96 protein-coding genes, 1 tRNA gene and 2 pseudogenes (1 of these 99 running past the window's edge) are annotated in these 115,343 nt (G+C 64.2%); 49 read left to right on the plus strand and 50 right to left on the minus strand.

What is annotated here, in order from left to right; genetic code table 11:
* The first annotated feature begins 103 nt into the window (after positions 1-103).
* Positions 104-1,129 carry an IS110 family RNA-guided transposase gene (locus BM222_RS21945; protein ID WP_143106014.1) on the plus strand — a complete coding sequence of 342 codons (1,026 nt, stop codon included), beginning with the start codon at positions 104-106 and terminating at the stop codon, positions 1,127-1,129.
* A gap of 312 nt (positions 1,130-1,441) precedes the next feature.
* Here the strand turns inward: BM222_RS21945 and BM222_RS21950 are convergent, their stop codons facing one another.
* A complete protein-coding gene (locus BM222_RS21950; protein WP_092231932.1) occupies positions 1,442-3,148 on the minus strand; it encodes an AMP-binding protein in 1,707 nt (568 codons plus the stop codon).
* A gap of 108 nt (positions 3,149-3,256) precedes the next feature.
* Complete coding sequence (locus BM222_RS21955) at positions 3,257-4,450, minus strand: serine hydrolase domain-containing protein (RefSeq protein WP_092231935.1); 1,194 nt, start codon at positions 4,448-4,450, stop codon at positions 3,257-3,259.
* A gap of 335 nt (positions 4,451-4,785) precedes the next feature.
* Here BM222_RS21955 and BM222_RS21960 point away from each other — a divergent pair, with 335 nt between their 5' ends.
* Both BM222_RS21960 and BM222_RS21965 read left to right on the plus strand, forming a co-directional pair.
* Positions 4,786-5,106, plus strand: coding sequence for a hypothetical protein (locus BM222_RS21960; protein ID WP_092231938.1), 321 nt, complete (start codon positions 4,786-4,788; stop codon positions 5,104-5,106).
* A gap of 145 nt (positions 5,107-5,251) precedes the next feature.
* The gene (locus BM222_RS21965) at positions 5,252-6,742 is read left to right on the plus strand and encodes an NAD-dependent succinate-semialdehyde dehydrogenase (protein WP_092231941.1); all 1,491 of its coding nucleotides are present in this window, start codon (positions 5,252-5,254) and stop codon (positions 6,740-6,742) included.
* Positions 6,743-6,791: 49 nt separating this feature from the next.
* Here the strand turns inward: BM222_RS21965 and BM222_RS42205 are convergent, their stop codons facing one another.
* The 3 genes from BM222_RS42205 to BM222_RS21985 form a co-directional block, all read right to left on the minus strand.
* Positions 6,792-7,223: a hypothetical protein gene (locus BM222_RS42205; RefSeq protein WP_244547208.1), complete on the minus strand. Its 432-nt coding sequence runs from the start codon at positions 7,221-7,223 to the stop codon at positions 6,792-6,794.
* A gap of 344 nt (positions 7,224-7,567) precedes the next feature.
* On the minus strand, positions 7,568-8,482 hold the full coding sequence (locus BM222_RS21980) for a phosphoribosylaminoimidazolesuccinocarboxamide synthase (protein WP_092232255.1): 915 nt from the start codon (positions 8,480-8,482) through the stop codon (positions 7,568-7,570).
* A gap of 62 nt (positions 8,483-8,544) precedes the next feature.
* Positions 8,545-9,462 (minus strand): pirin family protein, encoded by a 918-nt coding sequence (locus BM222_RS21985; protein WP_092232258.1) that lies wholly within the window; start codon positions 9,460-9,462, stop codon positions 8,545-8,547.
* 289 nt (positions 9,463-9,751) lie between these two features.
* Between BM222_RS21985 and BM222_RS21990 the strand changes: the two genes are divergently transcribed.
* Both BM222_RS21990 and BM222_RS21995 read left to right on the plus strand, forming a co-directional pair.
* The gene (locus BM222_RS21990; protein ID WP_092231945.1) at positions 9,752-10,813 is read left to right on the plus strand and encodes an AraC family transcriptional regulator; all 1,062 of its coding nucleotides are present in this window, start codon (positions 9,752-9,754) and stop codon (positions 10,811-10,813) included.
* A gap of 147 nt (positions 10,814-10,960) precedes the next feature.
* The gene (locus tag BM222_RS21995; RefSeq protein ID WP_092231948.1) at positions 10,961-12,388 is read left to right on the plus strand and encodes a serine hydrolase domain-containing protein; all 1,428 of its coding nucleotides are present in this window, start codon (positions 10,961-10,963) and stop codon (positions 12,386-12,388) included.
* 176 nt (positions 12,389-12,564) lie between these two features.
* Here the strand turns inward: BM222_RS21995 and BM222_RS22000 are convergent, their stop codons facing one another.
* Complete coding sequence (locus BM222_RS22000; protein WP_092231952.1) at positions 12,565-13,935, minus strand: MmgE/PrpD family protein; 1,371 nt, start codon at positions 13,933-13,935, stop codon at positions 12,565-12,567.
* 120 nt (positions 13,936-14,055) lie between these two features.
* Here BM222_RS22000 and BM222_RS22005 point away from each other — a divergent pair, with 120 nt between their 5' ends.
* Positions 14,056-15,171, plus strand: a complete 1,116-nt coding sequence (locus BM222_RS22005) for an FUSC family protein (RefSeq protein WP_092231954.1) — start codon at positions 14,056-14,058, stop codon at positions 15,169-15,171.
* Positions 15,172-15,195: 24 nt separating this feature from the next.
* Here BM222_RS22005 and BM222_RS22010 read toward each other — a convergent pair whose 3' ends face one another.
* From BM222_RS22010 to rpsT, 11 genes are all read right to left on the minus strand, one after another.
* The gene (locus BM222_RS22010) at positions 15,196-15,684 is read right to left on the minus strand and encodes a DUF2867 domain-containing protein (protein WP_092231957.1); all 489 of its coding nucleotides are present in this window, start codon (positions 15,682-15,684) and stop codon (positions 15,196-15,198) included.
* The gene (locus BM222_RS22015; RefSeq protein WP_092231960.1) at positions 15,681-17,075 is read right to left on the minus strand and encodes an MATE family efflux transporter; all 1,395 of its coding nucleotides are present in this window, start codon (positions 17,073-17,075) and stop codon (positions 15,681-15,683) included. Before BM222_RS22015 ends, BM222_RS22010 begins: the two co-directional genes overlap by 4 nt.
* A gap of 207 nt (positions 17,076-17,282) precedes the next feature.
* Entirely contained in the window at positions 17,283-18,578 is a 1,296-nt protein-coding gene (murA, locus tag BM222_RS22020) for a UDP-N-acetylglucosamine 1-carboxyvinyltransferase (RefSeq protein WP_092231963.1), read from the minus strand.
* 270 nt (positions 18,579-18,848) lie between these two features.
* Positions 18,849-21,284: a DNA topoisomerase (ATP-hydrolyzing) subunit B gene (gene gyrB, locus BM222_RS22025; protein ID WP_092231966.1), complete on the minus strand. Its 2,436-nt coding sequence runs from the start codon at positions 21,282-21,284 to the stop codon at positions 18,849-18,851.
* Positions 21,285-21,563: 279 nt separating this feature from the next.
* Positions 21,564-22,289, minus strand: coding sequence for a hypothetical protein (locus BM222_RS22030; RefSeq protein WP_092231969.1), 726 nt, complete (start codon positions 22,287-22,289; stop codon positions 21,564-21,566).
* Between the two features lie 141 nt (positions 22,290-22,430).
* Positions 22,431-22,589 carry a hypothetical protein gene (locus tag BM222_RS41215; RefSeq protein WP_177243371.1) on the minus strand — a complete coding sequence of 53 codons (159 nt, stop codon included), beginning with the start codon at positions 22,587-22,589 and terminating at the stop codon, positions 22,431-22,433.
* Between the two features lie 120 nt (positions 22,590-22,709).
* Positions 22,710-23,846 (minus strand): DNA replication/repair protein RecF, encoded by a 1,137-nt coding sequence (recF, locus tag BM222_RS22035; RefSeq protein ID WP_092231971.1) that lies wholly within the window; start codon positions 23,844-23,846, stop codon positions 22,710-22,712.
* An 88-nt stretch (positions 23,847-23,934) separates the two neighbouring features.
* Positions 23,935-24,300 (minus strand): endonuclease domain-containing protein, encoded by a 366-nt coding sequence (locus tag BM222_RS22040; RefSeq protein ID WP_092231974.1) that lies wholly within the window; start codon positions 24,298-24,300, stop codon positions 23,935-23,937.
* Positions 24,301-24,545: 245 nt separating this feature from the next.
* Positions 24,546-25,664 (minus strand): DNA polymerase III subunit beta, encoded by a 1,119-nt coding sequence (gene dnaN, locus BM222_RS22045; protein ID WP_092231978.1) that lies wholly within the window; start codon positions 25,662-25,664, stop codon positions 24,546-24,548.
* A 261-nt stretch (positions 25,665-25,925) separates the two neighbouring features.
* The gene (gene dnaA / locus BM222_RS22050) at positions 25,926-27,338 is read right to left on the minus strand and encodes a chromosomal replication initiator protein DnaA (RefSeq protein WP_092232261.1); all 1,413 of its coding nucleotides are present in this window, start codon (positions 27,336-27,338) and stop codon (positions 25,926-25,928) included.
* Positions 27,339-28,609: 1,271 nt separating this feature from the next.
* Positions 28,610-28,876 (minus strand): 30S ribosomal protein S20, encoded by a 267-nt coding sequence (gene rpsT, locus BM222_RS22060; RefSeq protein ID WP_011083654.1) that lies wholly within the window; start codon positions 28,874-28,876, stop codon positions 28,610-28,612.
* Positions 28,877-29,263: 387 nt separating this feature from the next.
* Here rpsT and BM222_RS22065 point away from each other — a divergent pair, with 387 nt between their 5' ends.
* The 3 genes from BM222_RS22065 to BM222_RS22075 all read left to right on the plus strand — a co-directional run bounded on the left by BM222_RS22065 (position 29,264) and on the right by BM222_RS22075 (position 31,289).
* On the plus strand, positions 29,264-29,581 hold the full coding sequence (locus BM222_RS22065) for a hypothetical protein (RefSeq protein WP_092231981.1): 318 nt from the start codon (positions 29,264-29,266) through the stop codon (positions 29,579-29,581).
* Positions 29,582-29,789: 208 nt separating this feature from the next.
* Positions 29,790-30,446 (plus strand): peptide-methionine (S)-S-oxide reductase MsrA, encoded by a 657-nt coding sequence (gene msrA / locus BM222_RS22070; protein ID WP_092231985.1) that lies wholly within the window; start codon positions 29,790-29,792, stop codon positions 30,444-30,446.
* A gap of 102 nt (positions 30,447-30,548) precedes the next feature.
* On the plus strand, positions 30,549-31,289 hold the full coding sequence (locus BM222_RS22075) for a polysaccharide biosynthesis/export family protein (RefSeq protein ID WP_092231988.1): 741 nt from the start codon (positions 30,549-30,551) through the stop codon (positions 31,287-31,289).
* Positions 31,290-31,384: 95 nt separating this feature from the next.
* Here BM222_RS22075 and BM222_RS22080 read toward each other — a convergent pair whose 3' ends face one another.
* The 4 genes from BM222_RS22080 to BM222_RS22095 all read right to left on the minus strand — a co-directional run bounded on the left by BM222_RS22080 (position 31,385) and on the right by BM222_RS22095 (position 34,137).
* Entirely contained in the window at positions 31,385-31,867 is a 483-nt protein-coding gene (locus BM222_RS22080; RefSeq protein ID WP_092231991.1) for a hypothetical protein, read from the minus strand.
* A gap of 232 nt (positions 31,868-32,099) precedes the next feature.
* The gene (locus BM222_RS22085) at positions 32,100-32,774 is read right to left on the minus strand and encodes a dienelactone hydrolase family protein (protein ID WP_092232264.1); all 675 of its coding nucleotides are present in this window, start codon (positions 32,772-32,774) and stop codon (positions 32,100-32,102) included.
* Between the two features lie 234 nt (positions 32,775-33,008).
* On the minus strand, positions 33,009-33,350 hold the full coding sequence (locus BM222_RS22090) for a hypothetical protein (RefSeq protein WP_092231994.1): 342 nt from the start codon (positions 33,348-33,350) through the stop codon (positions 33,009-33,011).
* A gap of 22 nt (positions 33,351-33,372) precedes the next feature.
* Positions 33,373-34,137, minus strand: coding sequence for an alpha/beta fold hydrolase (locus BM222_RS22095; protein ID WP_092231997.1), 765 nt, complete (start codon positions 34,135-34,137; stop codon positions 33,373-33,375).
* Positions 34,138-34,622: 485 nt separating this feature from the next.
* On the opposite strand from BM222_RS22095, the gene BM222_RS22100 reads away from it, so the two are divergent.
* The 7 genes from BM222_RS22100 (at position 34,623) to BM222_RS22130 (ending at position 41,780) form a co-directional block, all read left to right on the plus strand.
* Positions 34,623-35,114, plus strand: a complete 492-nt coding sequence (locus BM222_RS22100; protein ID WP_092231998.1) for a (2Fe-2S)-binding protein — start codon at positions 34,623-34,625, stop codon at positions 35,112-35,114.
* Positions 35,111-37,396 carry a xanthine dehydrogenase family protein molybdopterin-binding subunit gene (locus BM222_RS22105; RefSeq protein ID WP_092232001.1) on the plus strand — a complete coding sequence of 762 codons (2,286 nt, stop codon included), beginning with the start codon at positions 35,111-35,113 and terminating at the stop codon, positions 37,394-37,396. The genes BM222_RS22100 and BM222_RS22105 overlap by 4 nt, the downstream gene beginning before the upstream one ends.
* Positions 37,397-37,793: 397 nt before the next feature.
* Positions 37,794-38,888 (plus strand): HD-GYP domain-containing protein, encoded by a 1,095-nt coding sequence (locus BM222_RS22110; protein ID WP_092232004.1) that lies wholly within the window; start codon positions 37,794-37,796, stop codon positions 38,886-38,888.
* A gap of 267 nt (positions 38,889-39,155) precedes the next feature.
* A complete protein-coding gene (locus BM222_RS22115) occupies positions 39,156-40,130 on the plus strand; it encodes a Bug family tripartite tricarboxylate transporter substrate binding protein (protein ID WP_092232007.1) in 975 nt (324 codons plus the stop codon).
* Between the two features lie 47 nt (positions 40,131-40,177).
* Complete coding sequence (locus tag BM222_RS22120; protein ID WP_244547209.1) at positions 40,178-40,681, plus strand: ArsR/SmtB family transcription factor; 504 nt, start codon at positions 40,178-40,180, stop codon at positions 40,679-40,681.
* Positions 40,681-41,025, plus strand: a complete 345-nt coding sequence (locus BM222_RS22125; RefSeq protein WP_244547210.1) for an SRPBCC family protein — start codon at positions 40,681-40,683, stop codon at positions 41,023-41,025. The genes BM222_RS22120 and BM222_RS22125 overlap by 1 nt, the downstream gene beginning before the upstream one ends.
* Positions 41,026-41,045: 20 nt before the next feature.
* On the plus strand, positions 41,046-41,780 hold the full coding sequence (locus tag BM222_RS22130; protein ID WP_092232270.1) for a DUF899 domain-containing protein: 735 nt from the start codon (positions 41,046-41,048) through the stop codon (positions 41,778-41,780).
* A 6-nt stretch (positions 41,781-41,786) separates the two neighbouring features.
* On the opposite strand, the pseudogene BM222_RS22135 reads toward BM222_RS22130, so the two are convergent.
* Positions 41,787-43,029: pseudogene (locus BM222_RS22135) on the minus strand (S1C family serine protease).
* 197 nt (positions 43,030-43,226) lie between these two features.
* Between BM222_RS22135 and BM222_RS22140 the strand changes: the two are divergent.
* From BM222_RS22140 to BM222_RS22165, 6 genes are all read left to right on the plus strand, one after another.
* Positions 43,227-43,844, plus strand: coding sequence for a hypothetical protein (locus BM222_RS22140; RefSeq protein WP_092232013.1), 618 nt, complete (start codon positions 43,227-43,229; stop codon positions 43,842-43,844).
* Positions 43,831-44,205, plus strand: coding sequence for a transcriptional regulator (locus BM222_RS22145; RefSeq protein WP_177243380.1), 375 nt, complete (start codon positions 43,831-43,833; stop codon positions 44,203-44,205). Before BM222_RS22140 ends, BM222_RS22145 begins: the two co-directional genes overlap by 14 nt.
* 30 nt (positions 44,206-44,235) lie before the next feature.
* Positions 44,236-44,976, plus strand: coding sequence for a di-trans,poly-cis-decaprenylcistransferase (locus BM222_RS22150; RefSeq protein WP_092232019.1), 741 nt, complete (start codon positions 44,236-44,238; stop codon positions 44,974-44,976).
* Positions 44,977-45,035: 59 nt separating this feature from the next.
* On the plus strand, positions 45,036-45,725 hold the full coding sequence (locus tag BM222_RS22155; RefSeq protein ID WP_092232022.1) for a DNA-3-methyladenine glycosylase I: 690 nt from the start codon (positions 45,036-45,038) through the stop codon (positions 45,723-45,725).
* Between the two features lie 200 nt (positions 45,726-45,925).
* Positions 45,926-46,219: a hypothetical protein gene (locus BM222_RS22160; protein WP_092232273.1), complete on the plus strand. Its 294-nt coding sequence runs from the start codon at positions 45,926-45,928 to the stop codon at positions 46,217-46,219.
* A gap of 170 nt (positions 46,220-46,389) precedes the next feature.
* Positions 46,390-46,596 carry a hypothetical protein gene (locus BM222_RS22165; protein WP_092232275.1) on the plus strand — a complete coding sequence of 69 codons (207 nt, stop codon included), beginning with the start codon at positions 46,390-46,392 and terminating at the stop codon, positions 46,594-46,596.
* A 26-nt stretch (positions 46,597-46,622) separates the two neighbouring features.
* Here BM222_RS22165 and BM222_RS22170 read toward each other — a convergent pair whose 3' ends face one another.
* Positions 46,623-47,846, minus strand: coding sequence for a cytochrome-c peroxidase (locus BM222_RS22170; protein WP_502690915.1), 1,224 nt, complete (start codon positions 47,844-47,846; stop codon positions 46,623-46,625).
* 125 nt (positions 47,847-47,971) lie between these two features.
* Between BM222_RS22170 and BM222_RS22175 the strand changes: the two genes are divergently transcribed.
* The 3 genes from BM222_RS22175 (at position 47,972) to BM222_RS22185 (ending at position 51,985) form a co-directional block, all read left to right on the plus strand.
* Positions 47,972-49,537 (plus strand): acid phosphatase, encoded by a 1,566-nt coding sequence (locus BM222_RS22175; RefSeq protein ID WP_092232025.1) that lies wholly within the window; start codon positions 47,972-47,974, stop codon positions 49,535-49,537.
* Positions 49,538-49,862: 325 nt separating this feature from the next.
* On the plus strand, positions 49,863-50,957 hold the full coding sequence (locus BM222_RS22180) for an AraC family transcriptional regulator (protein WP_092232028.1): 1,095 nt from the start codon (positions 49,863-49,865) through the stop codon (positions 50,955-50,957).
* Positions 50,958-51,085: 128 nt separating this feature from the next.
* The gene (locus BM222_RS22185) at positions 51,086-51,985 is read left to right on the plus strand and encodes a sterol desaturase family protein (RefSeq protein ID WP_092232031.1); all 900 of its coding nucleotides are present in this window, start codon (positions 51,086-51,088) and stop codon (positions 51,983-51,985) included.
* A 2-nt stretch (positions 51,986-51,987) separates the two neighbouring features.
* Here the strand turns inward: BM222_RS22185 and BM222_RS22190 are convergent.
* From BM222_RS22190 to BM222_RS22260, 15 genes are all read right to left on the minus strand, one after another.
* A tRNA-Arg gene (locus tag BM222_RS22190) sits at positions 51,988-52,064 on the minus strand.
* Between the two features lie 67 nt (positions 52,065-52,131).
* On the minus strand, positions 52,132-53,187 hold the full coding sequence (locus BM222_RS22195; RefSeq protein ID WP_092232034.1) for a sensor domain-containing diguanylate cyclase: 1,056 nt from the start codon (positions 53,185-53,187) through the stop codon (positions 52,132-52,134).
* Position 53,188: 1 nt separating this feature from the next.
* A complete protein-coding gene (locus BM222_RS22200; RefSeq protein WP_092232039.1) occupies positions 53,189-56,302 on the minus strand; it encodes an EAL domain-containing protein in 3,114 nt (1,037 codons plus the stop codon).
* 174 nt (positions 56,303-56,476) lie between these two features.
* The gene (locus BM222_RS22205) at positions 56,477-57,562 is read right to left on the minus strand and encodes a branched-chain amino acid ABC transporter permease (protein ID WP_177243372.1); all 1,086 of its coding nucleotides are present in this window, start codon (positions 57,560-57,562) and stop codon (positions 56,477-56,479) included.
* Positions 57,559-58,569, minus strand: coding sequence for a branched-chain amino acid ABC transporter permease (locus tag BM222_RS22210; RefSeq protein ID WP_092232045.1), 1,011 nt, complete (start codon positions 58,567-58,569; stop codon positions 57,559-57,561). The genes BM222_RS22205 and BM222_RS22210 overlap by 4 nt, the downstream gene beginning before the upstream one ends.
* A complete protein-coding gene (locus tag BM222_RS22215) occupies positions 58,566-59,288 on the minus strand; it encodes an ABC transporter ATP-binding protein (protein ID WP_092232048.1) in 723 nt (240 codons plus the stop codon). The genes BM222_RS22210 and BM222_RS22215 overlap by 4 nt, the downstream gene beginning before the upstream one ends.
* Complete coding sequence (locus BM222_RS22220) at positions 59,285-60,061, minus strand: ABC transporter ATP-binding protein (protein WP_092232051.1); 777 nt, start codon at positions 60,059-60,061, stop codon at positions 59,285-59,287. Before BM222_RS22220 ends, BM222_RS22215 begins: the two co-directional genes overlap by 4 nt.
* A gap of 98 nt (positions 60,062-60,159) precedes the next feature.
* On the minus strand, positions 60,160-61,344 hold the full coding sequence (locus tag BM222_RS22225) for a substrate-binding domain-containing protein (RefSeq protein ID WP_177243373.1): 1,185 nt from the start codon (positions 61,342-61,344) through the stop codon (positions 60,160-60,162).
* A gap of 104 nt (positions 61,345-61,448) precedes the next feature.
* Positions 61,449-63,497, minus strand: a complete 2,049-nt coding sequence (locus BM222_RS22230; RefSeq protein WP_092232057.1) for an acyl CoA:acetate/3-ketoacid CoA transferase — start codon at positions 63,495-63,497, stop codon at positions 61,449-61,451.
* Between the two features lie 80 nt (positions 63,498-63,577).
* Positions 63,578-64,879 carry an MFS transporter gene (locus BM222_RS22235; protein ID WP_244547212.1) on the minus strand — a complete coding sequence of 434 codons (1,302 nt, stop codon included), beginning with the start codon at positions 64,877-64,879 and terminating at the stop codon, positions 63,578-63,580.
* Between the two features lie 195 nt (positions 64,880-65,074).
* Positions 65,075-66,517, minus strand: a complete 1,443-nt coding sequence (locus tag BM222_RS22240) for a sigma-54 interaction domain-containing protein (protein ID WP_092232061.1) — start codon at positions 66,515-66,517, stop codon at positions 65,075-65,077.
* A gap of 276 nt (positions 66,518-66,793) precedes the next feature.
* Entirely contained in the window at positions 66,794-68,530 is a 1,737-nt protein-coding gene (locus tag BM222_RS22245; RefSeq protein WP_177243374.1) for a putative bifunctional diguanylate cyclase/phosphodiesterase, read from the minus strand.
* A gap of 268 nt (positions 68,531-68,798) precedes the next feature.
* Entirely contained in the window at positions 68,799-69,764 is a 966-nt protein-coding gene (locus tag BM222_RS22250) for a sensor histidine kinase (protein ID WP_092232067.1), read from the minus strand.
* Positions 69,765-70,009: 245 nt separating this feature from the next.
* Positions 70,010-71,386, minus strand: a complete 1,377-nt coding sequence (locus tag BM222_RS22255) for a cytochrome P450 (protein WP_092232070.1) — start codon at positions 71,384-71,386, stop codon at positions 70,010-70,012.
* 78 nt (positions 71,387-71,464) lie between these two features.
* Positions 71,465-72,700 carry an LLM class flavin-dependent oxidoreductase gene (locus BM222_RS22260; RefSeq protein WP_092232073.1) on the minus strand — a complete coding sequence of 412 codons (1,236 nt, stop codon included), beginning with the start codon at positions 72,698-72,700 and terminating at the stop codon, positions 71,465-71,467.
* A gap of 179 nt (positions 72,701-72,879) precedes the next feature.
* Between BM222_RS22260 and BM222_RS22265 the strand changes: the two genes are divergently transcribed.
* Together BM222_RS22265 and BM222_RS22270 are read left to right on the plus strand one after the other, a co-directional pair.
* A complete protein-coding gene (locus BM222_RS22265) occupies positions 72,880-74,292 on the plus strand; it encodes an MFS transporter (RefSeq protein WP_092232075.1) in 1,413 nt (470 codons plus the stop codon).
* 140 nt (positions 74,293-74,432) lie between these two features.
* On the plus strand, positions 74,433-75,584 hold the full coding sequence (locus BM222_RS22270; protein ID WP_092232281.1) for an extracellular catalytic domain type 1 short-chain-length polyhydroxyalkanoate depolymerase: 1,152 nt from the start codon (positions 74,433-74,435) through the stop codon (positions 75,582-75,584).
* A 12-nt stretch (positions 75,585-75,596) separates the two neighbouring features.
* Here BM222_RS22270 and BM222_RS22275 read toward each other — a convergent pair whose 3' ends face one another.
* Positions 75,597-76,268 (minus strand): MBL fold metallo-hydrolase, encoded by a 672-nt coding sequence (locus BM222_RS22275; RefSeq protein WP_092232076.1) that lies wholly within the window; start codon positions 76,266-76,268, stop codon positions 75,597-75,599.
* A gap of 171 nt (positions 76,269-76,439) precedes the next feature.
* On the opposite strand from BM222_RS22275, the gene BM222_RS22280 reads away from it, so the two are divergent.
* Entirely contained in the window at positions 76,440-78,041 is a 1,602-nt protein-coding gene (locus BM222_RS22280) for an alpha-amylase family glycosyl hydrolase (RefSeq protein ID WP_092232079.1), read from the plus strand.
* A gap of 94 nt (positions 78,042-78,135) precedes the next feature.
* Here the strand turns inward: BM222_RS22280 and BM222_RS22285 are convergent, their stop codons facing one another.
* Positions 78,136-79,836 carry an alpha-amylase family protein gene (locus BM222_RS22285; RefSeq protein ID WP_092232082.1) on the minus strand — a complete coding sequence of 567 codons (1,701 nt, stop codon included), beginning with the start codon at positions 79,834-79,836 and terminating at the stop codon, positions 78,136-78,138.
* A gap of 268 nt (positions 79,837-80,104) precedes the next feature.
* Here BM222_RS22285 and BM222_RS22290 point away from each other — a divergent pair, with 268 nt between their 5' ends.
* Positions 80,105-80,596 (plus strand): MmcB family DNA repair protein, encoded by a 492-nt coding sequence (locus tag BM222_RS22290; protein ID WP_092232085.1) that lies wholly within the window; start codon positions 80,105-80,107, stop codon positions 80,594-80,596.
* 64 nt (positions 80,597-80,660) lie between these two features.
* Here the strand turns inward: BM222_RS22290 and BM222_RS22295 are convergent, their stop codons facing one another.
* On the minus strand, positions 80,661-81,215 hold the full coding sequence (locus BM222_RS22295; protein WP_283810253.1) for an ActR/PrrA/RegA family redox response regulator transcription factor: 555 nt from the start codon (positions 81,213-81,215) through the stop codon (positions 80,661-80,663).
* Positions 81,216-81,318: 103 nt separating this feature from the next.
* Positions 81,319-82,629, minus strand: coding sequence for an ActS/PrrB/RegB family redox-sensitive histidine kinase (locus BM222_RS22300; RefSeq protein ID WP_092232092.1), 1,311 nt, complete (start codon positions 82,627-82,629; stop codon positions 81,319-81,321).
* Positions 82,630-83,064: 435 nt separating this feature from the next.
* On the opposite strand from BM222_RS22300, the gene BM222_RS22310 reads away from it, so the two are divergent.
* The 4 genes from BM222_RS22310 (at position 83,065) to BM222_RS22325 (ending at position 87,338) form a co-directional block, all read left to right on the plus strand.
* Positions 83,065-83,868, plus strand: a complete 804-nt coding sequence (locus tag BM222_RS22310; protein ID WP_092232098.1) for an ABC transporter ATP-binding protein — start codon at positions 83,065-83,067, stop codon at positions 83,866-83,868.
* A gap of 145 nt (positions 83,869-84,013) precedes the next feature.
* The gene (locus BM222_RS22315; protein WP_092232101.1) at positions 84,014-84,832 is read left to right on the plus strand and encodes an ABC transporter permease; all 819 of its coding nucleotides are present in this window, start codon (positions 84,014-84,016) and stop codon (positions 84,830-84,832) included.
* 120 nt (positions 84,833-84,952) lie between these two features.
* Complete coding sequence (locus BM222_RS22320; protein ID WP_092232283.1) at positions 84,953-86,281, plus strand: polyhydroxyalkanoate depolymerase; 1,329 nt, start codon at positions 84,953-84,955, stop codon at positions 86,279-86,281.
* Positions 86,282-86,498: 217 nt separating this feature from the next.
* Positions 86,499-87,338: a M48 family metallopeptidase gene (locus BM222_RS22325; protein WP_092232104.1), complete on the plus strand. Its 840-nt coding sequence runs from the start codon at positions 86,499-86,501 to the stop codon at positions 87,336-87,338.
* 295 nt (positions 87,339-87,633) lie between these two features.
* On the opposite strand, the gene BM222_RS22330 is transcribed toward BM222_RS22325, so the two are convergent.
* On the minus strand, positions 87,634-89,874 hold the full coding sequence (locus BM222_RS22330) for a transglycosylase domain-containing protein (protein WP_092232108.1): 2,241 nt from the start codon (positions 89,872-89,874) through the stop codon (positions 87,634-87,636).
* 172 nt (positions 89,875-90,046) lie between these two features.
* Between BM222_RS22330 and BM222_RS22335 the strand changes: the two genes are divergently transcribed.
* On the plus strand, positions 90,047-90,472 hold the full coding sequence (locus BM222_RS22335) for a DUF1330 domain-containing protein (protein ID WP_092232111.1): 426 nt from the start codon (positions 90,047-90,049) through the stop codon (positions 90,470-90,472).
* 122 nt (positions 90,473-90,594) lie between these two features.
* On the opposite strand, the gene BM222_RS22340 is transcribed toward BM222_RS22335, so the two are convergent.
* The gene (locus BM222_RS22340; RefSeq protein ID WP_092232114.1) at positions 90,595-91,821 is read right to left on the minus strand and encodes an ABC transporter substrate-binding protein; all 1,227 of its coding nucleotides are present in this window, start codon (positions 91,819-91,821) and stop codon (positions 90,595-90,597) included.
* A gap of 173 nt (positions 91,822-91,994) precedes the next feature.
* Positions 91,995-92,402 (minus strand): DUF1304 domain-containing protein, encoded by a 408-nt coding sequence (locus BM222_RS22345; protein WP_177243381.1) that lies wholly within the window; start codon positions 92,400-92,402, stop codon positions 91,995-91,997.
* A gap of 47 nt (positions 92,403-92,449) precedes the next feature.
* Here BM222_RS22345 and BM222_RS22350 point away from each other — a divergent pair, with 47 nt between their 5' ends.
* Positions 92,450-92,980 (plus strand): methylated-DNA--[protein]-cysteine S-methyltransferase, encoded by a 531-nt coding sequence (locus BM222_RS22350; protein ID WP_092232117.1) that lies wholly within the window; start codon positions 92,450-92,452, stop codon positions 92,978-92,980.
* An 8-nt stretch (positions 92,981-92,988) separates the two neighbouring features.
* Here the strand turns inward: BM222_RS22350 and BM222_RS22355 are convergent, their stop codons facing one another.
* On the minus strand, positions 92,989-95,778 hold the full coding sequence (locus BM222_RS22355) for a [protein-PII] uridylyltransferase (RefSeq protein WP_092232120.1): 2,790 nt from the start codon (positions 95,776-95,778) through the stop codon (positions 92,989-92,991).
* 188 nt (positions 95,779-95,966) lie between these two features.
* Between BM222_RS22355 and BM222_RS22360 the strand changes: the two genes are divergently transcribed.
* From BM222_RS22360 to BM222_RS22385, 6 genes and pseudogenes are all read left to right on the plus strand, one after another.
* Complete coding sequence (locus tag BM222_RS22360; RefSeq protein ID WP_092232123.1) at positions 95,967-96,938, plus strand: aliphatic sulfonate ABC transporter substrate-binding protein; 972 nt, start codon at positions 95,967-95,969, stop codon at positions 96,936-96,938.
* A gap of 70 nt (positions 96,939-97,008) precedes the next feature.
* A pseudogene (locus BM222_RS22365) lies at positions 97,009-97,855 on the plus strand (ABC transporter permease).
* Between the two features lie 4 nt (positions 97,856-97,859).
* Complete coding sequence (locus BM222_RS22370) at positions 97,860-98,645, plus strand: ABC transporter ATP-binding protein (RefSeq protein WP_092232126.1); 786 nt, start codon at positions 97,860-97,862, stop codon at positions 98,643-98,645.
* A gap of 54 nt (positions 98,646-98,699) precedes the next feature.
* Positions 98,700-99,209, plus strand: coding sequence for an OsmC family protein (locus BM222_RS22375; RefSeq protein WP_092232129.1), 510 nt, complete (start codon positions 98,700-98,702; stop codon positions 99,207-99,209).
* 168 nt (positions 99,210-99,377) lie between these two features.
* Positions 99,378-100,178: a hypothetical protein gene (locus tag BM222_RS22380; RefSeq protein WP_092232132.1), complete on the plus strand. Its 801-nt coding sequence runs from the start codon at positions 99,378-99,380 to the stop codon at positions 100,176-100,178.
* Positions 100,179-100,431: 253 nt separating this feature from the next.
* Complete coding sequence (locus tag BM222_RS22385) at positions 100,432-102,108, plus strand: methyl-accepting chemotaxis protein (protein ID WP_092232134.1); 1,677 nt, start codon at positions 100,432-100,434, stop codon at positions 102,106-102,108.
* A gap of 9 nt (positions 102,109-102,117) precedes the next feature.
* Here BM222_RS22385 and mutS read toward each other — a convergent pair whose 3' ends face one another.
* The gene (mutS, locus tag BM222_RS22390; protein WP_092232137.1) at positions 102,118-104,853 is read right to left on the minus strand and encodes a DNA mismatch repair protein MutS; all 2,736 of its coding nucleotides are present in this window, start codon (positions 104,851-104,853) and stop codon (positions 102,118-102,120) included.
* A gap of 216 nt (positions 104,854-105,069) precedes the next feature.
* Between mutS and pcaF the strand changes: the two genes are divergently transcribed.
* From pcaF to BM222_RS22415, 5 genes are all read left to right on the plus strand, one after another.
* The gene (pcaF, locus tag BM222_RS22395) at positions 105,070-106,278 is read left to right on the plus strand and encodes a 3-oxoadipyl-CoA thiolase (RefSeq protein WP_092232140.1); all 1,209 of its coding nucleotides are present in this window, start codon (positions 105,070-105,072) and stop codon (positions 106,276-106,278) included.
* 116 nt (positions 106,279-106,394) lie between these two features.
* A complete protein-coding gene (locus BM222_RS22400; RefSeq protein WP_092232143.1) occupies positions 106,395-107,285 on the plus strand; it encodes a dioxygenase family protein in 891 nt (296 codons plus the stop codon).
* 125 nt (positions 107,286-107,410) lie between these two features.
* Positions 107,411-108,112 carry a protocatechuate 3,4-dioxygenase subunit beta gene (gene pcaH, locus BM222_RS22405; RefSeq protein WP_092232146.1) on the plus strand — a complete coding sequence of 234 codons (702 nt, stop codon included), beginning with the start codon at positions 107,411-107,413 and terminating at the stop codon, positions 108,110-108,112.
* Between the two features lies 1 nt (position 108,113).
* A complete protein-coding gene (gene pcaG, locus BM222_RS22410) occupies positions 108,114-108,716 on the plus strand; it encodes a protocatechuate 3,4-dioxygenase subunit alpha (protein WP_092232149.1) in 603 nt (200 codons plus the stop codon).
* Between the two features lie 193 nt (positions 108,717-108,909).
* Complete coding sequence (locus BM222_RS22415; protein ID WP_092232152.1) at positions 108,910-109,971, plus strand: phosphotransferase family protein; 1,062 nt, start codon at positions 108,910-108,912, stop codon at positions 109,969-109,971.
* A 93-nt stretch (positions 109,972-110,064) separates the two neighbouring features.
* On the opposite strand, the gene BM222_RS22420 is transcribed toward BM222_RS22415, so the two are convergent.
* Genes BM222_RS22420 through BM222_RS22430 form a run of 3 tightly spaced genes read right to left on the minus strand, consistent with a single transcriptional unit; the run spans position 110,065 to position 113,270 of the window.
* Positions 110,065-111,621: an MDR family MFS transporter gene (locus tag BM222_RS22420; RefSeq protein WP_092232155.1), complete on the minus strand. Its 1,557-nt coding sequence runs from the start codon at positions 111,619-111,621 to the stop codon at positions 110,065-110,067.
* Between the two features lie 4 nt (positions 111,622-111,625).
* Positions 111,626-112,795: an HlyD family secretion protein gene (locus BM222_RS22425; protein ID WP_092232158.1), complete on the minus strand. Its 1,170-nt coding sequence runs from the start codon at positions 112,793-112,795 to the stop codon at positions 111,626-111,628.
* Positions 112,788-113,270, minus strand: a complete 483-nt coding sequence (locus tag BM222_RS22430) for a MarR family winged helix-turn-helix transcriptional regulator (protein WP_092232161.1) — start codon at positions 113,268-113,270, stop codon at positions 112,788-112,790. The genes BM222_RS22425 and BM222_RS22430 overlap by 8 nt, the downstream gene beginning before the upstream one ends.
* Before the next feature lie 156 nt (positions 113,271-113,426).
* On the opposite strand from BM222_RS22430, the gene BM222_RS22435 reads away from it, so the two are divergent.
* The 3 genes in view from BM222_RS22435 to ispG are tightly spaced (at most 35 nt apart) and all read left to right on the plus strand, a layout consistent with a single transcriptional unit that may run on beyond the window.
* The gene (locus BM222_RS22435) at positions 113,427-113,921 is read left to right on the plus strand and encodes a Fur family transcriptional regulator (protein ID WP_092232165.1); all 495 of its coding nucleotides are present in this window, start codon (positions 113,427-113,429) and stop codon (positions 113,919-113,921) included.
* Positions 113,922-113,956: 35 nt separating this feature from the next.
* Positions 113,957-114,910, plus strand: coding sequence for a DMT family transporter (locus BM222_RS22440; protein ID WP_092232168.1), 954 nt, complete (start codon positions 113,957-113,959; stop codon positions 114,908-114,910).
* 12 nt (positions 114,911-114,922) lie between these two features.
* Positions 114,923-115,343, plus strand: partial view of a flavodoxin-dependent (E)-4-hydroxy-3-methylbut-2-enyl-diphosphate synthase gene (gene ispG / locus BM222_RS22445; protein WP_092232170.1) — the 5' portion only. Its footprint extends 863 nt past the window's final position; the window shows 421 of its 1,284 coding nt (coding positions 1-421); it begins with the start codon at positions 114,923-114,925; its stop codon lies beyond the right edge, outside the window.

The raw sequence follows: 115,343 nt of genomic DNA on the forward strand, positions 1-115,343 counted from the left end.
GATTGCTTCGCTGCGCTCGCAATGATGTTGTGGACGGCCCCACCTAAACGGCATCAAGTGCCAAAACGTGGTCGCCGCAGCGCCACAAAGAGGGGGACTGTCCATGACGAAGTTTATCAGAGCCGCGATTGATCTGGGCAAGAACTATTTTCAGGTTCATGGGCTCGAGAGCGAGGGTGGCCGATCGATTTCGCGCAAGGTGAAGCGTTCGAAGCTGCACGAGGTCTTTTCGCAGATCGATCTCTGCCGGGTCGGTATGGAGGCGTGCGGTTCGGCGCATTATTGGGCTCGCCAATTGGTCGCGATGGGACACGAGGTAGTCCTGATCCCGCCCACTTACATCAAGCCCTATGTCAAGCGGGGCAAGAACGACGCGGTTGACGCGGCTGCGATCTGCGAGGCGATGTCCCGACCGGATATGCGCTTCGTGCCGATCAAGAGCGCGGAGCAGCAAGCCATTTTGATGCTGCACAAGACCCGCGAGCTGCTGATCAAGCAGCGCACGATGGCCGTCAATGCCTTGCGCGGCCACCTGGCCGAGTTCGGCATTGTCGCCGCCAAGGGTATCGGCCGCGTCGATGAACTCCTGGCGCAGGCGAAGGCGGATGCTGCGCTTCCGCCCATTGCCGCGGCCGCAGTGACCTGCATCGCTCAACATCTGGAAGGGCTCAACGCCTCGATCACGACCGTGGAAGAGGAACTCGCCAGGGCGCACAAGCAAAACCCGATCAGCCGCGTGCTCGACGAGATTCCAGGCGTCGGGACCCTGGTTGCGTCGGTGGTCGCGGCCAGTGTTCCCGATCCGGGCGTGTTCAAATCGGGGCGTGACTTCGCGGCATGGCTCGGTCTGACGCCCCGGCAAAATTCGAGCGGCGGCAAGGAGAAGCTCGGCGCAATCACCAAGCAGGGCAACCGCTACATCCGCAAAATGCTCGTCACGGGGGCAACCTCAGTGCTGCGTGTCGTAGGCAAGCGCACAGGCGCTTTGGCCGACTGGATCAACGCGCTGCGGGCCAGGAAGCCCGAGCGGCTGGTCGCCGTGGCTCTGGCCAATAAGCTGGCAAGGATCTGCTGGGCGATCATGACCACGGGCGAGGGCTTCCGTACCGACACCTATGTCAAGGCGTGAGCGCACCTCACCGTCTCAAACAGCCTTCACGAGGAGTATCCCGGTTCAAGATTGGTAAGCACGAAAGAAGTGATGAGCGATACGGTCACCGCCGAAAACCATGGACACCCCGACATCGTCACGAGCCACCAAGCTCGCCGCAATGATAGGGACCAGGGCAATCGGATTTCATCAGGGCCAGCGGTCATAAAGCCCGCACCAAAAGGCCGGACATATGACCGAAGCAGACCAACCTCGCTCCACACTTCAAAAAGCGCTTGCCAATAGGGGCCGTCCACATATGACGATGGGGCGTTGGGTGTGCGTACCACCTCACGCCGTCTTCGCGGCCTTCAGCCCCAGCCGCTGCTCCACCGCATCCCGCATCACGAATTTCTGGATCTTGCCGGTCACGGTCATCGGAAATTCGTCGACGAATTCCACATAGCGCGGGATCTTGTTGTGGGCGATCTGGCCATCGCAGAAAGCACGGACCTCCTCTGCGGTCAGCGTCTCGCCCGGCCTGACGCGGATCCAGGCGCAGAGCTCCTCGCCATAGCGGGTGTCCGCCACGCCAAAGATCTGCACGTCCTGGATTTTGGGATGACGATACAGAAACTCCTCGATCTCGCGCGGATAGAGGTTCTCGCCGCCGCGGATCACCAGGTCCTTGATGCGGCCGACGATGTTGCAATAGCCCTCGTCATCGATGGTGGCGAGGTCTCCGGTGTGCATCCAGCCATTGGCATCCAGCACATCGCCGGTCTTTTCCTTCTCCTCCCAATAGCCCAGCATGACGCTGTAACCCCGGGTGCAGAGCTCGCCGCGTTCGCCGCGCTTGACGATCCTGCCTTCGAGATCGACGACCTTCACCTCGACATGCGGATGAATTCGCCCGACGGTGGAGACGCGCCGTTCCAGCGGGTCGTCCGTCGCGCTCTGGAAGCTGACCGGGCTGGTCTCGGTCATGCCGTAGGCGATGGTGACCTCGCTCATGTTCATCTCGGTGTTGACGCGCTTCATCACCTCGATCGGGCAGGGCGCGCCGGCCATGATGCCAGTGCGCAGCGATTTCAAATTGAAGTTCTTGAACTCGGGGTGGTCGAGCTCCGCGATGAACATGGTCGGCACGCCGTACAGCGTCGTGCATTTCTCCTGCTCGATCGCGCGCAACGTCGCGAGCGGATCGAAGCCTTCGCCGGGATAGACCATGGTCGCGCCCAGCGTGACGGAGGCGAGGTTACCCATCACCATGCCGAAGCAATGATAGAGCGGCACGGGAATGCAGATGCGATCCCGTTCGGTCAGCCGCATCGCGCGTCCCGTGAAATAACCGTTGTTGAGGATATTGTGGTGGGTCAGCGTCACGCCCTTCGGTGATCCCGTGGTGCCGCTCGTGAACTGGATGTTGACGGGATCGTCGAACTGAAGCGCCGCGCCGAGCGTGGCGAGCTGCTCGCGATGCTTCGCGCCGCCCATGCGCCCGACGTCCTCGAAGGCGACGGTCCCGGGCGCTGAAGGTCCGCCGATCTGGATCACCATCCGCAACGCCGGCAGCCGCGCCGCCTGCAACTGCCCGGGCCTGGCGCTCGCGAGCTCCGGCAGCAGCGTGTTGAGCATCTCCATATATTGGCTGGACTTGAACGCCGTCGCGGTCACGATCGCAGCGCAGCCGACTTTCTTCAGCGCGAATTCCAGCTCGCTGAGCCGATAGGCGGGATTGATCGTCACCAGGATCAGGCCGGCCTTGGCAGCGGCAAATTGAGTGAGCGTCCATTCCGGACGGTTCAGCGACCAGATGCCGATCCGTTCGCCGCGTTCCAGCCCGAGCGCGAGAAAGCCTGCGGCGAGTGCGTCGACACGTTCGGCGAATTCCGTCCAGGTCCAGCGCACGCCGTGGCTGGGCGCGACCAGTGCCTCGCGGCTGCCCCAGCGCCGCACCGCATGATCGAGACTGCGGCCGATGGTGTCGCCGAGCAGCGGCGTGTCCGAGATGCCGCAAACGTAGCTGTCGGCTTTGCCTGCAAGATCGTTGGCCAAGTTCGTCTCCTCCAATCACTGCCTCGTGCCCTGGAGCCGATGGCTTTCGGGCACGAGGTTATCCCTTGCCGGGAAGGTGCGCGACGCCGCGCGCCTCATACTAAGGGGTTAGGCCGCCTTCTTGCCGCTGCCCGCATCGAGCCCGGCATAGACGCCTCGCTCGAATCCCGCGAACGCCTGTAAGCATTTTGCGTCGACGAACGGCAACACCTGCATCAGGATCACGCCGCAAACATCGCGCTGCGGGTCGATCCAGAAATAGGTGTTGGCGAGACCAGCCCACGCGAGGCTGCCGGCACTGCGACCCTCCGGCGTCTTGGCCGTATTGATCAGAAAGGACAGTCCCCACTTCTTCACGATGTCGGGGAAGAGATCGACGTCGTTGGTGTACATGGGCGCCACGGTGGTCATCTTGCCGATGGTGAGATCGCCGATGTGGTTCTGGCGCATCAGCGCGACCGTCTCGGGCTTCAGCAGCTGGTTGCCGCTGCCGCGGCCCTGGTTGAGGATCATCTGGGTAAACTTGATGTAGTCGCCGGCCGTGCTGTAAAGGCCGCCACCGCCCATGTGGAATTCCGGGTTCTGCTCGATCTCGAACGGTATCGGTGTCAACGATCCATCCTCGCCGCGCGCATGCGTGGCGACCAGCCGCTTGCGCATGTCCTCGGTGATCTTGAACGCGGTGTCGTTCATGCCGAGCGGCGCGAAGATGTTGTCGCGCAAGTAGGCATCGAGACGTTTGCCGCTCACGGCCTCAATCGCCTTGCCGACGAAGTCGATGTTGATGCCATATTCCCAGCGCGTTCCGGGGTCGGACATGATCGGAGTCTTCAGCGCGACGTTCTGGCAGGAAAAGATGTTCGGGGTTCCGGTCTTCTCCAGATATTGGGCGCAATCGCCGTTCCACACGTTGTAGGCGAAGCCGGCAGTGTGGGTCATGAGCTGGCGCAGCGTGATCGCGCTTTTCGCCGGCCGCAGTTTCGGCTCACCCTTGGCGTCAAAACCTTCCAGCACCTGCGGGTTGGCGAGATCGGGCAGCAGCGAACCGATCGGCGCATCGAGCGACAGCTTGCCCTGCTCGACCAGCTGCATCGCGCCGGCCGATGTCACCGCCTTCGTCATCGAGGCGATCCAGAATACGCTGTCCATTGTCATCGCATCCGGCTTGGATAGATCGCGCTTGCCGAACGCGCCCTGATACAGAACATCGCTGCCGCTGGCGGCGATCGCGACAACGCCGGGAATGTCCTTGGCGTCGCTTGCCTTGCTCAGAATCTGATCGATCTCAGCTTTGCTTTGCATCGCGTTTCCTCCGGTTTGATTATTGTTGGAAGTGATCGATTGTCCTCCCGCATCCGCTGCGCGGCAAGCGTGGCGATATGCATCCTGCGGTCGCGATGTCGTGACTTGACCGTCTGCGCTCCGCGCGGAACGACTGATCTGCAACACTTCTCCACAATCTGCGGTGGATGGCTGCAGCTCACCGTGACCTTGGATGGGCTCAGGCGGTATGTTTCGGGCGTTTGAGCACTTGAAACATTTTGTGCGTTGCGGCGTTCAGCTCGTGGCCCGATCGGCGGCTGCGTTAAGACTTGAAGCAAATTTGGCGACCGCTTGGCGGCCGCGGGGGACCTGAGATGATTTCGACCTGGAGCGAATGGAAGCGCTATCCCCGTCCCGGACGGGGCGACAATCTGGAAGCGCCGATCTCGCCCGGTATTTACGAGGTTCGCATCGCAGGCACTGGAGCGCTTTATTCGTTCGGCGCGGTCGACAATCTGGCGCAATCACTGGCGCTGCTGCCGGTCGGGTCGAAGTCCTGGTTCGGCCGCCGCGATACCTCCGACGTGCCCGATCTCGAATACCGGACCTGCGCGACCTCCTCGAAGGCCGGTGCCAAGGCGGCTGCCGAGCGCATGATCGGCCGGCGCGAGACCTATATGAACGGCGCAGCGTAGTTGCTGCGGGCATTTGCTTCCGCGTTCGCAATGCCCAACGTCTCCCCGCCGGTTGACTCTCAGCAGATGTGCGTTGCGGGACGGTGCATTGTGCACCTGATATCCCTATATTCCGGGCCGATCCTGACCGTCCGAGGAGTACGCCATGACGCCGACCGCCGCACGCGCCCAACATGCCACTGCCACCCTGCGTGACCGGTTGAAGGACCCGTCGCTGCTGAAGGAGGCCTGCTACATCGACGGCGCCTGGGTCGGGACGCCCGTGTTTGCCGTGAATAATCCCGCAACCGGTGTCGAGATCGCAAAAGTCCCGCAGCTTGGCGCGGACGAGACGACCAGGGCGGTCGAAGCCGCCCAGCGCGCGTTTCCCGCTTGGGCCAGGCATACCGCCAAGCAGCGCTCCAACATTTTGCGCAAATGGTTCGAGCTGATCATCGCCAGCCGCGAGGACCTCGCGCTGATCCTCACCTCCGAGCAGGGCAAGCCGCTGTCGGAGGCGCTGGGCGAGGTCGATATCGGCGCCGCCTATATCGAGTTCTTCGCCGAGGAAGCGAGGCGCGTCTATGGCGAGACCATTCCGACGCAGCGCCCCGATGCGCGGCTGCTCGCGATCAAGCAGCCGATCGGCGTCTGCGGCGCCATCACGCCGTGGAATTTCCCGAATTCGATGATCACGCGCAAGGTCTCGCCCGCGCTCGCGGCGGGCTGCACCGTGGTGCTGAAGCCTGCCAACGAGACGCCGCTGTCGGCGCTGGCACTGGCCGTGCTCGCCGAGAGAGCCGGTATCCCCAACGGCGTGCTCAACATCATCACGGGTGACGCTCCGCCGATCGGCAAGGTGCTGTGCGAGCATCCGGCAGTGCGCTTCGTCGGCTTCACCGGTTCGACCGCCGTCGGCAAGATCCTGTACCAGCAGGCTTCCGTCGGTGTGAAGCGGCTCGGCCTCGAGCTCGGCGGCAATGCGCCGTTCGTGGTGTTCGACGATGCCGACATCGACGCCGCGGTCGAGGGCGCGATCGTCTCGAAATACCGCAACATGGGCCAGACCTGCGTCTGCGCCAATCGCATCTACGCCCAGGACAAGATCTACGACGAGTTCGTCAAGAAACTGTCCGCAAAGGTCGCGGCGATGAAGATCGGCGACGGCACGGAGGCCGGTGTCACGCAAGGCCCGCTGATCAACATGAAGGCAATCGACAAGGTCGAGCGCCACATTGCGGATGCCGTCAAGCGCGGCGCCAAGGTCGTGACCGGCGGCAAGCGCAGCGAGCTCGGGCGGTCCTTCTTCGAGCCGACCGTGCTGGCTGATGTGAAGCCCGACTCGCTGGTATCGCAGGAAGAAACCTTCGGCCCGCTGGCGCCGGTGATCCGATTCAAGGACGAAGCGGACGTGATCGCGATGTGCAATGCCTCGCCGTTCGGCCTCGCGTCCTACTTCTACTCCCGTGATATCGGCCGCGTCTGGCGCGTCGCCGAAGCGCTGGAGTCTGGCATGGTCGGCGTCAACACCGGCCTGATCACCACCGAAGTCGCGCCGTTCGGCGGCGTCAAGGAAAGCGGCCTCGGGCGCGAAGGCTCGCGTCACGGCATGGAAGAATATGTCGAGATCAAATACGTGATGATGGCGGGGGTCTAACCGGCGGAAGGCGGCTTCAAGCCGCCTCCCGCTCGCGCGTTTACCGGCTTTACTGACAGCGATACATCTGGCCGTCGGCCATCTTGGTCATCGTACCGGGTTCGCAGACCATGCCGTTTCGCCTGCGCCATTCCTCCGGCGAGTAGGCGTAAGAGGCGTAAGGACCGCTATTCGCATAATGGTCCGTGCCGTAGGGGACGGTCCCCCATGCCGGTGACGTCGCGGCTATCGCGGCGGCTGTGCCAGCGGCTACGGCGCCCGCCCCGACTGCGGCGGCACCGTATCCGTACGCGGCTCGCCGCGTGTGTCGACGCGCCACGCCGGCAACGCTCACCGGAGTCAGCGGGCGACCGACGCGCGCCTGTGCGCTGTCGACCGATATCGAGACGCCGCGCTCCCCGGACCAGGCGAAGGAGAACAGCGCCGCGCAGGTGAACGTCGAGACTGCTATTGCAATTCTTGTCGCACGTGTACGTGTCATGTTTCGTCTCCATTGCTGTCTTCCAAATACGCTTTCGATGTCCAGGGGCCGTTGCGCGGTCCCTGGCGGTCTTCCTCGCGCTGGTTCAGGAGCGGCAACCGCGGCCGCACTTGCAATTCTGACAAACAAAGCTTCATTGGAGGCACGTCCGGTCGTGCTCGCAGTGCCAAATGGCACACGGGATCATAGTGGAAACCCGGGGCCAGGGGCTATTGTCCTAAGCGGCGCAATGGGTCACGCCAATTGCCCTATCAGCGTCGCGCAAGCCGCGCGGCGTCTCCTTCCCGGACGCGGGCTGGATTTCGCCACGCTCGCAATGACGGAGTGTGCTGGCGCAACTCGGCCTAAATCTTCAGCTCTTTCCCCGTCACCCGCCGATACGCTTCGAGGTACCGCTTGCTGGTGGCGTCCACCACGCTCGCCGGCAGTGGCGGCGGCGGGGCGTCGCCGTTCCAGCGGCCGGCGCGGCGCTCGACGTCGAGATAGTCGCGCAACGGTTGCTTGTCGAAGCTCGCCTGCGGCTGGCCGGGCTTGTAGGCATCGACCGCCCAGAAACGCGACGAATCCGGCGTCATCACCTCGTCGATCAGGATGATGCGGCCGTCCTTGTCGCGGCCGAACTCGAACTTGGTGTCAGCGATGATGATGCCCTGCTCGCGCGCCAGCTCCTCGCCGAGCGTGTAGATCGCACGCGTCATGCTTTCGAGCGTGTAGGCGACGTCATCGCCGACGACCTGGCGCATCTTCGCGATGGTGATGTTCTCGTCATGCCCGGTCTCCGCCTTGGTCGCCGGGCTGAAGATCGCAGGGTCGAGCTTCTCGCTCTCGACGAGGCCGGGTTTCAGCGTCTCGCCCGCCAGCGTGCCGCTCGCCGCATATTCCTTCCACGCCGAACCGGAGAGATAGCCGCGGATCACGCATTCGATCGGAAACACGGTGGTGCGGCGCGACAGCATGGCGCGGCCGAGGATTTCGCTGCGATGGGCTTGGAGCGCCGGGACGGCCGCGATGATCTCGTCGGTGTCGGCGCTGATCATGTGATGCGGCACGATGCCTTCGAGCTTGTTGAACCAGTATGCGCTGATCTGGGTCAGCACCGCGCCCTTCATCGGGATGGTCTCGCCCATCACGACGTCGAAGGCGCTGATGCGATCGGTGGTGAGGAGCAGCAGGCGGTCGTCGTCGACGGCGTAGACATCGCGCACCTTGCCGCGCCCGATCTTGGTCAGGGGCAGGTCGCTGGAGAGCATCGTGGTCATCGGCAGAGCTTTCGGAAAGGTTTTCGGCCGCACCTGATGGCACGGCCGAAAACCGGATTAGCCTATTCCGGCAGCGGAATGAACTCATGTTCCTGCGGAACCGCCGCGAAGCGGCCGGTTTTCCAGTCCTGCTTGGCCTGCTCGATCCGCTCCTTGCTGGAGGAGACGAAATTCCACCAGATGTGGCGCGGGCCCTCCAATGCATCGCCGCCGAGAAACATCATCCGCGTCGCTTTCAGCGCCTTCACGGTGATGCGGTCGCCGGGCCGGAAGATCAGCAGCCGCGGCCCCTCGTAACGTTCGTTCGCGATCTCGACCTCGCCGTCGACCACATAGATCGCGCGCTCCTCGTGGTCGGGGTCGAGCGGCACGCTCGCGCCGGCGGCCGCGGTGACCTCGGTGTAGAACCAGGGCGAGACCATCTTGACCGGCGAGGTGATGCCGAACGCGGAGCCGGCAATCACCCGCGCGGTGAAGTCGCGCTCGGAGATCATCGGCAGATCGCCCGCCGCATAATGCTGGAACGAGGGATCGATCTCTTCGGAGCCTTCAGGCAGCGCGATCCAGCTTTGCAGGCCGAGCATCTGCTGGCCCGAGGCGCGTTGCGCATCCGGGGTGCGCTCGGAATGCGCGATGCCGCGCCCCGCGGTCATCAAATTCATCGCGCCCGGCGCGATCTCCTGCACGTTACCCTCGCTGTCGCGATGCATGATCGAGCCGTCGAACAGATAGGTGACGGTGGCGAGCCCGATGTGCGGATGCGGCCGCACATCCATGCCCTTGCCGGAGACGAACTGCACCGGGCCGAAATGATCGAAGAAGATGAACGGCCCGACCATCTGCCGCTTGCCATGCGGCAGCGCGCGCCGGACGACGAATCCGTCGCCGAGATCGCGGGTGCGCGGCACGATGACGAGATCGAGCGCATCGCAGGACATGGGATCGCCGAGCACGGGATCGTTGGAGGGTTGCCAGCTCATGGTGGGCTCCTTCTTTATCAAGTGGGTCTGATCGTAGCAGGATTTGGCGTCGCCGTCGCGACAAAGGCCGACCACGTACTCCGCTGTCATCGCCCGCGAAAGCGGGCGATCCAGTACGCCGCGGCTCATCGGTTCAATCACGGCTGTCTCGGAGTACTGCATCGCCCGGTCCTGGTGCGCAATTGCGCACTGGCCGGGCGATGACAGTGGTGGTGAGGATGCTTCTTGAAAAAGCCGGCGCGACGAACGATGTTCGACCAACCGCAACCGCGACCGATCGCATCGCCTGATGACCCTTGCCGCCCTCGACCTCGCCTTTCGTGCTGCCAGCGTTGCGCTGCTGCTGATGCTGGCGGTGTCATTGCTCGCTGATTTTCGCAATGTGCTGGCGGCCCGCCTCGGTGCGGCTTTCGCGCTGAGCTCGGTCGCGCATGTCGTGAGCTATTCGCTGGATGTCACGTCGCCCATCCCGCTCTGGCATGCGCCGCTGATCGCAATATCGACCGGCACCATCGTGGTGTTCTGGCTGTTCACCCGCGCCGTGTTCCACGACGAGTTTAGCCTGCGCTGGTGGCACGGCCTGATCTGGGCGCTGGTAGCGGCTTTCAGCTTCGCGGGCTGCGTCTGGATTGCACCCGGCGGCCATGTGCGGTTCTCGGTGACGGTCGTCAATCTGATCTCGCTCGGCTTCATCACGCTTGCGGTCGGACAGATGATCGCCTCGTGGCCGGCCGATCTGGTCGAGCGCCGCCGCCGCGTTCGCGTCTTCATCGTCTGCGCCATCGCGCTCTATGGCGGGCTGAACGCGGTGCTCCAGATCGCCACCGCCGGCCGCCACGTCGGCGCTGCAGCCGAAACGATCAATGCCGGCGTGCTCGCCTGCACCGTCGCGGCGATCGTCCATGCCATGATGCGCATCGACGGGACGGATCTGTTTCCGGCCGAGGCGGAGCCCGCGCCGCCCCATGTTTCCAGTCAGCCCGCGGCCGATGATTGCGCCGATCAAAAGCTCATCGACGCCCTGATGCGGCTGATGGCGGACGAGCGGATCTATCGTCAGGAGAACATCACCATCGGCGCCCTGGCCACCCGGCTGAAAATTCCGGAATACCGGCTCCGGCGGTTGATCAACCAGCGGCTCGGCTATCGCAACTTCAATGTCTTCCTGAACAACCACCGGATCGAGGAAGCCAAGACCGCGCTCGCTGATCCCTCGCAGGCCGAGGTTCCCGTCATCACCATTGCGATGGACGCCGGCTTCCAGTCCCTCGGCCCCTTCAATCGCGCCTTCAAGGCGGTCACGGGCGTGACGCCGACGGAATACCGGCGCCTCAAGGCCGATGCGGCCTAGATATCTATACCCTTGAAATCGCGTAAGAATTCCAGAATCGACCAGCCTCGATCAGTTTCAACCAGGTCGTTTTCCAAATCCGGCGAGCGCGTATCGCCCGCTTCCGGCCTGCTCTCCCGCAACCCGCCCCGCAGCTGGAGAAAGCCCGTGACCCGTCGCCGTAAGATCATCCTCGCTATTACCGCCATCGCGTGTGCCGGCCTCGCCCTCGGCGCGGCGCGGGCGCGTGACGTGCCCAAGATTGCCACCGGCTTCATCGCCCATACGCTCTGCTCCGAGACGTTCGTCTCCGGCCTCGATCCCAAGCGCGATCTTGCCGAGACCATTGATGCGATGCCGGGTGCCGATCTGCTCACCTGGGCGATGAATCTCCAGGTCGATCGTGCCCGCAAGGACGTCACGGTGACACTGTTCGGCATCGGCCGCAGCCATGCCGTCTATCGCGAGGGGCTCGGCTGCACGCTCGAGCACGGCCAGGGGATCGCCGACCTCGCGCTGCCGCCCGACGACAAGCAGCCCGCATTGCTGCCCGAGATCACCGGTCCGGGACTGGTGACGCCGCAAAGCGAGGGCCTGTCGGTGGCGCTCGACCGCGCCTTCGCCGAGCCAACACAGCCGCCTTATCGCCGCACCCGCGCGATCGTCGTCATGAAGAATGGCCGCATCATTGCCGAGCGCTATGCCGACGGCATCGGCCCGCAGACGCAGCTGCTCGGCTTCTCCATGACCAAGTCGGTGACCTCGGCACTGACAGGCATCCTGGTGCGCCAGGGCAAGTTGAAGCTCGATGGGCCCGCGCCGGTCGCCGCCTGGCAAAATCCTGATGATCCGCGTCACGCCATCACCATCGATCAATTGCTGCGACACACCGCCGGCATTGCGCTTGGAAGCTCGTTGCAGGCCTCGCTGGGCTCCGTGCTCGAGCCTGTCAACACCATGAAATACGCCGAGGACGATATGGCGAGCTTTGCCGAGCGCGCGTCGCTCGCGACAGCACCGGGCACGGCATGGAATTATCACGACGGCAATACCATCATCCTCGCGGATCTGATCCGTCACGCCGCCGGCGGCAAGCCGGCCGATGCGCTGGCCTTCGCGCGCCGTGAATTGTTCGCGCCGCTCGGCATGCACGATGTCACGCTTCAGCTCGATGCTTCAGGCACGATCGAGGGCTCCGGCGAGATGATGGCATCCGCACGCGACTGGGCCCGCTTCGGCCAGCTCTATCTCAACGACGGCATCGTCGGCGGCAAGCGCATCCTGCCCGAAGGCTGGGTCAACTATTCCGCGTCTGCCACGCCCAGCGCGTGGGTCGGCATCGGCGCGGGCTTCTGGACCAACCAGGGCAACAGTTTTGGCGCGAAATTTCGCGTCGACCATGGCTGGCCGCGCGATGCGTTCTTCGCCAAGGGCACGATCGGGCAGTACACGATCGTGATCCCGTCGGAGAAGCTGGTGATCGTGCGTCTCGGCCGCTCGCCGAACTTCCCGCCGGATGCGGACGGCGTGTTCGATCTGGTGCGCGATGTCGTGGCGACAACGCGCGAGAAGGGGAAGCTGGCGGGGGCGAATTAGCGCGCTTTCTTCCTTCTCCCCGTGTGGGAGAAGGTGGCGCGAAGCGCCGGATGAGGGGTATCCATCCGGGCATTCAAATGAGCGCTGGATTCGCGGAGAGAACCCCTCACCCGGCTGCGCTTCGCGCATCCACCCTCTCCCACAAGGGGCGAGGGTGCACCGTCTGCGGTGAGAATCTACTGCCGTCCCAGCTCCGTCGCCTTCGCCACGCGATCGAAACGCTCCAGCGTCATGATCGCGTCGGCGAACTGGTCGGCTCGCGCATTCAGCACGGGCCGCGCCAGGGTCAGAAACTTCTGCTGCATCGCCTGCGCATCGGGGAAAGAGGTCGGCTCGCCGGAGGGATCGGCATAGACCCGCTCATGCACGCCGTCATCAGTCGTGATGCTGACGCGCGCGCCGAAAGGATGCGTGCGGCCAACCTCCAACCGGTCGTCCTGCACGACGTCGAACTTGTCGGCGAGAGCGTCGATGGCGGCATCGCCCAAGCGGTTGTAATCGTCCCAGCCGAACGAACCCTGGTCGAGTGCGAGCGCGCCGGTGAAGAACATCGAGAACTGGCCGCCGACGATCGAGGTCGGATGCCGCTTGGTCGCGGCATCGCCGGTCAGGGTGATGCCGTTGCGGTGCAGGCCGATCTCGACGCGCTTGACCTGGTCGGGCGTCAGATTGTGCTCGCGCCGCATCGCGATCAGCGCGTCGATCGCGGCATGGGTGTAGCGGCAGCTCGGATACGGCTTCACCCCGATCTTCATGGTCTCGTAGGTCTCGCCGAGGCCGGCGACCGCCTTGTCGGGATGCGCGTCGTCGGTGTAGCCGGCGAGCAGGCCGTGCTTGCCCTCGACCGATTCCGTCGCGCCGACGAAATCATTGCGCGCCAGCGTCGCCGCGATCACACCGTTCATCGCGGCGGCGCCGACCTGGTAGCGCTTGTTCCAGGCGCCGTTGACGAGGAACTGCAGCGAGCCCGCGGCCTGGCTGCCGGCAACGCCGAAGGCCGCGATGATCTGCGCTTCCGAGAGGCCGAACAATTTTGCCGCCGCCGCGGCCGAGCCGTAGGTGCCGGCAGTCGCGGTCGGATGGAAGCCGCGGGCATAATGCGAGGTCGGATCCAGCGCATTGCCGAGCCGGCAGCAGACCTCATAGCCCGCGACAACGGCCGTCAGCACATCGCGGCCCGAGGCGCCGACCATCTCGCCGACGGCGAAGGCGGCCGGAACCACCGGCGCGCTCGGATGCAGCGAGGAATCCGCGTGCGTGTCGTCGAAATCGAGGGAATGGCCGAGCGCGCCATTGAGCAGGGCGGCGATCGCCGGCGTCCAGGTCTTGCTGTCACCGAAGACGGTCGAGTGGCCCGTGGTGTCGAGCGCGAGCGCTTCCAGCATCTTCAGCAGCGAAGGCGTGGATTCGGCTTCGCTCCTCGCGCGGATGGCGCTGCCCAGGAAATCCAGCGTCAGCACCTTGGCGCGGCCCAGCACCTCCGCCGGAATATCGGCGAATTTCAGGTTGGCGACATACGTTGCGAGCGTTGCGGTTTCGTGGGCCATCGTGTTTCCTCGTTTTGGCCGGCAAGTTAGGCGGGCTGATTTTGCCTTTCAAGCGGCCTCGGGGCTGCGGGCATCAGCTATGCTTTCGGCTGGCTTTGAAGAGGATCGGGACATCAGACGATGGCAGGGGCAAAGGAGCTGTTCGACCGGATCCGGTCGCGGCGAACGCAATTGGGGCTGGCGATCCGGGTCACGGTCGCGGCGGTGGCGGCCTATGCGATCGCAACCGCGCTGCATCTGTTGCTGCCGCTCTGGGCGGTGCTGACCTCGCTGATCGTGACCCAGATGAGCGTCGGCCGCTCGCTGAAGGCGACGCGCGACTACATGCTCGGCACGATTGGCGGCGCGATCTATGGCGGCACCATCGCGATCACGCTTCCCTACTCCAGCGAAGCGGGCCTGTTGGGGCTCTTGGTGCTGGCCGTCGCGCCGCTCGCCTTCGTCGCTGCGATCTATCCGAACCTGAGCACCGCCACCGTGACCGCCGTGATCGTGCTGCTGGTTCCGACCATGCATCATGCCGATCCCATGGCGTCGGCGATCGATCGCGTCTGCGAGGTCGGCGTCGGAGCCATCACCGGGCTGCTGGTCTCTTTCCTGGTGCTGCCCTCGCGCGCTGTCAGGCAGATTCGCGCCAGCGCGGCGAAGCTGCTCGAACTGATCGCGGACGCTTTCAACGAATTGCTCGCTGGCCTCACGCGGGGCCGTGACAACGATGCGCTGCACCGGATCCAGGACGGCATCGGCACCGCGATGGTGGGCATGAATGCGATCGGGACCGAGGCCGAGCGCGAGCGTTCGGCGCGGCTGTCGAGCGGCCCTGATACCGGTCCCTTGCTGCGCACGATCCTGCGGCTGCGCCATGACGTGGTGATGATCGGCCGCGCCACCGTGGTGCCGCTGCCCGTCGAAGTGCAGGTCAGGCTCGCCGCACCGCTGGCGGAAGTCAGCGCGGCGATCGTGCGGTTCCTGAAATCGGCGGCTGAAGCCATCCGCGAGGGCGCCGGCGCGCCGCCGATCCATCCCGTGCATGTCGCGCTCCAGCATTATTCCGAGGCGGTTGCGGCCGTGCGCCAGGACGGCCTGATCCGCGGCCAGCCCGCCGAGACCGCGGAGCGCTTTTTCGCACTCGGTTTCTCGCTGGAGCAGATGCACCAGAACCTGTGCGATCTCGATCGCGTCGTCGGCGAATGGTCGGAAGCCGCGGCGGATGGGCCGGTGAAGGTCGCGAAGTGAGGTAGCGACGGCAAAGGAGCCGCGTCACCGCGCCGGCTGCTCGATTCTCGCCATCATGCCGCGGGCCACGAGCTTGTGGAACGGTGTGATCAGCGTGAGATAGATCCGGCCGAGCAGATTGTTCGTTTTCACCAGGGTGGTCAACGTGACCCGGCGGCTCGCTGCATTCCCGGCCACGTCGACCACAATGCGGAAATCGAGGTGAGAATCGTTGAAGCCGGCGATCAGCCGCTCCGGTGTCTCGCTCAACACCGGAAACAGGCCGATCAGGCCGCCGGGCGCCGGCGCGCCTTCGCCCGATGTCTTGAGCCCGAACGGCGTCACGAGAACGTTGCGCAGCCGCACCAGCGCATCGACCCAGCGCGGCCCGTTCAGCACCATCCTCGTGCAGGCCTCGCGGGCGTTCACCGCCGCTTTGCCGATGTCGACGCGAAACGCGTCGATGAATTGCGCGCCTGCCAGCACGGTGCCGGCCTCGACATCAGGGGTGATTTCGCGAACACGGCCCGTCATCCCGCGATCTTGCGCGTCAGCATCCGGAAACGCAAGATCAGGAGTGCGGCATAGACGAACGATCCGATCGACAGTCCGATCCAGACGCCGACCGCGCCAAGGTCGGCATGGAAGGCAAGCATCCAGGCGATCGGGAAGCCGACGCACCAATAACCAATCGCCGCGAACACCAGCGTCATCCGGGTGTCATTGATGCCGCGCAGCGCGCCGCCCATGATGGTCTGGAGCGCATCGGCCACGAAGAAGGTCGCGCCGACCAGGAGCAGCGTTGCGGTCAACGCGACCGTCGGCGCACTCGCCTCGCTGCTGCCGAGGAAAAGCCGGCCGATTTCATAGCGGCCGAGGATGATGGCGATCGTCAGGCCTGCGACGAACGTGATGCCGAGCACCGCTGCGACGAGGCCAGCGCGTCGGACGCCGGCCGGCTCGTTACGGCCGAAAGCGTGGCCGACCCGAACGGTTGCAGCCATACCGATGCCGAGCGGGACCATGAACAGCACGGCCGTGACCTGGAGCGCGATCTGGTGCGCGGCCAGCGCGGTGGTCGAGATCAGCCCCATCAACAGCGCCGCCGAAGAGAATAGGCCGTATTCCAGCAGCAGCGAAAACGAGATCGGCGCGCCGATCACGATCAGCTGGCGCATCAAGGGCCAGTCGATCCGCCAGAGATGCGCGAGCGGATGATAGTTTGCGAACGGCTTGCGCCAGGCGGCGATGGCGAGCGCGGCGACGAAGGTGCCCAGATTGACCAAAGTGGTCGCGAGCCCCGCGCCGAACAGGCCGAGCTCCGGCAAGCCGAACAGGCCATGGATCAGGCAATAGACCAGCGCGAAATTCGCGGGGATCGCCGCAAGCGTGATCCACAGCGGCGCCTGCGGCCGGTTCACTGCGCTCATCATGCTGCGGATCGCGATGAAGCCGAGCGCCGGCGCGATGCCCCAGGCGAGGCCATTGAGATAGCGCTGCGCGAGCGCGGCCGAATGCGGCGCCTGTCCGAGCGCCGTCAGGATGTGCTCGCCATAGAGCGGCGAGGCCATGATCGGCAGCGAGATCAGCAGCGCGGCCCACAGGCCGACGCGCAAGGAGAGGCGGATGCGTCTGATGTCGCCGGCGCCGAACGCCTGGGCAGCCAGCGGCGACACCGCGGCCATCAATCCAAGCCCAAAGGTGAAGCTGACGAAATAGACGGTGTGCGCAAGTGCCGCAGCCGCGACCGAATCCTCGCCGAGCCTTCCGATCAGCACCAGATCGCTCGTGATCATCGCGATCTGCCCGAGCTGCGTCAGCATCATCGGCACGGCCAGCCGCAACGTCTCGACGAATTCCTGCGCGAGATGGCTGGTGTGGACGCCGGCTTGCGGCGGCTGTTGTGATTGGACGCTGTCGAGCATGGCGGGTCACTAGCACAGCCGCAAGTCGAAAACATGGCTCAGCTTCTCACCCCTCTCCCCCTGCGGGAGAGGGTGGCTCGCCCGCGCAGCGGCGAGACGGGTGAGGGGTCTCTCTCCGCCAGTTCAACTCTCACTGAATTCGCGGAAACAACCCCTCATCCGGCGCTTCGCGCCACCTTCTCCCACAAGGGAGAAGGAAGAAAGCGCTCACCCGTTGCGTTCGGGCACGCGCCGGATCTTCGCGCCGAGCGCGTTCAGCCGTTCGTCGATGCGCTCGTAGCCGCGTTCGATCTGGTCGGCGTTGTTGATGGTGGAGGTGCCCTCGGCGCACACGGCTGCGAGCAGCATCGCCATGCCGGCGCGGATGTCGGGCGAGCTCAGCGTCGCGCCGTGCAGCCGGCTGGGGCCCGCGATGATGGCGCGATGCGGATCGCACAGCACGATGCGCGCGCCCATGCCGATCAGCTTGTCGACGAAGAACATCCTGGACTCGAACATCTTTTCGAACATCAGGATCACGCCCTCGCATTGCGTGGCGGTGACGATCGCGATCGACATCAGATCGGCGGGGAAGGCCGGCCAGGGCTGGTCCTCCAGCTTCGGCACGTGGCCGCCGAAATCGTCCTGGATCTTCAGCGTCTGGTTCGAGGGCACGATGAGATCGTCGCCCTCGACGCGGCAGACGATGCCGAGCCGCTCGAAACCCATGCGGATCGAACGCAGATGCTCGACGCCGGCACGGACAATACGAAGTGGCGAGCGCGTCACGGCGGCAAGTCCGATCAGCGAGCCCACCTCGATATGATCCGGCTGGATCGAATAGCGTGCTTCCCCCAGCGTCGCCGCACCGTGGATCACCATGGTGTTGGTGCCGATACCCTCGATCGTCGCGCCGAGCGCCACCAGGAAATTGGCGAGGTCCTGCACATGCGGTTCGGAAGCCGCATTGCGAAGATAAGTGATGCCGCTGGCCGCAACGGCGGCGATCAGCGCGTTCTCGGTCGCGGTGACGCTCGGCTCGTCCAGGAACACGTCGGCGCCCGTGAGTTTTGGCGCGCGGAATTCGAGACGGTCGGTTGCAGTGACCTTGGCACCGAGTTGCTCCAGTGCGAGCACATGCGTGTCGAGCCGACGCCGGCCGATGACGTCGCCGCCCGGCGGCGGCAGCATCACCTCGCCGCAGCGCGCGAGCAGTGGGCCCGCGAGCAGGATCGAGGCGCGGATGCGGACGCAGAGCTCGGGATCGAGATCGGCGGCGCGGATGCTCCTGGCGTGGATGTGAAGCGTGTTGCGTTCCGTCCACTCCGCGGACGCACCGACCGAGCGGATCAACTCGACCAGCGTCTCGGTGTCGCGAATCCGCGGCACGTTCTGAAGCGTCACCGGATGCTCGGTGAGCAGCGCGGCCGCGATGATCGGCAGCGCCGAATTCTTGTTGCCGGCCGGCTCGATCGAGCCCGAGAGCCGGTGACCGCCCTCGACGATGTATTGGATGGGCGCCACTTGGATCTCTCCGTCCTGGTGTGGTGGGGCGGGCTGGTTTGGAGGCGGAAACTACCCAGAAACGGGCAGGGTAGCAATTCGAGCTTGATTGGTTGCAACGGAGACGGTGCGCTCCCTTTCCGCTTGCGGGAGAGGGTCGGGGAGAGGGTGCCTCCGCAGTGGGACAATACCCAAGAGGAAAGAACCCCACCCGCCGCCGCGCGGGACGATGCTTCGCATCGCCCGGGGCGCGTCGGCCTCTCCCGAGAAGCGGAAGAGGCGAAGCAAGCCTCAAATGTCGATCGTCGCGCTGAGCGAATGTTCCTGGATGAAGTCGCGGCGCGGTTCGACCACGTCGCCCATCAGCTTGGTGAAGATGTCGTCGGCCTCGTCGACCTCCTTGACCTTCACTTGCAGCAGCGAGCGCACGTCGGTGTCGAGCGTGGTCTCCCAGAGCTGTTCCGGGTTCATCTCGCCCAGGCCTTTGTAGCGCTGCAGCGTGATACCCTTGCGGCCGGCTTCGGTGACGGCCTCGAACAGATCGGACGGACCGTGCACCACATGCTCTGAGTCCTTGCGGCGCAGCTTGCCGGAGCGGGCATAGACGTCCTGGAGCTTGGGCGCGTATTCGTCGAGCTTGCGGGCTTCGGCCGAGCCGAGCAGCGCATCGTCGATCACGGCTGCTTCCTTGACGCCGCGCACGGTGCGCTCGAAGACGAAGCCCTGGCCCTCGACGAATTGCCCGACCCAGCCGCGCTCGACCTCCTCGGCCTGGCTGTCCAGCCGGGTCGCGATGTACTGCGCCGCCGCCGTGGCATTCTCGGGATTGCCGTAGACCGACTTGTTCAGCACGCCGGTGATGGCGGCCTGCTCGACCACCTTGCGGTTATAGCGGCTGTGCAGATTGCGCAGGATGCTGCGCACCACGCGGGCATCGTCGACCAGCGAGCGCAGATCGCGGCCGGTGCGGTCGCCGCCGGTGCCGGGAATGTAGACGCAATCGTCGAGGCCGGCGTCGATCAGATAATCCTCCAGCGCGCGCTCGTCCTTGAGATACTGCTCGGACTTGCCTTTGCTGACCTTATAGAGCGGCGGCTGCGCGATATAGAGATAGCCGCCGTCGATGATGGCGGGCATCTGCCGGTAGAAGAAGGTCAGCAGCAGCGTGCGGATGTGGGCGCCGTCGACGTCCGCGTCCGTCATCACGATGATCTTGTGGTAGCGCAGCTTCTCGATCGAGAATTCGTCGCTGATGCCGGTACCGAGCGCGGTGATCAGCGTGCCGATCTGCTCGCTTCCCAGCATCTTGTCGGGGCGAACGCGCTCGACGTTCAAGATCTTGCCGCGCAGCGGCAAGACGGCCTGGAATTCGCGGTTGCGGCCCTGCTTGGCGCTGCCGCCTGCCGAGTCACCCTCGACGATGAAGAGTTCGGACTTGGCCGGGTCCTTTTCCTGGCAGTCGGCGAGCTTGCCGGGCAGCGAGGAGACCGAGAGCGGGCTCTTGCGCGTCAGCTCGCGCGCCTTTCGCGCGGCTTCACGGGCGGCCGCGGCCTGGATCACCTTGCCGACGATCATCTTGGCCTCGGACGGGTGCTCCTCGAACCAGGCCTGGAGCGCCTCGTTGAGCACGTTCTCGACCACGGGACGCACTTCCGAGGACACCAGCTTGTCCTTGGTCTGCGACGAAAACTTGGGATCGGGCACCTTCACCGACAGCACGGCGGTGAGGCCTTCGCGGCAGTCGTCGCCGGTCAGCGCGATCTTTTCCTTCTTGGCATTGGCCTCGGCGTAGCCGTTGACCTGGCGCGTCAGCGCGCCGCGGAAGCCGGCGAGATGCGTGCCGCCGTCACGCTGCGGGATGTTGTTGGTGAAGCACAGCACGTTCTCGTGGTAGCTGTCGTTCCACCACAATGCGGCCTCCACGCCGATGCCGTTGGCCTCGGAACGCACCATGATCGGCGCGGGCACCAGGGCCTTCTTGTTGCGGTCGAGATATTTGACGAACTCCTCGACGCCGCCGGAATAGTACATCTCCTCGCGCTTCTCGACCGCGTGACGCATGTCTGACAGCGCGATGTTGACGCCGGAGTTGAGGAAGGCGAGTTCGCGCAGGCGATGCTCGAGCGTCGCGAAATCATACTCGATGTTCCTGAAGGTTTCGGTCGATGCCAGGAACGTCACCTCGGTGCCGCGCCGGCCCGGTGCATCGCCGACGACCTTGAGCGGCGCGACCGCGTCGCCATGGGCGAACTCGATGTAGTGTTCCTTGTCGTCGCGCCAGATGCGCAAGCCGAGCTTGCTCGACAGCGCGTTGACGACGGAGACGCCGACGCCGTGCAGGCCGCCGGAGACCTTGTAGGAGTTCTGGTCGAACTTTCCGCCGGCGTGCAGCTGGGTCATGATGACCTCGGCCGCCGAGATGCCTTCGCCCTTGTGGATGTCGACGGGAATGCCGCGGCCGTCGTCGCGCACGGTGACGGAATTGTCGGCGTTGAGCACGACATCGACCCGCGTGGCGTGGCCCGCCAGCGCCTCGTCGATCGCGTTGTCGACGACCTCATACACCATGTGGTGCAGGCCCGAGCCGTCATCGGTGTCGCCGATATACATGCCGGGACGCTTGCGCACGGCATCGAGCCCTTTGAGCACGCGGATCGATTCCGCGCCGTATTCGCTCGCGGTGGAGGGCTCGTTTTCGGCAGCAGGCTGCCGAGCAGGTTCTGTCATGAGAGGCCTTCGAAATGTCGCCCGAATCAGCGGCGCAAAAGGCGCTGATTTGGAAACTATTTGTGCCATGAAAGAGGGCTTGCGCCTAGCGCAAAGTATCGCCTCGCAACCCTTTGAGGAGATGGGGTTTTTGGGCCCGATGTCAAGGCGTTCGAGGGCCGATTCCGAGGCGCGCGAAAAGCCCGATTCGAGCCCCGGTTCGGGTCCTTCGAAGGCGTGGATTTTGCGGGGTGCGGAGGCCTGTTCCGAGTCGCCTTGGCGCCGGAACGGTCCTTCGGTTCAGTAGATCTGATCAGGCTTCTTGTCGTCGTCCCCCAATCTGAGGGACCAGGCCTCGCCTGCGGCCACGGTGATGGTACTGGACGCCACGGTACGGCCTGACAGCAGCAGCTGGTAGGAATAGGTGCCGGGCGGCAGATCCAGCGTTTGCGGGTGATTGACGCCGCCCGCGATCTCGATGGTTTGACCGTTGATCGCAAGCGCAGCCACATCAGGCACAAGATATCCGAACATCAGCCTTGCGTGTCCTGCGATCGGAAGCACATTGGCCTTGGCTGCGGCTTCCGCATTCCGCTGCACCAGCTCGATTGTGGTCTCGTCCTTGGCGCGGCCAAGCTTCAGGGTCGCCGGCCCCTTCGGGGAGACGAAGGCGAGTTGAGCGTGTCCGGCGCCGACCGCCGCGCCATCAGGCGTCTCCTGCCAGCTGCGCTTTCGGAGCTCGGTACGATAGAAAGCGAGCACGTCGCCAAGCTCGGCTGGCACATGGGTTTCCACCCCGCGCCGGAGTGGAGCCTCAACGCCGGACATGCTGGTTGTCTTGAAGCTGATGGAGTTGTGCTGCTTCGGCACGGGCATGTCGGCGTCGGCATCTGCCGACACCAGTGGGGACGACGATGTCAGCGGCGGATGCCGCATCCATCCGATGACGCCCGCGCAACTTGCAAGGAGAGCGAGGCCGCACACAGGCAGCCACCATGGTCTCATTCCACGCCTTACCGTCGTCATGCTTGCTCTCCGCATCACCGCATCACCGGATCAATACATCTGCAGCGGCAGCAGCCGTTTCGCCGGCCTCGAGATCGGTGGGCCGGCTGCGACGTCATCAACGCGGCCCCCACACCTAGTCGCTGACGGAACCAGGCAGGTTCAATAGAGCTGGAGCGGCGACCACAAATCGCCTTCGGGGCCGACGGTGACTTCCCAGGCATCGCCGGCCGCGAGCTCGATGGTCGTCTCGCAATCCAGGCCGCACACGAGCAGTCGCCATCGTGCCGGGGCGTTCGCCCCGCGCCTTACCGTCATCATGGTCTCTCTCTCCAGGGATATCGCGCGTCTCGATCACGCGATGGCAACGGCTGCGACACCGTGAGCAGCGGCCGCACTGCCCTAGTCGCGGCCCGAATAGGCCGGGTTCAACGCATCAGGCTATCGCCGGGCCGAAACGCGTCCGCTCTCGACGTCAAAGACTTCGCCGCCCGCGCCGATTTCGGCAAACGCCGCCGGGTCCGCGCCGGTCAACCAGACCTGTGCGCCGAGCTTGCGCAGCTCGTCGAACAGTGCGGCGCGCCTGTTGGGATCGAGATGGGCGACGACCTCGTCGAGCAAGAGCAGCGGCACGATGCCGGTCATCTCGGCGACCAGCGTCGCGTGCGCCAGCACCAGCCCGATCAGCAGCGCCTTCTGCTCGCCGGTGGACGCGTCGCGCGCGGGCATGCTTTTCGGCGCGTAGATCACCTGGAGATCGGTGAGATGCGGGCCGTCGGTGGTGCGGCCGGCGATGGCATCACGCGGCCGGTTGTCGCGCAGGATCTGGCGGTAGCGGTCCTCGACCGAGGTTGCGGTCTCCTCAAGCAGCGCATTCTCCATCCAGCCGTCGAGTGCGATTTGCGCGGAGGGGAAAGCCGATTGTTGTGCGCGTGCGTTGAGCATGCCGGTGAGGCGTGCCGCGGTCTGGCCCCGCGTGGCGGCGACAGCCACCGCAAGCTCGGCGGTCTCGCGCTCGATGGCGTCACACCAATGGTCGTCGTAATTGCGCGTCTCGAGCAGGCGATTGCGCGAGCGCAGCGAACGTTCCAGCGCGTTGATGCGGCTGGAATGCTCGACGTCGATCGCGAGCACCAGGCGGTCGAAGAAGCGCCGCCGCTCGGACGCGGCGCCCATGAACAGCCCGTCCATCGCCGGCGTCAGCCACACCATGCGGATATGGTCGCCGAAGGCGGAGGCGGAATTGACCGGTTCGCGGTCGATGCGGCAGCGCCGGCTCACCGCGGCATCAGCGCGCGGCGGCTCAAGGCCGGTGCCGAGCGTGGCCAGCCCCAGCGCGCCCTCGACCTGGGCCGACACGGCCCAGGAGCCGTCGCCCTGGTTGTCGGCGACGTCCTCCAGCGTGGCGCGCCGCAAGCCGCGGCCCGGCGACAGGAACGAGATCGCCTCGATGCAATTGGTCTTGCCTGCCCCGTTCGGCCCGACCAGCGCCACCATGTCAGCCGCCGTCTCGAGCCCCGCCGCCCGATAATTGCGAAAATGCGTCAGCGTCAGGCGATGTATGCGGGAGGGGGTCATGGCTATTCGTTATGGACGCGCTTCTTCCCCTCTCCCCTTGTGGGAGAGGGTGGCACCTCACGAAGTGAGGCGACGGGTGAGGGGTATCTTACCGCCCGGCAAGCTTTGCAAGGATATCCTCCAGTACAGAGGTGGGCTGCTGTAGCACGTCGTTGTTCCAATAGCGGGCGATCGAGAAACCTTCCGCGGCAAGTGCGCCGTCCCGGACTGCATCACGCTGCGATTCCGCATGCTGACTGCCGTCGATCTCGATCACGAGGCGCTTGTCGAAACAGACGAAGTCGAGGATGTAATTCTCGATCGGAACTTGTCGGCGAAACTTGTAGGCTGATAGCCGACGATCCCTCAGCAGACGCCACATGGCTGCTTCCGCATCAGTCGGCTCGTGCCGCATGTTCTTCGCGAACTGGCGAAGATGCTTGGCTGTCGGCCGATGGTGTGGGTCTTCCGGCATCGGCGTTCATTCTGGATGTAGTTGCGGCGCGGTGTCTTCACCCTCTCCCCTTGCGGGAGAGGGTGCCGACGCGTAGCGGCGGGTGAGGGGTTGTCTCCACATAGAAGGCGCCGCGAGAGGACCCCTCACCCTGATGAGGTTTTGGCCAACGGCGGAGCTGCCCTCTCCCGCAAGGGGAGAGGGCGCAGTCACGCGCATCGCGTTAGGTACTTGTAGTAGGGTTTGCTGGTGAGGGACCACGCCCCTCACACCCGCATCGGCATCAGCACGTACAGCGCGCTCTTGTCGTCCTTGTCCTGCACGAGCGTTGGTGAGCCGGGGTCGGCGAGGCGAAGCACTGCGACGTCGCCTTCGATCTGGGCGGCGATGTCGAGCAGGTAGCGGGAGTTGAAGCCGATATCGAGCGCGTCGGAGGCGTACTCGACCTCGATCTCTTCGGTGGCGCTGCCGGAATCCGGATTGGTCACCGACAGCACCAGTTTGCCCGGCGACAGCGACAATTTCACCGCACGGCCGCGCTCGCTGGAGATGGTGGAGACGCGGTCGACCGCGTTCTCGAAATCCTTCTTGTCGACGACGAGCTCCTTGTCATTGCCCTGCGGGATGACGCGGCCGTAGTCGGGGAAGGTGCCGTCGATCAGCTTGGAGGTCAGGACCACATTGCCGATCGTGAAGCGGATCTTGGCCTGCGACAGCTCGATCGTCATCTCGGCTTCGGTGTCCTCGATCAGGCGCTGCACTTCGCCGACGGTTTTGCGCGGCACGATCACGCCGGGCATGCCTTCGGCGCCCCTGGGCTGCACCAGGTCGAGCTGGGCGAGGCGGTGGCCGTCGGTGGCGACGCCGCGCAGGGTCGCAGCCTTCGCCGTGCCGGCGGCATGCAGATAGATGCCGTTGAGATAATAGCGCGTCTCCTCGGTGGAGATCGCGAACTGGGTGCGGTCGATCAGCCGCTTGACGTCCTTGGCGGCGAGGCTGAACGAGTGCGAGAGCTCGCCGGCGGCGAGATCGGGGAAATCATTCTCCGGCAGGGTCTGCAGGGTGAAGCGCGAGCGGCCGGCGCGGATCGCCAGCACCGCGCGGTCGCCGTCGGCCTCCAGCACGATCTGCGAGCCGTCAGGCAGCTTGCGCACGATGTCGTAGAACATGTGCGCCGGCACGGTGGTGGAGCCGGCCGTGGCGGTTTCCGCCGCAAGCGTTTCGGTCACCTCGAGGTCGAGGTCGGTCGCCTTCAGCGACAATTTCGCGTTCTCGGCGCGCACCAGCACGTTGCCCAGGATCGGAATCGTGTTGCGGCGCTCCACCACGCGGTGGACATGGCCCAGCGATTTCAGGAGTTGCGCGCGTTCGACCGTAACCTTCATTGCACTACTCGCCCGATCCCCAAAGATGAAAAAGCCGGGCGGAGGAGAGCGCGCCACGGCACCGAAGACCCCAAAAGCTGGATCATCGCGGAGAGGATCGAAAAGCCGTCGGGGCCGCGTAAGGTGGCGCGGAAAGCCATCCGTTTCAAGGTATTGGGGGCTGGTTCCCCACGATTTACAGCCAAAAACACCACCGCCGCCCCGGCGTGGCCGGAGCGGCGGCAGATTGGCGGGAGCCTTAGGCGTTTATTCCTTGGCCGTTTATTCCTGCAGCTGGCGCTTGAGCGACTCGACCTCCTCGGACAGCGCGTTGTCCTTGGAAACCAGCGCCTCGATCTTGCGCACGGCGTGCAGCACGGTGGTGTGGTCGCGGCCACCGAAGCGGCGGCCGATCTCCGGCAGCGAGCGCAGGGTCAGCGTCTTGGCGAGGTACATCGCCACCTGGCGCGGCCGCACCACATTCGCGGTCCGGCGCGAGGACAGCAAATCGGAGCGGCTGACATTATACTGTCGCGCCACCACGCGCTGGATGTCCTCGATCTTGATGCGCTTCGGCTCCGAGGGGCGGATCAGATCGCGCACCTCGTGCTCGGCCATTTCCAGCGTGACCGGCCGGTTGTTGAGCTTCGAATGCGCCAAGAGGCGGTTGATCGCGCCTTCGAGGTCGCGGCCGTTATGGGTGATGGCGCCCGCCAGATAGGTCAGCACCTCCTCGGGCACTTCGAACGTCGCATGGTGGCTGCGGGCGGCTGCGACGCGCGACTTGAGAATGCCGTGGCGCAGCTCCTCGCCGAGCGAGCCCATCTCGACCACGAGGCCGCCGGCCAGGCGCGAGCGGACGCGATCGTCCAGGCTTTCGAGATCGGACGGCGGACGGTCGGCCGCGATCACGACCTGGCGGCCGGCATCGATCAGCGCATTCAGCGTGTGGCAGAACTCGGCCTGCGTCGACTTGCCCTGCAGGAACTGGAGGTCGTCGATCACGAGCACGTCGATGCCGCGCAGCGCTTCCTTGAAGGCCAGCGCCGTCTGCGTCTTCAGCGCAGCGACGAAGCCGTACATGAATTTTTCCGCGGTGAGATAGAGCACCTTGCGCTCGTTGCCGGAATTGCCGGCCCAGGTCACCGCCTGCAGCAGATGCGTCTTGCCGAGGCCGACGCCCGCATGAATGTAGAGCGGGTTGAACATCACGGGGTCGCCGCGACGACCTTCGGCGACCTGACGTGCGGCGGCATGCGCCAGCGTGTTGGAGCGGCCGACGACGAAGCTTGCAAAGGTCAGGCGCGGATCGAGCGGCGAGCCGCCGAGCGCATCATGATTGGCGGACACCGGCGCCGTCGCGGTCGAACGCAGCTCCGGCGCAGGCGCGCGGCGCGTCTCGACGGGAGCCGGCACTTCCTTCGACTGCACCACGGGGCGCACGGCGGAGCGAACGGTGAGATCGATGCGATGCACTTCGGGCATCTCGGCCTGCCAGCACGACAGCACGCGCTCGGCATAATGGGCCTGGATCCAGCTCTTCAGGAAGCGGGTGGGCACCGAGAGCCGCACGCTCTCATCCTGCACGCCCTCGAGATCCATGCGCGCAAACCAGCTCGTATAGACGTCTTCGCCAACGTTCGTGCGCAGGCGATTCTTCACGCGTGACCAGCGATCCTGTTCCGATGTCGTCATCATTTGAAAACTTTTCTCGAGAGATAAGGTTGCGTGGTGGACGCCACCCAGAGGTCCCAGGAGGACCTCTGCGGTGACGCGACCTCAAGCGAGTCCATCCTCAGGCATGGCTCAACGATCCGGCGGGAACGCCGTCGGTCAGATCAGCGATGTCAGGGATGGAGGGGTCGCGAGGTCAGCGCGTACTTTGCGCGCTCTCACAAATGGGGGGATGATCGCAGGACGGATTGGAAACGGGATCGTTGGACGATGATACTTCAGTCAACACCGCGTTGATTCCGTAGGACATGATACCTCCCCGTCCTGCCGTGATTGCTCACGGCAAGGTCCTGCGTAAAAGAACTCCCGCGCCGTAGTCCAGTCGCGGATGTCCTGCCCGTCTGCACACATCGTCCGTTCGGCGTCGCCATCAGGCGTGTCGGGGCAGCCTCAGGGTGTCTCTCGTGCGCAAAGCGCGAGGGACACATCAAGACAAAGAGCTACCGTTCCCATATTGCTATGGGTTTTATCCGACAATCGCTTGTTGAAGCGTCGCCTACGTGCACATCGCCGCCGATTTGCACGCTCGCCCCGTTTCTTAATCCGCGCTGGTCTCAAGATCGTGGGCGCCGCGAACGACTTAAGGAATACACTATGGGGAAAGACTCGCAACGAAATTGATTCACCCTTGAGGCATCAAAAAACTTGACCAGCGTTAATGCCGCGCACGGGTTGTTCACAGGCTTGAGAGCAAGTTTTTGGATTCGTGCACAGATTCGAAAATCGCGGGCATCATGTGACAACGACTCCCCTCCCGCCAAAAAATTTTTACAAAATCGTCACGCACGCGCCGCGCACGCGCATTTTCCAAATGCTTGTCGCTGCTATGTCCATAAGTGATTAGCGAGTCATCGTTTTTTGAGTCTCGTTTGGAAGGGTAACCCGAGAGCGCGAAAGCTGCCCCGGTGAAACTACGGTGTGCAGAACGCGCGCGCACGAATTCAACTTGAGCCCGCCCCGCAGGGGTTTTTCGCACCGCATTGAAAGTTTCCACTGTTGCAAAAACAGCGACAGGTAAAATACGGATACCGCTTGGCGAAGACGAGAGGAGTCTTTCAGGGATAGCGCGTCGCCCAAAACGCCGCAGGCGTGAATTGTGACAGGCAACAAAAAGCCCGGCGCGAAGCCGGGCTGATTGAGCGCTTGATGTTCGATTGCTTCAGTCGATCGAATGACGCGACCGCTTGTCGAACTTGCTCTGCGAATTTAGGTCGCGAGCTGACTTCGCGAGCTTACTTCGCGAGCTTGGCAATCTGCGCCGTGAGGCGCGAGACTTTGCGGCTGGCGTTGTTCTTGTGAATGATGTTGCGCTGGGCAGCACGCATCAGCGCGGGTTCGGCATTGGCCAGCGCCTTGACGGCGGCGGCGCGATCGCCGGTCTTGATCGCTTCCTCGACGTTACGCACGGCGCCGCGCATCTGGGTGCGGCGCGACTTGTTGACAGCGGTGCGGCGGGCGATCTTGCGCGTCGCTTTCTTGGCGGAGGTGGTGTTGGCCATGGTCTCAATGTCCTTTGCGGGTACCGGTCGCGTCTTGGTCTGATAGCGCCGGCAGCTTGACCGCGGAATCGACGCTCGGATTTAGGGTGTTCGGTTGCTGGGCCGTCCCCGGAACATGAGCGATGGCTTTGCGGCCATCTCTGAGGCTCAAAAGAGCCTGCAACTGCTCAAAGAACAGCGGCGGCAGGATTGCGCCCACCGCCAGTTGGCGCCCTTATAGAGGGGGTCTTTGGCACCGTCAACGCTTTAGGGGCTGGAAAAACAGCTCCGAGGGCGTGCCAAGGGGGGCCTAACGCCCTGATGAGGTTGAATTTCTGCCGTCTCCCGGCTATTGGCTGACGGCATTTCCAGGGGCTCGTCCGCTCGGGCGGCCATAGAGGGTGAGGCATGATCCGCGGCTTTTTCCGTCTGATTGGCTTGTTGCTGCTGGCCTGCGGGTTCTTCTTCGTGGTCTATGACGGCGCCCGCTGGGTGGCCGACCAGACCCTGCGCTTCACCCGGTTCGGCCAGTTCTGGAACGACATCAACCAGGCCAGCCAGTCCGCCTTCCGGACCTGGGTCGAGGCCAAGGCGCCCTGGCTCTGGACCTCGGTGATCCGCCTGGTGCTCGACCAGCCGGTTTTCGCCGTTCTGGGCATTCTGGGCATCGTGTTGATGATCGTGTTCCGGCCGCGCAAGCCGCTGATCGGCTATTCCCGGGATTGAATCTTCTCGATTCCCGCCGGGGATTGAATCTTCTCGATTCCCGCCGGGGATTGAACCTTCTCGATTCCCGCCGGGATTGGGCTCGCGAACGGCGACGTAACGAGACTGCCACTTCCTCCGTAGAGACCTATATTCCCACTCGATCGCGAGCACGCCGCCTGAACACCTGGTTCAGGCGCGCGCCAACTCGTTTCCCGGAGATCCCATCATGCTGTTCATGCGCAAGTCCACCACGTTGCCGAGCGCGGCTGACGCGCTGCCCGGTCGTCCGCAGCCGATTCCGACTGCGAGCTTCCATTTCGTCAACGGCAGCAAGTTGCAGCCGCCTTACCCCGATGGCCTCGAGCAGGCCGTGTTCGGGCTCGGCTGCTTCTGGGGCGCCGAACGGAAATTCTGGGAGCTTGGCGAGGGCATCTACACCACGGCCGTCGGCTATGCCGGCGGTCACACCCCGAACCCGACCTATGAAGAGACCTGCTCGGGCCGCACCGGCCACACCGAAGTGGTGCTGGTGGTGTTTGATCCGAAGAAGATTTCATACGAGAAACTGCTGAAGACGTTCTGGGAGAACCACAACCCGACGCAGGGCATGCGCCAGGGCAACGACGTCGGCACGCAATACCGAAGTGCGATCTACACCTATTCCGATGCGCAGAAGAAGGCGGCTGACGAATTCAAGGCGCTCTATCAGAAAGCGCTCGCCGCAAAGGGCCTCGGCACCATCACCACCGAGATCGCGCCCGCGGGTCCGTTCTATTTCGCCGAGGACTACCACCAGCAATATCTGGCGAAGAATCCCGCCGGCTATTGCGGCCTTGGCGGCACCGGCGTGTCGTGTCCCATCGGCGTGGGTGTGAGCGCGTAATTGCAAGTCGTCGAAGCGACGGCGTGCTTAGCCTCCCCTTCAACCCTTTGTTAACCATAACGGGTGCATCACTGGAGCCGTCTCGTCGGTAGGGATGGTCCGGTGCCGGTTGCACGCGCGTTTCGATGGTCGATCTTGGCAGCGTCCGCCGCGCTGAACCTGGGCGGCTGCATGCAGACAACCGGCTCCGTCGCATACATGCAGCCTCGTCCCGATCTCGACACCATAGCTTACGGCCAGCCCTACACCGCGCCGCAGCCGGTCGTTGTTGCCAACAATGGCGGCGGCGCCCTCGATGCGCTCGCCAACTCCTTTGCCGCGGGTCCCGCGCCGGTGCCGGTCGCTTATGCCGCGCCAATGGTGGCCGCACCGGTGCACTACGACGCCTCCTATCATCTCGATGCCGGCGACAAGCTGCGCGTGGTGGTCTACGGCCAGGAAGGTCTCACCAACAGCTACGCTATCGATGCCGGCGGTTCCATCACCATGCCGCTGATCGGCGCGGTGCCGGCGCGTGGCCGCACCACGGCGGGGCTCGCCGGTGAAATCGCCGCGCGCCTGCGCAACGGCTATATCCGCGAGCCATCGGTGGCCGTGGAGATCGAGTCCTATCGCCCGTTCTTCATTCTCGGCGAGGTCGCGGCGCCCGGCCAATATCCTTACGTGCCCAACATGACGGTCGAGAGCGCGGTCGCGATCGCCGGCGGCTTCTCGCCGCGCGCCAAGCGCGATGTGGTCACCGTGACTCACACCGATGCTGGTGGCGCCATGCGCGCTGTCGTGCCGCTCGGCACGCCCGTCAGCCCCGGCGACACCGTGTTCGTGGGCGAGCGCTGGTTCTAGTTCTTGCTGTCATTCCGGGGCTGGCGTAGCGCGAACCCGGAATCTCGAGATTCCGGGTTCGATGCTAACGCATCGCCCCGGAATGACGGACAGGGTCACCGCCTGAAATCAAGCCGCCCGTTCGGAAAGCATCCGTCAATGCGCGTGGCGTCGACCACGAGCCCGATCCAGGGCCTGACGATCGCGGGATTGGTCAGGTTGATGTATTTCCCGATCAGGCCATTGCCGCCGTCGCGCACGGCATCGATCAGTCCGTGGCGTCGGCCCTCGTCCCAATCGAAGCGTAGATAGATCCGTTCGCCGACGACACGGACCTCCGCGCGGCCCTGCTTCCATCTCTCCCGCGTATCGCCCGCAATGGTCGGATCGGCACCGCCGTTCCAGCGGCTCGCCCAGCTGCCATCGAGCGGGTCGGACAGCGCCGGAAGGGATGGCCAATGCGCCGCATTGAGGTCGTCGGCATCGCCGCTCAGCACAGCGGATATGGCGTAGTGCATGACTTCGGCATCATCAGGCGCCGGCACGTCCATGGTGCCGAACGGGTTGCGGATGACGAGGTTGCTGTTGGGCTGCTGCATGACGATCTCCCGGCGTGAACTGGGTTGATCAGCCAGCTCTATCGCCGGGTGGCGTGACGCAGCCACCCGATTCCTGCTTTGAGGAGCCGCGCAACCTCTCTCCTATGGTCATTCCGGGACGCGCCGCGACGCGGTGCAGGCCCGGAATCCATTCATCCATCGACTCTACGGCCCGATGGATTCCGGGTTCGCGCTACGCGCGCCCCGGAATGACGGAGGAGAGGGTGCCCGCCTACTTCGTCAAATGCTCCGCAAGGAACGCCAGGCTGCGCGGCCAGGCGATGTCGGAACTGGCCTTGTCGTAGCTCGGCCGCTCGTCGCAATGGAAGCCATGCTGCGCGCCCGGATAGGTAAACACTTCGACGTCGGGCCGCTTCGCCTTGACGGTCTCGACATCGGTGAGGGGGATGCCTTGATCCTTCTCGCCGAAATGGAGTTGCGTCGGCACCTTCGGTGTCTCATCCGCAAAGCGCACGATGGCGCCGCCGTAATAGCCGATCGCGGCCTTCAGGCCGTTCAATCGCGTCGCCGCGACAAAGGCGATGCTGCCGCCGAGGCAGAAGCCGATGATGCCGACCGGCCCCGTGTTTTTGACCGCGTCGATCGCGGCCTGGGTGTCGCGCAGCATCGCCGCCCAGTCGGGATTGGCGACGAATTTGCGCGCTTCCGCGATCTCATCGGGCGTATAGCCTGACTGGAAGCCCGGCGACGTCCGGTCGAAGATCGACGGCGCGATCGCGACATAGCCTTCCGCGGCGAGGCGGTCGCAGACCGAGCGGATGTGGTGATTGACGCCAAAAATCTCCTGGATCACCACCACAGCGCCCTTAGGGCGGCCTGCGGGATCGGCGCGATACGCGCCAAGCTGGAAATTGTCCGACGCCGTCAGTTTGATGTCTTGTCCCACGGGATGATCCTTTGTTGTTGATTGTTGCTTCCCAGCCGTCTCGTTGATCACCAGTGTCATTGCGAGCGTCGCGAAGCAATCCAGAATCTTGCTGCGGAGATAGTCTGGATTGCTTCGCTGCGCTCGCAATGACGGGTCTGGATAGACTTGCACCTCTCCATCATGAAGTGCCCTAGCCCGGATTTCGCTCCGCTCCATCCGGGCTACGATCTTTGTTGTTTCACGGAGCCGCGCTCACTCCCACATCCAGTTGTCGCCGTAATCCTCTTTCCATCCGGCTAGCCGCCCGTGACGGAATTGCAGGAACAGGCGGTTGCGGGACGGCACCAGGCCGCTGCCGCCGAGCTCGCGCAGGGCGAGATAGATCTCGTTGCCGCGCCGTCCACGGACATATTGCAGGGGCTGTCCGAGAGCGCGCGCGGTCTGGTCCGCGTCCATCCCGAACGCCAGCGGCGTATTGTTCGACAGGGTCTCGACGAAAGGACGGCGCAGCGGCACCGTACCGAACGGTTCGGCCTGCACCGACACTGTCATCGAGAGAAGCGCTGCGCCCGCAGCCAAGATTGTCCGCCTCATCGTCTTGATCCCTGTTCGCCGCCTACGCCGGCAAGTTCTTCAGGAAAGGCCCCACGGCGTCAACAAAAGCCTTGGGCTGATCGATATTGACGGCGTGTCCGGCCGCGGGGATCACGACCTTTTGTGCGCCGGGGATCTTGGCTGCCATGTAATCCGACGCCGCCAGGAACGGTGTGTCGTCGGCGCCCACCACGATCAGCGACGGCACTTTGATCTCGGGCAGCAACTCCATCACGGCTGCATCGCGCTGGGTCAGCATGCCGCGCGCGGCGAGGGCCAGTCCCTTGGCGTCGCGATGGCTGGCGCTGGCGCGCTCGCGCGTGGCCGCTTTCAGCACGGCGAGTCCTTCCAGCTCGAGCTTGTCGGCCGTGGCGAGCGCCCGCGCATTCCAGGCCTCGCGGGCGTCGTCTTTCTTGAAGCCGGGCCCCGTGTCGATGATCAGCAGCGCACGCGTGCGTGTTGGATGAACGCGGTAGAACGCAAGCGACATGTAGCCGCCGAGCGACAACCCGCCGACGATGGCGCTGAAGGCGCCGACGGCATCGAGGATCGCCGCCATGTCGCCGACGGTCAGCGCCTCGCTATAGGCGTCGGGATCGTCAGGATAGTCCGACTGTCCGTGGCCGCGCATGTCCCACAGGATGAGCTTGTGGTCTTTCGAGAGAGCATCGACCTGCTCGTGCCACATCGCAGACGTCGAGGAATAGCCGTGGGTCAGCAGCAGCGGCGGCCCGTCGCCATGAACCTCGTAATGGATGCCGACGCCGTCCCGATCGATCCTTGGCATTGCTTCCGACCTTTCTTGTTCTTGTTCGCTCCAACCACGACGACGGTGCGCCCTCGCCCCTTGCGGGAGAGGGTGGATTCGCGAAGCGAAGCCGGGTGAGGGGTATCTCTCCTCGCGAACGATCTTGCGAGTGGAGAGATACCCCTCATCCGGCGCTTCGCGCCACCTTCTCCCGCAAGGGGAGAAGGGACACCCGCACCGGCGCTTGCACCTTAGCTCTCCAAGTTACCTCGAAGAAACCGTTGCGATCGCGATGACATGCATGCCCAGCTCGCAGCTTGTTGCGTCCAGTCGCTAACGTCACCGCTGTTGTCGCGACGCACAACAAGCGACTGCCGAGATTGTTTCGATCGATTCCAAATTGCATTTGCCTCCGCGCAAGAACCCGATCATTGTTCCGCGCAAGGCGGAGGCCAGCCCGGTGGGCGTCCGTCAATCAAGTCGCCGCCGTAAGCGGCTTCATGCACCGGCAGGGGAAGACGCCTATGCCAACGCTCACGATCAACGGGCGGAGTATGTCCGTGGACGCGGCAAACGACACGCCGCTCCTTTGGGCCATCCGCGAACAATTGCAGATGACCGGCACGAAATTCGGCTGCGGTGCCGGCCTGTGCGGTGCCTGCACCGTGCACGTCAACGGCGAGGCCGTACGGTCGTGCCAGACCATGGTCGGCGACGTCGCCGGCAAGAAGATCACCACCATCGAAGGCCTGTCCGCCAAGGGCGACCATCCCCTGCAGAAGGCATGGATCGCCGAGCAGGTGCCGCAATGCGGCTATTGCCAGTCCGGGCAGATCATGCAGGCGGCTTCGCTGCTGGCGAAGAACGCCAACCCGACCAAGGAAGAGGTCGTGGCGCATATGGACGGCAATCTCTGCCGTTGCATGACCTATTCGCGGATCCAGAAGGCCATCATGCGCGCCGCCACCGAGATGCGCACCGCATCCGCCGCCGGCAACGAGCGGAGGCCCACATGAACAAGCACGTGAAGACCATCACACCTGAGACATCGGATCTGAGCCGCCGCTCCTTCCTGGTCGGCACCGCCGCCACCGGCCTCGTGCTCGGCTATGCCGGCGTGCCCGGCATTGGTGAAGCGCTCGCCGCGGCGCCGGCCAATTTCGAGCCGAGCGTCTGGTATGCGATCTCGCCCGATGGCCTGGTCACCGTGACCTGCGGCAAGGCCGACATGGGCCAGCACATCGCCTCCACCATGGCGCAGATCGTCTGCGAGGAGCTGGGTGCGAAATGGAGCGACATGCGGGTCAATCTCGCCTCCAACGATCCGAAGTTCAACGATCCGGTCCTCGGTGCGCAGATCACCGGCGGCAGCTGGTCGACCATGATGAACTTCGACGCGATGAGCCGCGCGGGTGCGGCCGGACGCATGGCGTTGACGGAAGGCGCGGCCACTGCGATGGGCGTGCCGGCTTCCGAGCTCGTGGTGCGCGATTCCGTGGTCTCGCATGCGAAGTCGAAGAAGCAGATGTCGTTCGCCGATGTCGTCAAGAGCGGCAAGGCAACGAAAACCTTCACGCCTGATGAGCTGAAGGCGATCAAGCTGAAGACGCCGGATCAATACACCATGATCGGTGTGTCGGTGCCGCAGCTCGACATCCCCTCCAAGACCAACGGCACGGCCAAATACGGCATCGACGTGATGATCCCGGGCATGGTCTATGGCGCGGTGGTGACGCCGCCGGTGCGCTATGGCACCACGGTCAAATCGGTCGACGAGAGCGATGCGAAGAAGGTGCCGGGCTTCATCAAGGCCGTCACCCTCGACGACAAGACCCAGACCACGACGGGCTGGGTCGTCGCGGTCGCCAATACCTATGCCAACGCGAAGAAGGCCGCGGCAGCGCTGAAGGTCAGCTATGACGGCGGACCGAATGCAAAGCTGTCGAGCGAGTCGCTGCTCGATGAGGCCAAGCGGCTTCAGGGCCTCGACGATTCCGGCCAGTTCTTCGTCAAGGACGGTGATGTCGGCGCCGCGCTCGGCACGGCGGCGAAGGTGCTCGAGGCGGAATACACCACCAGCATCAACATCCACGCGCCGATGGAGCCGATGAACGCCACTGCGGAGTTCAAGGGCGACATCCTGCACATCTATTCCGGCAACCAGTTCGCGACACGCTCCGGCGCGATTGCGGCGGGTGCTGCCGGGATCGATCCGAAGTTCGTGGTGATGCACCAGATGTGGCTCGGCGGCGGTTTCGGCCGCAGGTTAGATGCCGACATGATGGTGCCGGCGGTGCAGGCGGCCAAGGCCGTCGGCAAGCCGGTGAAGGTGATCTACACGCGCGAGAACGACATGACGATGGATTTCTCGCGTCCGCTCACCTACCAGAAAGTGAAGGCCGGCATTGACGGCGACGGCAAGCTCATAGCGCTCAGCCACGACGTCGTCTCGGCCTGGCCGACGCAGCGCTGGGGCATCCCCGACTTCCTGTCGCCGTCGGTCGACAAGAAGGGCCCGCTCGACGCGTTCACCGTGAACGGTTCGGACTTCTTCTACACCGTGCCGAACCACAATGTGCGCGCGATCAAGAACGAGATGGCGCACAACGCCACTCCGTCGGGCCAGCTCCGCTCGGTGGCGCCGGGTTGGACCTTCTGGGCGGTCGAGAGCATGATCGACGAGATCGCGGCCGCGGCCGGCAAGGATCCGGCGCAGTATCGCATCTCGCTGCTCGACGGCGCCGGCAAGAACGACGGCGGCGCGCAGCGGTTGCGCAATACGCTGCTCGCCGCGATGGGCCTTGCCGGCTACGGCACCAAGAAGCTGCCGAAGGGTGAGGGCATGGGCGTTGCCTGCGTGTCGTCACAGGAACGTGCGACCGCAAGCTGGACCGCTTGCGTCGCGCATGTTGCTGTCGCGCCCTCAGGCGAGGTGACCGTGAAGAAGCTCACGGTCGCAACCGATGTCGGCACGCAGGTGCATCCCGACAACATCCGCGCCCAGGTCGAGGGTGCGGCGCTGTGGGGCCTGTCGCTGGCCCTGTACGAGAAGGCGACGCTGAAGGACGGTGGCATCGAGCAGACCAATTTCGATGGCTACACGCCCTTGCGCATGAGCCAGATGCCGGAGGTCGCGGTCGCCGTGATCGCCAATGGCGAGAAGGCCACCGGCGTCGGCGAGCCGGCGGTGACGGTCGTCGCGCCCGCCATCGGCAACGCCATCTTCAATGCCTCCGGCGCCCGCGTCCGCGCGCTGCCGATCACGGCGGAAGCCGTGAAGGGGGCGATGAAGGCGTAGACCCGCTGCGATTGTAATACGAGGGACGATCCGCCGGGGGACCACCTCCGGCGGATTTGTTTTGGGGGCCATTTCCACACCCTCACTGTCATGCCCCGCGACAGCGGGGCATCCAGTACGCCGCGGCCTCTCGGTTTCCTGCCGCGGCGTACTGGCGTGCTGGGTCGCCCGGTCAACCCGGGCGACGACAGCGGAGGGCGGCGTGAGAGCATTTGAAATTCCCCTTATCCATCAATGGCCGTTCTACTGCGCATGGGGTTGTTTTCGCGTTGGTGCAGGCGATCCGTAAAATTGCGTGGAATTCCGGCAGCGTCCGTTGAGCATGCCTCTTAAGGGCCGGAGAACCTGATCCGGCTTAGGCTGATGCCAAATACCCTCCCGTGCTTTTGGGGAAGCCATGAACGCGCCAGCCAAATCCGCCACCAAACGCCAGCTTCTGCTGGCTTCGGATCGCAGCGACCAGAGCAGCGAGCTCGCCAGCATCTTGAAGGCGGTCGGCGACGTCGCGACGGTCTCGACGCAGGAGATTCCCGAGCAGCCGTCACGCGCTCTCTCCGGTCTCGTGGTCGACATCAACCTGCGCTCGCACGAGAGCGTGCAGCGGGTGCGCAACAAGCTGCGGGGCGACGCCTATCGTTCGATGCCGCGGCTGTTCGTGCTGGCCGACGCCCTGCACCACGGCACCATGCAGGCCTGGGCGCTGGGCGCCACCGACACCATCTCGCGACCGCTGCAGCCGGAAGACATCCTCCAGCGCATCCGCGCTGCTTTTCCCGATACCGCCACCTATGACGCGACCGATCGCGGCAAGACGCTCAACCGCGGCGTCGAGGCGGCGCATGCGGTGCTGAAGAAGATGTTCGAGAAGCTGCCGCTCGGCATCCCCTTGACGTTCGACGACGTCATCGCCGCCGAGAACAAGATCCTGAAGGCGATCAAGCACTCCTCGCTGCGCGAATGGCTCACCACCGTCGGCTGCCATCATGTCGGCAGTTACCGGCACTGCCTGTTCGTCACCGGCTTCGCGGTCGCCTTCGCGCAGCACCTCGGCATGCGCGAGGACGACCAGCGCCGGCTGACCCGCGCCGCGCTGCTGCACGATGTCGGCAAGGCCTTCGTTCCCTCTCATTTGCTCGACAAGGCCGGCAAGCTCACCGACGAGGAGATGGCCGAGGTTCGACAGCATCCGCGCCGCGGCTATGACGCGCTCGCAGCCCAAGGCGGCTTCCCGCCGGAGATGCTCGACGTCGTTTTGCATCACCATGAATTCCTCGACGGCTCCGGCTACCCCAACGCGCTGTCGTCGAACCAGATCAGCGACATCGTGCGCCTGACGACGATCGTCGACATCTATGCGGCTCTGGTCGAGAAGCGCGCCTACCGCATGCCGTTCACGCACTCGCGTGCATTCACGATGATGGAAGGCATGGGCGGCAAGCTCGACCAGCAGCTGCTGCAGGCGTTCCGGCCGGTGGCGCTGGGATCGTTCTGATCCGGCTGCCGTCACTCGACCGCCTTCCTGAGTTCCGCCTTCGCCGCCGTCTCCAGCGACGCTAATCCTCCGACGTCGGCGTCGCGCGGCCGGACATCGATCTTCTTTTGACAAGCCGGAGCGACGTCCGCGGCGCTTTGCCGCTCGCCACGGGGCTTCCGCGCTTTCCGCGCGTGGTGGCCTTTGTTACAACGCCGCTGACGCCGCTATCAAGAACAAGACTTGAAGAACAACACTTGAAGAACAACACTTGGGAGAACCCTCGATATGATCACCCGCCGTTCCGCGCTCGGCCTGCTCGCCGCTACGCCGCTTGCAGCCAGCCCGCTGTCGAAAGCCTTCGCGGCGGATTATCCGTCCCGGCCGGTGAAGTTCGTGGTCGGCTATCCGCCCGGCGGTGCAACCGACATCCTCGCGCGCCTGATCGGCCAGCGGCTGTCGGAGCGGCTCGGCCAGCAATTCGTGATCGAGAACAAGCCGGGCGCCGGCAACAACATCGGCACCGAATCCGTCGTGAACGCCGAGCCCGATGGCTACACCGTGCTCCTGGTCAATCCGGCGAACTACATCAACTCGACGCTCTACACCAACCTCAAATTCAACTTCGTTCGCGACATCGCGCCGATCGCCGCCTTCCAGCGCGTGCCGAACGTGATGACCGTCAACAAGGACGTGCCTGCCAAGACGGTTGCCGAGTTCATCGAGTACGTGAAAGCCAATCCCGGCAAGGTGAACATGGCCTCTTCCGGCAACGGCACCTCGGTGCATCTGTCCGGCGAAATGTTCATGGCGCTGACCGGCTGCAAGATGCAGCACGTGCCCTATCGCGGCGCGGCGCCCGCGATCACCGACATGCTCGGCGGACAGGTGCAGGTGATCTTCGACAACATGCCGTCGATCATCCAGCACATCCGCTCCGGTTCGCTGCGCGCGCTCGGCGTCACAACCGCCCAGCGCTCGCCACAGCTTCCCGACGTGCCGGCGATCGGCGAGACCGTGAAAGACTATGAGGCAAGCGCGCTGTTCGGCATGGGTGCGCCGAAGAACATGCCCAAGGACATGATCGCCAAGCTCAACAACGAGATCAACGCGCTCATGAAAGAGCCGTCCATGACCAAGCGCCTGGTCGAGCTTGGCGGCGATCCGCTCGGCTTGACGCCGGAGGCGTTCGGCCAGGAGATCGAGGCGGAGACCGCCAAGTGGAAGAAAGTCGTCGAGTTCGCCGGCCTCAAGGTCGAGTAGCTTGATCGACCGGGAATTGAACCCCGCCGCAAGGCGGGGCTTTTTCCGTGCGCGAGTTCCTGCTTGACGGGCCGACGTTAGCGCCTATACTAAACCCTATGGTTAAGTATCAGGACGAGACGCTTGATCGCACCTTTGCGGCATTGTCGGATCCGACGCGGCGCGCATTGCTGGCCCGCCTCGGCGAAAAGGAGAGCCTGTCCGTGAGCGAGCTGGCGGCGCCATTTTCGATCTCGCTGCCGGCAATCATGAAACATCTCGACGTGCTGACGGATGCAGGCCTGATCGTGCGGGAGAAGACCGGGCGCACGGTTTCCTGCCGGCTCACCGCGCAGCCGATGGAGCAGGCGATGGACTGGCTCAATCGCTATGCCCAATTCTGGTCCGAGAGTTTCGACCGCCTTGCCGCCTTTGTGGAGGACAAACCATGGTCAACGCCGTCGCCAACGTCGCCGGACGCGCAAACGAAGGCCCAAGCCTTACGCTCACACGCCGGCTCCGCGCGCGGCCGGAAAAGGTCTTCGCCGCCTGGACGCAAGCCGCGCAGCTAGTGCAATGGTTCGGGCCGCCGAGCATGAAGCCGGCGACGCTGAACGCCGAACTCGACGTCCGCGCCGGCGGCCGCTACCGCATCTCGTTCACGCGCGACGACGGCGAATATTTCGAGGCGAACGGCCTCTACCGTGAGGTCGTGCCGAACGAGCGGTTGGTCTTCACCTGGGCCTGGCATTCGACACCGGAGCGCGAATCATTGGTGACGATCACGCTGAAGCCTGACAGTGCCGGCACGCTGATGATCTTTCATCACGCTCAGTTCTTCGACGAAACTGCACGCGACAACCATCAGCGTGGCTGGAACTCGTTCTTCGACAAGCTCGACGCCTTCGTCGGTTGATCCGGACAGAGGAGGATATCATGCAGCAACATCAGATCGTCTCGCGCGAGCAATGGGTCGCGGCTCGCAAGGTCCATCTGGCGCGCGAGAAGGAGTTTTCACGGGCGCGCGAGCGCCTCGCCGAGGAGCGCCGCGCATTACCTTGGGTGAAAGTCGACAAGAGCTACATGTTCGACGCGCCGGACGGCCAGGTGACGTTGGCTGATCTCTTCAAGGGCCGCCCGCAGCTCGTGGTCCAACATGTGATGTTCGCGCCGGACTGGGAAGCTGCCTGCAAGAGCTGCTCGTTCTGGGCCGATGGCTTCGAGCGCATGGTGCCGCATCTGGCGGCGCGCGACACCACCATGGTCGCGATCTCGCTGGCCCCGGTCCCGAAGCTCGAGGCGTTCAAGAAACGCATGGGCTGGAGTTTCGATTGGGTGTCGTCAGGCCGCAACGACTTCAACTCCGATTACGGAGTCTCGTTCACGCGCGAGCAGATCGAGCAGGGCGTGCCGAAATACAATTTCGGCACCACGCCGTTCTACGGCCCGGAGCTGCCCGGCATCAGCGTGTTCTTTCGCGACGAGGCAGGCGAGATCTTTCATACCTATTCCTGCTTCGCCCGCGGCCTCGACATGATGAACGCGGCTTATCAATATCTCGACCTCACCCCGCTCGGCCGACACGAGGAAGGCCTGCCCTATCCGATGGACTGGGTCCGCCTGCGCGACCAGTACGAGTCACAGGCAAAGAGCGCGTGCTGCCACGGCTGAGGGCGGCTACTTCTTCGCGTCGGCCTCTTCCGTGCCTTTGCACGAGATCAGCATCGTATAGGCGCGAGCGTTGCCGGCGATCTCGGTGGTTTTGAGCTCGCCCTTCGGCTGGCACCACCGAATTGTCAAGGAAGTCGCGCAGCGCGCCGGTCTTGATCGCGAAGTTGATGTTCTCGGGGATGTCGCCTGTCAGCGCGGCAATGCGCAATCCGGGGAGCTTTCCGGTGACCACGCCAACGATCTGACCGCTGGTGTCGAACAGTGGGCCGCCGCTGTTGCCGGGCTGCACCGGTGCGCTGATTTGCAGGAATCGCGTGTCGTTGCGCATGCCGCTGAGCGAGCTCACGATGCCGGTCGTCACGGTGAAGTCCGACGTGAGCAGGCCGTGATAAGGAAAGCCGATCGCAACGACCGAATCGCCGGAGCGGAAGGAGCGGTCACGGATCCGGGCATATTCCTTGAATGTCGCGGTCGACGGCGCCTGCAAAAGAGCGAGATCGTTGTTCGCGTCAGCAGACACCACGCGCAATAACATCGCTGCCTCGCCAGTGAGATTTCCTTTGAGCTCGCTGCAACCTTCGATTACGTGGTTGTTGGTGACGATGTGGCCGCTGGCGCTGACCACGAAGCCGGTGCCAAATCCGGAGCTGCTCTTGCTCGCTTTGGCAGGCTTGCCTGCCGCCGGTGGCGCCTGCTTGTCCGCCGCGACGGCTGGCTTGGCGGCACTCTTGGTGAAGTCGCCGGCCTTGTCGAGGCCGTCGGCCTTCACCTTGGTCACGCAATTGGCCAATGCAGCGATCACCGGTCCGGTCGAGGTGAGGTTAAAATTCAGAACGGCGCTGCCGGCCGTCGCCACCATCAGGGTCGCCTTCTGAAACGTACGCACGACATTCAGCGGCATGACTGCCGTGAGCATGTCGGGCCGGTACGCCGCGGCGTACAGCCTGGCTTGCTGCTGCCCGTCAAAGGTCACGTCGATCGCGGCATTCTCGCCCTTGTTGAAGTGATAGTTGGGACTCGCAAAGGCGAGCGACCATGTGCCGGCGGCATTTTGGCTCACGACGAGGATGACGCCGTTCGCATAAGGCGCTGTCGCCGCGCAATGCGAGAAGGCGCCCGTCTCGTCGTTGCTGAACGCGCCGCCGACCCAGCCGCCGACGTTGACGGTGCCAAACGGTCCTTTCGCATGCGCCGTCTCGAGAAGACACATCTGCAGCAGAGCTGCAGCGATGAACGACCTTAACCACATGACTTCCCCCCAGGCACCCTCGCCGCATCTTAGCTGGGCTGTCGACCGAAATGCAACCGCTGGTTGTCTACGCGGAACCGTCTGCGCAGGCGATTTCCCGGCTTGCCTTTACTTTGTAACGCGGTATACTTTGCATCACAAAGTGATCGGAAGAGCCGATCCGCGAGCGTGGGTGGAGCGGAGTTTTGGCGTTGCCAATGCGCGATCTCGACAAGGCACTGGCTGACATCGTGGCGATCCGCAGCCAGATTGCGGCCGGCACGGCGTTCCGCGGCTATGGTCCGGCCACGATGGCGGCGACCGGAGCTGTCGCGCTTGTCACCGCCGTCCTGCAATTCTGGCTGCTCCGCGATCCCACCGGCGAGCCGCTCGGCTTCTTCTTCGGCTGGTTCATCGCGGCTGCGTTGTCCGCCCTGATCATCTGGATCGAGATGCGCGCGCGCTCGCGCCGCCATCATTCGGGTCTGGCCGACGCCATGATCCATCAGGCCGTCGAACAGTTCCTGCCCGCGGGCGTCGCCGGTGTCCTGCTTGCGGTGGTGATGTGGAAGTTCGCCGCGGAGACGCTGTGGCTGCTCCCGGGGCTATGGCAGATCCTGGTGTCGCTCGGCATTTTCGCCTCTGTCCGCTGGCTGCCGCGCGGCGTGGCATTCGCCGGGGCCTGGTACTTCATCTCGGGCTTTGTGGTCGTGGTGCTTGCGAGCCGGACCCACATGCTGTCGCCTTGGACCATGGGCTTGCCCTTCGTCATCGGCCAATCGCTCATGGCGGCCATTCTGTATTTCGCGTCCGGAGACAATGATGTCGAAGACTGACAGCGCGCCGTTCTCTTATGAGGGGCTCGACCGTGTGATCCACGAGAAGGCGAGGCTTGGGCTGCTGACCTCGTTGATGGCTCACCCGAAGGGGCTTGCGTTCGCCGATCTGAAACAGCTCTGCGGCCTTACCGACGGCAATCTCAGCCGGCACCTCGCGGTGCTCCAGGAGGCTGGCCTCGTCGAGGTCACGAAGGGCTATGAAGGAAATCGCCCGCACACCACCTGCCGTCTGACCAAGACCGGCCGTCGCCGCTTCCTCGACTATCTCGCGGTGCTCGAGCGGCTGGTACGCGACGCCGCCAAGGCTGCGGGCCGCGAAGCGTCGCCGCTCGGCCGCCTCGGCATTCTTTCGACCTGACTGTCCCCCATTTTGAGCGGAGACTTTGCGATGCAAAGTGACACAACGTGCCACAACGAGAAACTTCATGTCGGCATCATCATGGACGGCAACGGGCGATGGGCGACGCGGCGGGGTCTGTCGCGCGTGCGCGGCCACGAGGCCGGCGTGGAGACGATTCGGCGAATCGTCGAAGCCGCGCCCAAGCAGGGCATCGGCACGCTGACGCTGTACGCGTTCTCGACCGACAATTGGCGCCGGCCGAAGGCCGAGGTCGCCGCGCTGATGACGCTGCTTCGCTTCTATCTCGCCAATGAGGTGCAGAGCCTCGCGAAGAATGGTGTCCGCCTCAACGTCATCGGCCGCCGCGACCGCCTGCCGGATGGCATCGCCAATGCCATCGCGCGCGCGGAGGCGGACACCGCACACGGCACCACGCTGCACTTACGCATCGCGGTCGACTATTCCGCGCGCGACGCCATCCTGAATGCCGCGGCGAAGGCGGCTGCGCTGACCAGCCTGACCCGCGAAGCCTTCTCACAGCTCGTCACCGGCGAGGCGGGCTTGCGCGACGTCGATCTCATCATCCGTACCTCGGGCGAGAAGCGCTTGTCGGACTTCCTGCTCTGGGAAGGCGCCTATGCCGAGCTGCATTTCACCGAGCGGATGTGGCCGGAATTCGATGCAGGCGATCTCGCCGCTGCGCTGGCCTCCTTTCACGGCCGCGAGCGCCGCTTCGGCGGCCTCCAGGCCATCATGCCAAACGAGGTGCCGTCACTCTCGCGGGCGTGAGGCTGGACCGCATCGCTGAATTCTGATGTCGTGGAGCACCCTCATTCCCGAGTGATCGCATGACGTCCTTCAAAACCATTCGTGCCCGCGCCGAGAAGCGCAAGGGCGGGCCCAAGGCGCTCGAGAAGCTGATGCCTGACAAGCCCGGCCTGAAGGGTCTGGCGAATCTCGGCGACGACCGCATCCTCGCCGAGATGGCGCGACGGGTGTTTTGCGCAGGCTTTGCCTGGAGCGTGATCGAGGCGAAATGGGACGGTTTCGAAGACGCGTTCCTGCGCTTCCAGCCGGTCAAGCTCAGCTTCCAGCCCGAGGATTATTGGGAAGCCCTGCTGCGCGACGCGCGGATCGTGCGCAATGGCGCCAAGATCATGTCGGTGCGCGACAATGCAGCCTTCGTGCAGGAGATCGCGACAGAGCACGGCAGCTTCGGCAAGTTTCTGGCGAAATGGCCGCCGTCGAACCAGATCGGCCTGCTCGATCTGCTCACCAAGCGCGGCTCCCGGCTCGGCGGCAACACCGGTCAGATGCTGCTGCGTTTCGTCGGCTGGGACGGTTTTGTGACATCGCGGGATGTCGTCGCTTGCTTGCGCGATGCCGGTCTCGACATCGCCGAAGAGGTCAAGTCGAAGGGCGATCTCGCAAAGGTGCAGGCACAGTTCAACGCTTGGGCCGAGGAGACGGGTCTGCCTTACACCTATCTGTCACGCATCTGCGCCCTCTCGGTTGGCGAGAACAGGATCGAGCACTAGTTCACGGCGATGTCACGCCTAATCGGGCGGATCGTGCGTCGTGTGGCGATTTTGCGCCGTCTGCGCGGCAGATGAAATCGCGCGATCACGAATTAAATTTCCCAGGAACATTTGTGCGCAGCACCCGTTCGGGAGTTTGAGCCAGGCGGTACAGGCGCCCGCTCAGTTCCATGAACACGAGTGACAGAACGGAGCAGCTCATGAAGCTCACATCCGAACAGGTGAAGCAGACCGTCAACCAGCTCGGCGCCCAGGTGCTGCCCGACGAGCATCCCGCCATACCCCAGCTCAACAGCATGTTCGGCGACCACACGTTCTTCGTCGACGAGATGGGCCTGAAGGTTCTCGAGCCGACCTCGTCGCTCAGCGCGGAGCGCGAGACCGGCGAAGTCGTCAGCCTCGCCGACTGGAGTGATGCCGATCTGACCCGCTTGATGGCGCACGAACCGGAGCCCACCGGCGTGATCGTCGTGTTCGAGCACGTCAGGCACTGACTGGGATACGCCAAGCACCACCCTTCGGGCGACGAAGGGTGGCTCATCAGACCTGCGGTGAGCCGCTGATATCCGATCCGACCCTGTGCAGAACGGCCCAAGCGGTTTAGGCTCTTCGATGTGGGTACATCACCCAAAACCATCGAGGCGACTTGCAGGAGGTGACGACCATGGATGTCGACAAGGCTACTGCCGTGATTTCCGCAGCCGGTATCGAACTGACCGACCGGCGCCGAAACAGCGCCGATGATGGCTGGTCGCTCAGCTTCTCCAACGGCGCCGTCGTCGAAGTCGGGGACAAGGGAGATGTCTCCGCTTCGGGCAAGGGTGCCGAGGTGGTCGCAGGCCTGCTGGGGCTGCCCGGCAAATCTGCTTGAGGCCGCAGGCGCAGGGCCTGACCCCTTCACTTCGCCGGTCGATATCCGTCGGACAGCGTGCCGAGAAAGGCGACGATGTCGTCGATCTCGGCCGCCGTTAACGCGGGTGCATCGCCAGCCCTGCGGTCAAACGGCGCATCCATGTTGACATTGGCCTTGGGCCGCTCGGGCAGATCATCATATTTATCGATGCTGCCGTCCGCCTTGCGCGGGTACCAAAGCTCGGGCCGGGTTTCGCGTTCGACATAGAACCGCACGGCGTCGCGCAGGGAGTGCACGGCGCCGTTGTGAAAGAAGCTTTGGCGAAGCGCGACATTTCGCAGTGTCGGCGTCCGGAACAGGCCGCAATAATCCTCGCGCTTCAGGAAATCGTTGCGCAGCGGACCGCACAGGCCGAGGTCGAAATAGGCCGGGTCCTTGTTGGCGGGAATGTCGCGATTGCGCGGCACGCCGAGCGCGATCAGTCCGAAATCGGTGAACTGGGGCGGGGTGCCGTCATTGCCCCGTTTGCTGATATGGCAGGAGGCGCAATTGCCCTTGTTCGGCGCGTTGAACAGCTCGAGCCCCCGCGCTTCCGCAGGTGCAAGCTCGGCCTCGCCGGCCAGCATCGCGTCATATTTGCTCGAATAGGGATAAAAGGTCCGGTAATCCTGCTGGTAGACTTCGAGCGCCTTGAGCGCGATCCTGTACACGGTGGCAGGATCGGCAGCTGCCTTGCTGGATCCGGCGATGGCCGCGATCTCCTTGCCATGGCCGGCGGTGAGCACCCGGCGTGCCACCTCGAACGCGTCCCGATTGCCCATCTCGAAGCTCGAGAGCAGCGGAATTGCCGCCTGATCGGCGCCACGGTCGACCCGTCCATCCCAGGTCAGGCCTCCGGTCGGGCCGTTGTCGATGCTTTCGTCGGCCTCGTCCTCGGAATCATGGAAATGTTCGGTGAAAGGCGGCACCGCTTGCAGGTATTTCAGGGAGGGGACGGCCCGCGTCCCCGGTTGCTGCAGGTCGCCACCGCCCATCTGCACCGCGCGGGAATTGGCCGGTCCGAAGCCGTGGGCGGGATCGTGGCAGGACGAACATGCAAGCTTGCCCGAGGGCGAGAGCGAGGAATCGAAAAATAAGCTTCGACCGAGTGCGCTGAGTCGCTCGGCCTGCCGGCGCGCCTCGGCGCGCGACATTTCCGCTCCGGCCTGGCCCGGACCGTTGGTCAAAGCGGTGAGGACAACAGCGGATACCAAAACCCAGTGCGTCATCCGCGTGTTGCAACCGTGCCTGTGGCGAGGCATCGTCATGACGATTTAACTGTGCTTTCGGTCGGCGTCCACGTTATGACGAATGGAACGGGAGCAACAATCAGTCGAGACAAGGGGGGCTTTGAATGCGGCTGAAATCGGCGATTGTCGTTTGTGCATCGGGTTTCTTCATCGGTGCGTTCGGTCCGGCGCTGGCAGCGGGGAACGGTCCCGGCCCCAGGAAGGATGCCGCCGACGATCTGACGCTGATCGATACGGTGGTGGTGATTTATGCCGAGAACCGCAGCTTCGACAATCTCTATGGCAGTTTCCCGGGTGCGAACGGCGTGGCGAACGCGTCCGCCCGGACCAAGACGCAGCGCGATCGCGACGGTAAGCCGTTTCGCGAATTGCCGCCGGTCTGGGGCGGCCTGACCGCCAAGGGGGTGACGCCGCCGGTGACCGAGGCGCAGACCGAGCATCTCCCCAATCGCCCCTTCAATCTGGACGATCCAAAGGGCTTCGGGCTCGGCTACGGCACCATCACGCACGACCTCTGGCACCGCTTCTATCAGAACCAGATGCAGATCGATGGAGGGCGCAACGACAAGTTCGTTGCCCACGCCGACTCCGGTGCGCTGGTGATGAGCCTTTGGGACGGATCGAAGCAGGCGATGTGGAAGGTTGCCGAGAAATATACGCTGGCCGACAATTTCTTCATGGGAGCGTTCGGCGGCTCTTTCCTGAACCACCAATGGCTGGTCTGCGCCTGTGTCCCCACCTATCCCAAGGCCGACACCAGCGCGGCCAAGCCGTCGATCTCCGTCGTGGAGGCTGACGGCGTGACGTTGAAGGAAGCCGCCAACTCGCCGAAATCGGCCATGGATGGCATCCCGAAATACGTCAGCGACGGCAATCTCACGCCTGATTTCTACGCGGTGAATACCATGCAGCCGCCCTATCAGCCGAGCGGCAACGAACCCGCGAACGATGGCGACAAGGCTTATGCGGATCCGATGAAGCCGACGACGTTGCCGCCGCAGACCGAGCCGACGATCGGCGATTTGCTCAGTCTCAAGCGCGTCAGCTGGGCCTGGTACGGCGGCGCCTGGCAGGACGTGCTGGACCACGGCAACAAATCACCGGTCCCGAACTTCCAGTATCACCACCAGGCTCTGAACTATTACGCCAACTTCGCGCCCGGCACCGCGGCGCGTGCCGAGCATCTGCGCGACGGCGGCCTTGGGGGCACCGAGTTCATCAAGGCGGTCGACGACGGCAAGCTGCCGCAGGTCAGCTTCTACAAGCCGCAGGGCGACCTCAACGAGCATTCCGGCTATGCCGACATCCAGGCCGGCGACACGCATATCGCCGACGTGATCGCACATCTCGAGAAGAGCCCGCAGTGGGCGCATATGCTCGTCGTCGTGACCTATGACGAGAATGGCGGCCTGTGGGATCACGTCGCGCCGCCGAAGGGCGACCGCTGGGGCCCCGGCTCCCGCGTTCCCGCCATCATCATCTCCCCCTATGCGCGCCGCGGCTATGTCGACCACACGCCGATGGACACGACCTCGATCCTGCGCTTCATCACGCGCCGCTTCGAGCTGCCGACCCTGCACGGCATCACCGTGCGCGATGCGGCGATTGCCGCTCACGATCAGAGGCCGCTCGGAGACCTGACCAGCGCGCTCGCGCTCAAAGGCAAATAGGGCAGAGCATGTCAGGCACCGACGGGGACGCGCCGACCAAATCACCCGTCGGGCGCCGGAGGGTGGTTCGATCAGCCACACGATGCGTGAGATCAGATCCGGTTCTTGAGCAGCGCGCCGCCTTGAAAATGCCGAGCTCGGTGACCTGCTGATCGAGGTTGTGGTAGACCTGAGCTGACATTGCTCCGGATCACGAGCCGTTCGGTTGCGCAATATTGCCATTGAACCGTCGGAAATATTTGGAAGCAGAACAGATCGGTTCGATGCGATACTCTCTCCCGCCTTCTGCTCCTCCAAGACGCTCTCGTCAGGACCCCTGAACCGCATGTCGACCCTGGAAGCCGCGCTGCGAGGAGGAGCAGTCGTCATTCTTCTGTTCCGCGTGGCGGTGGCCGCGCGCGATGTCAGGCGCAATCCCATCAGCCGCTATTCCGTTTTTCTGAACCTGAGCATCGCCGCCTATATCATCGACTCGGCTCCGGGCTTCGGTGCGCTGCCTCTGCCGCTGCGCATGCCGGTCCATCTCGTCAGCACCGGCATGCCGGCCGCGTTCTGGCTCGCGGTGAGCGCCATCTTCGTCGATGAGTTTCGCCTGCGCTGGTATCATGTGCTCGGCAGTCTCGCTTTGATGGGATTCGCTCTGCTCGACATGTCCGGGCATCCGATGTCCATCGACGTGGCGCACACCGGTCTGTCCGTCTTCCTTCTGCTGCTCGGCATCTGGCACGTGCTGTCGGGGCGTGCGACTGATCTCGTGGAGAGCAGGCGACGGCTCCGCGTCTGGTTCGCCATGGTCACCGCGCTCTATGCGCTGTTCATCATCGCCTCGGACTGGCTCTGGCCCGGCGGCCTATCGGCGGCATCGCTCAGCCTCGCCAACGCGGCCGGGCTGGCTGCGCTGATTTTTCTGTTCGCCGTGCTGGGCACGTTGGCCTCGGCCGAGATGGCGCCGATTCCTGCCGCTGTGCTGGCAAGAACGGCGGCAAGAACGGCGGCAAGACAGCCGGTTACGATCCCGCGGGATTCGCCGCCGGTGACCTTCGCAGCCGAACCCGATGCAGCCGAGCTCACGGCGTTGCGCCATTTGCTCGACCACGACAAGGTCTTTCGCGAGCCGGACCTGAGCATCGCAACATTGTCACAAAAGCTCGGCATTCCCGAATATCGGCTGCGCCATCTCATCAACCGCCAGCTCGGCCATCGCAATTTCAGCGCCTTCATCAATGGCTATCGCCTGGCGGAGGCCGAAGCCGCGCTGGGCGATCCTGCGCAATCGGCCGTGCCGATCCTGACCATTGCGCTCGACGCCGGCTTCGGCTCGATCGGACCGTTCAATCGCGCCTTCAAGGCGCATACCGGCGTGACGCCGTCCGAGTATCGGCGGGCCCGTGCTGCCGGCGCGACCAGTGCCGAAACCTAGCCGTTTTCCGATTTGACTGGCCCATTGCAGGAATCGGCCAGTCGTCTTTCAGGTTTCGGCGCGCCGGCGCACTGTCCTCATGCAATCCACTGTCCGGCGGGCGAGCAAGCCGCCGATGTGAGGTTGCCATGAAGCTATTGATCCAAGTCCTGCAGTTCTCCCTTCCCGCCGTGATCGTGATCGCGACGCTGGAGGGGCTCGTCTTGGCGCTGGTGATGCGGCGGGACTACAATTGGCGCGCCTATGCGGCCTCGCTGGCCGACGCGCTCGGCCGGCAATATCTGGTTTACACGCTGCTGCCGCTCAGTATCGCTCAGCCGCTGGTCGATCTGGCCTGGCGCCACCGGCTGTTCACCGTCCCGCTCAACAGCGCGCTATCGGTGATCGTGCTCGTGATCGCGCAGGACTTCTCCTATTACTGGTTCCACCGCGCCAGCCACCGTATTCGCTGGTTCTGGGCGACGCACGCGATCCACCATTCCTCGAACGAGTTCAACCTGGCGGCCGCCTACCGCTTTGGCTGGACCGGAAAACTGACTGGTACGGCCATCTTCTACGTGCCGATGATCTGGCTCGGCTTCGCGCCAGGCCCGGTGTTCACCGCCGCCGGCATCAACCTGCTTTACCAGTTCTGGCTGCACGCGGAATGGATCCCCAAACTCGGCTGGCTTGAATATGTACTCAACACGCCGTCGCATCATCGCGTGCACCACGCCTGCAACACCGCGTATCTGGACCGGAATTACGGCGGCATCCTCATCGTGTTCGACCGGATGTTCGGGACCTTCGTCGCCGAGCGCGACGACCTGCCGTGTCACTACGGCCTGGTGAAGCCGCTGCGCTCCAACAATCCGGTCGTGATCGCGTTTCACGAATGGGTGGCACTGGCCCGCGATCTCTGGCGTTCACCCACGTGGCGCGACCGGCTCGCCTGCCTCATCGGACCGCCCGGTGATGGCGCTCAGTCTGCGTCCGTCACGCCGGCGGTGCACGATGCCGATCAAAAGGTCGAGGTTGCAGTGGGATGAATTGGCGCACCCGACACGATTCGAACGTGTGACCTTTGCCTTCGGAGGGCAACGCTCTATCCAGCTGAGCTACGGGTGCAACGAGGCTTCATTTAGCCTAATGGCGAGGGGTGGGCAACCGGTCTTGCCGCGACGATAGCCGCGCTTTAGGCCGATTTGCGCGGGACCAGGCCAGGAACTCGAGCGCTGTCAGGCATATTGTCCCGCCCCAAGCCGGCAAATTCGGCCAGCACCCGCTCGGAGCAGACGACGCGGTTGCGGCCGAGCCGCTTGGCCGCATAGAGCGCCTGGTCGGCCGCGCCAAGCAGCTGGTCAGGCGCGCCGTCGACTTCGCCCGGGATGTGACTGGCGACGCCGACACTCAGGGTGACATGCTCGCCGGCCCCGTGGGCGCCATGGCTGATCCGCAAGGCCATGACGGCCCGGCGGATCTCCTCGGCGATGACGCAGGCATCGTCGCAGCCCGTCTCGGGCAGGATCAGCGCAAATTCCTCTCCGCCATAGCGGCTGGCGAGATCGAGCGGGCGCACGGCATGGCGGCTGACGACGCGCGCGACCTCGCGCAGGCATTCGTCGCCGCTCTGGTGGCCGTGCTCGTCGTTGAACAGCTTGAAATGGTCGACGTCGACGAACAGCAGCGCCAGCGACCTCTGCGTTCGCTGCGCGCGCGCCCATGCGGTCATCAGCATCTGGTCGAACGAGCGGCGGTTCGACAGCCCAGTGAGGCCGTCCTTGGTCGCGAGCTCCTTCAACGCCATCTCGGCGCGCTTCTGGTCGGTGAGGTCGCGCAGCGTCTCCACCACGGCGATGAGATTGCCGGCCTCGTCATGGATGGGACCCGCGTCGATCGCGAGATAGAGCTGGCTGCCGAGCTTCGGCATCACACACCAGTTCTCCGCGGAAAAGCCGAGCCCGTTGTGGCCGCGTGCGGTGTATTCCGAATAGAACTCCGGCAGCTGCTCGGGGCGGTCTTGCGCCACGAGGTCGGCAAGGCAAGGGCGCCTGGTCTCGTAGAAGGCCTGCCAGTGCTTGGTGGTGCCGATCACCTCGGAAGCGGCAACGCCCGTCAGCCGCTCGCAAGCCCTGTTCCAGATCACGACGCGACGCTTGGGGTCGATCACGAAGGTCGGCACCACCAGATGCTGCATCAGGCGCACGGCATAGGAATCGGCAACGCCGACGATTTTGGAAGATTTTGTCATCTCAGGCCACCGCTGCGACAGGCATGCAGTCATCAGGACCGAACAACCCGCGCACCTCGATCGCCGGCCTGGGTTTGCTGAAGAGATAGCCCTGCATCTCCGTGCAGCCGAGCCCGCGCAGCATTTCGCGCTGGGCTTCGGTCTCGACGCCTTCGGCAACCGTCGTCATGTTGCTGGCGGAGGCGATGTTCACCACCGCCTGCACGATCACGGGCGATCCGCCGGGATCGGCGATGTCGGCGACGAAGCAGCGGTCGATCTTGATCTTGTCGAACGGGAAGCGCTTCAGATAGCTCAGCGAGGAATAGCCGGTGCCGAAATCGTCGAGCGCGATGCGCACGCCGATCGAGCGGAGCTGATGCAGGATCGAGAGCGCCGCCTCGTCGTCGCGGATCAGAACGGCCTCGGTGATCTCGAGCTCGAGCCGGTGCGGCGCGAGGCCGGAGGCGGCGAGCGCGCCCGCGATCCGCAGCGCCAGCGTGTCGCATTTGAGCTGCACCGGCGAGACGTTGACCGCGACGCGCACATGCGCCGGCCAGCTCGCGGCCTCGTTGCAGGCGGTGCGCAGCACCCAGTCGCCGAGTTCGTTGATCAGGCCGGTATCCTCCGCGATCGGAATGAACTCGGCCGGCGAGATCATGCCGCGCTCGGGATGGCGCCAGCGCAGCAACGCCTCGCAGCCGGTGACCTTGCCCGATTGCAGATTGACCAGCGGTTGATACTGAATCTCGAAGCCGCCATCGACCAGCGCCTGGCGCAGATCCTGCTCCAGCGTGAGGCGGGCCTTGGCGCTCGCATCCATCTCCGGCACGAAGAAGCGATGGGTGCGCCGTCCCCCGGCCTTGGCGCCGTACATCGCGAGGTCGGCGTTCTTGATGAGCTGGTCGAGATCGGCGCCGTCCTGCGGCGCCAGCGCGATGCCGATGCTGGCATCGGTGGACAGTTGGTGGCCGAGGCAATGATAGGGGCGGCGGATCGCCTCGTGAATGTTTGTCACGAAAGACAGCGCGTCAGCGGGCGTTTCGATTCCCGTCTGGATCACGGCAAACTCGTCGCCGCCGAGCCGCGCGATCAGATCTCCGGGCTTGAGACAAGCTCGGATGCGGCCGGCGATCGCCTTGAGGAGCTCGTCGCCGACATGGTGGCCCAGCGAATCGTTGATGCCCTTGAATTCGTCGACGTCGATATAGAGCAGTGCGAACTGCTCGCCGTCCGCGACCTTGGCCAGCTCCCGCTCGATCTGCTCGCGGAACAGCATGCGGTTCGGCAGGTCGGTCAGCGCGTCGTAATGCGCCATATGCGCGATCTTGTCATGGGCGCGCCGGCGCTCGGTGACGTCCTCGACGACGTTGATGAGGTAGCGCGGCTCCCCGGACGTGTCGCGGATGCCGATCCGGGTCGAGGTGATGTAGCGCGGTCCCATGGTCAGGCTCGTCCAGGCATGTTCGTCCCTGAACAAGCCCTCGGTCATCTGCAATGCCCTGCTGTCGTCTTCAGTGACTGCCGTTGCGGCGTCAGCAGGATAGATGTCGAAGGGAGTTTTGCCGACCACGGTTTTGCGCGATTGGCCGAACTGCTCTTCCGCCGTGCGGTTGATCAGCAGATATTGCCGTGTTCGCGCGTCCTTCACCGTGATCTGCGAGGGGATGTGATCGATGATCTCGCGGAGGAACGTGTAGTTGCGGTCGCGCTCCTGCTCCAGATTGCGCCGCTCGGTGATCTCCTCGATCGTGGCGACCCATCCGCCCTGCGCGAGCGGGGTGTTGATGACCTGGAAGGCGCGGCCGTTCGGGAGTTCATGTGTTTTTACGGCGACCTTGCCTTCGGCGACGTCCCTCATGACGTCGGCGCAAAACTCTTCGACGTTGCCGCTGAACGCGTTGCGCTCCTGGCGATGGTACATCGCCTGGTGGATGTGACAGCCGGGCTTGATGACATCATGGGAGAGGCCGAACATCTCCACATAGCGGCGATTGCAGGTGACGATATATCCGTCGGCGTCGTGCAGGATCAACCCTTGCGACATATTGTTGAGGGCGGTGTCGAGCCGCAGGCGTTCGGCCTCCAGCCGCTGCTGGGCCTCGCGGTTCTGCCGGTTGATCTGGCGGATGATCAGCGACAGGATCAGCGCGATCACGGCCGCTGAAAGCGTCGCGGTCATGACCATGAACCGGGTTTGCTCGCGCCAATCCGCAAGGGCCGATTCCATCGTATTGGTTGCGATGATGATGATCGGGAAATGCTGGAGCAGCGCCCCTGCACCGAGGCGCCCCTGACCATCGATCGGACTCTTCTCGATCCGCAGCGTCTGCTGCCCACCCTCGGCCACGATCTTTTGCAGGAGCGGTCCGCTGGCTTGGCTCTTGCCGAGAAGTTCCTCGGCGTAGGGGTGGCGCGCCAGCATCGTGCCGGTGCGATCGTAAAGCGAGATGGCAGCGCCGTCTCCCAGCGCCAGCGATGAGAAGTATTTCTGGTAGCTGCCAGGATCGATTCGCCGCACCATGACGCCGACGAGTTCGCCCGCCGGATTGGTCAGGCGGCGCGCGACCACGGTGGTCCATTTGTCGATGAGAAAGCTCTTCACGGTTTCCAGCAGCACCGGCTCGGACTGGGGGGTGGATTTGAAGGTTTGGAAGTAGGCTCGCGACGAGATGTTGATCTTGGGCAGCGGCTCGTTTCGCGACCAGTTGATGATGTCGCCGTCGACGTCATAGATCGCGATGTCGCCGAGATAGTTCACCGAACTGACCTTGTTCGCGAGCATGCGGTGTGCGTCGTCGCTCGTCATGCGCTCGCGGAACATCTCGGGCGAGGTGATGCCCGCCAGGTTCATCTGCGCGATCAGGTCGGCGGCGACGGACTCGGAATCCTCGAACTGCTGATCGAAGTGACGGGTCAGCAGGAGGACCGTGTTTTCCAGCTCGCGCTCGTTGTTGACGAGCGCGCGTTCACGGAAGTCGCCGACTGCCATCGCCGTCGCCGCGAAGATCCCGGCGACGAGGAGCACGCCCGACAGAGTGAGCCATAGCACCGGGCCGCGCCGCAAGGCCGCGTCCCAGCTACTCTTCGCGGCTTGCCAGAGTCTGGCTGCCGTCTCGGAAAATACGTTGCGCATTTCCTCCCCCTGCGGGACAGAAATACACCGCACAAATGGCGTAAGGCTTAGGAAAACCAGTTAGCTAAGGATTAATCCGGTTGCGTCGTCGCCTCGGAACCAAGCGGCGGCGGGAATCGCCTGGTGGTTGCGCGATCATCCAGACAATCGCTGCACTGCATCGTGAATCGACGCTTAATGGGAAGCGGCCGCCCGCTTGTCGCCACGGCCGTGACGCAGTCGTCCGACCACGCCGGTGGGGAAGAAATAGACACTGGCGATGAACAGCAGCCCCAGCCAGAGCAGCCAGCGGTCCGGGTGCAGCAGCCCCGGCACCAGCGGCAGGCCGGTTTCGGAGGCCGCTTTCGAGGCGGCACCCATCAGCGATTGGAGGTAGTTCTGGGCGAGGATGAAGATCGTGGCGCCGATGATCGCGCCGTAGATCGTGCCCATGCCGCCGATCACCACCATCAGCAGGATGTCCAGCATGATGGAGAAGCTGAGCGAGGTGTCCGGACCCGCATAGCGCAGCCACAGCGCATTCAAGATGCCGGCACTGGCCGCGACCAGGGCCGCGAGACAGTTTGCGTAGGTCAGGTGGAACACCGTGCGGAAGCCGAGGGCCTCGGCGCGAAAGCGGTTCTCGCGGATCGCCTGCAGTACGCGGCCGAACGGCGAGTTCACCACACGCAGCAGAGCAAGGATCATCAAGGCCGAGATGGCGAACACCAGATAGAAGGTCAGGATGCGGCCATTGATCTCGAAGCCGAAGACGCTTTTGGAGATCAGCACCGTGCCGGGGCGCAGCAGCTCGGGCAGTTGGAAGCTGCGCCCGTCCTCGCCGCCGGTGAGCCAGGAGAGCTGCGAGGCCAGCACCTGAAAGGCGGAGGCCACCGCGAGCGTGATCATGGCAAAAAAGATCGCGGCCACCCGCAGCGAGAACAAGCCGATGGCCAGCGCAAGCAGCGCGGCCAGCGGCAGGCCGACGACGATTCCGGTTGCGACGGCGGCCCAGCTCGGGCCCATGCCGTACAGCGCGATCGCGATCGCGTAGCTGCCGATGCCGTAGAACATGGTGTGGGCGAACGAGACCGTGCCGGTGTAACCGAGCAGCAGATCGTAGGAGGCCACAAGCGCTGCGAATACGCAGATCTTGGCCGCGACGTTCAGTGCCTTGGCCCCCGGGAACAGGAACGGCGTCGCAGCCAGCGCCAGGATGATGAGGACGAGAACGAGTGTAAGGACGCGGCTGCGCGGCGGATCGCCCGACAGGATCATCATCGGCTGGTCACAGCATAGAGGCCGCGCGGGCGCCACATCAGGATGGCGACCATCAGCAGAATGTTGGAGACGAGGGCGAGTTTCGGCACCAGGAAGCCGCCGTAGTTGGCGACCATCGCCACCAGGATCGCGCCGATGAAGCAGCCGCCGATCGAGCCGAGGCCGCCGATGATGACGACGACGAAGATCAGGACCGTCAGCTCGTCGCTCATGGAGGCATGGACCTGCTCGCGATAGAGCGCCCACATCACGCCGCCGAGGCCGGCGAGCGCCGAGCCGGTCATGAACACGCCGAGGAACAGCCGCCGGATACGATAGCCGAGCGCCTCGACCATCTCGCGGTTCTCGACGCCGGCGCGGATCAGAAGCCCGAGCTTGGTGCGATTGAGCACCAGCTGGATGGCGATGAAGACCGCGAGCCCGATCAGCGTCGCCAGCACGCGGTACTTTGCGATCGCGACGTCGCCGAGGATGAAGGAGCCGCGCAGCGACGCCGGCAGCGGCATCGGGATGATCTGCGGCCCCCACAGCGCATAGAGCGTCTGCTCGGCGACGATCAGCCCGCCTGTGGTCATCAGGATCTGCTTCAGATGCTGGCCGTAGACTGGCAGGATCAGCACGCGCTCGACGACCAGTCCGAGCGCGCCTGAAACCGCCATCGACAGCAGCGCCGCCGGCGCCAGCACCGCCAGGTTCACCCACAGCGAATCCGCCTGAACCGAGGCCGCGAACGGCGCGAACACCAGCGTCGCGACATAGGCGCCGACCGCGATGAAGGCGCCGTGACCGAAGTTCAGCACGTCCATCAGGCCGAACACCAGCGTCAGCCCCGAGGCCATGATGAAGATCATCATGCCCATCGCGAGGCTTGCGGCGGTCAGCGTCAGCCAGGTCGAGGGCGAGCCGACCAGCGGGATGGTGAGGAGCGCGAGCGCGACCGGCAGCAGGATCGGCGCGATGTCGCGCTTCGGCTTCGGCAGCGGATCTGATGCTGTGAGTTCAGTCACTGATGTGCCTCCAGGCTCAGGCCCAGCAGCCGCTCCTGCAGCGGCACGTCGGCGGCCAAGGCCGCCATCGCGCCGCGATGGACGATGGTGCCGTTGTCCATGACCAGCACGGTGTCGCCGAGTTCGCGGGCGGCAAAGAAATTCTGTTCGACGAGCAGGATCGTCGCGCCCTTGCGCTTGATCTCCTTCAGGCATTCGATCAGCGCCCCGACGATGGCGGGCGCCAGCCCCTTGGTCGGCTCGTCGATCAGCAACAGCTTGCGCGGCTCGATGATCGCGCGCGCGATCGACAGCATCTGCTTCTGGCCGCCCGAGAGGCTTCCGGCGCGCGACAGCCAGAACCGGCGCAGCGCCGGGAAGAAGCCGAAGATCCACTCCAGCTGCTTGTCATCCATCTCTGCGTCGCGGGCGGCGAGGACGAGGTTTTCTTTGACGGTCAGATCGGAGAACACCGCCATGCTCTCGGGCACGTAGCCGACGCCGAGCCGTGCGATGTCGGGCGTGGCGCGGCTCTCGATGCGCTCACCGCTCATCGTGATCTCGCCCGAGGAGGCCTGCCACAGGCCCATGATGGTGCGGAGCGTCGTGGTTTTGCCGGCGCCGTTGCGGCCAAGCAGCATCGTGACCTGCCCCTCGGGCACCGCGAGGTCGATGCCCTGGAGAATGTGGTAGCGGCCGATATGGGTGTGCACGCCGGAGAGTTTCAGGAGGTCGCTCATGCCGCACCCTCTGCAGGGCTCTTGGGAGCAACGCCGAGATACGCTTCCTGCACGATCGGCGAAGCGATGACGTCCGCCGGCGGCCCGTCGGCGACAAGCTGTCCGTTATGCAGCACCATGATGCGGTCGGCGAGCGAGCGCACCACGTCCATCTTGTGCTCGACCAGCAGGATGATCTTGCTCTTGTCCTGCTTGAGCTGGGCGATCAGGTTCAGGACGACGGGCACCTCGTCGATGCTCATGCCGGCGGTCGGCTCGTCGAACATGAACACCTTTGGCTCCAGCGCGATCATCAGCGCGACCTCGAGCTTGCGCTGGTCGCCATGCGACAGCGCGGTCGCGGCCACGCCGCGACGATTGCCGAGCGCGACCTGGTCGAGGATGACGTCGGCGCGCGCGATCAGATCGCGGCGGACCATCCAGGGCCGCAGCATGTCGTAATGGGCGCCGCTTGCAGCCTGCACCGCGAGACGCACGTTCTCCTCGACGGTCAGGTTCGGAAATAGATTGGTGAGCTGGAACGCACGCCCGAGACCCGCACGGGTCCGCAGCGGCGCGGAGTGCTGCGTGATGTCGGTGCCATCGAACAGGATGTGGCCAGCGGAGGCGCGCAGCTGGCCGGAGATCAGGTTGAAATAAGTGGTCTTGCCTGCGCCGTTCGGCCCGACGATAGCCGTGAGCTCGCCCGGACGGAACGTACAGCTGACGTTGTTGACGGCGACATGCCCGCCGAAGCGGATGGTGAGGTCGCGGGTTTCGAGGGAGAGCGTCATTGATCGGCTGGAATTGATGAAACGAGGTACGTCCGCGGGCACGCTGGCTCCCTCCCCCGCTCGCGGGGGAGGGCTGGGGAGAGGCGAAGCAAGAAACGTCACCGCTTGTTGCGGATCGGAACGTCCATGTCCTCGATCTTCAGCTCGCGGACCGGCTCGAGGATGGCCCAGGCAACGTTCGGATCGACCTTGACCTTGAAGTGATACATGCTCTGCAGCGCCTGATGGTCCTCTTTGCGGAACACCATCTTGCCCTTCGGCGTGTCGAACTCCATGCCTTCCATGGTCGATATCAGCTTCTCGGTGTCGGTCGATTTGGCCTTGCTGACCGCAGTGACGATGGACATCGCAGCCGCGAAGCCGCCCGCGGTGAAGAAATCAGGCGGGGCGTTGAAGCGCTTCTGGTGCTCGGCGACGAGCCAGTCGTTCACCGGGTTCTTCGGGATGTCGTAGTAGTAATAGGTCGCGCCCTCCATGCCCGGCAGGCTCTTATAGGCCGCGAGCGCCGGCAGGATGTTGCCGCCGGTGGAGAGCTCGATGCCGTAGCGCTTCGGATCCATGTCCTGGAGTTTCGCCAACGGGTTGCCGGCACCGGCCCAGATCACCCAGATCACCTTGCGGCCCGGCTTGTCCTTCAGCGCATCAAACAGGCGCTGGCCGACGGCGGTGAAGTCGGTGGTGTTGGCCGGGGCATATTCCTCGGCGCCGAGCGTCGCGCCGGTCTTGGCCAGGGCCTCCTTGAAAGCGGCGACGCCGTCGCGGCCGAAGGCGTAGTCCTGCGCGAGCGTCGCAACCGTGACGCCCGGCTTGCCGATCGCGACCGCGTTCGAGATCGCGTCCTGCGAGGAGTTGCGCGCGGTGCGGAAGATGTAGCGATTCCACTTCTCACCGGTAATCTGGTCCGCGACCGCGGGCTCGACGACCAGGATCTTCTTGTTCTCTTCCGCGACCGGAAGCATCGCCAGCGCCGCGGCCGATGAGGTCGTGCCAACCGCGATATCGACCTTGTCATCCTGATAGGCTTCGGCGAGCGCCGTCTTCGCAAGGTCTGGCTTGCCCTGGTCGTCCTTGGTGATGATGACGATCTTGCGACCGTCGATCGTCATGGTGCCTTTGGTGGCGTATTCGAAGCCCATCTGCAGGCCGGTTTCCGTCTGCTTGGCGTAGACCTCGAGCGGACCAGTCTTGCCGTAGATCAGCCCGATCTTGAGGTCATCGGCGCGCGCCGAGGTAACCGCGGCGGCGGCGATAATGGTTGTTGTTATGATGAGTGATCGGCGCACGATGGTCCCTCCTGTCTCGGATTTTCCGGGCAATAGCGATTTGCACAGCCTGACGAACATTGCAATTCGACCTTCCGGCCGACGTTGTGCATGCGGCGGCCGCATCATTTTTGAACCAGCCACGGCGCGTGTTGCGCGTCGGTGCCGGAGGCGGCGCCTTCGATCTGGCGCCAATCCGACTGCGCCTCTTCAGCACTTTCGAAAATATGCGGCGCGACGCCACGCCGTTCGAGCGCCTCGCCAAGCTTGATGCGGAGGAAGCCCGAGGTCGTGTAGCGCGACGCGCCGGAATAGAACCTGTCGACCAGGCTGCGCACCATGGCTGAATAATCGTCCAGCAGCTCCGGCAGAATGGAAAAATTGTCATAATTGACGATGGCGTAAACCTTGCGACCGAGCGGGCCGAGCCTCGCCGCGACAATCCGCCCGATCTCCTCGATCTCGGCTTTGCTGCGCAAGGGATAGCGCTCGAGGTTGATGAAGAACAGGTTCTGGTCGGCATCGAGGGTGAAGCGCTGGTCGAGCGGGATGGTCAGCAACCGTTCCCGCAGATCCATGGGGCCGTCGCGGAAGATGCGTGCATCCATCAGGCCGGGTTCCCGCGGGATCAGCGGCGTGAAATCCATCAGGCGCAGGATGTCGCGTTCGATGTCGGTGCCGGGTGCGACTTCGGTGAGCTCGAGCCCGTCGGGCCGCAGCGTGAAGACGCAGCGCTCGGTGACATAGAGCACGCGCTGCCCGCGGGCTGCGGCGAAAGGGCCACTGAAGGTGACGTGCTCGACGTGATCGACGAATTTGCGCGACTTGGCCTCTTCGACAATGGTGAGCTGCCCGTCGGTGACGGCGATGCGCTGCCTGCCGGCGGCAAAGGTGCCGACGAACACGACCTCCTTGGCATTCTGGCTGATGTTGATGAAACCGCCGGCGCCCGCCAGCTTCGGCCCAAACTTGCTGACATTGAGATTGCCGGTGCGATCGACCTGCGCGAGCCCGAGGAAGGCCGCATCCAGCCCGCCACCGTCATAGAAGTCGAACTGATAGGGCTGATCGATCACGGCCTGGGTATTGATCGCCGCGCCGAAATCGATGCCGCTCGCGGGAATGCCGCCGATCACGCCGGGCTCCGCGGTCAGCGTGATCAGGTCGATGATGCGCTCTTCGTTGGCGACCGAGGCGATCCCTTCGGGCATGCCGATGCCGAGATTGACGACGCTGTTGGCCTTCAGCTCGAAGGCCGCGCGGCGCGCGATGATCTTGCGCTCGCTCAGCGGCATCTCGGGCAGCGATGCCGCGCGCACTCGGATCTCGCTGGAATAAGCAGGATTATACTGTGTGCCAAAGGTCTGCCAGTGATGCTCGGGCCTGGCCACGACGACGCAATCGACCAGCACGCCGGGAATCTTGACCTGGCGCGGATTGAGGCTGCCGCTCTCGGCGACACGCTCGACCTGGGCGATGACGATGCCGCCGGAATTGTGCGCGGCCATGGCGATCGCCAGCGCTTCCAGCGTCAGCGCTTCCTTCTCCATGGTGAGGTTACCGTCAGGATCGCCTGTGGTGGCGCGGATGATCCCGACATTGATCGGGAACGTCCGATAGAGCAGGCATTCCTCGCCGCGCAGGGTGATCAGCTCCACCATGTCCTCGGTGGTGCGCGCATTCAGCTTGCCGCCGCCATGCCTGGGGTCGACGAAGGTGCCGATGCCAACGCGGCTGATATGGCCCGGCCGGTGTGCCGCGATGTCGCGGAACAGGTGCGTGATCACGCCCTGCGGCAGATTGTAGGCCTCGATCTGGTTGGCGATCGCGAGCTGCTGCAGTTTCGGGGCAAGACCCCAGTGCCCGCCGATCACCCGGCGGACCAGGCCTTCGTGGGCGAAATGGTTGAGGCCGCGGTGCTTGCCGTCGCCCTGGCCTGCGGCATAGACCAGCGTCAGATTGCGCGGCTTGCCCTGCGTGTAGGGCGCATCGCCCTCGTTGGCGAGATAGAGTTCCTCCAGCGCCACCGCGATCTCCTCGGCAAAGCCGATACCGACGAAGCCGCCGGTGGCGACCGTGTCGCCGTCGCGGATCAGCATCACGGCTTCCTCGGCCGTGACGATCTTGCCCTTGCCGGAGTTTGGCAGATAGGCCAAGGCAGGGTGCTGGTTCACGCGTGTCCTCCCATGTTGGTCTTGTCAGGAGCGGCCTTGCGGTGGCCGCTCCCTTGTTGCAATCGGTGCGTTCGGAGCTGTCAGACCTTGCGGGTTTCGGTGGCGAAATAGACCGAGACGATCGTGATGATCGCGAGCGCGATCATGTAGAGCGAGATCGGCCAGGTTGCCGGCGCGTAGGCCGTCATCAGGCCCGTCGCGATCAGCGGCGACAGCGCACCGGCAAAGATCGAGGCGAGGTTGTAGCCGAGCGAGACGCCGCTATAGCGCACCTTGGTGCCGAACAGCTCCGACAGGAAGCTCGCCTGGGGGCCGTACATCGCGGCGTGCCCGATGGCGAGGCCGAGCACGATTGCGATCCAGGTCAGATGTGGGTTCTTGGTCGACAGCAGCATGAACAGCGGGAACGACATCAGTGCGGAGAACACCGCGCCGAAAATATAGATCGGCCGCCGCCCGACCTTGTCGGACAGCGCGCCGAAAGCCGGGATCGTGAAGGTCTCGATCGCAGCCGCGATCAGGACGCCGTTCAGCATGTCCTGCTTGTTCATGCCGAGCGATTGCGTCGCAAAGGCGAGCACGAAGGTGGCATAGATGTAGAAGAAGCCGTTCTCGGCGAAGCGCGCGCCCATCGCGAGCAGGATGTTCTTGGGATACATCCTGAGAGCCTCCAGGATCGGCATCTTCACCTCTTGCTTGGTGTCCTTGACCTTCTGGAACTCGGGCGATTCCGCGATCGTGAAGCGGATCCAGAGGCCGACCAGCACCAGCGCGATCGAGACCAGGAACGGGATGCGCCAGCCCCAGGCGAAGAGCTGCGCGTCGCTCAGTGTCGAGGACACCACCGTGAACACCAGCGTGCCGAGCACGAGGCCGAGTGGAGCCCCCAGCTGCGGCCAGCTGCCGTAAAAGCCGCGTCTGTCCTCGGGGGCGTGCTCGACCGCCATCAGCACGGCGCCGCCCCATTCGCCGCCGAGGCCAAAACCCTGGACCAGGCGGCAGGTGACGAGCAGGACCGCGGCCCAGATGCCGGCGGTATCGTAGGTCGGCAGGAATCCGATCGCCGCCGTCGCCGCGCCCATGATCAGCAGCGTGAGATACAGCATGGTCTTGCGGCCGATCTTGTCGCCGTAGTGGCCGAACACGACCCCGCCCAGCGGGCGTGCGATGAAGCCGAGCGCGTAAGTCGCGAACGCCAGCAGCGTGCCGATCATGGGATCGAACGTCGGAAAGAACAGCTTGTTGAAGATCAGCGCCGCCGCGGTGCCGTAGAGAAAGAAGTCGTACCACTCGATGGCCGTGCCGATCAGGCTCGCGGTTGCGACCGTGACATGCGACGGCTGCTTGGCCCCGAGTTCATTGACGGTGATCGCTCCACTCATCTGGCGTCCTCCCTGTTTGCGAATGCGCATGTGCGCCATGCGTCATTGTGCAAAGCGAAAAGCAAGGGCCGCGCCAGATGCGACACCAATGAGCAAATGACTGAAATTCCGGCAATTCCCGCATTCGGCGCCAGGAAATGAGTGCTGAACAGACTGTCCGGAGTCTGAGACTCCGGACAGTCTCCGTCTCGAAACTCAGACGGAAGCGGGCCCTGAGGCGAGCCCGAATTTGGCGAGCTTCTTGTAGAAGGTCGCGCGCGAGATCTGGAGCAGCTTGGCGGCTTCGGAGATCTGACCGTTGCTGGCGGCAAGCGCCTGCTCGAGCGTTTGCTTCTCGAACTCCGCCTCGGCCTCGGCATAGGGCAGCACGAAGCCGGCGGCCCGCGCGGTCGAAGCCGGCCTCGCATCCGTGCCGACGGGGAGGATGCGCGCGAAATCGTCACCGCTCAGCCGCCCGGAATCGCTCAGGATCAGTGCGCGTTCCAGAACGTTGCGAAGCTCGCGGACGTTGCCCGGCCAATCGTAGCGGGCAAGCACGGTCAGCGCGCTCGGAGTGATCTTGGCGCTGACATGATCACCGGAGGCGCTGATATCCTCGAGCAGCCGGGCGCTGATGTCGGGGAGATCGTCGAGACAGTCGCGCAGGGGCGGCAAGTCGATCGAGAGCACGTTGAGGCGGTAATAGAGGTCGGGTCGAAAGGTGCCGTCGCTGACGCGCTTGCGCAAATCGACATTGGTGGCGGCGACGACGCGTAGATCGACCTTGGAGATCTTGTCCGATCCGAGCGGCTCGATCTCGCGCTCCTGCAGCACACGCAATAGCTTGGCCTGCAGTTGCAGCGGCATCTCGCCGATCTCGTCCAGAAACAGGGTTCCGCCGTCGGCGATCCGGAATTTCCCCTCGCGCCCCTTGCGATCGGCCCCGGTATAGGCGCCCGGTGCGGTGCCGAAAAATTCCGATTCGATCAGCGTGTCCGGGATCGCGGCGACATTGACGCTGACGAACGGCTTCTCGGCGCGGGAGGAGGCATTGTGAATGGCTTGCGCCAGCATCTCCTTGCCCGTCCCGGTCTCGCCGGTGAGCAGGACGGTGACGTTTTGCCGGGCGGCGCGGCCTGCGAGCTCCTTGGCCTGCGTGATTCCAGGGGTCCTGCCGACGAAGTCGGCGAAGGTGAAGCGCGCGGCACGGGCGTTGGACAATTGCCGCCGCGCCAGCCGCAAATCGCTCTCGAGCTGGGCGACGCGCGCAAGCAATGGCTTGAGGCTTTCCAGACGGTCATACAGCACGAAGCCGATCGCTCCGATGACGTTGCGCCTCTCGTCCTCGATCGGCATGCGCGTCACGACCAGCTGCTCGCCGCCGAGCTCCATGATGTCGAGCAGGATCGGCTCGCCGGTTTCGACGACCTTCCGCATCATGCTGTTCGGAATGACCTCCTCGATCGGCCGTCCGATCGCCTCGGAGGTGTGCTTGAGACCGAGCGAGGCGAGGTACTTCTCATTGACATAGATCACGCGTCCGCCCCGATCGATGGCGATCGCGCCCTCGCACAGATGCTCCAGCCGCTCGAACAGCGTCACCATCGCGCGCGCGCGGACATAGGCGGGATCGCTGACGTCAGGGGACGTGTGGGGCATGGCGCGCCTCGGGGAGCTCCGCCTGTTTATTACCAAAAGGGCTGTGATTTCAAAGGGGGAATCGGCGTGACGGGTTAACGTGCGTAAGCATTCGCCCAAGATCTATCCCGTCACCCTGAGGTGGCCGCTTCTTCAGCGGCCCTCGAAGGGCGACGGGCCCGGCTGGCAGCCCGGCCGTTCATCCTTCGAGGCTCCGCCCACGATGCTTCGCATCGCGAGCCTCGCACCTCAGGATGACGGAGGAGCGTTAGCGCTCGTCGCACGATAAGGGATAGCCTACCGCCGATACCCGCTCGCCCGCGAATAGCCCTGGCGGTTTTGCTGCATCGGACGGGCGGACACGCTGGCGCGGGATTCGCTGGCGGCGGGGGTAGCGAGCTTCAGCTCTTCGAGGAAGATCGGCCGCGCGAAATAATAGCCCTGCGCGTAGCGGATCTTGGTCGCTGCCTGGAGATAGGCGAGCTCCTCGTAGGATTCCAGGCCTTCGGCGATCACGGTCATGCCAAGCGCCTCGCTCAGGGATTCGATCGCGCGCAAAATGCCCTGGCTGCGCGGGCGCTTATGGATGTCGGTGATGAAGGAGCGATCGATCTTGATCTCGTCGGCAGTGATGTCGGCGAGCGCCGATAAGGACGAATAGCCGGTGCCGAAATCGTCGATGGAGATGCCGACGCCGAGCTTGCGGAATATCGGCAGGATCTCGTCCTGGAAATGATTCTTGGCGACGAAGGCGTCTTCCGTCACCTCGATCATGAATCTCTGCGGAAAGCCGGTGTTCTCCAGCGCCCGCGCAAAATCGTGCATGAATTCGGGATTGCCGGCCTGCTTGGCGGCGACGTTGATGCTGATGTTCGCGTCCGCGCCAAAGGTGTCGTTGATCAGGTCGATCGACTTGACGATCTCAGCCAGCACGAGATGGGTCAGCTCGTCGATCAGCCCGAGCTCGACCGCCAGGTTGATGAACGAACCCGGCGCCTGGATCACGCCCTCGTCGTCGCGCAGGCGTACCAGTGCCTCGATCCCCTTTACTTCCTGGGTACGGATGTCGACCTTGGACTGAAAGGCGCAGCAGAAGCGCTTCTCGAGGATGGCCTGCCGCAGCGACTGCTCGATCTTCATCCGCGCGAGCGCTTCGCGCTCCATGCTGGAATCGAAGAAGGCCGCGGATCCCTTGCCGTTGTTCTTGATGCGGTACATCGCGATGTCGGCGTTCTGGCGCAGCGTCTCGAAGCTGCTTCCATGGTCGGGAAAGAGGCTGACGCCGACGGAGGTCGAGGCGAACACTTCCGAATTGTCGATGAAGAACGGTGCGGTCAGCCGCTCCAGCGTCGATTGCAGGAATTCGGCGACTTCCTCCTGGCTCTGGATCGGGGAGAGCAGCAACAGGAATTCGTCGCCGGAGATGCGCGACAGCATGTCGGACTCGCGCAGGTCGCGCCCGAGACGCTTCGACAGCTCGACCAGCAGCGCGTCGCCCACGGCATGGCCGTAATAGTCGTTGATGTGCTTGAAATTGTCGACATCGAGAAAGGCGAGGGCAAAACGGTCGTCGCCGCGACCGCGGGAGAGCAGGTTGGAGGCGCGATGCTCGATGACGCGCCGCGAGGGCAGGCCGGTCAGCTCGTCGAAATAGGCCGAGCGGAACAGCTGGTCCTCGAAATTCTTCTGTTCGGTGATGTCGGCGGAGGCCGAGATCAGGAGCTCGCGGCCGGCGAGCTGGACCGGGCGATGGGTGGTCAGCAGCACCTGACGCGCGGCGCCGTCCTGGAGGGCTTCCTCGGAGACGACAGGCTGTCCGGCCTTGAATGCGCGTTCGCAGGCTTCGCGGCGCTGTGTGAGATCCGGCGACGGGCGGCTGCCGTCCATGCCGAGCTGGGCGGCGGCGACATCGTTAACCAGGAGAAGCTTGCCCTGCGCGTCCTGCACGGTCAGGCCGGCAGGCAGCATTCTAACGATTTCCTTGAGAAATCCGAGTTCGGCTTCGTTCGCGCCGCTACATGCATTGTCGTTCATAGAAGCCATGAATCTTGTTGTTCAGCGCGCGTTTGCAATGGGCGCGATCATGCGCAGGTCCCTCTTAGCTTTGGTTAAAGGGTCCGCAGAAATACGGGGGTGTTTTGCGAGAAACCTGCGATGATCTCGGGCGCCCCGCCGATCGTCATTAACGGAAGGTCAACAGCGCATGCGAAAGCGTGCGCGGACTGCGCGGACCTGTTTCGTTTCTCTTGCAACCGGTCGCGAGATGGCTTCGTCGACAACCGCCGGGAGAGGTGAACCACCGTCACCCGTTCCGGGGAATGCGGCACTGCATGATGCAATGCAGTCCGGTCTTCAAATAGGAAACCTCGGTCTTGCCGTCGAAGGCCGAGAGCGCCGATTTCAGGAGCTTGGTGCCGAAGCCGGGCGCCGAGATGTTACCGATGGTCGGTCCTTCGGTTTCATCCCAGGTGATGGCGAGGCGATCGTCGCTGACCGTCCACGACACCTGCAACAATCCGCGTGGTGAGGAGAACGCGCCGTATTTGCCGGCATTGGTGGCGAGTTCGTGAAACATCAGTGACAGCGTCACCGCAAGCTTCGGCGGCAGGAACAGCCGCTCGCCATTGAGGGTGAAGCGGACATGGCCGTAAGGGCCGAGCTCCGAGATCAGGAGGTCGCGGATGTCGCAGCCGGCCTTGTCGACCCGTGCGATCAGGTCGTCGGTCGCGGCCAGCGAGCGGAGCCGCGGGTCGATCCGGGCCCAGACCTGAGGCTCATCGTGCAGCACCTGGTGCAGCACGGCATGCACGGTCGACAGCTTGTTTTTCAGCCGGTGCTGCAACTCGTCGACCAGGACCTTGCGATAATCTTCCTCCTCGATCAGGCGTCTGGAGATCCGGCGCTGCTCGGCCAGCATGGTGCGATAATGCTCGACGCCCCAGATCGTCAGCGCGGACACGCCCCAATAGAGTGTCAGCAGCGCGAAGCGCGCGCGATCGGCATAGGCATCGCCGAAATTCACGACGACGCCGAGCACGCCGCCGACCAGCGCCGTCACGACGCCGATACGCAGGCCGCCGAAGGCGGCAGCAAAGAACACGGCCGGAAAGTACGGTGAGAAGAAGACGTCGGGGCGCACATGCGCGAGCCCCCAGCGCGCCAGGGTCGCGAGCAGCAGGCACGCCACCGCAAAGACGATGCTCAGGCCGAGCGACGGCGGCGCTACGCCCTGCCAGCCCCTGCGGAATTCGTCGATCAGCTTCCCCATGCGGAAGTCTTCGTTGCCGAAGGTGCCAAAATTGTGATCGCTGGCCGGCGCCTACCGGAAGGCGAGGCGTAGCCGCGAGCAGGACGCCGTAGGGTGGGTTAGACGGCGTCTGCGCAAAGCGCAGGCGCTGACGTAACCCACCATTTCTGTCACCGCGAGATTAAAGAGGTGGGTTACGCCCTGCGAACTGCGCTTCGCGCGGTCACAGGGCTAACCCACCCTACGAAAGAAATGCGAGCCGAGCGTTAAACCGCCTTCACCCGCACCTTCAGCCCATCCCGCGGCTTCGGAATCGGCCACATCTGCCAGTCCGGCTTGTAGCCAGGCTCGAGCGACACCTCGATGTTCTGCAGGAAGTGCCGGGCAAAACATTTCGCCTGCATATAGGCGAAGTGCAGGCCAAGGCACATATGCGCGCCGCCGCCGAACGGCACCCAGGCGAAGCGGTGACGGTTGCGCTGGGCCTCCTCGGTGAAGCGCAAGGGATCGAAGCTGTCAGGCTCCGGCCAGATGTCCCTCATATGATGCGTGTAGAGCGGATTGATGCCGACCGCGGTGCCGCCGGGAATCGTAAATCCCTTGAAGCTGAAATCGCGCATCGCGCGGCGTGGCATCGAGGGCACCGGCGGCTTGATTCGCAGCGCCTCCTTGAACGCCATCTCCGACAGCGGCATTTTCTCGAGATCGTCGAAGCTGGTCGGCGCGTCCGGGGCAAGCCCAAGCGCAACAACCTCGTCGCGCAGCCTGGTCTGCCACTCCGGATGGGCGGCGAGCTCGCCGATGAAGGACGTCAGCGACGAGGTCAGCGTGTCGTGCGCCGCCATCATCAGGAAGCTCATATGGTCGATGATGTCCTGCTCGGACAATAATGCGCCATCCTCGTGGGTGGCGCGGCACAGATGCGAGAACAGATCGTCGCCACCATGATTGCCGCGGCGCAGTGGAATCTGCTCACGGAAATAGGCGACGATGCGCTTGCGCCCCCGCACGCCGGCTGCCATCTGCGTGCCCGGCAGCGGCCTGCGGATCGGCGCGACGGCGGCGGCCACCATGTCGACGAAGGCGCGGTTGATCTCGTCGACCTCGGGTCCAATATCGGCGCCGAGGAAAGACGCAGCCGCGAGATCGAGCGTGAGCTGCTTCATCGCGGGATAGAGCTGCATCTCGCCAGGCTTGGCCTTCCACTGCGCGACGCGCGCGGAGATGCCGCGATCAAGGTCGCTCAGATAGGACTTCATCGGCCCTGACTTGAACGCGACCGAGAGCGCCTTGCGGTGCAGCCGATGCTCGTCGAAATCGAGCAGCATCAACCCGCGCGGAAACAGCAGGCCGAGCACCTTGTTCCAGCCATGGGTCGACGAGAACAACTTCTGCTGGTCGAACAGCACGAGCTCGTTGGCCTCGGGGCCAAGCAGCACGACGTTGGTCTCGCCGAAGATATGGGTGCGGTAGACCGGCCCGTATTTGACGCCGTTCGCCTCGACATGTCCCTTGGGATCGGCGAGAATCTGGAAGGTCTTGCCGATGATGGGCCAGCCCTCGTCGCCGGGAATGTGTGTCAGCTCGTTGCGTTTGGGCGCCGTGTAGGCGAGCGCAGGTGCGGCCACATTCTGCATGGACATGACGATTGCTCCCGTTGGCCCTGCCTACATAGCACAATTCGGGTCGCCTTGCGCGGAGTACGCGCGACGGAAACCGGCCTATCGCTTCGCCGCTTCCGTCTGCAGATCCGGCGCATTGACGGCGGGAATGGCGACGCGGCCGGGGCCGGTCACCTTCAGTGCCTCGGCGGCCTTTTCGTTCTGCATGATCTTGGCCATCACGGCCTGCCCCGCACGCTCGAAGATCGCACGATTCTCGATCACGAATTTTTGCGATCTGCGCAAGCCGTCGATATAGCCGTTGATCTCAGGCACGACGTAGCGGGCGACCATATCCCAGCTCCGGCGGGTGGCTTCGGGATTGGCCCAGTCGTGAACGAAGCCGATGACGGCACCGACACCGCCCGACACCTCCATCACGTTCTTGATGGTTTTGACGAGATCGTCGGGCGTGCCGATGGTGGACGCGGCGTCCTCGACAAAAGCGGTCTTGTCCACGGCCTCGTCGGGCGAGGAGAATGCGGTGAGGCCCGGCCGTTGCAGCGTGCCGACATTATATTCATTGTGCCAGCGCATCAGGCCGGCGCCGGCCTCCTTGCGCGCCTGCTCGCGGGTCTCGGCGATGTGGAAAGTGATCAGCACGCGCCAGTCGGCTCGGCTGACCGTGGTACCGTGCTTCCTGGCGGAGTCCTCGGCGAATTGCCATTGCTGTTGCAGCGACATCAACCCCTGCGTCGTCGTCGAGCCCAGCGAGATGATGCCGATGCCGTATTTGCCCGCCAGGGTCATGCCCGACGGCGAGATCTGCGAGGCCACCACGAACGGCATCTCCTCCTGCAACGGCAGGAGCTGGAGCGCCGCGTCGTTCATGGTGAACCAGTCGCTCCTGGCGGTGACGCGCTCGCCCTTGAACAGGCGGCGGATCACGTCGATCGCCTCGTCCTGGCGGTCGCGCTGCGTCATCGGGTCAATGCCGAGCGTGTGCGCGTCCGACGCGAGCGCCCCCGGGCCGGAGCCGAAAATGGCGCGGCCGCCGGTCATGTGGTCGAGTTGCACCATGCGCTGCGCCACGTTGAAGGGATGGTGATAGGGCAGCGACACCACGCCGGTGCCGAGCTTGATCCGCTTGGTGCGCTCGCCCGCCGCAGCCAGAAACATCTCGGGCGAGGCGATCATTTCCCAGCCGGAGGAATGATGCTCACCGCACCAGAATTCGTCGTAGCCGAGCGCATCCAATTGCTCGACCAGGTCGAGATCGCGCCGGAACTGGAGCATCGGATGTTCCCCGATCGGGTGATGCGGGGCGAGGAAAGCTCCAAATTTCAGGCGCGCCATGGCGTTCTCTCCGGCTGTCTTTTCTGTTTGTTGAGGCAAAGGCTAGTTGGTGGCGCACGCGAACGCAATCGCGCGATGTCCCGCGCAGCGGAATGCGGGCATGTCCTACCTCAGAGGTAATCGCGACAGCGCGCGCGGTCTGGAATGATCGGGCAGCCATCATACCGGGGCCGCGCGCAATGCATCAGACCGTGACAAAGCCCGTCGATACGACCCGCCGCTGGTGGGTGCTGGCGATCGTCGTCGCGGCGCAGTTCATGTTCGGCGTCGACGCCTTCGTCGTCAACGTCGCGATCCCGACCATCGCCGTGGATCTTCGTGCCACGCCGGCGCAGATCGAATCGGTCATCGCGATCTATCTGATCGCCTATGCGACGCTGGTCGTCACCGGCGGACGCCTCGGCGATATCCATGGCACCAGGAGGGTGTTTCTCGCCGGCGTGCTCGGTTTCACCGTGACCTCGTTGTGGTGCGGGCTGGCGCTTTCAGGCGCGCAGCTGATCGTCGCCCGGCTGGCGCAGGGCGCGACCGCGGCGCTGATGGTGCCGCAGGTGCTGGCGACGCTGCATCTCCTGTTCATCGATGACGCGCGCAGCCGCGCCTTCGGCATCTACGGCATCGCGCTCGGGCTCGCCGGCGCCGCCGGCTTCCTGCTCGGCGGCCTGCTGGTCACGATCGATCTTGCGCATACCGGCTGGCGCGCGGTGTTCTTCGTCAATGTGCCCTGCGGTCTCATCATCGCGGCTGCTGCATGGCAGATCATGCCGACGGTGCCGCGCCGCGCTGGTACGAGGCTCGACATCCGGGGCAGCGTGGTGCTGTTCGCAGGATTGCTGTGCCTGATCGGACCGCTGCTGTTCGGCCACGATGTCGGCTGGGCGTTGTGGCTGTGGGCGGTGATGGCGATGGGCGGCGCGATCCTGTTTGCCTTCATCAAGCTCGAGCACGCGGTTGCCCGCGCTGGCGGTATGCCGCTGATCGATCTGACGCTGCTGGCGGATGCCCCTTTCCTGCGCGGCCTGGGCGCCGCGTTCTTCTTCTTCGTCGCCAATCTGTCGTTCTATCTGGTGATGACGCTCTTCATGCAGCGCGGCCTGAAGATTCCGCCGCTTGCCGCCGGCCTCGCATTCATTCCGCTCGCGCTCGCTTTCGTCGTGGCCTCGCGGCACAGCGGCGCGCGGGCGAAGCATCGCGGCACCAAGGTCCTGATCGAAGGCTGCGCGTTGCAGATCGCGGGCCTCGCCGCGCTTGCGCTTGTTGCGGGCTCCATCAACGCTCCGGCCCCGGTCCTGCTCGCGCTCGTCATGATCATCTTCGGCTACGGACAGGGCCTGGTGATGGCGCCGCTGTCAGGCGCGGTGCTCTCGACCGTCAAGCCCGTCGCGGCAGGCTCGGCGTCCGGCATGTACGGCACCATTGCGCAGATCGGAAATGCGGCCGGAGTGGCCGCAATCGGCGCGGTGTTCTTCGCGATCGAACGACTGCAATCAGCGCGTGCAGCTTTCCTCGTCTCGCTCATTTTATTCGCCGCGTTAATCATGACGTCAGCCGCATTCCTGACGTGGATGCGCCGCGTATCTGCACGAAGTTGAGGCTGACGGTTAATATTTGCGGATTCCTGCGGGATTTTGCGCGTTTCCGGATCGACGGACGGCACACGGACTTTTCATTTCGCACCGCAGCAACTATCTGGTCTGGGTAAACGTTGAAAGCCGCCCACCAGGAATTTACCGTGTCGCTTGCCCGCAATGTCGACTTCTTGAGACGTCTGCCAAGGTTGGACGGTCTGCGCCTGCCTGATTTTGGCGCGGGCGCTGGCAGCTCTAGCCCGCTGGAAGAAGTGACCGGCTTCGGCGACAATCCAGGCGACCTGCGCATGTTCGCGTTCGTGCCGGCGCAATTGCAGAAGCCGCACGCGCTCGTCGTCGTGCTGCATGGCTGCGGCCAGACGGCGGCCTCTTACGATCTCGGTGCGGGCTGGTCGACGCTCGCGCGCCACTATGGCTTTGCGCTCGTGATGCCCGAGCAGCAGCGCGTCAACAACGGCAACACCTGCTTCAACTGGTTCAATCCCGAGGACACCGCACGCGACAGCGGCGAGGCGCGTTCGATCCGCCAGATGATCGCGCATATGGTCGAGACGCATCGCATCGATCCCAGGCGCATCTTCATCACCGGCCTTTCCGCCGGCGGCGGCATGACCTCGGTGATGCTTGCGACCTACCCGGAAGTATTCGCCGCCGGCGCGGTCATCGCTGGATTGCCGTATGGTATCGCCTCCAATCTGCGCGAGGCGCTCGACGGCATGTTCCATTCGCCCGGGCGACCCGAGCGTGAGCTCGGCGATTTGGTGCGGCGGGCCTCGAACCATCGCGGGCCTTGGCCGAAGATCTCGGTGTGGCACGGCAGCGCCGACCGCACCGTCAATCCCGGCAATGCCAACGAGATCGTCAAGCAGTGGCTCGACTTGCACGATCTGCCGATGACGCCGATGGCCGAGACCAATGTCGACGGCTATCCGCGCCAGTCCTGGTGGAACAAGGACGGCGAGACGCTGGTCGAGTCCTACGCCATCACCGGCATGGCCCACGGCACGCCGCTTGGGCTTGCCGACAACGACCAGCGCTACGGCGTCGAAGGTGCGTTCCTGATCGAGGCCGGCATCTCCTCGTCCTATCACATCGCAAAGTTCTTCGGCCTCACCGGTTGGATTCAGGACGCGAAGAAGGCGGACGCGAAACCTTCGCCCGCCCCGCATCTCGCCCGCACCATCCGTGTGAAAGTCGCCGAAGAGAAGGCCGAGGCGACGCGCGACCGGGGGCGCGGCTTCGATCTCGGCCAGATCATCACCCGCGCGCTCACGGCCGCGGGCCTGGTGAAGTAGCGCGCCGGTTGCTCACATCTCGCCGGTGATGAACGGATTGGTCATCCGCTCCTGGCCGATGCTCGAGCCGGCGCCGTGGCCGCAGATGAAGCCGACATCGTCGCCGAGCGGCAGCAGCTTGGTCTTGATCGAGTTGATCAACGTGGCGTGACTGCCGCCCGGAAGGTCGGTACGTCCGACCGAGCCTGCGAACAGCACGTCGCCGACATGGGCAAAGCGCAAAGCCTTGTTGAAGAACACGACGCTGCCCGGCGAATGGCCCGGGCAATGCAAAACATCGAATGTCAGGCCGCCGATCGACACGCTGTCGCCTTCGTCGAGCCAGCGGTCCGGCGCGAAATTGCGCACGCCGGTCATGCCGAAGCGCGCGCCGCTCTCGACCACGTTGTCCAGCAGAAATTTGTCCGCTTCATGCGGGCCTTCGATCGGCACCTTCAGCGCATCGCGCAATTCCGCCGCGCCGCCGACATGGTCGATATGGCCGTGGGTCAGCCAGATCTTCTCCACGCTGACGCCGGTCTGCTTGATCGCCTCGAGGATCTTCGGCACGTCGCCGCCGGGATCGATGACCACGGCCTTCTTGCCGGGTTCGTCCCAGATGATGGTGCAGTTCTGCTCGAACAGCGTCACGGGGACGATGATCGCGCCGGCCTTGGCCCGTCCGGTGTCATTTTGCTCGGTCATGGCCGCACAATGCCGATTTTTGCTGCGTCGCCAAGCAAAATAGTACTGGGGACCATACGGAACAGAAGCTGCGAGGGTCACACGGCCGTCCCAATTCGCTTGCCAGTTTGAACCGGGGCGTTGCTTCGGCGTTCTCCCGCGCGAGACGCAGATTTGGATGGTCTTTCCGGCATGGCACAGGGCGGCGACATCTGGTGGCGCGATGGCATCTTTTATCAGATCTATCCGCGCTCGTTTCAGGACAGCGATGGTGACGGTGTCGGCGATCTCGCCGGCATCATGCGTCGATTGCCTTACGTTAAATCGCTCGGCGTCGACGCGATCTGGCTGTCGCCGATCTTTCCGTCGCCAATGGCCGATTTCGGCTACGACATCTCCGACTATACCGGCATCGAGCCGCTGTTCGGCACCATGGCGGATTTCGATGCGCTGCTCGCAGCCGCGCATGACAATGGTCTGAAGCTGATCCTCGACCTCGTGCCGAACCACACCTCCGACCAGCATCCCTGGTTCGCCGAGAGCCGCGGCTCGCGCGACAATCCCAAGCGCGACTGGTACATCTGGCGCGATCCGGCGCCCGATGGCGGCGCGCCGAACAACTGGCTCTCCGAGTTCGGCGGCAGCGCGTGGCAGTTCGATGAGGCGACGGGCCAATATTACTACCACGCTTTCCTCGCCCAGCAGCCCGACCTGAACTGGCGCAACCCGCAGGTTCGCGCCGCGATTTACGACGTGATGCGGTTCTGGCTGGAGAAGGGCGTCGACGGCTTTCGCGTCGACGTGATCTGGCATCTGATCAAGGACGCGGAATTCCGCGATAACCCGCCGAACCCGCGATATGTCGAGGGCCGGCCGCCGAACGAAAGGATTCTCACGCAATATTCCACCGACCAGCCGGAGGTGCACGATGTCATCGCCGAGATGCGGCGCGTCACGGATGCCTATGCCGCGCGCGTGCTGATCGGCGAGATCTATCTGCCGCTGCACCGGCTGATGGCCTATTACGGCAACGATCTCACCGGCGCGCAGATGCCGTTCAATTTCGCGCTGCTCTCGACCTTCTGGAGCGCGCGCTCGATCGAGAAGATCATCGAGGACTACGAGAAGGCGCTGCCAACGGGCGCCTGGCCGAACTGGGTGCTCGGCAACCACGATCGCCCGCGCGTCGCCAGCCGCGTCGGGCCCGAGCAGGCCCGCATCGCCGCCATGCTGCTGCTGACCCTGCGCGGCACGCCCACGCTCTATTACGGCGACGAGATCGGCATGCGTCAGCTCGCGATCGCGCCTGAGGATGTCCGCGACCCCTTCGAGAAGAACGTGCCCGGCATCGGCGTCGGCCGCGATGGCTGCCGCACGCCGATGCAGTGGGATGCCTCGCAGTTCGCCGGCTTCTCGGACGTGAAGCCGTGGCTGCCGCTGCCGGAGGATCATGTTCACGAGAACGTCGTCAATCTCGAAGCCGATACGCGCTCGATCCTCAGTCTCTACAAGCGGCTGATCACGCTGCGCAAGAATTCGGCGCCGCTGGTCACCGGCAGCTATCATCCGATCGCCGCGGAAGGCGATCTGTTGATCTATCGCCGCGAGGCCGAGGGCAGGGCGCTCATCGTCGTGCTCAATCTCGGCCCCGAGCCGATCGCAGTCGCCACCAGCGCCATCGGCCTCGGCAGCGAGATCTTGCTCTCGACGTGCCTGGATCGTGAGGGGGAGCGCCTGGAAGGCGTGCTGGACTTGCGGGGCAACGAGGGCGTGGTGGTGGCGCCGCCGGCGTGAGTGGTTGTCCTCGAAATCAATTCAGCTGCAGACGACGCCCTTTCCGTTCCCTCCCCCCAAGGGGGGAGGGAACGCACCCCCGTCGGGGCGCTAGCTACCTCCCGCGCCCCTTCACCCTCTTCCCGTCCACATCACTCCGCTTCAGCAGATAATCCAGCCCGCCGACGCGGTACCAGCGATAGCCATAGGGCTCCAGCACGACGCGGTGCAGGCCGCGCTTGTCGGCATGGCTGTGGTCTTCGGCGAGCAAATTGATCAGGTCTTTGCCGGCGCCGCCGGGCAGGCCCGGGCCCGCCGAGAACGCGATCTCGCGCGGCTTCTCGTCGAGATTGTGCACGAACAGCACGGAATTGTTGCGCCAGTCATAGCGGATGATGAACACGGCGGGGTCGCGTGCCGGGATCACGGTGAAATCGCCCCAGCCGATCTCCGGTACCTCCTTGCGCATGCGGATGATGCGCTCGGTCCAGTTCAGCATGGAGTTGGGATCGCGCCGCTGCTTGGCGACATTGACGTGCGGATAGCCGTACGGCCCCGTGTCGATGACGGGGATCGCCGGCCGGTCGCTCTTGGTGAAGCCGCCATGCGGCTCGGTTGACCATTGCATCGGCGTGCGCGCGCAATTGCGTTCGGGCAGCGAGAGATCGTCGCCCATCGCGATCTCGTCGCCGTAGCGGATCACGGGCGTTCCCGGCAGCGTGCACATCAGGCTGTAGGCAAGCTCGAGCCGCCGGCGATCGCCGCCGAGCATCGGCGCGAGCCGGCGGCGGATGCCGCGATCGTAAAGCTGCATGTCCTTGTCGGGGCCGAACGCGTTGAACACGCAGTCGCGCTGCGCCTTGGTGAGCCGTCCCAGATCGAGCTCATCGTGATTGCGCAGGAACAGGCCCCATTGCGCGGTGGCCGGCCGCGGCTTGGTCGCTTTCAGCGCCTTGGCCAGCGGGCGTGAATCGGCGGAGGCCAGCGCATAGAACAAATGCTGGTTGACGTGGAAGTTGAACATCATGTGCATGCGGTCGGCATCCTTGCCGAAATACTCCAGGTCGGTATCAGGCAGCACATTGGCTTCGGCCAGGATGATGGCGTCGCCCTCGCGCCATTGCAGGAATTCGCGGAAGGTGCGCAGCATGTCGTATTGCTCGACCGGCGTCTTCACCTTCGGTCCCTTGGTCGCGATCACGAAGGGCACGGCGTCCATGCGGAAGCCCGAGACGCCGAGCTGGATCCAGAAACCCATGATCTTCAGAAGCTCCGCCTGCACGTGCGGGTTAGCAGTGTTGAGATCGGGCTGGAAATCGTAGAAGCGGTGGAAGTAGTAGGCGCCTGCTTCCTTGTCGCGCGTCCAGGTCGATTTCTGCACGCCGGGAAACACCATGCCCTTGTTGGCGTTCGCAGGCTTCTTGTCCGACCAGACGTACCAGTCGCGATAGGGGGAATTCCTGTCGCGCCGCGCTTCCTTGAACCAGTGATGCTGGTCTGACGTGTGGTTGATGACGAGGTCGATGATGACGCGGATGCCGCGCTGCTTGCAGCCCTGCGTGAACTCGACGAAATCGCCGAGCGTGCCGTAGCGGGAATCGACGCTGTAATAATCGGCGATGTCGTAGCCGTCATCACGGCCGGGGGAGGTCTGGAACGGCATCAGCCAGATCGTGGTGATGCCGAGCCCGTGCAGGTAATCGAGCCGGCGCTGCAGGCCCTTGAAGTCACCGATGCCGTCGCCATTGGCATCCATATAGGTGCCGACGGAGAGGCAATAGATGATGGCGTTCTTGTACCAGAGATCGTCGATCATGGCTCGCAGCCTCGGTGGTTCCGCCGAGGTGCGGCGGCTGCGTGATAAGTGATTTGAGCGAGCGTGGTTCCCGCACCTCGAGTGTCGTCCTGGACAAGCCAAGCGCAGATCCAGGACCCCCGCGCGAGCGCTTGCGCTCGTCGCGATTATCCCAGGGAGGAGTTTGACGGAGGCTGGTGGTTAGCTGCTCGCGCGACGACGATCATTTGGGGCAATGGGGACTGGCTTTCGCCAGGACGACGATGATGGAATCGGCTACTCTCCCCCCATGGACAACCCCGCCCGCAACGTCGCCCTCGTGCCGCCGCCAGATCGTCGTCAATCAGAGACGGCGCGCGCGATTGCGCGCGGCACGGCGCGGCTGTTGCGTTCGCTCGGGTTTTCCTGCATCAGCGAATTGCCCTTGCCGTCCGGCCGGCGCGCCGATCTGGTGGCCTTGAACGAGCGCGGCGAGATCTGGATCGTCGAGATCAAATCATCGATCGAGGATTTGCGCGCCGACCAGAAATGGCCCGAATACCGTGCCCATTGCGACCGCCTGTTCTTCGCCTTCACGCAGGATCTGCCTTGCGAGATTTTTCCCGAGGGCACCGGCCTGATCATCGCGGATGCCTATGGCGCGCATCTGCATTGCGAGGCGCCCGAGCACAAGATCGCAGCCGCGACGCGTAAGCAGATGACGGTGCGATTTGGTATGGCAGCAGCGCTGCGCATCAACCGCCTGGTCGATCCGCAGGGCCATGCGGATTTCTGGGAGTAGCGGCACCGCCAACGCAGCTGCCGTAGGGTGGGTTACGCTTTGCTAACCCACCCTACGAAGCCCGTTACCTCGGCGCGCGCTTGGCCAGGATTCGCTGCAACGTCCGCCGGTGCATGTTGAGGCGGCGCGCGGTTTCCGAGACGTTGCGGTTGCACATCTCGTAGATGCGCTGGATGTGTTCCCAGCGCACGCGGTCGGCGGACATCGGGTTTGCCGGCGGCTCCGATTTTTCATCGCTGGTCGAGAGCAGCGCGGCGACGACGTCGTCGGCATCCGCGGGCTTCGAGAGATAATCGATCGCACCCATCTTCACCGCGGTGACGGCGGTGGCAATGTTGCCATAACCTGTCAGCACGATGGCGCGGGCTTCGGGGCGCTTCTTCTTCAGCGCGGAGACGACGTCGAGGCCGTTGCCGTCGCCGAGCCTGAGATCGACCACGGCGTAGGCGGGTGCGGACTTGCCGATCTGCGCCAGGCCATCCGAGACCGTGTCACATGACGTCACCGCAAAGCCGCGTGTCTCCATGGCGCGCGACAGGCGCTCCAGAAACGGCTTGTCGTCTTCCACGATGAGAAGCGAGCGGTCGGCCTGTTCGTTCAGCTCAGTGATGGCGTTCAAGGTTTTGTCCTCTCTCCTGCGCATCTCCATATGGCGTCGCAATCAGGCGGTGCCAAGGCCGCCAATAGTCGATCGGGCCTCCCATGCGACGCAAGGTCGCGGCCTATCCTATTGTTTCTTCTACGCTCTCGATAGCCTCAAAACGCCGGCGCGGCCACGCGATCTGGACCACTGCACCGTGTTCCGGAAAGGTCCTGTTGGTAAACGAGACCTTGGCGCCGGTGCGTTCGAGCAGTGTGCGGGCAATGAACACGCCGAGCCCCAGGCCGCCGCCGGCATCCTGGGCTCGCCGCCGCGACAGATAAGGCTCGCCGATGCGGTTCATGAGATCGGGCGGAATGCCCGGGCCGTCATCGGAAATCATGATCTCGATCGTGTCGTTGTTCCACCACGCATTCACTTCGACCGTGGTGTGCGCGAAATCGACGGCGTTCTCGACGATGTTGCCGACACCGTAGAGCACCGCGGGATTGCGCGATCCGACCGGCTCGGTCGCCGCGGCCACCGCGATCCGGACCTTGATGTCGACGCCGAAATCGCGGTGCGGCGCCACCACCTCCTCGATCAGCTCGGACAATTTCATGCGGTCGAACGGCGCGCCGGCCGAGGAGAGCTGCGTGATCTTGCTCAATATGTCGCGGCAACGCTGCGTCTGTTCGCGCAGGGTCTTGAGATCAGCGGCAAAGCTCGGGTCCTTCACCGTCTTCTCGAGCTCGCGCGAGATCAGGAAGATGGTGGCGAGCGGCGTGCCGAGCTCATGCGCGGCGGCGGCGGCGAGACCGTCGAGCTGGGTCAGATGCTGCTCGCGCGTCAGCACCAGCTCGGTCGCGGCGAGCGCGTCGGCGAGCTTGCGCGCCTCCTCGGTCACCTGGAACGAGTAGAGGCTGGTGACGCCGATCGCGAGCACGATCGAAAGCCAGACGCCAAGGAGATAGATCGGCGGCAGCACCACGGGATCTTCGGAGTCCCAGGGCAGCGGGTAATGGACGAAGAACAGGATCGAGGCGCAGGCCACCGCCAGAAGGCCGAGGGCGAAAGTGAGCCGGGCCGGCAGCGCGGTAGCCGAGATCAAGACCGGCGCAAGGAACAGGAACGAGAACGGGTTCTGCAATCCGCCGGTGAAGAACAGCAGGCCCGCCAGTTCCAGGATGTTCAGCGCCAGCAGCGCGGCCGCATGGATCGGCTCCAGCCGCCGCATCGGATTGATCGCGGTCTGGAGCACCAAATTGAGCACGGCCGACAGGCCGATGATGCTGACACAGGGGACGATCTCGACCTCGAACTCCAGCCCCTGCGCCACGACGAAGATTGCGGCGAGCTGGCCCAGCACCGCGAGCCAGCGCAGTCGCAGGATGGTGTCCAGGCGGATGTGACGTTGCGAAGGGCGGAAGTCGGAAGCAGCGGTCTCGGTCATCCCAGTCAATCTAGCGGTGCACGTGTCCGATCACAAACACGCTTGTCCCATGTCCATGCCAGTGCGATCTCATATGGTGTGCATCATATGGCGGCATCGGCGGTCGGCTCCCTCTCCCGCTTGCGGGCGGGGCAATCGCATATGGTGTACACGATGCGACGGCATCGGCAGTGGGCTCCCTCTCCCGCTTGCGGGGGAGGGCTGGGGTGTCTCCGCAACGGGACAATCCCCAAGAGGAAAGAACCCTCACCCGCCACGCGCGGGACGATGCTTCGCATCGCCCAGGGCGTGGCGGTCTCTCCCGCAAGCGGGAGAGGCGGAGCAAGCCCGAAGAGTCGTGAAATCCACAGGCGATCATCGTGCAGTCCATGGAACGGAAGTCTCGGACATCAAGCCTTGCGCTCTACCGCGCAATGGCGGAAGAACGCCTCTAGCATGACCGGGAATGACGACGCTTCAAGCCCGCCGACTGTCGCGGATCACATTTCGTCCGCGGCCATCGAGGTCGCTCGCCTCGTCAAGGTCTACAAGCAGACCCGCGCGGTGGACGGTATCTCCTTTTCGCTGCCCCGCGGCAGCATCACCGGATTGCTCGGCGGCAACGGCGCCGGCAAGACCACCACCATCGCAATGATCATGGGGCTGGTGCTGCCGACCTCCGGCCGCGTCCGCGTGCTCGGGCATCGGATGCCGGAGGACAGCGCGGCCGTGCTGGGGCGGATGAATTTCGAAAGCCCCTATGTCGACATGCCGATGCGGCTGACGGTGCGCCAGAACCTCACGATTTTCGGCAAGCTTTATGCGGTCAGGCACCTCGCCGATCGCATCGCGAAGCTGGCCGATGATCTCGATCTCAATGATTTCATCGACCGCGCCAACGGCAAGCTCTCGGCCGGACAGAAGACCCGCGTCGCGCTGGCGAAGGCGCTGATCAACCAGCCGGAACTGTTGCTGCTGGACGAGCCGACCGCCTCGCTCGACCCTGATACGGCCGACTGGGTCCGGGGCCATCTGGAGCGCTACCGCAAGGACAACAACGCCACCATCCTCTTGGCCTCGCACAACATGCTCGAGGTCGAGCGGCTCTGTGACCGCGTCATCATCATGAAGCGCGGTCGCATCGAGGACGACGATACGCCCGATGCCATCATGGCCCGCTACAACCGCACCACGCTGGAAGAGGTGTTCCTGGACGTCGCGCGCGGGCGGGTGAACGGCGCAAAGGAGGGGGCGAGATGAGCGAGCGACTGGCGCTTCTTTCGTCATTGCGAGCGAAGCGAAGCAATCCAGAGTCTCTCCGCAGAAGGATTCTGGATTGCTTCGTCGCATCAGCGCAAAATTGGAGCTCCTCGCAATGACGGCCTCCGGGGGCGCTGGTGCGACTATGACTGAACTCTCCCTCCACCGCCGCATTTCCGTGCAGCGCATCGGCGCGATGATCCTGCGCTACTGGTATCTGCTGATGTCGTCCTGGCCGCGGCTGCTCGAGCTGCTGTACTGGCCGGCGCTCCAGATCATCACCTGGGGCTTTCTGCAGCTCTACATCGCGCAGAACGCCAATTTCTTCGCGCGCGCCGGTGGCACGCTGATCGGGGCCGTCATTCTCTGGGACATTCTGTTCCGCGGCCAGCTCGGCTTTTCCATCTCCTTCCTGGAGGAGATGTGGGCGCGCAACCTCGGCAACCTCATGATGAGCCCCCTGAAGCCGATCGAGTTTTTGCTCTCGCTGATGGCGATGAGCCTGATCCGGCTCGCGATCGGCGTCATCCCGATGACGCTGCTCGCGCTGATCTTCTTTCATTTCAATGTCTACGGCCTCGGCCTGCCGCTGATCGCCTTCTTCTGCAATCTGATCTTCACGAGCTGGTCGGTCGGCATCTTCGTCTCGGGGCTGGTGCTGCGGAATGGCCTGGGCGCCGAGAGCATCGTCTGGACGTTGATGTTCGGAATCATGCCGCTCGCCTGCATCTATTATCCGGTCAGCGTGCTGCCCGGCTGGTTGCAATACGTCGCCTGGTCCCTGCCGCCGACTTACGTGTTCGAGGGGATGCGCGCGCTCCTGATCGAGAACACCTTTCGGACCGATTTGATGCTTGAAGCGTTGGCCATCAACGCAGGCCTTCTGGTGGCTTCTTTCTGGGCATTCCTTGCCCTGTTGCGCAGCGCCAGGAAGCACGGCTCGCTGCTGGCGGGAGGCGAATGACGTCACTTTCCCGTGGATTTAGTTCGGTTTTTGTCGCTTCGTCCCGTAGATGTACGGAACCATGCATTGACGCAATATTGCGCATTCGGCAGTATGCTGCGATGCGAAGAGGATTTGATCATGCCGATTGGTGAGTTTGGCGGCGCGCCGCCCCTGGCAGCGGAAGGCAGCCCGGTCCTGACCACGCCGATGTACTGGATGTACGAGATGGTGCAGGCCTCTCTCAATCCGGCACGCGCGGTCACCGATGCGACCAAGCTGCTGTTTCAGAATCCGCTGAATCCCTGGGCCCGCACCGAGGTCGGCAAGTCGGTCGCCGCGGCCTGCGAGTTGTTCGAGCGCACCACGCGCCGCTACGGCAAGCCGGAATGGGGCCTCGACGACACCGACGTCAACGGCACCCGCGTCCCCGTCGAGGTTCGCTCGGTGTGGGAAAAGCCGTTCTGCCGGTTGCTCTACTTCGATCGCAAATTCGCTCGTCCCTTGCGCAGCCCGCAGCCGCGGGTGTTGATCGTGGCGCCGATGTCCGGCCATTACGCGACGCTGCTGCGCGGCACGGTCGACGCCTTCCTGCCGGCGCATGAGGTCTACATCACCGACTGGGCCGACGCCCGCATGGTGCCCTTGAGCGAAGGCCGCTTCGATCTCGACGACTACATCGATTACGTGATCGAGATGCTGCATGTGCTGGGCGGCAACACCCATGTCATGGCGGTGTGCCAGCCCTCCGTCCCCGTCGTCGCCGCCGTCTCGATCATGGAAGCGCGGCGCGATCCTTTCGTCCCGACCTCGATGACGCTGATGGGCGGTCCGATCGACACCCGACGCAATCCGACCGCGGTGAACAATCTCGCCCAGGAGCGCGGCATCGATTGGTTCCGCAATCACGTCATCACCAAGGTGCCGTTTCCGCATCCGGGCATGATGCGCGACGTTTATCCGGGCTTCCTGCAGCTGAACGGGTTCATCAGCATGAATCTCGACCGGCACATGGACGCCCACAAGCAGCTCTTTGCCAATCTGGTGAAGGGCGACGGCGACCTCGTCGACAAGCATCGCGAGTTCTATGACGAATACCTCGCCGTCATGGATCTTTCGGCCGAGTATTATCTGCAGACGGTCGACACCGTCTTCGTGAAGCACTCGCTGCCGAAGGGCGAGATGATGCATCGTGGAACTCGCGTCGATCCTTCCAAGATCACGCGCGTCGCGTTGATGACGGTGGAGGGCGAGAACGACGACATCTCCGGTCTCGGTCAGACCGAAGCAACGCACGGATTGTGCAGCTCGATACCGGATCATCGCCGCGTTCATTACGTCCAGAAGGGCGTTGGACATTACGGCGTGTTCAACGGCTCGCGTTTCAAGTCGGAGATCGTGCCGCGGATTCACGACTTCATGGTCTCGGCTGCGAATCCGAGCTCATTGCAGGCGCTTGCGGCGGAATAAGCTCTGATTTCGGCTTTACCGCTTAAATCCGAGGCCCTGTCGGCGGCGCTGGGAGGGTCAGGTTCCCGCCAGATTCGAGGTATTTAGGTAGCGATCTAGGAGTGAGTCAGTCCTCACCTCTTGGGGGTGCCGCATGCATCCGGCGAGGAAGAAAAAAGCCGGTTCCAACCCCAGTCTGTAGGGTCTCCCGGCTGAAGAACCCCTGTATATTGGGCAAATGATTTGTTTTTGCGCCGAGCGCTTTCCCTGGCGGCGGTTATGGCAGAATCCGGGCGATCTCTTGCTCTCTGGACTGACAGACATGGCCACTCGCGCGCTCCTCTACCGTCGGCCTCACGAACCGAAGACCCTCGTCATCACTCATGGATCGCAATTCTTTGCGATAAGGCTGCGCAGGCATCGCCGTGCGCGGCGTTACACGCTCAGAATCCATCCGAGTGATCGCGAAGCCATTCTCACCATCCCACCGCGAGGCACGCTCGCTGAAGCCAAGGACTTCGCGCAGCGTCACGGTGCGTGGATCGCGGCACGTCTCGGTCGTTTGCCGAAGGCGGCGCCGTTCCAGCCTGGCACAGTGATACCGCTCCGCGGCGTTTCCCATCGCATCGTGCATCGCGCAGGCAGCCGCGGCACCGTGTGGACCGAAATACGCGACAGCGGCGAACGCATTGTCTGCGTCGCCGGCGGCCTCGAGCATGTCGATCGCCGCGTCAGCGACTTCCTCAAGCGCGAGGCGCGCAAGGATCTGCAGCGTTCGGCGGAGACCCATGCCGCCGAGCTCGGCGTCAAGGTGAAGCGGCTCTCGATCCGTGATCAGTCGAGCCGCTGGGGCTCCTGCACCTCGGCGGGCTCACTGTCGTTCTCCTGGCGCCTGATCCTCGCCCCACCCTACGTGCTCGACTATCTCGCCGCGCATGAGGTCGCCCATCTCGTCGAGATGAACCACTCCGCCCGCTTCTGGCGTGTCTGCGGCAAGATCTGTCCGTCGATGGAGCGCGCCAAGAAGTGGCTCGACACGTACGGCAATGACCTGCACCGGTACGGGATCGAGGATTGAGGCTGCGCCGAGGATCACGGCGCACTGCCAGCCCAGCAAGCACTGTCATCGCCCGCGAAAGCGGGCGATCCAGTATTCCAGAGACGCCTGTGATTGAATCGAGAAGCCGCGGCGTACTGGATTCCCCGCCTTCGCGGGGAATGACAGCGGAGGATGAGGCGCGGACAACGCGCCTTGCACCACATTCGCCGATCCGAGAGCCAAATCAACGATCTCGCGAAATCCGCCGCGCATCACGCCCGAGAACCCCCGCCTACTGTGCATGGGGTTGTTTTCGCGTTCTTGTTTTGAAGGCCTATCGATTTCCGCCAAATAGCCGGTCCATCAGCCAGCCATCAAGCCCGGCAGCCGCTTCCGGCCGTGCATTGACGTTGGCGCGCGTCGGCACCGGTGGCGCGCGATAGCCGCTGTTGCTGACCGGCGCCGGCGCAGGTCCAGGTGAATATCCGGGCGCGGCCGCTGCCTGTGTCGGCGGCGACACCTGCGAGGAGACCTGCACGAGGTTCGTTGGCCCCCAATTGCTCTGCGGGTTCGGCAGGGCCACCGCCTGCACGCCCTCGTGCGCGGCGCGCATGAAGCGGGTCCAGACTTCGACCGGAAGGCCGCCGCCGGTGGTCTTCTTGGTCGGCGAGTTGTCGTCATTGCCGAGCCAGACGCCGGTGACGAGGTTCGCGGTGTAGCCGATGAACCAGGCGTCGCGGTAATCCTGGCTGGTGCCGGTCTTGCCGGCCGCCTGCCAGCCCGGGATCTCGGCCTTCTTCGCCGTGCCCGAGATCAGCGTCTCCCGCATCATCGTGTTCATCATGCCGACGTAACGAGGCTCGATCACCTGGCTATGCTCGTCGGCAGGCCGCATGTAGAGCAGCTTGCCGTCGAGCGTCTTGATCCGCGTGACGACATGCGGCACCGCCGCAAAGCCGCCATTGGCGAACGGCGCATAGGCGCCGACCAGCTCGACCACGGAGACTTCGGAGGTGCCGAGCGCGATCGAGGCGTTGGGCTCGAGCTTCGACGATATGCCGAGCCGGTGCGCGGTGCGCACCACGTTCTTCGGCCCGACCTCGAGGCCGACGCGGATGGCGACGGTGTTGAGCGACATCGCCAGAGCCTGCGTCAGCGTCACCGGGCCGAAATATTCATGCGTGTAGTTCTCGGGCTTCCAGCCCTTGACCTCGATCGGCGCGTCCTGGCGGATGGTGTCGGGCATCAGGCCCTGCTCCATCGCCGTCAGATAGACGAACGGCTTGAACGCGGAGCCCGGCTGGCGCTTGGCGTTGACCGCGCGATTGTACTGGCTCTCGGAATAGTTCCGTCCGCCGACCATTGCGCGCACCGCTCCGTCAGGCGTCATCGCCACCAGCGCGCCCTGGCTGACATTGAACTTCACGCTCTTGGCCGCAAGCTCGTCGATGATGGCGCTCTCCGCCACGGCCTGGAGCTTCGGATCGATCGTGGTCTCGACCTTGATGCTGTCGTCGATCTGGCCGACCAGATCGTCCAGCACCTCGCCGATCCAGTCGGCGATGTAATTGACGGTACCGGCGCCGACAGGCTTCACATTGTAGGAGGGGTGGCCGATCGAGGCCTGGGCCTGCGCTTCGGTGATGAAGTTGGCGTCCGCCATCGCCGCGAGCACCACTTTTGCGCGCGCTTCCGCGCCTTCCGGATTGCGGTTCGGCGCCAGGCGGGACGGCGATTTGACCAGGCCCGCCAGCATCGCGGCTTCCGCGATCGTGACGTTCTTCGCCGGCTTGCCGAAATATTTCTGCGCGGCAGCCTCGACGCCGTAGGCGCCGGAGCCGAAATAGACGCGGTTGAGATAGAGCTCCAGGATCTCGTTCTTGGAGTGCTTGCGCTCCAGCCAGATCGCGAGCTCCGCCTCCTGCAGCTTGCGCTGCATGGTGCGCTCCTGGGTCAGGAACAGGTTCTTGGCGAGCTGCTGCGTCAGCGTCGAGCCGCCCTGCGAGACGCCGCGATGGAGCACGTTGGTGACGAGCGCGCGCAGGATGCCGACGGGATCGACGCCGAAATGCGAGTAGAAGCGGCGGTCCTCGATCGCGATGAACGCCTTCGGCAGATAGGGCGGCAGGTCCTTCAGCGCCACGTTGGCGCCGGCCATGTCGCCGCGCTGCGCGAGCAGGCTGCCGTCCACGCCAACGATCTGGATGGTCGGCGGGCGTTTGGGAATTTCAAGCGACTGGATCGGCGGCAGGTGGGCGCCGACCCAGATCACGACGCCGATCACGGCGATCACGCCCCACAGGCTCAGCACGACGCCCCAATAGACGAGGCGCCCAAGGCCGGCGCTGATGGATGATTTCGACCGGCGCTTCCCGCCGCTGTTTTTGGCCGGTGCCTTGCGCTCGCGCGGCGGCTCGTCGTCGGCCGGTTCGCTTTTGCGCTTGTTGGACTTTTTCGGCTTGTCGTCGCCCGCGCCGGGAATGCGGTCGGCCGCCGTGAGGCGCAGATCGGCGAGCGCCGCGGGCAAGCCGAACAACGGCTCCTTCCGCCCCCCCTTTTTCTTTGCCGACCCCATACGCAAAACGCCCGGTCACCCTTTTGCCCCGCCTGCACGCTAGCGATCGCTGTTTAAGGCCCGGTTACCCCCGTGCTTAACGTCTGGTTAGGAGATGAGGCATTCCGCGGCCACAGTTCCGCTCGTTCAGCCGTGCAGCTAGGATCGCAGCCACAAAGAAGAGGGAGCACGCATGGGCCACGTCGATCCGACCAAGGAAATCTTTGCGCAATTTCGGGACAATGACCGCCCCGGCCCCATCCACATGCTCAACCTGGTGCGGCTGCGCAAGGAGGCGGCCTATCCCGACGGCAGAAAGGCGAGCGGCGCGGAAGCCTATGCGGCCTATGGCCGCGAGAGCGGCCCGGTGTTCACGCGCCTCGGCGGCCGCATCGTCTGGCAGGGCCGGTTCGAACTGATGCTGATCGGACCGCAAGACGAGCGCTGGGACCACTGCTTCATCGCCGAATATCCTGATGTCGCCGCCTTCGTCGAGATGATCCGCGATCCTGTCTATCGCGAGGCAGTCAAGCACCGCCAGGCTGCGGTGGAAGACTCCCGGTTGATCCGCCACTCCGTGTTGCCGGTTGGGAAGAATTTTGGGGAGATACCGACCTGAGTCTCGTCATGGCCGGGCTTGACCGGCCATCCACGCCTTCTCTCGCCATCCAAAACGTGGATGCCCGGGACAAGCCCGGACAAGCCCGGGCATGACGTCGTTGTGGCAATTATTTTCGAGAACTAACCCGCCGGACTCGAATCCTCCAGAATCGGGCCGAACAGCTCCCAGCGCTCGCCATTGAACTTCATCATCTGAAGCTGCTTGTTGACGCGGTAGTCGGTCGGCGAGGTGTTGGCCTTGATACCGGGCAGCGAGAGGTCGAGCTCCACGTCCTTCAGGCTGGTGGCGACTTTCATGACGTTCTCGCGGGTCAGGTTGTCGCCGCACTTCTGAAGCACGTAGATCATCAATTGCGAGGTTGAGTACCCGTAGCTGTTGAAGCTCGAGTCCTTGTCGCCTTCGGGATAGTACTTCGCCATGAACTCGAAATACTTCTTCATCCCGGGGTCGTCTTTCCAGGTCGGGTCCAGCGGATCCTTGCCGTAGTTGACGCTGATCACGCCCTTCGACGCCTCGAGACCCGCGGGCTTCATCACCGCGCCGACCGAGGTGGCGTTGATGTCGAGGATCTGCACCGGGTGCCAGCCGAGTTCAGCGATCTTCTTGATCGCCTGCGCAGCCTGTTTCGGCGTGGTGGCGCTGAAGAACAGGTCGGCACCAGCGTCCTTGATCTTGAGGATCTGCGAATCGACCGTGGGATCGGAGACCTCGTAGGACGCTTCCGCCACGATCATGCCTGCCGCCTTGTCGCCGAGGCCGGCCTTGATGCCGTTCAGATAGTCCTTACCGAGATCGTCGTTCTGATAAAGGATGCCGATCTTGGCGGACGGGTGATTCTTGATGATGTACTGGCCGTAGATACGGCCCTCGACGAAGTAGTTGGGATTGAAGCCCATCGTCCACGGGAAATTCTTCGGATCTGTGAACTTGGAAGCCCCGGTGGCCGCGAAGAGTTGTGGCACCTTCTTGGAGTTGAGATATTTCTGCACGGCCGCGTTCGAGGGGGTGCCGAGAAGCTGGAAGGTCAGCAACACCTCGTCGCTCTCGACCAGCTTGCGGACCTGCTCCACCGCCTTCGGCGGCGAATAGGCGTCGTCATATTGGATCAGGTTGATCTTACGGCCGTTCACTCCGCCTTGATCGTTGATCATCTTCATGTAGGCGGCCTGCGTCTTGCCGATTGTGGCATAGGCGGAGGCCGGCCCGCTGAACGGATTGGTCTGACCGATCTTGATTTCGGTGTCGCTCGCACCGGGGTCGTATTTTTTCTGGGCAAGCGCCTGGCTCGCGGAGAATGTGACGGCAAGTGCCGCCGTGGCAGCTAGGAAAGCTCTGCGATTGTTCATGTTGGGATGTTCCTCCTGACGGAATTTCGGTCGATGGTCTTTTCCCGTTGCTTGCAACGGTCGCCATCGCTGCCGAAGAGTGTGGAGGAAGGGCAGGCCGCGCGCAAGGATCGCGGCGCTGCGCAATGGTGGTCTCAGGCTAAAGTCTCAGGCCAAGGTCTTGGGTTCAGAATTCAGGCCAGGAATAGCACGGCCAGTGCGATCGCCGCCGGCAGCGCCTGCACGATCAAGATGCGCGTGCTGACGGTCGCCGCACCATAAGCGCCGGCCACGATCACACAGGCGAGGAAGAACAGCTTGATCTGGAATGCGAAGGCCGGGTTGCCGTGGACGAGACCCCACATCAGGCCGGCGGCGAGGAAGCCGTTATAGAGCCCCTGATTGGCGGCCAGCACCTTGGTGATCGCGGCCTTGTCAGGCGTATTGCGGAATGTCTTCAGGCCAAGCGGCTTGTCCCAGAGGAACATCTCCAGCAGCAAGAAATAGGCGTGCAGCGCGGCGACAAGCGCCACCAGGATATTCGCGACCAGAACCAAGTTGAGCTCCCCCAAAAGCGTCAGCTTTCGGGTGGACCTTAGCATATCAGCCATGGCAAGTGCGAAGCGTGTTTCGATGCAATGGTGTCGCGATGGCTGCTCGCTCAACCAGAACCCCTGAAAGCTTCGGCCTCGACCGGCTGGTGACGCCGATCGGGATCGCGCTGCTCGTCACAGATAGCGCGGGCGCGTTGCGTGCGCTCGACTGGGATGACCACGAGCACCGCATGCGCGAGCTGTTGCGCCTGCATCATGGCGCCGTGAACCTGCTCGATCGACCTGCGCCGACCGACATGAAGACCGCGCTGTCAGCTTACTTCGAGGGTGATCTCGGTCAGCTCCTGCGCGTCGAATGGCGCATCGCCGGCACGCCATTCCAGCAAAAGGTCTGGACCGCACTCGCGGAGATCCCTGTCGGCAGTACCATGAGCTACGGGGCGCTTGCGGCGAAGATCGAAATGCCCAAGGCCATCAGGGCGGTCGGCCACGCCAACGGCTCCAACCCGATCAGCGTGGTGCTGCCCTGCCATCGGCTGATCGGCGCCAATGGCTCGCTGGTGAAATATGGCGGCGGTCTCGAGCGCAAACGCTGGCTGTTGCGGCATGAAGGTGTGGTGGTCTAGGGCTCCGCTCACGCCGCCGGCTGAACCGCCTTGTCGCCGGCCATCACGTGGGTCAGTGCGCTCTTGATCGCGGCCTGGCGGGTCGGGGCATTGATCTGGGCGCCAAGCAGGTCGGTGACGTAGAACACGTCGCGGGCGCGCTCGCCGAAGGTCGCGACATGGGCTGAGGCGATGTTGAGGTTGAGCTTGGAGATCGCGGTGGTCAGCTCGTAGAGCAGGCCGGGGCGGTCGAGGCCGGAGACCTCGATCACCGTGTAGCGGTCGGACCATTGGTTGTTGATGGTCACCTCAGGCTCGATCACGAAGGGCTTTGCCTTGCTGCGCACGGTGCGCCGCGCCACCACTTCCGGCAGGCGCAGCTTGCCTTCGAGCACATCCTCGATCATCTCGCCGATGCGCGTGGCCCGCCGTCCCTCGTCCTCGTCGCGGTCGTATTCCCTTGATATCGAGATCGTGTCCAGCGCGCGGCCGTCGGTCGTGGTGTAGATCTGGGCATCGACGATGTTGGCGCCGGCCGAGGCGCAGGCGCCGGCAATGATCGACAGCAGCCAGGGATGGTCGGCGGCGAAGATCGTGAGCTCGGTGACGCCACGCACTTCGTCGAAGCCGACATTGATCGCGAGCTTGTGGCCGGCCTGTTCGCTCGATCGTACGAAGCGCGCGTGGCGGATCTTGCGCGGCAGCTCGACCTTGAGCCAATAGGCCGGATAGTGCCGGCCAACATAGGCATCGAGCTCGTCCGCCGGCCATTCGGCGAAGGCGTTCCGGAATTCGGCGTAGGCAGCCGTGAGGCGCTTGCCGCGGTCGACCTCCGAGAAGCCGCCGGTCAGCACCGGTTCCGTCTCGTAATACAGCGAACGCAGCAGCTGCGCCTTCCAGCCGTTCCAGACGCCCGGACCGACGCCGCGGATATCTGCGGTGGTCAGGATGGTGAGCAGCTTCATCTGCTCGACCGACTGCACCACGGCAGCAAAGTTCTCGATGGTCTTGCGGTCGGAGAGGTCGCGCGATTGCGCGACCGTCGACATCGTCAGGTGCTCCTCGATCAGCCAGGCCACGAGCTCGGTGTCAGCAGCGCTGAAGCCGAGCCGCGGGCACAGGCGGCGCGCGACCTTGGCGCCCGCGATCGAGTGATCTTCGAGCCGGCCCTTGGCGATGTCGTGCAGCAGCGTCGTGATGTAGATCACCGAACGGTGCTCGGGGCGAATTTTGCGCATCAGGTCGCTGGCGAGCGCGAACTCCTCGAAGCCGCCGCGCTCGATGTCCTGGAGGAAGCCGACGCAGCGGATCAGATGCTCGTCGACGGTGTAGTGATGATACATGTTGAATTGCATCATCGAGACGATCTTGCCGAAGGCGCGGATGAAATGGCCGAGCACGCCGGTCTCGTTCATCCGCCGCAGCACGATCTCGGCATTGTCGGAGGTCAGGATCTCCATGAACAGCCGGTTGGCTTCGGGATTCTCGCGCATCTGCGCGTTGATGAGCCCGAGCGAGCGCGTCACGTCGCGCATTGCATCCGGGTGAAAGGCGAGGTTGTTCTTCTGCGCGAGGCGGAAGATGCGAATCAGGTTGACGGGATCGTGCTTGAAGACGTCGGGGGCGGCGACGTTGATGCGGTTGTTGTCGACGATGAAGTCGTCGCTGTCGGGGACGCGCCGCTTTGCTGGCGTCGGGCGCAGGCGCGCCATCATCCGGCTCAGCACCGGTGCGGGCTTGGCCTGCTGGTCCTCGAGCTTGGCGCAGAGGATGGCGGTGAGATTGCCGACTTCCTTGGCGACGAGGAAGTAGTGCTTCATGAAGCGCTCGACGTCCTGCATGCCGGGATGCGAGGTGTAGCCGAGCCTGACAGCGATCTCGCGCTGGAGGTCGAAGGAAAGGCGCTCTTCGGCCCGGCCGGAGTAGAAATGCAGATTGCAGCGCACCGACCAGAGGAAATCGGCGCAGCGGCGGAAGCTGCGATACTCCTGCGCGTCGAATACGCCGCGCCCGACCAGCTCGTCGGTATCGTGGACGCGGTAGACGTATTTCGCGATCCAGAACAGGGTGTGCAGGTCGCGAAGCGCGCCCTTGCCGTCCTTGACGTTGGGCTCGACCAGATAACGCGACTGGCCGCCGCGGCGGTGACGTTCTTCGCGCTCGGCAAGCTTTGCGGTGACGAATTCGGACGCGGTACCTTGCACCACTTCCTTGTCGAAGCGCGCGACCAGCTCGTCATAAAGCGGCTGGTCGCCGGTGAGAAAGCGCGTCTCCAGGATCGCGGTGCGGATGGTCATGTCGCCGCGCGCCTGCCGGATCGATTCATCGACGGAGCGCGTGGCGTGGCCGACCTTCAACCCCATGTCCCAGAGGCAATAGAGAATGGCTTCGGCGACCTGCTCGCCCCAGGCGGTCTGCTTGTAGGGCAGGATGAACAACAGGTCGATGTCGGACTCGGGAGCCATCAGGCCGCGGCCATAGCCGCCGGTCGCGACCACCGCCATGCGCTCCGCCCCGGTCGGGATCGGCGAGCGATAGAGATGTCGGGTCGCGGCCGAATAGAGGATGCGGATGATCTCGTCCTGCACGTGGCAGAGTCGCTCGGCGCAGCGGCGGCCATGGCGGTCCTTCAGCAGGATCGCCTGCGCTGCGGCGCGTGCCGCGAGCAGCTCGGTCTTGAGCAGTTGCGCGGTCGCGGTGCGGAACGCGTCCTCGCGCCCCTGGTACTTTTCGGCAAGCGCATCGATCGCGGCGGTGATCCGCGCGGTATCGAAACGATCATCCACCTCTGGCTTGTGCTCGGTCGCAACGCTGTCCATGTCTCACCGGATATAAGAGGTGACAGGCGCTGTCATCAGCCATTCTCAGGCAATAGCCGTTCCATGCTGGAAAGGTCGGTCCTCGGGCAAAATTGTTCTCGGGTCGCGCGCTTTCAAGGGGCGGATTTTCCTGTTGACCTCCAGATATAACTCATTGAAAAACAAAGAAATTCTGAAGGAGCCTGGGCATGAGCAACTTGACACGACGCATTCTTCTGGCGGGAGCGGCGGCCCTCGCCATGACCGCCGCGGCTCGGGCTGCCGATCCGCTCAAGGAGATCCGCATCGACTGGGCGACCTACAATCCGGTGTCGATGGTCCTGAAGCAGAAGGGGCTGCTGGAGAAAGAGTTCGCCAAAGACGGCATCACCATCACCTGGGTGCAGTCCGCGGGCTCCAACAAGGCGCTCGAATTCCTCAATGCCGGCTCCATCGATTTCGGCTCGACCGCCGGTTCAGCCGCGCTGGTCGCGCGCATCAACGGCAACCCGATCAAGTCGATCTATGTCTATTCGCGCCCGGAATGGACGGCGCTGGTCACGGGCAAGGACTCCAGGATTACCAGCGTCGCTGACCTGAAGGGAAAGCGGGTCGCAGTGACACGCGGCACCGATCCGCACATCTTCCTGGTGCGCGCCCTGCTCAGTGCCGGTCTCACTGAAAAGGACATCACGCCGGTGCTGTTGCAGCACGCGGACGGCAAGACCGCGCTCATCCGCGGCGACGTCGATGCGTGGGCCGGTCTTGATCCGATGATGGCGCAGGCCGAGGTCGAAGAGGGCGCGAAGCTGTTCTATCGCAAGGCTGATGCCAACACCTGGGGCATCCTCAATGTGCGCGAGCAGTTCCTGAAGGACTATCCGGACGCCGCCCGCCGCGTGCTCGCGGTGTATGAGGAAGCGCGAAAGTATTCGCTGGCGAATTACGACGAGCTGAAGAAGACCTTCATCGCGGTGACCAAGCTGCCCGATGCGGTCGTTGACAAGCAGCTCAAGGAACGCACCGAGCTCACCCACAGCCGCATCGGCGAGTCCCAGCGCGAGTCGATTCTCGCGGCCGGCCTCGCGCTCCAGCAGGCCGGCGTCGTCGATGCCAAGGTCGACGTGAAGGCGACGCTGGATGCCCTGATCGACGACCAGGTTCCGCTGCCGGCGAATTGATCTCTCTTCCCCTCCAGCGGAGGGTAACAGGCTCCTTGCATTCCCGCCCTGGACGCGCTTCCTACCCGCCATGATCTCCGACGCGCCCGTCCTGCAACAGTCTTCGGAACCAGCCGAAAACGTCACCGCGCCCTCGCGGCCGTCGCGGTATGCGCGGCCGATGCTGGGGCTGCTGCTGCCATTTCTGCTGGCAATTGGCTGGGAGCTCGTGGTCTGGTTGGGTTGGTCCAACGGCCGCCTGGTGCCGCCGCCCTCGCGCGTCCTTGCCACCATTGCCGATCTCACTCGTTCCGGCGAGTTGATCCACCACATCGCCGCGACGCTGTGGCGCGTCGGCCTCGGCTTCGCCTTCGGCGTGGTCGCGGGTACGCTGCTTGGTGCCATCTCCGGCTATTGGTCGCTGGCGCGGCGGCTGCTCGACCCCCACCGTGCAGGCGCTGCGCGCGATTCCTTCGCTCGCCTGGGTGCCGCTGTTCATCCTCTGGCTCGGCATTTTCGAGACGTCCAAGATCGCGCTGATCGCGGTCGGCGTGTTCTTCCCGGTTTATCTCGGTGTGATGGGCGCGATCCTCTCCGTCGATCGCAAGATATTCGAGGTCGGTCGCGTGTTCCGGCTCTCCGGCCCGGCCATGATCCGCCGCATCCTGTTGCCCGCCGTGCTACCGGCCTATGTCGTGTCCCTGCGCGTCGGTCTCGGTCTCGGCTGGATGTTCGTCGTCGCGGCCGAACTGATCGGCGCTTCCGAAGGCCTCGGCTATCTGCTGCTCGACGGCCAGCAGCTCGGCAAGCCCGCGCAGATCATGGCCGCGATCGTGATCTTCGCCATCCTCGGCAAGCTCACTGACTGGCTGATCGAGGTCGCGGCCGCGCCGTTCCTGCGCTGGCAGGACGCGTTCGGCCGCACGAACGGAGCTTGAGGCAATGCTGGCACTCGATCGAGTCGGCAAGACTTATCCCAATGGCGTGCAGGCGCTGGCGCGCTTCTCCGCTGACGTCAAGCAGGGCGAGATCCTCGCCATCATCGGCGGCTCCGGCTGCGGCAAGTCGACATTGCTCCGCGCCATCGCCGGCCTCGATCGCGCGAGTTCGGGCACGGTGACGCTCGACGACGAGGCGATCAGTTCGCCGCATGCCAAGATCGGCATCATCTTTCAGGAGCCGCGGCTCCTCCCCTGGCTCAGCGTCGCCGACAACATCGCTTTTGGGCTCGCCGATGTTCCGGCGGCCGTGCGGCGCGAGAAGGTGGCGCGCGCTCTCGAACGCGTTGGCCTTGCCGACAAGGCGCAGGCCTGGCCGCGTGAACTCTCCGGCGGACAGGCGCAGCGCGTCGCAATCGCCCGCGCGCTGGTGCCGCAGCCGGAGGTGCTCTTGCTCGACGAGCCGTTCTCGGCGCTCGATGCCTTCACGCGGCGCGACCTTCAGGATCATCTGCTCGACCTCTGGGCCGACACGCGCCCGACCTTGATCCTCGTCACACACGACGTCGACGAGGCCGTGGTGCTGGCCGACCGCGTGCTGGTGATGCGGCCGAGGCCAGGGCGCCTGTTCGACCAGATCGAGATCAATCTGGGCCGGCCGCGCGACCGCAATTCGCCGCTGTTCGAGAATTTCAAGCGCAGTGTGCTCACCTCGCTCGACCGTTCGCTCGACCGCAACGTGCCCGACCGTGACGCAACCCTGGGTCCCGGTCAGGCCATGTGGTGGTGACATTTTCGCGCTGAGCCGGTACATCGAGAGGCGATTTTTCCGGGAGAGAACAAGATGGACGCCGCAGAACTGCGCCAGATGCAGGCCCCGATCAAGGAGCGCTACAAGACCGATCCCAAGACCGCGATGATCACGCTGAAGGCCAGGGGCTCGACCGACAGCGAAGGCATCGCCTGCAAGGTCGAGACCGGCCGCGCCATCGCGATGGCTGGTCTGCATCCCGCCACCGGCGGCTCCGGCCTCGAACTCTGCTCCGGCGACATGCTGCTCGAGGCGTTGGTCGCCTGTGCCGGCGTCACGCTGAAATCGGTCGCGACTGCGATCGAGGTGCCGCTGACGACCGGGAACGTCTATGCCGAGGGCGATCTCGATTTCCGCGGCACGCTCGGCGTCGACAAGGAGACTCCGGTCGGCTTCGCCGAGATCCGCCTGCGCTTCGAGGTGGATACGCCGGCGCCGCAGGACAAGCTCGACCTCCTGCTGAAACTCACCGAGCGCTATTGCGTGGTCTATCAGACCATCAAGAACGGCCCGAAGGTTTCGGTCTCGATGCAGCGGATGTGACTCTCTTACCCTCCCCTGGAGGGGGAGGGTCGATCGCGCGCAGCGCGAGCGGGGTCGGGTATCTCTCCACTCGGGCACCGTATCCGTCGAGAGACTTTCACCCCACCATATTCCGCTGCGCTCCATATGAGCCGACCCTCCCCCTCCAGGGGAGGGTAAGAAGCCAAAATGTCCCTCGACCTCTCCTACATCCTCTTCCTTGTGCTGCGCATGGCGGTTGCGGCCGCGTTCGTGGTGTCGGCGTCTATCATCACCGAGCGCTCCGGCCCGGTGATCGGCGCACTGGTGGCGACGCTGCCGATCTCGGCGGGGCCGTCTTATGTCTTCCTCGCGATCGACCATGACGCCGCCTTCATTGCGCAGGGGGCGCTGTCGAGCCTGCCGGTCAACGCCGCGACGATTTTCCTGGGGCTGACCTACGTCGTGCTGGCGCAGCGGCATAGCTTTGCCGTGAGTGTCGGGAGCGCGATAGCGGTATGGATCGTGCTGGCGTCGATCATCCGTCTGTTCGACTGGACGTTGACGGGTGGGCTCGCCGTCAACCTGGTGGCCTTCGGCATCTGCATTCCGCTCCTTGCGCGGTACCGGCATGTGAAGATGCCGCTGGTGACGCGCCGCTGGTACGACATCCCGTTCCGCGCCGCGCTGGTCGCAACGCTGGTTGCGATCGTCGTCTCGACTTCGGGCTGGGTCGGCCCTCGCGTCTCCGGCGTCATCGCGCTCTACCCGATCGTCTTCACCAGCATGATGGTGATTCTGCATCCCCGCATCGGCGGCCCTCCGACCGCTGCCGTGCTCGCCAATTCCGCCTGGGGCCTGCTCGGATTCGGCATGGCGATTGCGGTGATGCACGTCGCAGTCGTGAACTCTGGATCGGCGATAGGCCTCCTTCTCGCGCTTGCAACCTGCGTGACGTGGAATTTGACGCTGTGGTGGCATGGACGCAGAACTCGTCGCATTGCAGCGTGAGCATTCGGTCCGACGTTTTGCGGTGATCAGCCGCGTAGTTCTGCGGTGTTCGGCTGCGCGATCCGGATGCGATCGTTAATTCAATCTTTGTGACTTGCCCGTAAATGTACTCGTCAGCTGTCGAGGCGCCCAGCGTTGAATGTGGGCCAGTTCGACCAGTGCACCGTGAGTGTAGGACGAGTCGAAAACTCTCGAGCGCGAGGGCGGTGCCGCCCCGTCGTGCGAGACGATTTCCCAACGAGGAGACATTTGGATGTTCGGGCGCAAGTCCCATGCTGATGCACAGGCGCGGCTCGACGCCATCGGCCGTTCGCAGGCGATGATCGAATTCAAGCTTGACGGCACGATCATCACCGCCAACAAGAACTTTCTCGATGCCCTAGGTTATCGGCTCGACGAAATCCAGGGCAAGCATCACTCGATGTTCGTACCCGTCGACCAGCGCAACAGCGCCGAGTACAAGGCGTTCTGGGCTGCATTGAACCGTGGCGAGTATCAGGCACGCGAATTCAAGCGGATCGCGAAGGACGGTCGCGAGGTCTGGATCGAAGCATCCTACAATCCGGTGCTCGACGGCAATGGCAAGACCGTGATGGTCGCCAAGATCGCGACCGAGATCACTGCGAAGAAGATCCGGAGCATGACGGACGCATCGAAGATCGCCGCCATCAGCCGCGCCCAGGCCGTGATCGAGTTCAAGCCCGACGGCACCATCGTCTCCGCCAACGAAAATTTCTGCAAGGCGCTCGGCTATTCGCTTGCCGAGATCCAGGGCAAGCATCACAGCCTGTTCGTGGCCGAGGCCGACCGCAACGGCACGGCCTATCGCGAATTCTGGGCCGCGCTCAACCGCGGCGACTACCGGACCGGCGAATTCAAGCGGATCGCCAAGGGCGGCAGGGAAGTGTGGATTCTCGCTTCCTACAATCCGCTGCTGGACGAGAACGGCAAGCCCTATGGCGTCGTCAAGTTTGCAACCGACGTCACCGCGCAGAAGCTGAAGAATGCCGATCTCGCGGGTCAGATCTCGGCGATCGGCAAGGCGCAGGCCGTGATCGAGTTCAACATGGACGGCACGATCATCACCGCCAACGAGAACTTCCTGCACACGGTCGGCTATTCGCTGGCGGAGATCAAGGGCAAGCATCACAGCATGTTCGTCGAGCCCAGCGAGCGCGACGGCCCCGCCTATCGCGAGTTCTGGACCGCACTCAACCGCGGCCAGTACCAGGCGGCCGAATACAAGCGGATCGGCAAGGGCGGCAAGGAGATCTACATCCAGGCCTCCTACAATCCGATCATCGATCTCAACGGCAAGCCGTTCAAGGTGGTGAAATATGCCACCGACACCACCAAGCAGGTGCTGGTTCGCTTGGGTAACGAGCGCGTCCGCGGCATGATGGAATCAGTCGCCGCCGGCTCGGAAGAGCTCAACGCCTCGGTGCGCGAGATTTCCGAGGCGATGACCAAGTCGCGCGAGTCCGCAATGAGCGCCGTGGACCAGGTCGCCGCCGCCGATGCCCAGGCCCAGCGCCTCACCGAGGCAGCGCAGGCGATGAGCGGCATCGTCGAGATGATCAACAGCATCACCGGTCAGATCAACCTGCTCGCACTCAATGCCACGATCGAGTCGGCGCGTGCCGGCGAAGCCGGTCGCGGCTTTGCAGTTGTGGCATCCGAAGTGAAGAGCCTCGCCAACCAGGCCAAGCAGGCGACCGACAAGATCGGTCAGGAGATCGGCAGCCTCAACGGCATCTCGGGCGATGTCGTCGGCGCGCTCAGCTCGATCAAGCAGGCGATCAGCAACGTCAGCGAATACGTCACCTCGACCGCAGCTGCCATCGAGGAGCAGAGCACGGTCACCAACGAGATGTCGACAAGCATGCAGCGCGCCGCCGCAGAGGCCGCGGCGATCGCGGCGAGGGCGTAACCGGCCCGGTCACGGCTTCGGCAGCTTGGCCTTCAACGCGTACAGCGCATCAAGCGCCTCGCGCGGCGACATGTCGTCGGGGTGCAGTGCCTTCACCGCGTCCATCAGCAGCTCGGCCTCGGTCGGCGGCGCGGCTTCGGCGGCCGCGCGCGAGGGCACGGCGAACAGCGGCAGATCGTCGGCAAGCGCGCGGGCGGTCTGGCCGCGGTCCTGTGCCTCCAGCTTTGCCAGCACGGATTTGGCGCGCGTGATCACGGCCGGCGGCAGGCCGGCGAGCTTGGCGACCTGGATGCCGTAGGAGCGGTCGGCCGAGCCCGGCAGCACCTCGTGCAGGAATACGACATTGCCTTGCCACTCCTTCACCCGGACCGTCGCGTTGAACATGCGCGGCAGCTTGGTCGAGAGCGCGGTCAGCTCGTGATAATGCGTCGCGAACAGCGTGCGGCAGCGGTTGCTCTCGTGCAGATGCTCGATCGCGGCCCAGGCGATCGACAGGCCGTCGAAAGTCGCGGTGCCGCGGCCGATCTCGTCGAGAATGACAAGCGCGCGTTCACCGGCCTGGTTGAGGATCGCGGCGGTCTCGACCATCTCCACCATGAAGGTGGAACGGCCGCGGGCGAGATCGTCGGCGGCGCCGACGCGCGAGAACAGGCGGTCGATGATGCCGATCCGCGCGCGCGTCGCCGGCACGAAACTGCCGATCTGCGCGAGCAGCGCAATCAGCGCGTTCTGGCGCAGGAAGGTCGATTTACCCGCCATGTTCGGACCGGTGAGCAGCCAGAGCTGGCCGGACTTTTGCGCTGGCGTGGGCGAGAGATCGCAGGCATTGGCGATGAACGGCTCGCCGTTGCGCTTCAAGGCCTGCTCGACCACGGGATGGCGGCCGGCCTCGATGGCAAAGCCGAGCGAGCCATCGACCTCGGGCCGCACATAGTGCTCGTCGACGGCGAGCTTGGCCAGCGAGGTCGCAACATCGAGCAGCGCAAAGCCTTGCGCTGCCGCGCGCAGTTCGTCGCTGATCTCGAGCGCCCTGGCGCAGAGCCGCTCGAAGATCTCGAGCTCGAGGTTGAGCGCGCGATCGCCGGCATTGGCGATCTTGGCTTCGATCTCGCCAAGCTCTGATGTCGTGAAGCGCACCTGGCCGGCCAGCGTCTGGCGATGGATGAAGGTCGCGTTCAGCGGCGCCGACATCAGCTTGTCGCCATGCTGCGCGGTGACCTCGACGAAATAACCGAGAACGTTGTTGTGGCGGATCTTGAGGCCCTTGACGCCAGTGTCGTCGGCGTAGCGCGCCTGCATCGAGGCCACGACCAGACGCGAGGCATCGCGCAGGTTGCGCGCTTCGTCGAGTGCCGGCTCGTAGCCGGCTCGAACGAAACCGCCGTCGCGCTTGATCAGCGGCAATTGTTCGTCGAGCGCGCGGGCGAACTCGGCGGCGAGCTCGCGCGAGGGCCGCTGCAAAGCGGCCATCACCACGGCGATCTCCTGCGGCGGCTGGTCGAGCTCGGAAAGCCGTGCCAGCACCTGGTCGGCGGCGAGGATGCCATCGCGCAGGCCCGCAAGATCACGCGGTCCACCGCGGCCGACCGAGAGACGGGCGAGTGCCCGCGACATGTCAGGCGCGCCGCGCAGGATGCTGCGGATGTCTTCGCGCGTGGCTGAGTCGGCGACGAAAGCGCTGACGGCATCGAGCCGCCGCGCGATCGCCGGTGCGTCGGTCAAAGGCGCCGCGAGCCGCTGCGCCAGCAGGCGCGAGCCGGCCGAGGTCACGGTGCAGTCGATCGCATCGAGCAGCGAGCCGCGGCGTTCGCCCGCGAGCGTCCGTGTCAGCTCGAGATTGGCGCGGGTGGCCGGATCGATCGCCATGGTCGCGCCCGAGGCTTCGCGCGCGGGCGGCGACAGCGGCGGATGCTTGCCGACCTGGGTGCGGTCGACATAGGTGACGGCGGCGGCGGCAGCCGTGGCCTCCAGCCGCGACAGTTGCGCGAGCCCGTCCATGGTCGCGACCGCAAAGTAATCGCAGAGGCGCTTTTCGGCTGTGGCCCCATCGAAGACGTCGCGGGTCACCGGGGTCACCGCCGGCAGCTCACGCAAGGTCTGTCCGAGTTCGTTATCGCCATAAAGAGCGTCGGTAACGATGGCTTCGTTCGGATTGATGCGCGCCAGTGTCGCGGCGAGCTCGCCGCCCGAAACTTCGGTGACCGTGAATTCGGCGGTGGAGATGTCGATCCAGGCAAGGCCGAAGCGATCGCCGCCGGTCGACGAGCGCGCCCGCGCGATCGCCAGCAGGTAGTTGTTGGCGCGCGCGTCGAGCAGCGTGTCCTCGGTGAGCGTGCCCGGCGTCACCAGCCGCACCACGCCGCGGCGCACGACGCTCTTGTTGCCGCGCGCTTTGGCGGCGGCGGGATCCTCGGTCTGCTCGCACACCGCGACCCGGTGGCCGGCGCTGATCAGGCGGTGCAGATAATCCTCGGAGCGCTCCACCGGCACGCCGCACATCGGGATATCGTTGCCCTGATGCTTGCCGCGCTTGGTCAAGACGATGCCGAGTGTTTTCGAGGCGATCTCGGCGTCCTCGAAGAACAGCTCGTAGAAGTCGCCCATCCGGTAGAACAGCAGCAGACCCTGATGTGCCGCCTTGATCTCGAGGTACTGCTCCATCATCGGCGTGACGCGCGCGGCGGCTTCCGCTGGCTGCGCGGGGACGTCGTCGGGCAATACGGGTATCGGCTGTTGGACCGTCATGAGCGGCGCAACCTACAAAATTTCGCCTCCTGCTCCTATGGCTTTGGCCTGACAGGGGAGGTTTTCCACGACGTCCGCACCCCGGCATGCGTCGGCGGCGTGCGTACCCCGGGGAAGACGCAGGAAACCGTCAATTGACCTGCCGCGGGCGCCCTCCTAAAACTCCGCCGACATCAAGGAATTTTGGCCGAACCGCGGCATTCAGGGAGAACAGCGATGCGTGACGTCTTTATCTGCGATGCCGTGCGGACCCCGATCGGCCGTTTCGGCGGCTCGCTCGCCAAGGTGCGCGCCGACGACCTCGCCGCGGCCCCGATCAAGGCGCTGATGGCCAGGCATCCCAGTCTGGATTGGGCACAGGTCGACGAAGTCTTCTTCGGCTGCGCCAACCAGGCTGGCGAGGACAACCGCAACGTCGCGCGCATGGCGCTGCTGCTTGCCGGGCTTCCGGACTCGGTTCCAGGCCAGACGCTGAACCGGCTCTGCGCCTCCGGTCTCGATGCGGTCGGTGCCGCGGGCCGCGCCATTCGGTCGGGCGAGATCGAGCTTGCGATTGCCGGCGGCGTCGAATCCATGACCCGCGCGCCTTTCGTGATGGGCAAGGCGCAGGAAGCGTTCTCGCGCTCCGCCGAGATCTTCGACACCACCATCGGCTGGCGCTTCATCAATCCGCTGTTGAAGGCGCAGTATGGCGTCGATGCGATGCCGGAGACCGGCGAGAACGTCGCCGAGGAATTCCAGGTCTCGCGCGCCGACCAGGACGCCTTCGCAATCCGCTCGCAGCAGCGTGCGGGTAAGGCGATTGCTGCCGGCTATTTCGCGGAAGAGATCACCCCGATCACCATTCCCGGTGGCAAGGCCGGCCCCATCACTGTTGACAAGGACGAGCATCCGCGTCCCGACACCACGCTGGAAGGTCTGGCGAAACTGAAGCCGATCGTGCGCAATCCCGGCACGGTCACGGCCGGCAACGCCTCCGGCGTCAATGACGGCGCCGCCGCGATGATCCTCGCGTCCGAAGCTGCCGTGAAGAAGCATGGTCTGACGCCCCGCGCGCGCATCCTCGGCCTCGCCTCGGCCGGCGTGCCGCCGCGCATCATGGGCATCGGCCCCGTGCCCGCGACCCGCAAGCTGATGGAGCGGCTGGGCAAGAAGATCACCGATTTCGATCTGATCGAACTCAACGAAGCTTTCGCTTCGCAGGGCATCGCCTGCATGCGCCAGCTTGGCGTCGCCGATGATGCCGATTTCGTCAATCCGCATGGCGGTGCCATCGCGCTCGGCCATCCCCTCGGCATGAGCGGCGCGCGCCTCGCGCTCACCGCCGTGCACGGCATGGAAAAGCGCGGCGGCAAGCTCGCGCTCGCCACCATGTGCGTCGGCGTTGGCCAGGGCGTCGCGGTCGCAATCGAGAAGGTGAATTGAAGAGACGCGCAGCGTCTCGTCATCCCGGAGCCGCTCGTTAGAGCGGAATCCGGGATCTCGAGATTCCGGGTTCAGCCCTGTCGGGCTGCCCCGGAATGACAGGGAGAGATGGTGCCATGATCATCGAACGCGAGCAGGACGTCACGACCGCCGCTCTTGCGGTGATGGAGCGGACGTCCGATCCGCGGCTGCGTCAGATCATGGTCTCGCTGGTCAAGCACCTGCACGGCTTCGTCCGTGACGTCAGGCTGACCGAGAAAGAATTCCGCGACGCCACCGCCATCATTGCCGAGCTCGGCAAGCTGACCACCGACACGCACAACGAAGTCGTGCTGATGGCGGGCTCGCTCGGTGTCTCACCGCTGGTGTGCCTGCTCAACAACGGCGATCAGGGCAACACCGAAACCGACCAGTCGCTGCTCGGCCCGTTCTGGCGGTTGAACTCGCCGCGGGTCGAGAACGGCGGATCGATCGTCCGCTCCGACACCCCGGGCGCGCCGCTGTTCGTCCGCGGCCGCGTCGTTGACAGGGACGGCCGTGCGGTCGCTGGTGCGGAGGTCGATGTCTGGCACGCCTCGCCGGTTGGCCTCTACGAGAACCAGGATCCCGATCAGGCCGACATGAACCTGCGCGGCAAGTTCACGACCGACCAGGATGGCCGCTTCGCCTTCCGCTCCGTGATGATGATCGGCTACCCCATTCCGACCGATGGCGTGGTCGGGCGCCTGCTTGAGGCGCAGAGCCGGCACCCTTATCGTCCCGCGCACCTGCATGCCCTGATCTTCAAGCCGGGCTTCAAAGTGCTGATCTCGCAGGTCTACGATCCCAACGACCCCCATATCGACAGCGACGTGCAGTTCGGCGTGACACAAGCGCTGATCGGCAAATTCGTGCGTCACGAGACGCCGCATCCGGCCCCTGATGTCGCAACGCCCTGGTATTCGCTCGACCACACCTACCGGCTCGAGGCGGGGGAAGCCGTGCTACCGCGTGCGCCGATCAAATAGGGCTGAGGGCCCGAACGCCGGGTGCGGGCAGGCGCTAAACCCGCTTCCCCAAATTAGTTATATCCTATAATGATTGGCGCAAATGCGGTCCGGTTGGCCCAGAATGGCCGGGGAGGAGTTCGCCAATGACATTCATCTATCCCATAGGCAGCAACAAGGCCCATCCGCTGCCGCTGTCGCCCGAGTACAAGAGCTCGATCAAGCGCGCGCCGAGCAAGCCGTTGATCCCGATGCGCCACACGCTCTCGGAACTGACCGGCCCGGTCTATGGCCACGAGACCGTGCGCGAAGGCGACAGCGACCTCACCACCCAGCACAAGGGCGAACCGCTCGGCGAGCGCATCATCGTGCACGGCCATGTCCGCGACGAGGACGGCCGCGGTGTTCCGGATTCTCTGGTGGAGATCTGGCAGGCCAATGCCTGCGGCCGCTATGTCCATGTCCGCGACCAGCATCCGGCGCCGCTCGATCCCAACTTCACCGGCGCGGGCCGCACGTTAAGCGATGCATCAGGCTATTACCGCTTCGTCAGCATCAAGCCGGGCGCCTATCCCTGGGGCAATCACCACAATGCCTGGCGCCCTGCCCATATCCACCTCTCGGTGTTCGGCCATTCCTTTGTCAGCCGCCTGGTGACGCAGATGTATTTCCCTGGAGATCCGCTGTTCCCGTTCGATCCGATCTTCAATTCGGTGCCGGACGAGAAGGCGCGGATGCGCATGGTCTCGTCGTTCGACCTGGAGAACACCAAGCCCGAATGGGCGCTGTGCTATCGCTTCGACATCGTGCTGCGCGGCAAGAACGCCACCCCCATGGAGAACCACTAACGTGCAGGATTCTGTGAAGCCCGACGGCATCACGCCGTCGCAGACCGTGGGCCCATTCTTCAAATACGGCCTGACGCCGACCGGCGAATATTCCTGGAACGACGCCTTCACCAACTCGACGCTGACCTCAGACGTCTCCGGCGACCGCGTTCGTATCGAGGGCCGGGTGCTCGACGGCGACGGCGCCACGGTGCCCGACGCCATGCTGGAGATCTGGCAGGCGGACGCGCAGGGCCGCTACGCCGATCCGCAGGACAAGCGCGCGCTGCCGAACGCCAGCTTCCGCGGCTTCGCCCGCTGCGGCACCGACAAGGACGGCAATTATTCCTTCGACACCATCAAGCCGGGCGTCGTGCCCGATCCTGACGGCAAGCCGCAGGCGCCGCACATCGTTCTGGCCGTGTTCGCGCGCGGCATGCTGCGGCATCTCTATACCCGCATCTATTTCAGCGACGAGGCCGGCAACGCCGCCGATCCCGTGCTGGCGCTGGTTCCGGCCGATCGCCGCGCCACGCTGACGGCGGTGCGCGAGACCGGCAAGGCCGTCTACAAGCTCGACCTGTGCTTGCAGGGTGACAACGAGACGGTGTTCTTCGATATGTGACGCGCTGTCCCGGCGAAAGCCGGGCCGCAGCAGTCATTGTTGCGCGAGGTGGTCATGGCCTGCCTTCGCCAAACCGTTGCTGCGGTGATGGGGGCCCGGATCTGCGCTTCGCTTGTCCGGGACGACAAACGGAGGGTGTAGCGCTTCGCTGGGTGATCGTGCAGAATGTGCGCGGCACCGGGGGGCGCGACTCATGACATCCTCACAATTGCCGGCGGTCGCTGAGCCCGGTTACCTGACGGCTGCGCTGCGCAAGGCCGGCGCGCTGGACGCGGGCGCGGTGCGCGAGGTGAAGGTGCTGCATGAGCGCGACACCGTGGTCTCGCATATCACCAGGCTTGGCCTGCGCTATGTCGGGGAGTCCGCCGGTTCGCCGCAGACCCTGATTTTGAAAATGGCGCATGCTGGCTTCGCTGGGACGCTTGCGGATCGCGGCGAGCACGAAGTCGCCTTTTACACGAAGCTCGCGCCGCACATGCCGCCGGGATTCATGCCGCGCTGCTTCGACGGGCATTTCAATGCGGAAAGCGGGAAATGGCATCTCCTGCTCGAAGACCTCACCGACAGTCATGAACTCGCGACTGTCCCGACGGTGCCACCGTCGCGAGATCAGTCGATGGCCATCGTCACGGCGTTGGCGCGCATGCATGCGGCATGGTGGAATCATCCTCGCCTCGGCGAGACCGTCGGCACCTGGGCCAGCGCCGAGGACAGCGCGGGGCATTTGGAGACCTTCGCCGGACATTACGATCGCTTCGCCGACGAGCTCGGCGATCGCTTGAGTGAGGAACGGCGCATCCTTTATCGTCGTCTCATCGAGCAGTCCGCACGGCTGTCGCAGCGCTATCATTCGCACCGTCACCTCAGCATTGTCCATGGCGACGCGCATACCTGGAATTTCCTGCTGCCGCGCGCGGACGTCGCCGACACCGTGCGTATCTTCGATTTCGACCTCTGGGGCATCAATGTGCCCACCCACGACCTCGCTTACATGATGGCGATCCAATGGTATCCGGAGCGCCGGCAGGCGCTCGAGCGGACGCTGCTCAATCGCTACCATGAGACGCTGCTCGCACATGGCGTGGCCGGCTACACGCGCGGCGCGCTCGATCAGGATTACCGCTGGTCGGTGCTCTGGCACATCACCAAGCCGGTCTGGCAATGGGCCATCAACATCCCGCCGGGGATCTGGTGGAACAATCTGGAGCGGGTGATGATGGCGGTCGAGGATTTGGGGTGCGAGGAGTTGCTGTAGCAACACAATGGAGATGAGGCGCGCCGGCCTCCCGAAGTCTCCGCATCGTCCCGGCGAAGGCCGGGACGACGAGTTTGTGGCAGGCAATAGCCCTTACTCCATCACCGCATGTTCCGGCCCCGCCGCCTGCTTGCGTAAGGACGCCTTGGTCGAGCCGATCATCAGCGCCAGGGGGATGGTGCAGAGGATGAAGAACATCACGAGCTGGTAGTCGTGCGCAAACGCGATGATCTGCGACTGGATGCTGACCATGCGGTCGGCCATGGCGCGGCCGGCATCGGTGGAGAGGTCGATCATGCTCCGCACGTTCGGCATCTGCAGCGCATGGTTGAACGGGTTGATGTACTCCGAGAGGATCGCATAGGTCCTGCGCGTGCCCTGCGTCAGCTGGGCGATGACGATCGAGATGCCGACCGAGCTGGCGACGTTACGCATCAGCGTCAGCATCGAGGTGCCGTCGGTGCGCAGATGGTTGGGCAGCGTCAGGAACGCCACGGTCGAGAGCGGAACGAAGACGAGTCCGAAGCCAAAGCCCTGGATCACGCTGACGATGACGATCTCCGGCACCTGGGTCTGATCGGTCCAGCCGGTCATCTGGAACAGGGAGGCGGCGGTCAGCGTCAGGCCGCAGATGATCAGCGTACGCGCCTCGATGTAGCGCATGATGCGGCCGACCATCATCATGGCGAAGAAAGTGCCGAAGCCGCGGCTCGCAAGCAGGCCGCCGGCGGTCATGATGGGATAGCCTATGACGTTTTGAAGGTAAGGCGAGGCCAGCGCCATGGTCGAGTACAGCACCAGGCCCATCACCGTCATGAAAATGCAGCCGGTCAGGAAGTTGCGATCCCGAAACAGCGCGAACTGGATGAAGGGCCGCGAGGTCGTGAAGGAGTGCGCGAAGAAGTAATAGAAGGCGATACCCGAGACGATGAACTCGGTCACGATCTCGGCCGACTCGAACCAGTCGAGTTGCTCGCCGCGGTCGAGCGCGAGTTGAAGCGCGCCGATCGCAATCGCCAGCGCGCCAAAGCCGAACCAGTCGAACCTCAGGCTGAGATTCTTGTCGGTCTCGTCCATGAAGATGCCGAGCCCGAGCACGGTGACGACGCCGAACGGCAAATTGACGAAGAACACCCAGTGCCAGGAATAAGTCTCGGTCAGCCAGGCGCCGAGTGAAGGCCCCATGATCGGCCCCATCATCACGCCCATGCCCCAGATCGACATCGCCGTGGCGCGTTCCTGGAGCGTGTAATAGTCGAGCATGACGGACTGCGACAGCGGTACCAGCGCCGCGCCGAACACGCCTTGCAGCAGGCGGAACAGCACCATCTGGTTGATGTCCTGCGCCAACCCGCACAGCACGGATGAGAGTGTAAAGCCGGCCGCGCAGATGATGAAGATGCGCTTGCGGCCGAAGCGGTTGGAGATCCAGCCCACCGGCGCCGTCATGATCGCGGCGGCGACGATGTAGGAGGTCAGCACCCAGTTGATCTGGTCCTGCGAGGCTGACAGCGTGCCCTGCATGTAGGGCAGCGCGACGTTGGCGATGGTCGTGTCCAGCGCCTGCATGATGGTTGCCGTCATGGCGCAGATCGTCACCATGTTCCGGCGCAGGCCGGGGACCATCAGGCTGGCATTGGGACCGGACATCGGATCAGTCCTGGTCTTTGTCTTGGCTTGCGCTCGCCGACAGGCCGAGCAGGCCGGCGAGCGAGCGCCGATGGCCGGTATCGATGGTGGCATAGACGCTCATGCCGGCCTTCAGCTTCTCCACGTATTTGTCGCTCTCGTCGAAATAGATGCGGATCGGCACGCGCTGCACCACCTTGACGAAATTGCCGGTGGCGTTCTGCGGCGGCAGGATCGCGAATTGCGCGCCGGTACCGGGCGAGAGCGAACCGATCTTGCCCTTGAAGACGTGGTTCGGGAACGCGTCGACCTCGAGGGTGACAGGCTGTCCCACGGTGACGTAGGTGAGATCGCTCTCCTTCGGATTGGCATCGACCCAGGGATGGGCGACGTCGATGATGGAAAACACCGGCGTGCCGGCGGTGACGAAGCGGCCGAGCTGGATCTGGTCCACCTGGGTCGCAACGCCATCCATCGACGCCCGCACCACGGCATGGTCGAGGTTGCGCTGGGCATTCTCGAGCTTGGACTTGGCCTGGGCGTATGCCGGGAATTTTTCCAGGGGCAGGTCAGGATCGCCGAGCAGCTGGGTCTTGGCGGTCGAGATCTGCTGCTTGACGTATTGTGCGATCGAGCCCGACGTGACCAGCGCGTTCGAGGCGTTGTCGAGATCGAGCTGGGAGCCGTAATTGTTCTTGACCAGCGCCTGCTTGCGCTCGACGTCGCGCTGCTTCAGGTCGACGCCCTTCTGGGCGAGATCGAGCATGTCGCCATAGATCTTGATGTTGGCGACGAGATTGTCATAGGTCGACTTGGCCTGCATCAGCTGGGCCTTCGCCTCGTCCACGGCGAGCTGGAACGGGACCGGGTCGATGTCGAACAGCTCGTCGCCCTGCTTGACGAGCTGGCCCTCCTTCACGACGACCTTTACGATCTTGCCCGATATGTCGGGCGTCACCAGCACCTTCTGCGCGCCGACATAGGCGTCGTCGGTGCCGACATAGCGGCCGCCATTGAGATAGAAGGTCAGGCCTGCGATCAGGGCCACGATCGGCAGCACCACCATCAGCAAAAAGCGGCGATAACGGCGCAGGCCGGCGACGAAGCGACGGCGCGGATCGGTTCCGGCCTTCTTGCTGGGCTTGCCGCTGTCGATTTTTTGCTCGGGCTGGAATTTGAGGACTTGTTCAGCCATAGCGCTGCTCCTTGCGTGCTTGTTCCGCGCCTGATGTCTGGATCGCGGTTCGCACGTTTTCTTTGATGGTTTCGAGTTGGGTGAGGAGACGATGGGCATCCGCCGGGCTGATCCCGTCGAGGGCGTTGGCGGTCAGCTCGGATTTGAGGCCGCTCATCTTGCCAAGCAGCGCCCGGCCGGCCTTCTTCAGGTAGAGGCGCTTGACCCGGCGGTCGGTGGCGTCGTTGCGACGCTCGATCCAGTCGCTATCGCAGAGCTTGTCGATCAGCCGCGTCAGCGTGATCGGCTGCATCTCCAGCAATTCGGCGAGTTCCGACTGCTTCATGCCCTCGCTGCGCTCGACCTTGGCCAGCACAGCCCATTGCGCGCGGGTGATGCCGAAGCGCGAGGCCTCCTTGTCGGCATAGACGCGCAAAAGGCGGTAGAGCTCGCCGAGGGTGAACAGGAAGTTCTGGTCGACAGACCCGCGGGTCATAAGCTTGGTCTCCAATAAGCTTGGATATAATAAGCAAGCTTATGATTATTTCATGGCGGGTAGATGCGATGCTGTCCCGCGGCAAAAGCATGGCTGACCGCCGTCGTGGCGGTCGTGCTTTGGGTTCCCCCACCGAAATGCTAGAACGCGGGTCGAATGACCCTCGCAAAGCCGGTATTTCCGACGCCCGACCACGATCACGGCCGCTGCACCGCGGACGCGCTGGCGCATGCGGAGGCGGTTTGCGACGCTCGCGCGCAGAAATTCACGCCGATCCGCCGCCAGGTGCTGGGCGCGCTGCTCTCCAGCCATCGCCCGCTCGGCGCCTATGAGGTGATCGACGAATTGGCCAAGTCGATGCCGCGGCCGGCGCCCATCACCGTCTATCGCGCGCTCGATTTCTTGATGGCGAACGGCCTCGTGCACCGCATCGAAAGCCGCAACGCCTATCTCGCCTGCGCTGCCCACGACCACGACGCGACCTCGGCGGTGGCGTTCCTGATCTGCGAGCGCTGCGGCCTCGTCGGCGAAATCCCGTCGGCATCCTTTGCCGGGGATCTCAACGCCGCGGCGCGCGCCTCGGGCTTTGCACCAAAGCTGTCCGTGGTGGAGATCACGGGCGTCTGCACCCATTGTCGGAAAGCATCTTGAAGCAACAACGGCGCAAAGCCGGGACTCAGGAAGACATGTCCCCACCTCAAGCCATTCCGTCTGCCGCGCGCCCGCTGAGTGCCGGCGCCATCGCCCTGATGCTCATGCTATGTCTGACCTGGGGCTTCAACCAGATTGCGGTGAAGCTGGTGTTGCCGGATATCCCGCCGATGCTGCAGGCGATGATCCGCTCGACGGTCGCGTTGCCGGTGCTGTTCCTCATCGGTACATTTCGGGGCGTCAAATTCTTCGAGAATGACGGCACGTGGAAGCCGGGCCTGATCGCCGGGGTGATGTTCGGCGTCGAGTTCGTGCTGATCTTCCAGGGCCTGCGCCTGACCACGGCCTCGCGCGGGGTCGTGTTCCTCTACACCGCGCCCTTCTTCGTCGCGCTCGGCTCTTACCAGATGCTCGGCGAGCGCCTTGGCAGCACGCAATGGTTGGGACTGGCCGTGAGCTTTGCCGGCGTCGCGCTCGCGATCGGCGTCCCGCAGGCCAATGTCGATTCCCATGTGCTGCTCGGCGATCTCATGATCGTCGGCGGTGCATCGCTGTGGGCCGCGACCACGCTGGTCGCCAAGGGCACGCGGTTGCGCTTCGCCGCGCCGGAGAAGGCGCTCGGCTATCAGGTCGCAACCTCGATCCCGATCCTCGGCACTGCTGCCTTGTTATCAGGGGAAACCATCACCCACACCCCGTCGCCGCTGTCGTTCGCCTTGATGGCCTTCCAGGCCATCTGGGTGGTCGGAACCACGTTCACGCTTTGGTTCGCGCTGGTGAAGGCCTATTCGGCCAGCAAATTGTCGGCTTTTACCTTCATCACCCCTTTGTTTGGCGTGGTGGGTAGCTATTTCATCATGCACGACACCCTGAGTCTGGCCTTTGGGGCGGCAGCCGTCCTTGTAATTGCTGGGCTTTTTCTGGTTAACCGTCCGAGCCAAACCGCGGCGGCGCCTGTTGATGCATTGCTGAACGTCACCAAAACCTGATATTTGGACGCCATGAACAAGCTCGAAAACACCATCGATTCCGATCTCGCAGGCCCTGCGCCGCGTCACCGGACCACCCAGGTCAAGGTCGGCAACGTCACCGTGGGCGGCGGCGCGCCGATCGTCGTCCAGTCGATGACCAATACCGACACCGCCGACATCGACGGCACCATCGCCCAGGTCGCAGCGCTCGCGCGCGCCGGCTCCGAAATGGTCCGCATCACTGTGGATCGCGAGGAGGCGGCGGCCGCCGTCCCGCACATCCGTGACGGTCTCGCCAAGCGTGGCATCACCACGCCGCTGATCGGCGACTTCCACTATATCGGCCACAAGCTGCTCGCGGCCTATCCGGCCTGCGCCGAAGCGCTGGCGAAGTACCGCATCAATCCCGGCAATGTCGGCTTCAAGGACAAGCGCGACACCCAGTTCGCCG

Source organism: Bradyrhizobium sp. Gha, assembly GCF_900113735.1.
Classification (GTDB): domain Bacteria; phylum Pseudomonadota; class Alphaproteobacteria; order Rhizobiales; family Xanthobacteraceae; genus Bradyrhizobium.

Excerpts from the sequence above, each read along its gene's own strand:
- BM222_RS21945 (WP_143106014.1), top strand. The coding sequence starts at position 104 with ATGACGAAGTTTATCAGAGCCGCGATTGATCTGGGCAAGAACTATTTT.
- BM222_RS21955 (WP_092231935.1), bottom strand. The coding sequence starts at position 4,450 with ATGCAAAGCAAAGCTGAGATCGATCAGATTCTGAGCAAGGCAAGCGAC.
- BM222_RS21960 (WP_092231938.1), top strand. The coding sequence starts at position 4,786 with ATGATTTCGACCTGGAGCGAATGGAAGCGCTATCCCCGTCCCGGACGG.
- BM222_RS21965 (WP_092231941.1), top strand. The coding sequence starts at position 5,252 with ATGACGCCGACCGCCGCACGCGCCCAACATGCCACTGCCACCCTGCGT.
- BM222_RS42205 (WP_244547208.1), bottom strand. The coding sequence starts at position 7,223 with ATGACACGTACACGTGCGACAAGAATTGCAATAGCAGTCTCGACGTTC.
- BM222_RS21980 (WP_092232255.1), bottom strand. The coding sequence starts at position 8,482 with ATGACCACGATGCTCTCCAGCGACCTGCCCCTGACCAAGATCGGGCGC.
- BM222_RS21985 (WP_092232258.1), bottom strand. The coding sequence starts at position 9,462 with ATGAGCTGGCAACCCTCCAACGATCCCGTGCTCGGCGATCCCATGTCC.
- BM222_RS21990 (WP_092231945.1), top strand. The coding sequence starts at position 9,752 with ATGACCCTTGCCGCCCTCGACCTCGCCTTTCGTGCTGCCAGCGTTGCG.
- BM222_RS22000 (WP_092231952.1), bottom strand. The coding sequence starts at position 13,935 with ATGGCCCACGAAACCGCAACGCTCGCAACGTATGTCGCCAACCTGAAA.
- BM222_RS22005 (WP_092231954.1), top strand. The coding sequence starts at position 14,056 with ATGGCAGGGGCAAAGGAGCTGTTCGACCGGATCCGGTCGCGGCGAACG.
- BM222_RS22010 (WP_092231957.1), bottom strand. The coding sequence starts at position 15,684 with ATGACGGGCCGTGTTCGCGAAATCACCCCTGATGTCGAGGCCGGCACC.
- BM222_RS22015 (WP_092231960.1), bottom strand. The coding sequence starts at position 17,075 with ATGCTCGACAGCGTCCAATCACAACAGCCGCCGCAAGCCGGCGTCCAC.
- gyrB (WP_092231966.1), bottom strand. The coding sequence starts at position 21,284 with ATGACAGAACCTGCTCGGCAGCCTGCTGCCGAAAACGAGCCCTCCACC.
- BM222_RS22030 (WP_092231969.1), bottom strand. The coding sequence starts at position 22,289 with ATGACGACGGTAAGGCGTGGAATGAGACCATGGTGGCTGCCTGTGTGC.
- BM222_RS41215 (WP_177243371.1), bottom strand. The coding sequence starts at position 22,589 with ATGATGACGGTAAGGCGCGGGGCGAACGCCCCGGCACGATGGCGACTG.
- recF (WP_092231971.1), bottom strand. The coding sequence starts at position 23,846 with ATGACCCCCTCCCGCATACATCGCCTGACGCTGACGCATTTTCGCAAT.
- BM222_RS22040 (WP_092231974.1), bottom strand. The coding sequence starts at position 24,300 with ATGCCGGAAGACCCACACCATCGGCCGACAGCCAAGCATCTTCGCCAG.
- dnaN (WP_092231978.1), bottom strand. The coding sequence starts at position 25,664 with ATGAAGGTTACGGTCGAACGCGCGCAACTCCTGAAATCGCTGGGCCAT.
- dnaA (WP_092232261.1), bottom strand. The coding sequence starts at position 27,338 with ATGACGACATCGGAACAGGATCGCTGGTCACGCGTGAAGAATCGCCTG.
- rpsT (WP_011083654.1), bottom strand. The coding sequence starts at position 28,876 with ATGGCCAACACCACCTCCGCCAAGAAAGCGACGCGCAAGATCGCCCGC.
- BM222_RS22065 (WP_092231981.1), top strand. The coding sequence starts at position 29,264 with ATGATCCGCGGCTTTTTCCGTCTGATTGGCTTGTTGCTGCTGGCCTGC.
- msrA (WP_092231985.1), top strand. The coding sequence starts at position 29,790 with ATGCTGTTCATGCGCAAGTCCACCACGTTGCCGAGCGCGGCTGACGCG.
- BM222_RS22080 (WP_092231991.1), bottom strand. The coding sequence starts at position 31,867 with ATGCAGCAGCCCAACAGCAACCTCGTCATCCGCAACCCGTTCGGCACC.
- BM222_RS22090 (WP_092231994.1), bottom strand. The coding sequence starts at position 33,350 with ATGAGGCGGACAATCTTGGCTGCGGGCGCAGCGCTTCTCTCGATGACA.
- BM222_RS22095 (WP_092231997.1), bottom strand. The coding sequence starts at position 34,137 with ATGCCAAGGATCGATCGGGACGGCGTCGGCATCCATTACGAGGTTCAT.
- BM222_RS22100 (WP_092231998.1), top strand. The coding sequence starts at position 34,623 with ATGCCAACGCTCACGATCAACGGGCGGAGTATGTCCGTGGACGCGGCA.
- BM222_RS22105 (WP_092232001.1), top strand. The coding sequence starts at position 35,111 with ATGAACAAGCACGTGAAGACCATCACACCTGAGACATCGGATCTGAGC.
- BM222_RS22110 (WP_092232004.1), top strand. The coding sequence starts at position 37,794 with ATGAACGCGCCAGCCAAATCCGCCACCAAACGCCAGCTTCTGCTGGCT.
- BM222_RS22115 (WP_092232007.1), top strand. The coding sequence starts at position 39,156 with ATGATCACCCGCCGTTCCGCGCTCGGCCTGCTCGCCGCTACGCCGCTT.
- BM222_RS22130 (WP_092232270.1), top strand. The coding sequence starts at position 41,046 with ATGCAGCAACATCAGATCGTCTCGCGCGAGCAATGGGTCGCGGCTCGC.
- BM222_RS22140 (WP_092232013.1), top strand. The coding sequence starts at position 43,227 with ATGCGCGATCTCGACAAGGCACTGGCTGACATCGTGGCGATCCGCAGC.
- BM222_RS22145 (WP_177243380.1), top strand. The coding sequence starts at position 43,831 with ATGTCGAAGACTGACAGCGCGCCGTTCTCTTATGAGGGGCTCGACCGT.
- BM222_RS22150 (WP_092232019.1), top strand. The coding sequence starts at position 44,236 with ATGCAAAGTGACACAACGTGCCACAACGAGAAACTTCATGTCGGCATC.
- BM222_RS22155 (WP_092232022.1), top strand. The coding sequence starts at position 45,036 with ATGACGTCCTTCAAAACCATTCGTGCCCGCGCCGAGAAGCGCAAGGGC.
- BM222_RS22160 (WP_092232273.1), top strand. The coding sequence starts at position 45,926 with ATGAAGCTCACATCCGAACAGGTGAAGCAGACCGTCAACCAGCTCGGC.
- BM222_RS22165 (WP_092232275.1), top strand. The coding sequence starts at position 46,390 with ATGGATGTCGACAAGGCTACTGCCGTGATTTCCGCAGCCGGTATCGAA.
- BM222_RS22170 (WP_502690915.1), bottom strand. The coding sequence starts at position 47,846 with ATGACGCACTGGGTTTTGGTATCCGCTGTTGTCCTCACCGCTTTGACC.
- BM222_RS22175 (WP_092232025.1), top strand. The coding sequence starts at position 47,972 with ATGCGGCTGAAATCGGCGATTGTCGTTTGTGCATCGGGTTTCTTCATC.
- BM222_RS22180 (WP_092232028.1), top strand. The coding sequence starts at position 49,863 with ATGTCGACCCTGGAAGCCGCGCTGCGAGGAGGAGCAGTCGTCATTCTT.
- BM222_RS22185 (WP_092232031.1), top strand. The coding sequence starts at position 51,086 with ATGAAGCTATTGATCCAAGTCCTGCAGTTCTCCCTTCCCGCCGTGATC.
- BM222_RS22195 (WP_092232034.1), bottom strand. The coding sequence starts at position 53,187 with ATGACAAAATCTTCCAAAATCGTCGGCGTTGCCGATTCCTATGCCGTG.
- BM222_RS22200 (WP_092232039.1), bottom strand. The coding sequence starts at position 56,302 with ATGCGCAACGTATTTTCCGAGACGGCAGCCAGACTCTGGCAAGCCGCG.
- BM222_RS22205 (WP_177243372.1), bottom strand. The coding sequence starts at position 57,562 with ATGATGATCCTGTCGGGCGATCCGCCGCGCAGCCGCGTCCTTACACTC.
- BM222_RS22215 (WP_092232048.1), bottom strand. The coding sequence starts at position 59,288 with ATGAGCGACCTCCTGAAACTCTCCGGCGTGCACACCCATATCGGCCGC.
- BM222_RS22220 (WP_092232051.1), bottom strand. The coding sequence starts at position 60,061 with ATGACGCTCTCCCTCGAAACCCGCGACCTCACCATCCGCTTCGGCGGG.
- BM222_RS22235 (WP_244547212.1), bottom strand. The coding sequence starts at position 64,879 with ATGAGTGGAGCGATCACCGTCAATGAACTCGGGGCCAAGCAGCCGTCG.
- BM222_RS22240 (WP_092232061.1), bottom strand. The coding sequence starts at position 66,517 with ATGCCCCACACGTCCCCTGACGTCAGCGATCCCGCCTATGTCCGCGCG.
- BM222_RS22245 (WP_177243374.1), bottom strand. The coding sequence starts at position 68,530 with ATGAACGACAATGCATGTAGCGGCGCGAACGAAGCCGAACTCGGATTT.
- BM222_RS22250 (WP_092232067.1), bottom strand. The coding sequence starts at position 69,764 with ATGGGGAAGCTGATCGACGAATTCCGCAGGGGCTGGCAGGGCGTAGCG.
- BM222_RS22255 (WP_092232070.1), bottom strand. The coding sequence starts at position 71,386 with ATGTCCATGCAGAATGTGGCCGCACCTGCGCTCGCCTACACGGCGCCC.
- BM222_RS22260 (WP_092232073.1), bottom strand. The coding sequence starts at position 72,700 with ATGGCGCGCCTGAAATTTGGAGCTTTCCTCGCCCCGCATCACCCGATC.
- BM222_RS22265 (WP_092232075.1), top strand. The coding sequence starts at position 72,880 with ATGCATCAGACCGTGACAAAGCCCGTCGATACGACCCGCCGCTGGTGG.
- BM222_RS22275 (WP_092232076.1), bottom strand. The coding sequence starts at position 76,268 with ATGACCGAGCAAAATGACACCGGACGGGCCAAGGCCGGCGCGATCATC.
- BM222_RS22280 (WP_092232079.1), top strand. The coding sequence starts at position 76,440 with ATGGCACAGGGCGGCGACATCTGGTGGCGCGATGGCATCTTTTATCAG.
- BM222_RS22285 (WP_092232082.1), bottom strand. The coding sequence starts at position 79,836 with ATGATCGACGATCTCTGGTACAAGAACGCCATCATCTATTGCCTCTCC.
- BM222_RS22290 (WP_092232085.1), top strand. The coding sequence starts at position 80,105 with ATGGACAACCCCGCCCGCAACGTCGCCCTCGTGCCGCCGCCAGATCGT.
- BM222_RS22300 (WP_092232092.1), bottom strand. The coding sequence starts at position 82,629 with ATGACCGAGACCGCTGCTTCCGACTTCCGCCCTTCGCAACGTCACATC.
- BM222_RS22310 (WP_092232098.1), top strand. The coding sequence starts at position 83,065 with ATGACCGGGAATGACGACGCTTCAAGCCCGCCGACTGTCGCGGATCAC.
- BM222_RS22315 (WP_092232101.1), top strand. The coding sequence starts at position 84,014 with ATGACTGAACTCTCCCTCCACCGCCGCATTTCCGTGCAGCGCATCGGC.
- BM222_RS22320 (WP_092232283.1), top strand. The coding sequence starts at position 84,953 with ATGCCGATTGGTGAGTTTGGCGGCGCGCCGCCCCTGGCAGCGGAAGGC.
- BM222_RS22325 (WP_092232104.1), top strand. The coding sequence starts at position 86,499 with ATGATTTGTTTTTGCGCCGAGCGCTTTCCCTGGCGGCGGTTATGGCAG.
- BM222_RS22330 (WP_092232108.1), bottom strand. The coding sequence starts at position 89,874 with ATGGGGTCGGCAAAGAAAAAGGGGGGGCGGAAGGAGCCGTTGTTCGGC.
- BM222_RS22335 (WP_092232111.1), top strand. The coding sequence starts at position 90,047 with ATGGGCCACGTCGATCCGACCAAGGAAATCTTTGCGCAATTTCGGGAC.
- BM222_RS22340 (WP_092232114.1), bottom strand. The coding sequence starts at position 91,821 with ATGAACAATCGCAGAGCTTTCCTAGCTGCCACGGCGGCACTTGCCGTC.
- BM222_RS22345 (WP_177243381.1), bottom strand. The coding sequence starts at position 92,402 with ATGCTAAGGTCCACCCGAAAGCTGACGCTTTTGGGGGAGCTCAACTTG.
- BM222_RS22350 (WP_092232117.1), top strand. The coding sequence starts at position 92,450 with ATGGCTGCTCGCTCAACCAGAACCCCTGAAAGCTTCGGCCTCGACCGG.
- BM222_RS22355 (WP_092232120.1), bottom strand. The coding sequence starts at position 95,778 with ATGGACAGCGTTGCGACCGAGCACAAGCCAGAGGTGGATGATCGTTTC.
- BM222_RS22360 (WP_092232123.1), top strand. The coding sequence starts at position 95,967 with ATGAGCAACTTGACACGACGCATTCTTCTGGCGGGAGCGGCGGCCCTC.
- BM222_RS22370 (WP_092232126.1), top strand. The coding sequence starts at position 97,860 with ATGCTGGCACTCGATCGAGTCGGCAAGACTTATCCCAATGGCGTGCAG.
- BM222_RS22375 (WP_092232129.1), top strand. The coding sequence starts at position 98,700 with ATGGACGCCGCAGAACTGCGCCAGATGCAGGCCCCGATCAAGGAGCGC.
- BM222_RS22380 (WP_092232132.1), top strand. The coding sequence starts at position 99,378 with ATGTCCCTCGACCTCTCCTACATCCTCTTCCTTGTGCTGCGCATGGCG.
- BM222_RS22385 (WP_092232134.1), top strand. The coding sequence starts at position 100,432 with ATGTTCGGGCGCAAGTCCCATGCTGATGCACAGGCGCGGCTCGACGCC.
- mutS (WP_092232137.1), bottom strand. The coding sequence starts at position 104,853 with ATGACGGTCCAACAGCCGATACCCGTATTGCCCGACGACGTCCCCGCG.
- pcaF (WP_092232140.1), top strand. The coding sequence starts at position 105,070 with ATGCGTGACGTCTTTATCTGCGATGCCGTGCGGACCCCGATCGGCCGT.
- BM222_RS22400 (WP_092232143.1), top strand. The coding sequence starts at position 106,395 with ATGATCATCGAACGCGAGCAGGACGTCACGACCGCCGCTCTTGCGGTG.
- pcaH (WP_092232146.1), top strand. The coding sequence starts at position 107,411 with ATGACATTCATCTATCCCATAGGCAGCAACAAGGCCCATCCGCTGCCG.
- BM222_RS22415 (WP_092232152.1), top strand. The coding sequence starts at position 108,910 with ATGACATCCTCACAATTGCCGGCGGTCGCTGAGCCCGGTTACCTGACG.
- BM222_RS22420 (WP_092232155.1), bottom strand. The coding sequence starts at position 111,621 with ATGTCCGGTCCCAATGCCAGCCTGATGGTCCCCGGCCTGCGCCGGAAC.
- BM222_RS22425 (WP_092232158.1), bottom strand. The coding sequence starts at position 112,795 with ATGGCTGAACAAGTCCTCAAATTCCAGCCCGAGCAAAAAATCGACAGC.
- BM222_RS22430 (WP_092232161.1), bottom strand. The coding sequence starts at position 113,270 with ATGACCCGCGGGTCTGTCGACCAGAACTTCCTGTTCACCCTCGGCGAG.
- BM222_RS22435 (WP_092232165.1), top strand. The coding sequence starts at position 113,427 with ATGACCCTCGCAAAGCCGGTATTTCCGACGCCCGACCACGATCACGGC.
- BM222_RS22440 (WP_092232168.1), top strand. The coding sequence starts at position 113,957 with ATGTCCCCACCTCAAGCCATTCCGTCTGCCGCGCGCCCGCTGAGTGCC.